The organism is Pseudomonas sp. HY13-MNA-CIBAN-0226 (assembly GCF_040310305.1).
GTDB lineage: Bacteria > Pseudomonadota > Gammaproteobacteria > Pseudomonadales > Pseudomonadaceae > Aquipseudomonas > Aquipseudomonas gregormendelii.
The window spans coordinates 286915-398543 of record NZ_JBEOPS010000001.1; the positions used below are offsets into that span (position 1 = coordinate 286915).

The window sequence follows — 111629 nt, forward strand, 5'->3', positions numbered from 1 at the left end:
GTCCGGGGTCAGCGACTGCTGACTTCCTGCCATTTTTCTCCGGGATACAGGTTTACGCAGATGAGCAAGACTTCTCTCGATAAGAGCAAGATCAAGTTCCTTCTTCTCGAAGGCGTCCACCAATCGGCTGTCGACGTCCTCAAGGCGGCGGGCTACACCAGCATCGAGTACCTCACTGGTTCTCTGCCGGAAGCCCAACTGAAGGAAAAGATCGCTGATGCGCACTTCATCGGCATCCGCTCCCGCACGCAACTGACCGAAGAGATCTTCGATCACGCGAAGAAGCTCGTCGCTGTCGGTTGCTTCTGCATCGGCACCAACCAGGTCGACCTGAACGCGGCTCGCGAACGCGGGATCGCAGTGTTCAACGCACCGTACTCCAACACTCGCTCCGTAGCCGAGCTGGTGCTGGCCGAAGCGATTCTGTTGTTGCGTGGCATCCCCGAGAAGAACGCTTCCTGCCATCGTGGCGGCTGGATCAAGAGCGCGGCCAATTCCTTCGAAATCCGCGGTAAGAAGCTGGGCATCGTCGGTTACGGTTCGATCGGTACCCAACTGTCGGTACTGGCTGAAGGCCTGGGCATGCAAGTGTACTTCTATGACACCGTGACCAAGCTGCCACTGGGTAACGCGACCCAGGTCGGCAACCTGCACGACCTGCTGGGCATGTCCGACATCGTCACCCTGCACGTTCCGGAAACCGCTGCGACCCAGTGGATGATCGGCGAGAAGGAAATCCGCGCCATCAAGAAGGGCGGCATCCTGATCAACGCTGCGCGCGGCACCGTGGTCGAGCTGGACGCCCTGGCGGACGCGATCAAGGACAAACACCTGATCGGCGCAGCCATCGACGTGTTCCCGGTAGAACCCCGCTCCAACGACGAAGAGTTCGAAAGCCCGCTGCGTGGCCTGGACAACGTTATCCTGACCCCGCACATCGGTGGTTCCACCGCCGAGGCGCAGGCCAACATCGGTCTGGAAGTGGCTGAGAAGCTGGTCAAGTACAGCGATAACGGTACCTCGGTATCGTCGGTGAACTTCCCGGAAGTGGCCCTGCCGGCTCACCCTGGCAAGCATCGCCTGCTGCACATCCACGAGAACATTCCGGGCGTGATGAGCGAGATCAACAAGGTCTTCGCCGAAAACGGCATCAACATTTCCGGTCAGTTCCTGCAGACCAACGAGAAAGTCGGCTACGTAGTGATCGACGTCGACGCCGACTACTCGGAGATCGCCCAGGAGAAGCTGCAGCACATCAACGGCACCATTCGTTGCCGCGTATTGTTCTGACAGCGATGTTGAGCGACAAAAAAGGGAGCCTTCGGGCTCCCTTTTTCATGCCTGCGAAAAATTACTCTACAGTCACGGTGATCTTTTTCGACACGATCGGCGGATCGAACGGAATGTGGCCGCTGTCACCCAGCTCAAGCTGCAAGGTGTGCTTGCCTGGCGGCAGCTTGATGGTCGCTTCGGTCTGCGCCTTGCCGAAATGCATGTGGTTGGCGTCCGTCGGAATCGGCTGACCGGCGGCTGGGAGCTCTTTGACATCAATCAGCAGGTGGTGGTGACCGGTGTGTTTGGTCGTATCGCCAGCCGGGGCCAGGGAGATGTCCTTGACGCCAAACTTGACCTTGAATTCCTGTGGCACCTTGGCGCCGTCTTCGGGCGACACGATGAACGCTTCTGCTCCCTTGGGAGCCGGAGTGGCTGCCGTTGCCAGCATCGAAGCCCCCATCAACAGGCCAGCCAATGCTGCTCGTGACATAAAGGTTTTCATTCTCTTCTCCAGTTTTTACGTAAAATCTGCGCAGTCATGACAACTTCATGACCATTTGTTGTCGAAGGCACTCGACAACCATAGCAAAGCGAGCCGATCCAGAGCCTCGCAATAATGAATTCAAAGGAGTGACCATGCGTTTTTTGCCTGGCCTGATCTGCCTGCTACCCCTTTTGAGCCCACTGGCTCATGCCGAGTTGATTGACGACATCAACGACCGTGGCGAACTACGCATCGCTCTTGAGGCTAATACACCACCCTTCAATTTCAAGGACGACGGCAAGCTCGCCGGCTTTGAAGTCGAACTGGGCCAGCTGCTGGCCCAAGAGCTGGACGTGCGGGCCGACTTCGTCGTTGCCGATGCCAGTGAGCTGTTGCCTGGGGTTGAAAGCGGCAAATACGACGTCGCCATCAACCACATAGCACTGACCCCGGATCTGAAGGATCGTTTCGACTTCACCGAACCTTACAGCTATGCCAAGGCGGATCTGATCGCGCAGAAAGAAGCGGAGCCGCGCTCCATACTGCTGGTGCAGAGCCTGGCGCAGGACAAACCCAAGGCGGCTGTGCCGGTGAAACTGGCCATTCCGTTCCAGAAGGGCAACCCGGCGTTTCATGCCAGCCTGGAGAATGCGCTGGGGCGGATCAAGGCGGACGGACGCCTGCAGGCACTGTCGCAGAAGTGGTTTGGTGCGGATACGAGTGTGGCGCCGAAGCCCTGAGCCGAGGCAGATGGATAACCCTGTGGGAGCGCGCTGCTCGCGATGAGGCCGGCATATCCAGCTAAAGTGTTGAGTGACAGGCCGCCAACGCGAGAAGGCTCGCTCCCAAAGGAAACGTGTTCGGGCGGTTAGTCTTGTGCGGTCAAAGCACGGGCCGCTTCCGGCAGTTGCAGCTCGCTGAAGACTTGCACCCCGTGGCGTCGCAGCAATGCCGCTGTGACGCCCTCACCGTTGACCTTCACACCGCTGAACGTCCCGTCATAAGTCAACAGATTCCCGCACGACGGGCTGTTGGCCTTCAGCACCGCAATCCGGATGCCGTGCTTTTGCACCAGTTCCAGGGCCTGACAAGCCCCCGACAGGAACTCGGCGCTGACATCCGCACCATCAGTGGTGATGACCGCCGCCCGCCCATCCAGCACTTCACCGCCCTGCCCGCCGGGGATTTCCGCAGCAGCCCGGGGAGTCGGCAAGCCGCCGGCCACCTCGGGGCACAAAGGCACGACCCGACCCTCACCGACCCATTGCTGCAACTGATCGAAAGGCCCACTGGCACCGCCGTCGTAGCGAACGCGGTGACCCAGCAGGCAGCGGCTTACCAGAATTTTCTGCATGGTCAGAAGGGCTCGTTGCCGCGACGCCGGAACCAGCCGGTCAACGACAGGCGATTTCGGCTGGCGGGCAGGACTTCGTGGGGCACCTCGCCGGACAGGAAGACCACCAGGCAGCCGCCGGTTGGCACGACGTCATGCTGCACGCCTTCGTCCAGGTACATGCGCAACTGGCCACCGTGCTCGGGTAGCCAGGCATCATTCAGGTAGACCACCGCCGACACCATGCGCCGGTCGTCGTCGCGAAAGCGGTCGACGTGCTTGAGGTAAAAGGCGCCTGGCGGGTACAGCGCGAAATGGCTTTCGAAATCCTCCAGGCCGAGGAACAGGCCCCGATTCATCGCCTCGCGCAGGCTGTCCATCAGCTGTAGATAACTGTCACACGCCAGCGCCTGGCCGGGTTCGATCCACTGAATGCGGTCACCACGAATGCCCTCGCGAATCTCCGAAGTGGGCCCGCGACCCACGGCGGCAGGCGCCAATTCACCTTCGGCTGAACGTTTATGGCACTCAGCAGCCAGTTCCCGGGTCAGACCCAGAGGCAGGAAAATATTCTGCTGCGACCAGCCATGTGTGGCCAGGTCGTCGACGATACGTAACAGCAGCGGATGATCAGAGGGTATTTGCATGGCGCGCATAGTATTCCTGTGCCTGCAAATCCGACAGAGCCATGCAGCGGCTTGATACGAATTCTCGACAAGTCCGAATGCCACACGGAGAATAGTCGCCTGCTGACAGGAGTCCCTAATGCGTCGTTTGCTTTTCTCACTGTTGATGTTCTGCGTTTTACCCGCCTGGGCAGACGATCACGACCAGTTGTACAAGGTCGCCGGTTGGCCGGAACAACGCGCGCATTTTAACGATGCCTTGTCGGCGGCACAGCAGCGTTACCAGAACAGCCTGCCACCGGCAGTGTTCCAGGCATTGGTGAACAACAGCAATCAGCGTTTTGCGCCTCAAGCGGTCGATCAGCGGGCCGAGGCACAACTGCGCAAGACCCTGGCCGATCCCAAGCCGGCATTGGCCTTTTTCCAGTCACCGCTGGGCAAAAAAATCGTCGCGGCGGAGTTGCTGGCAACCCGCCGCGATCAGCTGGCGAAGAATGCCAAGGGCTTGCCGAAAATCGAGGCCAGTGACACGCGCCTGCTGATCATCGGACATCTGGCCCAGGCCCTGCCTGCGCGCGAAGCGGGCGCCGAAGTCAGCCTGGCGATTGCCGGCGTCGCGGCGGACAGTCTGAGCTCCATGATCCCCGGCCTGCTGGGTGGCGGCCAGGCTCAGGGCATGTTGAATGGTCAGCGCCAGCGCCTGATGGACCAGATCGGCAGCGACCTGAACAACACCTTGCTGTACGTCTATCGCGACCTGTCGGATACCGAGCTGGAAGAGTTCGCGACCTTTGCCGAATCGACCGAAGGCAAGGCTTATTACCAGGCGGCGCTGGCAGCTATTCGGGCGGGGTTGGCGGTGGGGCAAACTAATCCTGGCGAATGATGTTCAGCGCCCGAGAGGGCCTCTTCGCGGGCAAGCCCGCTCCAACATGGACCACATTCGGCTGGATAACTCGGTCAACTGTGGAAGCGGGCTTGCCCGCGATGGGGCGATCACTGCCGCTACAAATTCCGCCCCTTGATCCGCTTGGTCAAGAACCCAAAATACTCCGCCCGCAAAGCCAGCGTCTCATTCGCCAGATGATGCCGCGCCTCAGGCAGCATCAACACCTGCGGCCGGTCGAATTTAGTCCGCAACACCCCAAGGTTATGCTGCCAGTCCACCGTCATGTCCGCCTGCCCCTGCACGATCAGCGGCCGACGCAAGCTGTGCGGTGCTGCCTCGATACGCTTGACCCAACGGGCGAGCGCGCCTACCCAGGCAGTGGGCAGGCGCAGCGGTTGTAGCGGGTCGGCTTGCAGGAAGGGCAGGAAGTCCGGATCGTTGGAGTTTTCGCTGAAGCGCCGGGCGATACCTTTGACGAAGGGCCTGAGCAGGTGATAACTCAATTGTGACCAACCCCACGCCCGCGGTCGAACCAGTGGCGACAGCAAAATCACCTGGCCCTGGGCTGGGCTTTTCGCGCCCGCGTTGAGCACATGATCAATCACAATCGCACCCCCGGTGCTTTGCCCGCACAAGTGCCACGGCTGCGGCAGATCAATCGACTCCGCTTCGGCAAACAAGCCCTGCAGCGTGTCCTGGTACTCGCTGAAATCCCGAATGCTCGCCCGCTCGCCACTGGACAGGCCATGCCCCGGCAGGTCGCAGGCAATGACGGCGAAGCCCTGATCCAGCGCCCAGTCGATCACGTGCCGATACAACCCGGTGTGATCGTAGAATCCATGAAACAGGAACAACGTCGCTTTCGCCCGCGCGGGCCACCAGAACTGACTGACCAGCTGATAACCACCCACCTCGAATCGGCCCAGGCCAGTGCGCAGTTCTCGCCCGGGAAAATCCAGGCCATAAAAGTGCCGATACGCCCGCGCTTGCTCCGACAATGGCTGGGCATCGGCCAATGGCCGCAGGCTGGCGCGCAAGTGATCGGGGGCGAAAGTGGCAGACATGAGCAATTTCCAGCAAGTGAAACGGACTTTATCGGCCTGCGATATTCATCTGTCCCGGCAAGCATGGCAAGCTAACCGACCTCCAAGGAAAGCATTCCATGCGCCCGGCCTACCGCACCACACTGCTCGCCAGCCTGCTCACCCTCGTGTGCGCCGTCGTACTGTGGGCGGCATACGACTGGTTTCAAGGTCGCTACCTGCGCGCATTCAGTGAACATACGGCAGTATTCTCCGGCGACCCCTTGCGTCTGCCGGACGACCTTGCAGGCCCCGGGGCCATTCGCCTGGTGCACTTCTGGGACCCTGCGTGCCCCTGCAATGTCGGCAACCAGCAGCATCTCAGTGAGCTGGTCGAGCGTTATGTTCCACAGGGCATCGAGTTCTACTCGGTGCAAAAACCCGGTAGTCACGGGCAGTTACCGAGCACCCTCGGCGGGCTGAAAAACATCAACGTGTTGCCTGGCTCCGAGCAGATCCCCGCCAGCCCCGCCGTGGCGATATGGGATCGAACCGGCAAACTGGCCTATTTTGGCCCCTACAGCGAAGGCCTGACGTGCAATTCCAGTAACAGCTTCATCGAACCGATCCTGCAGGCGCTGAACGAAGGCCGTGAGGTGAGCGCCACTCACACACTGGCGGTGGGGTGTTACTGCCCCTGGCCTGTCGCGGCAACGAAGTAGGGAAGATCCGGCAATACGAATCCCTCCTAAGGGCGATGGGCCGTCGCGGCAGGTCGTGTTAAACAGTGTCGCCAGGGAATTGCTGTCACTCATAACAAGAACAAGGAATCACCATGAAACGCCTCCTGACCGTTCTCGTCCTGCTGGTTGTGGTGCTCGCTGCCGGCGCTGGCTGGTATGTCTACAGCAAACAGCCGACGCGCAAGGGCATGGTTGAACTGCAACACCTGCAGGGTCCGGTCACGGTGCGCTACGACGAACGCGGGGTCCCGCATATCCGCGCCGAAAACGAACCCGACCTGTACCGCGCGCTGGGCTATGTGCACGCCCAGGACCGGCTGTTCCAGATGGAAGTGCTGCGTCGCCTCGCCCGGGGTGAACTGGCCGAAGTGCTGGGGCCCAAACTGCTCGATACCGACAAGCTGATGCGTAGCCTGCGCATCCGGGAGCGCGCTGAGACCTACTTCGCCAACCTGGATCAACAGTCGCCGGCGTTTATCGCCATGCAGGCGTATCTGGATGGCATCAATCAGTACCAGGACAGCCATGCGCGACCGGTCGAGTTCGACGTGCTGGGCATTCCCAAGCGCCCATTTACCGCACAGGACACCATCAGTATCGCCGGCTACATGGCCTACAGTTTCGCCGCAGCGTTTCGTACCGAGCCCCTGCTGACCTACGTGCGTGATCAACTCGGTGCGAACTACCTCAATGTGTTCGATCTCGACTGGCAGCCCAAAGGCGTGCTGGCCAATCACCAGGGTGGCGCTGCCAGGCCCCTTGCCAGTGTCGACTGGAAGGACCTCAACGCCCTCGCCCGCCTGAGTGAACAGGCCCTGGCGGAACACGGCCTGCCGCAGTTCGAAGGCAGCAACGCCTGGGTCGTCGCCGGCAGCCGCACCAAGAGCGGCAAGCCGCTGCTGGCGGGTGACCCGCACATTCGCTTCTCGGCGCCGTCGGTATGGTATGAGGCGCAGCTCTCGGCACCCGGCTTTGACCTTTACGGTCACTATCAGGCGCTGATGCCGTTTGCGTCACTCGGCCTGAATCACGATTTCGGCTGGAGCATCACCATGTTCCAGAACGATGACCTGGACCTGATCGCCGAGAAGGTCAATCCGGACAACCCCAACCAGGTCTGGTATCGCGGCAAGTGGGTGGACATGACCTCCAGCGAGCAGCAGATAGCGGTTAAGGGTCAGACCCCAGTGACCCTGGTACTGCGCCAGTCGCCCCATGGGCCGATCGTCAACGATGCGCTGGGCGCGAATGTGGGCAAGACCCCGATCGCCATGTGGTGGGGCTTCCTCGAAAGCCCGAACCCGATTCTCGAAGGCTTCTACCAGCTCAACCGCGCAGACACCCTGGCCAAGGCGCGCAGTGCCGCAGCCAAGGTCCAGGCGCCCGGCCTGAACATCGTCTGGGCCAATGCCAAGGGCGACATTGGCTGGTGGGCGGCAGCGCAGCTACCCAGGCGCCCCGCGGGCGTGCGGGGTGGCTTTATTCTCGATGGCAGCACTGCCGAGGCGGAGAAGGACGGCTTCTACCCGTTCAGCGCCAACCCTCAGGAAGAAAATCCGCCGCGGGGCTATATCGTGTCGGCCAACTTCCAGCCGGTATCGCCAACCGGCATGGACATCCCCGGGTACTACAACCTGGCGGATCGTGGCCAGCAGCTCAATCGCCAGCTCGGCGACAAAGCCGTCAAGTGGGACCTGGAAGCCAGCCAGAAGCTGCAACTGGGCACCACCACCGGCTACGGGCCACGCTTGCTCGCCCCGTTGTTGCCGGTGTTACGCGAAGTGGTGAGCGATCCTGCCGAACTGCGGTTGGTGGAGCAATTGGCCCAGTGGCAAGGTGATTACCCGCTGGACTCCACCAATGCCACGCTGTTCAACCAGTTCCTGTTCAACCTGACTGACGCGACCATGCATGACGAGCTGGGCGATGGGTTTTTCGACACCCTATTGTCGACCCGGGTGATCGATGCCGCACTGCCGCGCCTGGCCGCCAGCGCTGATTCACCGTGGTGGGACAACCGCGACACCCTGGTGAAGGAAACCCGCGCCGACACGGTCAAGGTGGCATGGCAAGCGAGCCTGGTGCACCTTCGGAACACGCTTGGCGCAGACTTCGCGCAGTGGCAGTGGGGCAAGGCGCATACCCTGACCCATGGTCATCCGGTAGGGCAGCAAAAACCGCTGGACCAGGTCTTCAACGTCGGCCCGTTCCCCGCGCCGGGCACTCATGAAGTCCCCAACAACCTGTCGGCGAAGATCGGCCCGGCGCCCTGGCCTGTCACCTATGGCCCGTCGACCCGGCGCCTGATCGACTTCGCCGACCCGGCCCACAGCCTGACCGTCAACCCGGTCGGTCAGAGCGGCGTGCCCTTTAACAGCCACTATGAAGACCAGGCCGAGGCGTATATCGAAGGGGTCTATTTCCAGGCTTACCTCAATGAAGAGGAAGTGGCGGCGAATACGCGCAGTACTTTGAAGTTGGTGCCAGTGGCTCAGTAGATTTGTGTTGCCTGGGCTGACGCCTTCGCGGGCAAGCCCGCTCCCACAGGATCTGCGCCGTACACATGATTTGTGATCGGCGCGACCATTGTGGGAGCGGGCTTGCCCGCGATGGGGCCCGCATGGACAACCCCAGACCTGCGCCTCACACCACCACCGCAAAATTCAGCCTGAACTGCTGGGGCGTCACCCCCAGCCGCCGGTTGAACACACTGCGCATGTGCTGTGCATCGCGAAAACCACACTGATACGCCACTGTCTTCAGTGGTGCACGGGTGCTCTCCAGCAACACCCGCGCCGCATCCACCCTAGCCCTTTCGACGAACTCCGCCGGGGTGATCTTCGCTTCCCGGGCGAACACCCGGGAAAAATTACGGGCGCTCATGTTGGCGGCGTTGGCCAGGTCGGCGATGGTCAGGTCCCCGGTGAGGTTGGCCAGCACATGGAGCTGCACCAGCGCCACCGCCGAGGTCGGTTCGGCATGGGGCGTGAGGAATGGACTGAACTGCGACTGCCCGCCCGAGCGCTGGGTGAACACCACCAGGCGCTTCGCCACGCTCAAGGCGACTTCCGGGCCGTGATCCTGGGCCAGCAGGAACAGCGACAGATCAATCCCTGCAGTCACCCCCGCCGAGGTGTATAGCGCGCCATCCTGCACGTACAGCCGGTCGGCTTCGACACGCGTACCAGGACATAAAGCGGCCAGCGCCGCCGCATCGCCCCAGTGGGTGGTCACCGTTTTGCCTTCCAGCAACCCGGCTCGGGCAAGCATGAATGCGCCATTGCAGATCGAGCCGAACCGTTGCGCCCGAGCGCTGGCGTCGCGCAGCCAGGCATCAAAAGTTGCGCCGAAATTCATGTACGGCAACTGCGGGCCGCCGGCCACCAGAAGCAGGTCATAGTCATCCAGCGCTTCGCAGTAATGCCGATGGGCATTGACTGCCAAACCGTTGGAACAGGCCATCACCCCATGCTCGACACCAATCACTTCCAGGCGATAGTGGTCGGCCGGTGCCAGGAAACGATTGGCCTCGGAAAACACATCCATGGGCCCGGTGACGTCCAGGGACTGAACGCCGGCAAAGACCACAATGGCAACGGTTTTACTCATGACAGACTTGCCCCCATTCAATGCCCCCAGCAGGAGTGAGCTTGCTCGCAATGGACTTAATGGCGCCATTTCGTCCAGGCAGTCCTCTTCATCGTTCAGCTCCATCGCGAGCAAGCTCGCGCCTACAGGAACTTAGCCAATCGCGGCGAAACAAGCGAGGCTGGCGCGATATGCACGTTCATTGGCAAGGATCGCAGCCATGGCTCGATTGTCCGCTGTGTGGTGCAGGAACAGACTTGTTCCATCAGCGCCACCAAGGCGTTCCCACGAGGAAAGCACCCATGAGCAGCCACATCGCCGGCATCCAGATCCCCGAAAGCGCCCTGGCCAGGGCCACCACCGAATACATTCGCGACGTCGAGTCAGACCTGCTTTATCACCATTCTCGCCGGGTGTTCCTGTTCGGCGCGCTTAGCGGCGAACGCCAGCAGTTGGCCTACGACCCCGAACTGCTTTACGTCGGCGCGATGTTTCATGACCTGGGCCTGGTGGAAGGCCACCGCTCTGCCGATGAGCGTTTCGAGGTCGACAGTGCGAACGCCGCCAAAGCCTTCCTCAAGCCCTATGGCTTAAGCGACGACGACATCGAACAGGTGTGGTTATCGATTGCCTTGCACACCACGCCGGGAGTGCCGCAACACCTTCGCCCCAACGTGGCCCTGGTAACAGCAGGGGTCGAGATGGATGTGCTGGGCATCGATTACGCGACGTTTTCCACCGTGCAGCGCGAGGCGGTGGTGCATGCGCATCCACGGGGTGAAGGGTTCAAGGAGTGCATCCTGTGTGCCTTTGCCAACGGCTTCAAGGACAAGCCAGGCACCACCTTCGGCACGGTGAATGCGGATGTGCTGGTGGACAGTGAGCCAGGTTTCAAGCCGATGAACTTTGTCGAGATCATCCGCAAGTCCCCGTGGATTTCCTGACCGCTGAAAAACCTGTGGAAGACTTCATGCTGCTGGGCTGCGGCACCTGGACTCCGCACCCGGCGAACAGCCCTTGCGGGCGTGAGCCTGCTCGCGATTGCGGACTGACATTCAACATCTTCGTTGAACGTTAAACCCTCATCGCGAGCAGGCTCGCTCCCACAGGTGTTCGAGCCTACAGACTCAAACGGCTTGCGGTGCCTGCGCACGACGCACGTCCGGTTGCTTCCATGAGTCGGCAGCGCTTTCCTCAATGGCCTGCTGGATCGCTTTCTTGCGCGACTCTTCCGCACGCCGGCTGAAGAACCACACCAGGAAGGTCACCAGCGACACCGCCAGCAGAATCAAACTGGCCACGGCGTTGATCTCAGGCTTCACGCCCAGGCGCACGGCCGAGAACACTTCCATCGGCAAGGTCGTAGACCCCGGCCCGGAAACGAAACTCGCCAACACCAGGTCATCCAGGGACAACGCGAAGGACATCATGCCCCCCGCTGCCAGCGATGGCGCGATCATCGGGATGGTGATCAGGAAGAACACCTTCCACGGCCGTGCGCCAAGGTCCATGGCGGCCTCTTCGATGGACAGGTCCAGCTCACGCAAGCGCGCCGACACCACCACCGCCACATACGCGGCACAGAACGTCGTGTGAGCGATCCAGATGGTGACGATGCCACGCTCCTGGGGCCAGCCGATCATCTGCGCCATTGCCACGAACAGCAGCAACAACGACAGACCGGTAATCACCTCGGGCATCACCAGCGGCGCGGTGACCAGGCCACCGAACAACGTGCGCCCCTTGAAGTGGGTGATCCGGGTCAACACGAAGGCCGCCAGTGTACCCAGCGCTACCGCCGCAACCGCCGTGTAGCAGGCGATCTCCAGCGAGCGCAGCACCGAGCCCATCAGTTGGGTGTTGTCCATCAGGCCGACGTACCACTTGATCGACCAGCCACCCCATACCGTCACCAGTTTGGAGGCGTTGAACGAGTAGATCACCAGGATCAGCATCGGCGCGTAGATGAACAGCAGTCCTACTACCAGCATGAAACTCGAGAAACGGAAGCGCTTCATTCCTTGCCCTCCATCTCTTTGGCCTGGCTACGGTTGAACAGGATGATCGGCACGATCAGGATCGCCAGCATCACCACCGCCAGGGCAGACGCCACCGGCCAGTCACGGTTGTTGAAGAATTCCTGCCACAGCACTTTACCGATCATCAGGGTTTCCGGACCGCCGAGCAGTTCCGGGATGACGAACTCACCCACGACCGGAATGAACACCAGCATGCAGCCAGCGACGATGCCGTTCTTGGACAATGGAATGGTGATTTTCCAGAAGCTGTTGAACGTGCTCGAGCCCAGGTCGGAGGCCGCCTCCAGCAGGCTGTTGTCATGCTTCACCAAGTTGGCGTAAAGCGGCAGGATCATGAACGGCAGGTAGGAATAAACCACGCCGATATACACCGCCAGGTTGGTGTTGAGGATTTGCAGCGGTTCGTTGATCCAGCCCATGGTCATCAGGAAGCCGTTGAGCAGGCCGTTGTTGCTGAGGATGCCCATCCACGCATACACGCGGATCAGGATCGCGGTCCAGGTCGGCATCATGATCAGCAGCACCAGCACCGTCTGCATCTCTTTGCGGGCACTGGCGATGGCGTAGGCCATCGGATAGCCGATCAGCAGGCAGAGGACCGTGCTGATCAGCGCCATCTTCAACGAGCCAAGATACGCGGCGATGTACAGCTCGTCGTCGCCCAGCATCGCGTAGTTGCCCAGGTTCAACAGCACCTGGAGCTTCTGGTCGATGAAGCTGTAGATCTCGGTGTACGGCGGAATGGCCACGTCGGCTTCGGCGAAGCTGATCTTCAATACGATGAAGAACGGCAACATGAAGAACAGGAACAGCCAGATGAACGGAACCCCGATGACCAGCTGGCGGCCACCGGGAATTATTCGATTGAGGCGGCGTTTGAATTTGCGCATGTTCATGAGCGGAGTACCACGCCGCTATCGTCTTCCCACCACACATAGACCTGGTCGCCCCAGGTCGGACGCTGGCCACGACGTTCGGCGTTGGCCACGAATGACTGCACCAGCTTGCCGCTTGGCAGCTCGACGTAGAACACCGAATGGCCGCCCAGGTAGGCGATGTCGTGGACCTTGCCGCTGGACCAGTTGTATTCGCACGTCGGCATGTCGGCGGTAACCAGCAGTTTTTCCGGACGGATCGCGTAGGTGACCGACTTGTCCTGCACCGAGGTGCTGATGCCGTGGCCCACGTAGATTTTGCGGTCCAGGTCCTTGCAGGTAATGATCGCGTGGCCTTCGGCGTCGTCGATGACTTCGCCTTCGAAGATGTTCACGTTACCGATGAATTCACAGACCAGGCGGCTGGTCGGGGTTTCGTAGATGTCGATCGGGCTGCCGATCTGGGCGATCCAGCCCAGGTGCATGATCGCGATGCGCTCGGCCATGGTCATGGCCTCTTCCTGGTCGTGGGTCACCATGACGCAGGTTACACCGACTCGTTCGATGATCTCGACCAGCTCCAGCTGCATCTGCGAGCGCAGTTTCTTGTCCAGTGCGCCCATTGGCTCATCGAGCAACAACAGCTTTGGCCGCTTGGCCAGGGAGCGCGCCAGTGCCACACGCTGGCGCTGGCCGCCAGACAGTTGATGCGGCTTGCGCTTGGCGTACTGGCTCATCTGCACCAGCTTGAGCATTTCGGCTACGCGGGCGTCGACTTCGGCCGCGGGAATCTTGTCCTGCTTGAGGCCGAAGGCAATGTTCTGCGCCACGGTCATGTGCGGGAACAAGGCGTAGGACTGGAACATCATGTTGATCGGCCGCTCGTACGGCGGCATATCGGTAATGTCCACACCGTCGAGGAAAATGCGCCCCTCCGTAGGCCGTTCGAAACCCGCAAGCATGCGCAGCAACGTGGACTTGCCCGATCCCGAACCGCCGAGCAGGGCGAAAATCTCGCCTTTCTTGATTTCCAGGGACACATCGTCCACGGCAATCGTCTCGTCGAACTTCTTCGTGACCCGGTCGATTTTGACCAGCACCTGTTTAGGTGTCTGGTCGCCCTCGAGGGCTTTCTTGTAGGCGCCGGAGGCAACTGCCATTTACGAAACTCCCAAAAAAACAGAGTGCAGTTCGCTCAAGGTGAGCCAACCTTGGATAGTTTTGAAGCTATTTACCCGACTTGACCTTGGTCCAGCTGCGGGTCATCAAACGTTGAATATTGGGTGGCAGCTCGATGGACACGTAGGTCTTGTCGAGGACTGCCTGCGGTGGATAAACCGCTTCGTCGGTGCGAATGGACTGCTCCATCAGTTTGTCCGACCCAGGGTTAGGGTTGGCGTAGCCGACGTAATCACTGACCTGGGCGATGACCTCAGGTTTCAGCAAATAGTTAATGAAGGCGTGGGCTTCCTTGACGTTGCTCGAGTCCTTTGGAATCGCCAGCATGTCAAACCACAGCGCGCCACCTTCCTTGGGAATCGAGTAGGCGATGTTCACGCCCTTCTTCGCTTCTTCAGCGCGGTTTTTCGCCTGGAACATGTCGCCGGAGAAACCGATAGCCACGCAGATGTCGCCGTTGGCCAGGTCCGAGATGTACTTGGAGGAGTGGAAGTAAGTCACGTAAGGCCGCACCGCCAGCAACTTGGCCTCAGCCTTCTTGTAGTCCTGCGGGTTGGTACTGTTGGCATCCAGGCCCATGTAGTTGAGCACTGTCGGCATCATTTCGTCAGCCGAATCGAGGAAGGCGACACCACAGCTGTGAAGCTTCTTGATGTTCTCCGGCTCGAACAGCACGGCCCAGGAATCGATCTTGTCGACACCCAGTACCGCCTTGACCTTATCGACGTTGTAACCGATGCCGTTAGTGCCCCACAGGTACGGCACGGCATAGAGGTTGCCCGGATCGTTCTGCTCCAGGCGCTTGAGCAGCACCGGGTCGAGGTTCGAATAGTTGGGCAGCTTCGACTTGTCGAGTTTCTGGAATGCGCCCGCCTTGATCTGCTTGCCCAGGAAGTGGTTGGACGGCACGACGACGTCGTAACCGGTGCGCCCGGCCAGCAACTTGCCTTCCAGGGTTTCGTTGGAGTCAAAGACGTCATACACCGGCTTGATGCCGGTCTCTTTCTGGAAGTCTTCCAGGGTGGTCTGACCGATGTAGTCCGACCAGTTATAAATATGCACCGTACCGGCGGCCTGGGCACCGACAGCAACTGTCAGTCCGGCAGCCATCAACAGGGCATTGCGAAACAAAGAAGAAATAGGCAAGTGGAGGTCCTCTGAAATTAGTTGGGCCCAAGTTGCCCCGCGCTGCATGACAGCCCTCGACTGCCCGACAACAAACCGGCGCGCAACTTACCCTCGAAAAACCGTTCCAGCAAAACTTTTATGCATATAGCCCTGTAGGAGCGAGCTCGCTCGCGATGGTCGCCAACGATAACTCGGGATGCCTGGCACCCAACGGTGCTCCAGCGTTCTTCGCGAGCGAGCTCGCTCCTGCAGGTTTATTTATTTACCCGATTTGATCTTGGTCCAGCTGCGGGTCAGGATTCGCTGGGTAGCGGCCGGCAAGTCGGCAATCGCGTACAGCTTGGCCAGAACGTCGGCTGGTGGATAAACGCCCGGGTCGCTGGTGATGTCTTTATCAACCAGCGGTGTTGCCGCAGCGTTACCGTTCGGGAAGCGCACGGCGTTGGTAATCTCTGCCATGATTTCCGGCTTCATCAGGAAGGTCATGAACTTGTAGGCGCCTTCGACGTTTTCGGCATCTTTCGGGATGGCGACCATGTCGTAGAAGCTGCCAGCACCTTCTTTCGGAATGTTGTAGCTGACCTTCACCTTGTCACCGGCTTCAGCCGCACGGGACTTGGCCTGGTAGATGTCGCCCGAGTAACCGATGGCCACACAGATGTTGCCGTTGGCGAGGTCGGAGATGTACTTGGACGAATGGAAGTAGCCGATCGAAGGACGGACTTTCAGGAACAGTGCTTCAGCTTCAGCCAGTTGTTTCTTGTCCTGGCTGTCGGTCGGATAGCCCAGGTAGTGCAGCGCCACCGGAATCATCTCGGTTGGCGAATCGAGGACACTGATGCCGCATGATTTCAGCTTGGCAGCATTTTCAGGCTTGAAGATCAGGTCCCAGGAATTGGTTGGTGCATCGGCGCCCAGTGCTGCCTTGACCTTTTCGTCGTTGAAGCCGATACCGATCGAACCCCACATGTACGGGAATGCATGTTCGTTACCCGGATCGCTCACCGATACCGCTTTGAGCAGGTCGGTATTGAGGTTTTTCCACAACGGCAGTTTGGACTTGTCGAGTTTCTGGTAAACGCCAGCCTTGATCTGCTTGGCCAGGAAGTTGTTCGACGGCACGACGATGTCGTAGCCGGACTTGCCTGCCAGCAACTTCGCCTCCAGCGTTTCGTTGCTGTCGAATACGTCGTAGACCACCTTGATGCCCGACTCGGCTTCGAACTTCTTGACGGTGTCAGGTGCGATGTAATCAGACCAGTTGTAGACGTGCAGAACCTTATCGTCCGCCTGAACTGCGCCTGCCATCATGCCCATCAGGGACATGGCCAGGAGGGTCTTGCCAGCTATCTTCATACCTAATGCCTTCATGGGTAATGCTCCAATTTTTCTTTTTAACCACGTGCTCAGCGGCCTTTGCCGGGCATCTGAAACAACCGGTAGTCTGGCAAGATCCGAGGCAGGCTTTCAAGGAAAGACCCATCCTTTGTTTGCCCTGAGCGAAATGCAAACCTTGCACCCCGCTCAGAGCCTAGCACTTAGGCTTGCAGCGCACTCAGTGTCAGGTCCAGGCACTTGCGAGCCTTGGTCACCAGCTCATCGATTTCCGCCTTGGTGATCACCAGTGGCGGAGCAATGATCATGGTGTCGCCGACGGCGCGCATGATCAGGCCGTTATCGAAGCAGAAGGTGCGGCAAATCATGCCGACGCCTTTACCTTCGTAACGCTTGCGAGTGGCCTTGTCCTGGACCAGTTCGATCGCCCCCAGCAGCCCTACCCCACGTACTTCCCCCACCAGTGGGTGATCGTTCAGTTCCCGCAGGCGACTTTGCAAATACGGTGCCGTTTCTGCGTGGACGTGCTCGATGATTTTTTCATCACGTATGATGCGGATGTTTTCCAGCGCCACCGCAGCCGCCACCGGGTGACCGGAATAGGTGAAACCGTGGTTGAAATCGCCGCCTTCGTTGAGCACTGCCACCACTTCGTCGCGCACGATCAGGCCGCCCATTGGGATGTAGCCGGAGGTGAGGCCTTTGGCGATGGTCATCATGTCGGGCTTGAGGTCGTAGAAATCGGAACCAAACCACTCGCCGGTGCGACCGAAACCGCAGATCACTTCGTCCGCCACGAACAGGATGTCGTACTTGGCGAGGATTTCCTTGATGCGCGGCCAGTAGGTCTCAGGCGGAATGATCACGCCACCGGCACCCTGGATCGGCTCGGCAATAAAGGCACCGACGTTATCAACGCCGATTTCCAGAATTTTTTCTTCCAGCTGGTTGGCAGCCCACACGCCAAACTCTTCAGGCGTCATGTCGCCGCCTTCGGCGAACCAGTACGGCTGGGCAATGTGAACGATGCCTGGAATCGGCAGGTCGCCCTGTTCGTGCATATAAGTCATGCCACCCAGGCTCGCGCCGGCCACAGTGGAACCGTGATAGCCGTTCTTGCGGCTGATGATGACTTTCTTGTTCGGCTGGCCCTTGATCGCCCAGTAGTGGCGCACCATCCGCAGCATGGTGTCATTGCCTTCGGAACCGGAGCCGGTGAAGAACACGTGGTTCATGCCTTCCGGCGCGATATCGGCAATGGCCTTGGCCAGTTCCAGTACGGGAGGGTGCGCAGTCTGGAAGAACAGGTTGTAGTACGGCAGCTCGCGCATCTGCTTGCTGGCTGCGTCAGCCAGTTCGTCGCGACCGTAACCGATGGCCACACACCACAGGCCGGCCATGCCGTCGAGGATCTTGTTGCCTTCGCTGTCCCACAGGTAGACGCCCTTGGCGCTGGTGATGATGCGCGGGCCTTTTTCCTTCAACTGCTTGAAGTCACTGAACGGTGCCAGGTGATGGTCGTTGCTCAGTGCTTGCCACTCACGGGTTTGCGGATTGTTACTAGTCATGCGAATTCTCCTAAGTTTGCAGTGAGGGCGCGGTTATTTCCTACCGCGCCGCGGCGCATCAGACGGCGAAGAGCAGGAATTCCCGCTCCCATGAACTGATCACGCGCTTGAAGTTTTCATGCTCGGCCCGCTTGACCGCGACGTAGCCAGTGATGAATTTCTTGCCCAGGTACTTCTCGACGGTCGCGCTGTTTTCCATGCGCTCCAACGCGTCCTCGATGGTCAGTGGCAGGCGCAGGTTGCGGCGTTCATAACCACGTCCCACCACCGGCGCACTTGGGTTCAAGCCTTCGACCATGCCGATGTAGCCGCAGAGCAGGCTCGCGGCGATCGCCAGGTAAGGGTTGGCATCGGCACCCGGCAGGCGGTTTTCCACTCGACGGTTCTGTGGCCCGGCATCCGGCACCCGCAGGCCCACCGTGCGGTTTTCTTCGCCCCACTCCACGTTTACCGGCGCCGAGGTATCCGGCAGGAAGCGGCGGAACGAGTTGACGTTCGGTGCGAACAGCGGCAGCAGCTCGGGGATCAGCTTCTGCAGCCCGCCGATGTGGTGCAGGAACAGCTGGCTCATGGTCCCGTCTTCATTAGAGAAGACATTCTTGCCGGTCTCGATGTCGATAATGCTCTGGTGCAAGTGCATCGCGCTGCCCGGCTCACCGGTCATGGGCTTGGCCATAAAGGTGGCAGCCACATCATGCTTGAGGGCCGCTTCGCGCATGGTGCGCTTGAAGATCAGGATCTGGTCGGCCAGGGACAGGGCATCGCCGTGACGGAAGTTGATTTCCATCTGCGCCGTACCGTCTTCGTGGATCAGCGTGTCGAGGTCCAGCTCCTGCAGTTCGCACCAGTCATAGACGTCTTCGAACAGCGGGTCGAACTCGTTCGCCGCCTCGATGGAAAACGACTGACGACCGATTTCCGGACGACCGGAACGGCCAATTGGCGGTTGCAACGGGTAGTCCGGGTCGTCACTGCGCTTGGTCAGGTAAAACTCCATTTCCGGCGCCACGATCGGCTGCCAGCCTTTGTCGGCATAGAGTTTCAGCACTTTCTTGAGCACGTTGCGCGGCGACAGCTCAATCGGGTTGCCTTGCTTGTCATAGGTATCGTGGATCACCTGGGCGGTGGGCTCCACGGACCACGGCACCAGGTACACCGCGTTCTGGTCGGGACGGCAGATCATGTCGATGTCGGCCGGGTCGAGCAGTTCGTAATAGATGTCGTCTTCGACATAGTCGCCAGTCACGGTCTGTAACAGAACGCTTTCGGGCAGGCGCATGCCTTTTTCCGCAATGAATTTGTTGGTCGGCGAAATCTTGCCCCGGGTGATACCGGTCAGATCGGCGATCATGCATTCGACTTCTGTGATCTTGTGGTCTTTCAACCAATCGGTGAGCTGGTCGAGGTTGTGACTCATAAATGCCTCTTAGGCTGAGTTTCCGGACTCTGATAAGTCAGGCGTTGTTTGACGCATCGGCGTCGTGTGGTACAGATTGCCCTTGCAATTGCCGGGCACATGAATGCTCGCCTCGAAAGAAGCGTGGGGCAACAGGTGTATGGGTGATGCGTGCAGAATTATCGGCAGTCTGCGCTACGAAGTACGGGCCGCTGGAGTGAAACGGTTCTATATTGGATGCAGAGCCGGTAAAGAGAATGCCATCCAGACCGTCCAGAATATCGGACGCTGCCAGCTGATCGGTCTGCCGTGAGCAGCCGGTGACGCCGATTAACGGCAGGCGAGACATGAAACACCCCGGTATTATTGCTGTTATGGGTTTGATTCGAGCTTAGCCTTGTTCATTTTTTTACACAACACCCCCGTAAAAAATACAACACGGCCCGCTCAAGCCTGCGGCTGGTAATAAGCCCGAGGGCAAAAAAATGCCCCAAAGTGCCTCAAAAAAGCCTCATGGGCGCTTTTTTAGGGCAAAAAAGGCCTCGCTTGACTTCGGCATGCCGTTCGGGTTGACTGAAACCCGAAGAGATCAATGATTGATATTTTTAACAACAAAGGTGTTGCATCATGTCGGTACCCCCGCGTGCCGTTCAGCTTAACGAAGCGAACGCGTTCCTTAAGGAACATCCTGAGGTTCTGTACGTTGACCTTCTGATTGCGGATATGAATGGTGTGGTGCGCGGCAAGCGCATCGAACGCACCAGCCTCCACAAGGTTTACGAGAAAGGCATCAACCTGCCGGCCTCCCTCTTTGCCCTGGATATCAACGGCTCGACGGTGGAAAGCACCGGGCTGGGCCTGGACATCGGCGATGCTGACCGAATCTGTTATCCAATCCCTGACACCCTGTGCAACGAGCCTTGGCAGAAGCGCCCTACTGCGCAACTGTTGATGACCATGCACGAACTCGAAGGTGAACCCTTCTTCGCCGACCCCCGGGAAGTCCTGCGTCAGGTTGTCGCCAAGTTCGACGAAATGGGTCTTACGATCTGTGCCGCGTTCGAACTGGAGTTCTACCTGATCGACCAGGAGAACGTGAACGGTCGCCCGCAACCTCCGCGCTCGCCGATTTCCGGCAAACGCCCGCACTCGACACAGGTTTACCTGATCGACGACCTCGACGAATACGTCGACTGCCTCCAGGACATTCTGGAAGGTGCGAAGGAGCAAGGCATTCCTGCCGACGCGATCGTCAAGGAAAGTGCCCCGGCGCAGTTCGAAGTGAACCTGCACCACGTGGCCGACCCTATCAAGGCGTGTGACTACGCGGTACTGCTCAAGCGCCTGATCAAGAACATTGCCTACGACCATGAGATGGACACCACCTTCATGGCCAAGCCTTACCCGGGCCAGGCAGGTAATGGACTGCACGTCCATATCTCGATCCTTGATAAAGACGGCAAGAATATTTTTGCCAGCGAGGATCCCGAGCAGAACGCCGCATTGCGTCACGCGATCGGCGGTGTGCTCGAGACCCTACCGGCACAGATGGCTTTCCTGTGCCCGAACGTCAACTCCTACCGTCGCTTCGGCGCACAGTTCTACGTGCCCAACGCACCGTGCTGGGGTCTGGATAACCGGACTGTAGCGGTACGTGTACCGACCGGTTCCGCCGACGCGGTCCGCCTGGAGCACCGTGTTGCCGGCGCCGACGCCAACCCGTACCTGCTGATGGCTTCGGTCCTGGCTGGCGTGCACCACGGCCTGGTCAACAAGATCGAACCGGGCGCGCCCGTGGAAGGCAACTCCTACGAGCAGAACGAGCAGAGCCTGCCGAACAACCTGCGTGATGCACTGCGCGAGCTGGACGACAGCGAAGTGATGGCCAAGTACATCGATCCAAAATACATCGACATTTTTGTCGCGTGTAAGGAGAGCGAGCTGGAGGAGTTCGAACACTCCATCTCCGATCTTGAGTACAACTGGTATCTGCATACTGTTTAAATTCGCATCAAATAAAAATAACGCCGCCAGCCTTACAGCTGGCGGCTTTTTTTATTCTCGCCATTCCCACTGGCAAAGAGGAATGATCCTACGCAAACGTAGGACGCGGACTGCATAGCTGAACATTGCGCAATCACACACTCAGGAACGCCGGACCATTACCGGAATTCCTACCAGAGTGGTGAAAAAATGATCATGAAAAAACAGCTATTGGCGTCGGCTCTTGCCTTGATCGTCTCCGGTGCTTGCAACACCGCCGGGGCAACGACGGGCAAACCCGTTGACTGGAGCTATACCGCTCCTATCGGCGCGGAAAACTGGGGAGGATTGAGCAGCGAATATGAAGGCTGTACGTCCGGCCAAGCGCAGTCTCCGATCGATATCCGTGATGCGGTTGAGACTGAAATTGCCCCGTTGGCGTTCACATTTCAAGCTGGCCCCGCTGCCATTCTGAACAACGGACATACCATCCAGGTATCGTCATCCGCCGCAGGCGGTATCACCTTGCCCTCAGGCAAGTACGCATTCGTGCAGATGCACTTCCATACGCCCAGCGAAGAAAAAATCATGGGCCGGACTTACCCACTCAACGCGCATCTGGTTTACCGCAACACAGCAGGCGAGCTTGCTGTGGTCGCATTGCTATTTGAAGAGGGCACACACAACCCGACCCTCGAACCGGTCCTGGCAGCCATGCCCGACAATGCAGGCGGCATGGAAACCCTGAAAACGCTGAACATTGCCAATCTATTACCCTCAAACCGTCGCTACTACTCCTACGCGGGATCGCTGACGACGCCACCGTGTACGGAAGGTGTGCGCTGGCATGTGCTTTCCTCAGTGCTGCAACTATCTACAACGCAGCTGCAGGCATTCAAGGCGCTGTACCCGATGAATGCACGCCCGGTTCAACCCTTGAACGGACGCAGCATACAAGTCGGAGGATAAACTGCTCTGTAATGTTATTGGGCAGCAGGCCGCCCCGTGCAGACAAGGTGCAGGGCGCCTCGTACAATGCTCGCTGCCCTTGCAGGAACACTCCGATGACGCGCACCGCCAACGTTCGCAAACCCCGCGCCCGCAGCCAGGCGCGGATCGACTCGATACTCGACGCCGCCCGCACGCTGCTGGCTGCCGAAGGCGCAGGCAGTCTGTCGATCTACAGCGTTGCCGAGCGCGCAGACATCCCGCCCTCCTCGGTCTACCATTTCTTCGCCAGTGTTCCGTCCCTGCTCGAAGCGCTGACGGCCGACGTCCACGCCGCTTTTCGCGCCTGCCTGCAAGCCCCCATCGACCACACCGCCCTCAATGGCTGGCGCGACCTGTCGCGGCTGGTGGAACAGCGCATGCTCGACATCTACGACGAGGACGCGGCCGCCCGACAGTTGATTCTCGCCCAGCATGGGTTGACCGAAGTGACACAGGCTGACCGTCAGCACGACATCGAGTTGGGGGACCTGATGCACAAGCTGTTCAATCATCACTTTGAATTGCCGAAGCTGCCGGACGATGTTGACGTGTTTGCGTTGGCGATGGAATTGGGTGATCGGGTGTACGCACGTTCGGTGCAGCAGCATGGGCAGATCACGCCGCGCATGGCCGAGGAAGGGATGCGGGTGTTTGATGCGTATCTGGGGCTTTATCTGCCGCCTTATCTGACCAAGCGCGCTCACTCAATCTGACTACGGTGCAGGTCATGCTGGCCTCATCGCGGGCAAGCCCGCTCCCACAAGAATCTCCAGCGAACAAAGATTTTGTAAGTGACAAATCAACCTGTGGGAGCGGGCTTGCCCGCGATGGCCACACCGCTGACTCCACTGAATCACGCACACAAAAAACCCGAAGGGCTCACACCCTCCGGGGTTGTGCGCAGTGCACGCCCTTTACAACTTGGCGATCGACACCTCGGTGGATTTCACGAACGCGATCACTTCACTGCCGACCACCAGCTCAAGCTCTTTGACAGAACGAGTGGTGATGACTGAAGTGACGATACCCGAAGCGGTCTGCACGTCGATTTCCGACAGCACGTCACCCAGCACGATTTCCTTGATCGAGCCTTTGAACTGGTTACGAACGTTGATGGCCTTGATAGTCATGAGGTTGTTCCTGTCGTTGGATAAGGTGAGTTATTGCGCCCAACGCAACTGCGTGGGCAATGGTGAAACAGGTTCGGGTTCCGGCGGCTCGCCGGGCAGTGACAGCACGCGGTTGAGGACTTCGGTTTCCAGCGCCGCCAGCCGGTGAGAACCGCGAACCCGAGGGCGCGGTAGTTCCACGTGGAGGTCGAGGCCGACTTCACCCTCTTCGATCAGGATCACCCGATCGGCAATCGCGACCGCTTCACTGACGTCGTGGGTCACCAGCAACACCGTGAAGCCGTGCTTTTGCCAGAGGCGTTCGATCAGTTGCTGCATTTCAATCCGGGTCAGGGCATCGAGAGCGCCCAAGGGCTCGTCCAGCAACAGCAAGCGCGGTTGGTGGATCAGCGCGCGGGCCAGTGCCACGCGCTGCTTCTGCCCACCGGACAGCGCCGCAGGCCACTCATTGGCGCGGTCGGCCAGGCCAACCGACTCCAACGCGTCCAGTGCTTGTGGCCGCCAGTTGCCCTTGAGCCCGAGGCCGACGTTGTCGATAACTTTTTTCCACGGCAGCAGACGCGCTTCCTGGAACATCAAGCGGGTGTCTTCCAGCGCAGCGCTCAAAGGCGCCGAACCCGCCAGCAGATCACCACCAGTGGGTTTGTCGAGGCCGGCGAGCAAGCGCAACAAGGTACTTTTACCGCACCCGCTGCGCCCGACCACGGCCACGAACTGCCCGGCCGGAATGTGCAGGTCGATCTCGCGCAGCACTTGCCGCGTACCAAAGGTCTTTTGCAGCTTGCGCACTGCCAGTGGAATTCCGCGCAGCAAGCGTGGAGGTTGTTGAGCCGTCATGCGGCACCTCCCTTGGCAGCCTGATAGGCCGGATGCCAGCGCAGCCATACTCGTTCAAGTCCGCGCGCAGCGAGGTCGGCCAGTTTGCCGAGCACCGCGTACAACAGGATCGCCAGCACCACCACGTCGGTCTGCAGGAATTCCCGGGCATTCATTGCCAGGTAACCGATGCCAGAACTGGCAGAAATGGTTTCCGCAACGATCAGCGTCAGCCACATGAAGCCCAACGCGAAGCGCACACCGACCAGGATCGAAGGCAGTGCGCCCGGCAGGATCACCTGGCGGAACAGGCTGAAACCGGACAAACCGTAACTGCGCGCCATCTCCACCAGCGCCGGATCGACGTTGCGAATGCCGTGATAGGTGTTGAGGTAGATCGGGAACAATGTGCCCAGGGCCACCAGGAAAATCTTCGCCGACTCATCGATGCCAAACCACAGGATGACCAGAGGGATCAGCGCCAGGTGCGGTACGTTGCGCACCATCTGCACCGAACTGTCGAGCAGGCGCTCGCCCCATTTCGACAGGCCGGTGATGAAACCCAGCACCAGGCCGATGCTGCCACCGATGGTGAAGCCCAAGGCAGCACGCCAGCCGCTGATTGCCAGATGGGTCCAGATTTCACCGCTGCGCACCAGGCTCACGCCGGCTTCAATGACGGCTATCGGCGCCGGCAGAATCCGTGTCGACAACCAGCCCGCCGATACCGACAACTGCCACACCGCCAGCAACAGCACCGGCAACGCCCAGGGCGCCAGGTTGTGGATAACTTTCTTCATGACACGCCTCAGCTCTGCGACGCGGCTTTGGGAAGGATATCGTTGGCGACCATCTCGCCGAACGGGCTGACGTAGTTGGCACCCTGGGGCAGCTGCGCACGCTCGATATCCAGGTGCGGGAACAACAGCTCCGCAACACGATAGGACTCTTCCAGGTGTGGATAGCCGGAGAAGATGAACGTATCGATGCCCAGGTCCGCGTATTCCTTCACACGGGCGGCCACTGTCGGACCGTCACCCACCAGTGCCGTGCCGGCACCACCACGCACCAGGCCGACACCGGCCCAGAGGTTGGGGCTGACTTCCAGGTTGTCGCGACTGCCACCGTGCAGCGCGGCCATGCGTTGCTGGCCAACCGAATCGAAGCGCGACAGCGACGCCTGGGCGCGGGCGATGGTTTCATCATCCACGTGGGAGATCAGCCGGTCCGCCGCTTGCCAGGCTTCAGCATTGGTTTCCCGAACGATCACGTGCAAGCGAATCCCGAACCGCACGGTACGCCCCAACTTGGCGGCCTTGGCCCGTACCTGTTCGATCTTCTCGGCAACAGCGGCCGGCGGCTCACCCCAGGTCAGAACCATCTCGACCTGCTCCGCGGCAAGGTCCTGCGCCGCTTCCGACGAGCCACCGAAGTACAGCGGTGGACGCGGTTGCTGGATCGGTGGGTAGAGCAGCTTGGCGCCCTTCACGCTGATGTGCTGACCGTCGTAGTCAACGGTTTCACCTTCCAGCACCCGACGCCAGATGCGAGTGAATTCCACCGAAGCCTGATAGCGTTCTTCGTGGCTCAGGAACAGACCATCGCCGGCCAACTCTTCCGGATCCCCGCCGGTCACCAGGTTGAACAGCGCCCGCCCGCCGGACAACCGATCCAGCGTCGCCGCCTGGCGCGCGGCCACCGTCGGGGAAATAATCCCGGGGCGCAGGGCGACCAGAAACTTCAGGCGCTGGGTTACCGGGATCAACGACGCGGCCACCAGCCACGAGTCTTCGCAGGAGCGCCCGGTGGGGATCAGCACCCCGCCAAAGCCCAGGCGGTCGGCTGCTTGCGCGACCTGTTGCAGGTAACCGTGGTCGACGGCGCGAGCGCCTTCGGCGGTGCCAAGGTAATGGCCGTCGCCGTGGGTAGGCAGGAACCAGAAGATGTTGAGGCTCATGGAGTGGTCTCCTTAGGAAGTCGAATTACGGTGCTTTGGCAACGGCCGCCGGTGGCGTCCAGATCACGTCCTTGATGCTCAGCGGCTTCGGAATCAGCTTGAGCTGGTAGAAGCTGTCGGCGATTTTCTGTTGCGCGGCCACCACTTCCGGGGTCAGGAATAGCGCGCCGTAGCCCTGGCGTTTCACCGACGTCAGGGTGATGTCTGCCGGCAGGCCAAGCAGTGGTGAAACCTGTTGGGTCACGTCTTCAGGGTTGGCCTTGGACCATTCGCCGACTGCGCGCACTTGCTCCACCAAAGTCTTGATCACCTCGGGATTTTTCTGCGCGTAGGGTTTGGTCGCCAGGTAGAACTGATGGTTGTCGACGATGCCTTTGCCGTCACGCAGGGTGCGGGCCTGCAGTTGCTGTTCGGCCGCAGCCTGGTACGGGTCCCAGATGACCCAGGCGTCGACACTGCCACGCTCGAACGCGGCGCGGGCATCGGCTGGCGGCAGGAACACGGTCTGGATATCGCTGTATTTGAGGCCGGCGTCTTCCAGAGCCCGCACCAGCAGGTAGTGAACGTTGGAGCCTTTGTTCAGGGCGATTTTCTTGCCCTTGAGTTCCTGCACCGATTTGATCGGCGAGTCTTTGGGCACCAGGATCGCCTCGCTGTGGGGCGCTGGTGGTTCATAGGCGACATAGAGCAGATCGGCACCGGCCGCCTGGGCAAACACTGGCGGGGTTTCGCCGGTAACGCCGAAGTCGATGGAGCCGACGTTCAGGCCTTCCAGCAACTGCGGGCCACCGGGGAATTCAGTCCATTGCACGTCCACGCCTTGGGCGGCGAGGCGTTTCTCCAGAGTACCCTTGGCCTTGAGCAGCACCAGGGTGCCGTACTTCTGATAACCGATTCGAAGTGTCTCGGCCTGAGCTTGAGTAATGGCGCCGAAGGTGACAGCCGCAGCAAACAGAGCGACCAGACCACGACGCAAAATGACAGTGCGCATAGCGCTCTCCTTTTTGCAGTTGGATTTTGGCTGCACCTGCTTGGCCGTTAGCGGCTGAGTAAGGTGGAGTGAAGCAAATTCAGGGGTGGATTGAGTGCGGGCTCAAATGCTCCAGCGAGCACTCAGCAAACGTTCATTCAACAGGTTCGGATCGATCGGTTTCGGCCGTCGCGCCATGGCGATAAGAAACAGCTCCAGTGACTCACCGAGTCGTTGTTCCAGCTCAGGCGCCAACTGCGCCTGGGCGCTGCCCTCGCCGTAAGCGATCTGACTGTCCACGGCAAAAATCCCGTGCAACATTTCCTGGGCTTTGAGCGCCGACAGCACCGGTTTGAGCGCGTAATCCACCGCCAGCATGTGCGCGATACTGCCGCCGGTAGCCATGGGTAAAACCACTTTGTGGTCCAACGCGCGCTCGGGCAGCAGGTCCAGCACGGTTTTTAGTGCACCGGAGAACGAGGCCTTGTAAACCGGCGTAGCGATCAGCAGGCCGTCAGCGTTTTCAATCTGTTGCAGCAGGTCGATCACCTTGGGGCTATCGAAGCGTGCATGCAGCAAGTCTTCGGCCGGGAAGTCCCGTACCTGGTAACTCACCACTTCCACACCTTGCTTGCGCAACCAGCGCTGAGAGTGGTCCAGCAGCACTCCGGAACGGGAGCGTTGGCTAGGACTGCCACCGATTGAGACAACCAGCATTCAGGAATTCCTTAAGCTATTTTGGCAATTCGCAGTGTGCGATCTCGCTTGGATGGAGTGACCTTAACAGCTGATTGTTATATCCATAAATCATATTTATTCATTTGGTTATTCGAATAAGAGATATGTAAAGAGTGGATGTCCAGGCAAAAAAAAGGCCGTCGAAACGGCCTGAAATCCCCTGCTTTGTGGTGTGGGTTCAAAAAGATCGCAGCCTTCGGCAGTTCCTACAGGGCCCGCCTATCCGTGTAGGAGCTGCCGGAGGCTGCGATCTTTTGATCTTCAACGATTGGGTTGCGGCGTCAGGCGCAGGTACGGCTTCACCGCGCGATAACCTTTGGGAAAGCGCTTCTGGATTTCTTCCTCGTCCTTGAGCGATGGCACGATCACTACTTCATCACCGTCCTGCCAGTTGGCCGGGGTCGCCACCTTGTAGTTGTCGGTGAGTTGCAGCGAGTCGATTACCCGCAGGATTTCATGGAAGTTACGGCCAGTGCTCGCTGGGTAAGTGATGGTGAGCCGCACCTTCTTGTTCGGGTCGATGACGAACAGCGATCGCACGGTCAGGGTGTCGTTGGCATTGGGATGAATCAGATCATAAAGGTCCGACACCTTGCGATCGGCGTCAGCCAGAATCGGGAAATTGACCTGGGTGTCCTGGGTCTCGTTGATGTCTTCGATCCATTTGTGGTGCGAATCCACCGGGTCCACGGACAGGGCAATCGCCTTGACGCCGCGCTCGGCGAACTGGTCTCTCAGCTTGGCGATAAAGCCCAGCTCGGTGGTGCATACCGGCGTGAAGTCTGCCGGGTGGGAGAACAGCACGCCCCAGCTATCGCCCAGCCATTCATGAAAACGAATGGTGCCGGCACTGGAATCCTGTTCGAAGTCGGGGGCGATGTCGCCAAGTCTGAGGCTCATGGTGCTGCTCCTGGTGAGTGCTTGATGAGCTCAACTGTGCCTGCGTTTTTTATCTATTAAAAAGAATAAATATCGATTTGTTTAGAATTAAAACGCATATAAAAAGCCAGTTAAAAAACACAAAAAAACCCGCCCGACAGTGTGCCGGGCAGGGCTTTTTTTACTTCAGTAACGCGAGCGCTATTACAACAGCGGGATCGAATAGCTGAGGATCAGGCGGTTTTCGTCCTGCGAACGGGTGTTCGGCAGGTCGGTGCGCCAGGTAGCATTTTTCCACATGAAGCCTACGTTTTTCAGCGGGCCTTCTGGTACCACGTAAGCCAGGGTGAAGTCGCGTTCCCACTCGGAGGCACCCGAAGCGGCCTGCTGACGGTTTGCACCAACGGTGTCGATATCGTCACCCTTGAGGTACACAGCACCAGCAGTCAGACCAGGCACGCCGACTTTAGCGAAGTCATAGGAGTAGCGTACTTGCCAGGTTTTCTCGCCAGCACGGCCGAATTTCTGGATCTGCATGTCAGTGATGGTGTAGTTCGACGAACCGTCGCCTTGGTTCAACCAAGGGAAATCGCTACTGCCGTTGCTGACCTGGTAACCGCCACCGAAGGTGTGACCGGCAACGGTGTACAGGAACAGGCCGCTGTACAGGTTGTTATCGACCGGGCCTTTACCGCTTGGCACGCCGTTGTAGTTACCGTTGCTGAAGTAAGCAGCGGTATTGGAGTTGGCACCGTCATCCGAGCTATTGAAATAACGCAGGTCAGATTTCAGAACGCCCGGGCCGATTGCCCAGTTGTGCACCAGACCCAGGAAGTGTTGCTTGTAGAAATCTTCCAGGTTGCCGTAGTAGTACTGGGCAGTCAGGTCTTTGGTGATCTTGTAGTCACCGCCGGCATAGATGAACTTGTTGCTGTTGGCGACACGAGCGTTGGCACCGCCGATCGACAGTTGTTCATTGTTGCTGGAGTTACGACCTTTGACGTGCTCGATCTGGCCACCGACCAAGGTCAGGTCCTTGATCTCGCCAGAAGTGATCTGGCCACCCTGCCAGGTTTGTGGCAGCAGGCGACCGTCGTTAGTGACAATGACCGGGTTCTTCGGCTGCAAGGTACCCAGCTTCAATTCAGTCTGGGAGATCTTGGCCTTGGCCGTCAGGCCCAGGCTGGAGAAGTTATCGACCGCTTCACCGTTGGATTTGCTAGGGAACACGGTGCCGCCATAGGAAGTGGCCGTCGCACCGTTAGTACCGCCACCGGAATCGAGGCGTACGCCCAGCAGGCCAATGGCATCGATACCGAAGCCAACAGTTCCTTGGGTGTAGCCGGAGATGAAACGCAGGTCGAAGCCTTGGCCCCATTCTTCGTTTTTATTGGCGCCGGTACCGTCACGGTTATCGGTGTTGATGTAGAAGTTGCGCAGGCCCAGGGTGGCCTTGCTGTCTTCGATGAAACCGGCGGCGCCTGCCTGCTGCGCCAAAACCCCTACGGCCACAGCCAGGGCCAAAGTGGACTTGTTCATTGTTTCGCTCCTATCGTCTCTAATTTTTTTTCGGTCCAGAGTCGAATGCTCTGGATCCTGAAATGCGCGGTGACCGCAAACCACGGGTCATCGCGTGATGCGTCTACCCCGGGCGTCTGACCAAGGGAAATGGGGCCCGCATGGTAAACGGATAAAAAATAATTTCATTCTTTTAATGCCATTCAGGAATAAGGGATGGCATTTAATCGTGTCAGGCCACCGGTATCGGCCCCAGCGGGACGCACTTTAGGGCTTCGCGTTAAAAGCCAAAAGGAATAATAAATTACATAGTAAGACCCAATTTGAATATAAGAAAAAATCCGAAAAAAAGCCCCGCCAGCTGGCAGGGCTTTTTCCGTGCTGGGTGTTACAGGAAGCTATAGGTGTAGTTGAAAATCACGCGGGTCTGGTCTTGCGCGGAGATGTTGGTGTCGCCGCGGTAGGTGCCGTGACGCAGGGTCGTGCCGAACCCCTTGAGCGCGCCGGTTTGAATCACGTAGTCCACGCGCAGGTCGCGCTCCCACTCGGTCTGGTCTTTGCCAACGCCGTTGGTGGCCTTGATGTCCTCGCCGCGCAGATAAGCGGCCGAGGCCTTCAGGCCTGGAACGCCCAGGGATGCGAAGTCGAAGGTGTACTGACCGAATGTGGTGTTCTCACCTGCACGCACGAAGCCGTTGATCATGGCGTCGGTGAACGAGTAGAAGCTCGAACCGCCGGCTCCTTCGTTGCGACCATTGCCGTCGACCACGCTGCCCTGGTTCAGGTAGACGAAACCACCGTCATCGCTCACACGCTGATGGCCCAGCAAGAATGCGTTCGGACCCAGGGTGTAGGTGAACATGGCGCTCCAGGTCTGGTTATCCACCTCGCCCGGGTTCTTCGCATAACCGCCGTTGTTGTTGAAGCGGTAACCCGCATCACCGTTCTTGCCGTCGGAGCTGCTGTCGAAATAGCGCAGGTCAGTCTTGAACGACTGGGTGGCGCTGATCGGGTAGACGTGTACCAGGCCCAGGAAATGCTGCTTGTAGTAGTCTTCCAGATTGGCGTAGTAGTACTGCAGCATCAGGTCTTTGGTGACCTTCCAGTCAGCACCACCGTAACGGAATTTGTTGCTTTCTTCAGTGCCGCCAGCGACTGCCAGACCGGTGGTGTTCGACGACGCTCGACCCGCGGCGTGCTCGAGCTGGCCGGCGTTGAACGTGACGTTGTCGATTTCCTTCGAGGTGATGGTGCCGCCTTCGAAGGTCTGTGGCAGCAGGCGGCTGTCGTTCGCGATCAGTACCGGCATGCTCGGTTGCAAGGCACCACCGAGGTGGGCTTCGGTTTTCGAGATACGTGCCTTGACGTTACCGGCTACCCGGCTCCACGGGTCGGATGCCGAGCCGTCAGTGTCACTTGGGAAGAATGAGTTGTTGTCCGGGTGATGACCGCGACCACCGTCCAGATGAATGCCGACCAGCGCCTGGGCGTCAAAGCCGAAGCCGACCGTGCCTTGGGTGAAGCCCGACAGGTAGTCGAACTTGAGACCCTGAGCAGCTTCGCGCTGATCATTGGCGGCGCCTTCGCGAGTGTCGGCGTTGTAATACATGGTGCGAGAACTGACGGAAGCCTTGCTGTCTTCAATGAATCCGGCGGCGCCTGCCTGCTGCGCCATTACCCCTACGGCCACGGCCAAGGCCAAGGTGGACTTGTTCATTTTTTAAGCTCCTCTCGTTTCTAATTTTTGTATTCCTGGCCCTGGGTCAAATGCCCGGGATCCTAGGATTTGCGATTAGCGCCAGACCGTGACCTGCAAGTCAATCGTAACCGTATGTGACTACGACCATGGTCTAATCCCCGTGAATCCAGCGTCGGCAGATAAATGCGCTTTGCATAAATCCAATACGAAGCATCCGATGTTTTTTAATAGCCTTTAGGAACTGACCACAGCGCGCGGTCCGGTGAACGCGAGCCTATAAGCTAATACCTAAAAGATATTTATTGGCCGTTTTTTAGATCGATTAGATTTAACGGAAATCCGTATTCCCTCTCATCGAAGACCAGGCCATGACAATCAAGCGCGCACTATCCAATCCAATTGTTACAGTTTGTGTATCGGCTTTAATTTCTTTTAACGCCGTCGCCGCCAACCTCACCGTGGGATATCAGACCGGGATTGATCCCAGCAAGGTGCCGCAGGCCGACGGCCTGTATGAGAAAACCATTGGCCAGAAAATCGATTGGCGCCGCTTCAACAGCGGGCCGGAGGTGGTCACGGCCATTGCTTCCGGGGATGTGCAGATCGGGAATCTGGGCTCCAGCCCGCTGGCCGCCGCGGCTTCGCGGAACCTGCCAATCGTTGCCTTCATCGTTTCGGCGCAGATCAATGCCGCCGAGGCGCTGGTGGTCCGTAACGGGAGCGGGATCAATAAACCGGAAGATCTGATCGGCAAGACCATCGCCACGCCCTTCGTTTCCACCTCTCATTACAGCCTGCTCGGCGCACTGAAGCATTGGGGCCTGAGTACTTCGCAAGTGAAGGTGGTGAACCTGCAGCCGGCGGAAATTGCTGCTGCCTGGAAGCGTGGTGATATTGACGGGGCCTTCGTCTGGTCGCCTGCCTTGGGCGAAATCCGCAAGACCGGCAAGACCCTGACCGATGCGGCCGAGGTTGGCCAATGGGGCGCTCCGACTTTCGAAGTGTGGGTGGCGCGCAAGGATTACGCGGAGAAGCACCCGGAAGTGATTGCCAGGTTCGCCAAGGTCACCCTGGACTCATTCGCCGACTACGCCGCGCATAAAGACAGCTGGACTGCCGATTCGGTGCCGGTGCAGAAAATCGCCAAATTGACCGGGGCCAATGCCACCGATGTGCCTGAACTGCTGGCCGGCTCGGCTTTCCCGGACGCCAAGGCACAGCAGACCACCGCGCTGCTGGAGGGCGGCACGGCCAAGGCGATTGGCGAGACGGCGAAGTTCCTGAAGGAACAGGGCAAGGTCGAGACGGTGCTGCCGGATTATTCGGCGTACGTCAGCTCTAAATACGTGGAATAAACGCGATCCCCCGTAGAGCTGCCGCAGGCTGCGATCTTTTGACTTGTTTTTAGATCAAAAGATCGCAGCCTGCGGCAGCTCCTACAGGGGGATTGCGTTACAGGGTTTTTTCGAAGATCTTCGAATTACGCTGATAGTTGTACAGCGACGCTCGCGCCGACGGCAGCCGGTCCACGCTGCTTGGCACGAACCCGCGCTCGCGGAACCAGTGGGCGGTACGGGTCGTGAGGACGAACAGGGTTTTCAGGCCCTGGGCCCGGGCGCGGGTTTCGATGCGCTCCAGCAGTTCATCGCCACGCCCGCCGTGGCGGTACTCCGGGTTGACCGCCAGGCACGCCAGCTCACCCGCATCCGAATCGGCAATCTGATACAGCGCCGCGCAGGCGATGATCATGCCTTCGCGCTCGACCACGCTGAATTGCTCGATCTCGCGCTCCAGCACCTCTCGGGAACGACGCACCAGGATGCCCTGCTCTTCCAGCGGGCTGATCAGGTCCAGCAAGCCACCGACGTCCTCAATCGCCGCTTCGCGCACGATTTCGAATTGCTCCTGGGCCACCAGGGTACCGCCACCGTCGCGGGTGAACAGCTCGGTCAGCAGCGCACCGTTTTCGGCATAACTGACGATATGACTGCGTGCTACACCGCCACGGCAGGCCTCAGCAGCGGCATCGAGCAGTTCCCCCTGATAATTGCTGCCCAGGCGCAGCAGGTGCGCCGGCACTTGCTGAGGACGCAACTCACGCACCAGGCGTCCGTTTTCGTCGATCAGGCCCAGGTCGGCACCAAACAGCAGCAATTTGTCGGCGCCCAGGTCGATGGCGGCGCGGGTCGCGACGTCTTCGCAAGCCAGATTGAAGATCTCGCCGGTTGGCGAATAGCCCAAAGGCGACAGCAACACGATGGAGCGCTCGTCCAGCAGGCGATTGATGCCTTTGCGGTCGACCCGACGCACCTCACCGGTGTGGTGGTAATCAACCCCTTCGAGCACGCCGATCGGCCGTGCAGTTACCAGGTTGCCGCTGGCCACCCGCAGGCGCGAGCCCTGCATCGGCGAAGATGCCATGTCCATCGACAATCGCGCTTCGATGGCGATCCGCAGCTGGCCGACGGCATCGATCACGCATTCAAGGGTGGCGGCATCGGTGATGCGCATCCCATGGTGGTAATGCGGGGTCAGGCCACGGGCAGCCAGGCGCGCTTCGATTTGTGGACGGGAGCCGTGAACCAGCACCAGCCGCACGCCCAGGCTGTGCAGCAGCACCAGGTCATGGACGATGTTGCCAAAGTTTGGATGCTCCACGCCATCGCCGGGCAGCATGACAACGAAGGTGCAATCGCGGTGGGCGTTGATGTAGGGGGAAGCGTGACGAAGCCAATTAACGTATTCGGGCATGAACCTGGGCCTGTAATAAATAGCAGCCAAAAAATGGGCGAAACGGAACAACGCACAGCGGGCTGATGGTTATCGTCGGAACAGGCTTGGCGACACGCGCGCTCTCCTCATGAATACGGGGTGGATACTACTGATTTAACCGGCCAACAATGTAGGCGATAGCGTTCAACCGACAGATTTGGCCGGTGTCAGGCAGTAATGTTCAATCAGTTGACGTAATAGATGCACCGTAGGCTGCAAACGTGACATTTCGAGGTATTCCCCCGGCTGGTGGGCACAGGCTATATCCCCAGGACCAAGCACCAGCGTTTCACAACCAAGGCGCTGAAGATAAGGCGCTTCGGTGCCGAACGCCACTGCTTCGGCCATGTGACCTGTGAGCTTTTCGGCGACGCGTACCAGTTCAGCGTCTTCAGCCTGCTCGAACGGCGGCACTTCAGGGAATAGCGGCGCGTAATCGATTTTTACCTGATGCCGTTCGGCAACCGGCATGAGCCGCTGCAAAATCTCCGCGCGCAAGGCCTTCGGGTCCATGCCTGGAAGCGGTCGCAAATCGAACTCCAGGGAGCACTGCCCGCAAATCCGGTTGGGATTGTCGCCGCCGTGGATGCACCCGAAGTTCATCGTGGGCGTGGGTACGCCGAACTGCGGGTTGCGAAACTCGCGTTGCCAGAGCAAGCGCAGGCCACGCAGCTCACCGATGGCATCGTGCATCGCTTCGAGGGCACTGTGTCCCAGGCGGGGGTCAGAGGAATGGCCACTCTGCCCGAGTATGTCGATGCGCTCCATCATGATGCCCTTGTGCATGCGTATCGGCTTCAGGCCGGTCGGTTCGCCGATCACTGCCGCGCGCCCCAGCGGCCGTCCGGCTGCGGCCAGCGCGCGGGCACCGGACATCGAGCTTTCTTCATCGCAGGTGGCGAGGATCAGCAGCGGCTGTTTGAACGGCTGGTCGAGCAAGGGTATGACGGCTTCGATCGCCAAAGCGAAGAAACCCTTCATGTCGCAACTGCCCAAACCCACCCAGCGGCCGTCGACTTCGGTCAGCTTCAGAGGATCGGTCTGCCACAAAGCGCCATCGAACGGCACGGTGTCGCTATGCCCGGCCAATACCAGGCCACCAGGACCGGAACCGAAGCTGGCGAGCAGATTAAATTTGCCGGGGCTGACCTGCTGGATGTCGCAGGCAAAACCCAGGTCGCCCAGCCAGGTGGCCAGCAGGTCGATGACAGGGCGGTTGGTCTGATCGAGACTGGCCTGGGTGCAACTGACGGACGGTGCAGCGATCAGCGCAGCGAACTGATCTTTCATGGACGGCAAAGGCATCGCTGACTCCAACTCCCGAATTGAAGTCCATCATAGAGCTATCTGGCGGCAGGAATAAACCGTCGCGGGGCGTAGGATGGACGAGTCCTGTACACTGCACGGCCTTGGCAGCCACACATTCCCCCGGCTGCGCTCCCGATCCTGGATTTTCCGGCCATGCAGAAAGAAACCGAAATCAAACTCCGCGTCAGCCGCGAAACCCTCGCAGCTCTGCGCGAGCACCCGCTACTGAAAAAACGCAACAAAAGTGGCTGGGAACGCCGTGAACTGATGAACCAGTACTTCGACACGCCTGAGCGCGACCTGGCCCGCGCCAAGGTTGCCCTGCGCCTGCGCCGTGATGGCGAAGAAGTGATTCAGACCCTCAAGACCCGCGGCCACAGCGTTGCCGGTCTGTCCGAGCGTAACGAATACGACTGGAAACTGCCCAAAGCCAAGCTCGATGTGAAAAAACTCGACGGCGAATGCTGGCCTGAAGAGTTGGCCGAACTGGACAAGAAGACCCTGAAAGCCATCTTCACCACCGACTTCGTTCGCGAACGTGCCGAAATCGCTTGGGGCCGTGGCAAAACCAAGGTGGTCATCGAAGCCGCGCTGGACCTGGGCCATGTAGTGGTCGGCAAGCAGAAAGAAGAAATCTGCGAGCTGGAACTGGAACTGCGCGAAGGCGAACCTGCTGCTCTGCTGGAACTGGCTGCCGAACTGGCCGCAACCCTGGCGTTGATGCCGTGTGACATCAGCAAGGCCGAGCGCGGTTATCGCCTGTACGACGCCAACAGCTATTCACTGAGCCTGCCGGCACCGCAAATCAGCGCCGAAATGCCGCTGGACGACGCATTTGCCGCGCTGTGCTGGCATTTGCTGGGCAGTAGCCAGCGCCTGGCCGAGCAGTACCGCTTCAATGGCCACTGGCGTTTGCTGCAGGACTGGGTCGAGAACCTGGCTGAAATGCGCGCACTGCTCAGCAGCCTGGGGCAAGCCGCACCGCGTCAATCGACCCACGACCTGCGAGTCGCGCTGGACGCGTTGCTCGAAGACTGGCGCCCACTGGTCCAGGCCGGGGTGGATGACGAGGATGTGCGCAAAGCCGCGCCTGAACAATTCCTGGAAGAGCTCGAAGACCCGCGCTGGGGTCTGTTCTCCCTCAACACTTCGCGCTGGTTGCTGGCCCGTACCTGGACCGCAGAGCGTAACGTACGAGGCAATCGCCAAGGCGCGGCGCAACTGGGCAGCTGGCTTCCACGCCTGCTGGGCGAAGAGGCAACCTCCTTGCAGCTGCAGCGCTATCAGCAGCAACCGGAAGACCTCGCCGAGCAACTGCCGCGCATCGAGCGCATCCAGTCCTGGCTGCACCATGCCCGCGGCGTGCTGGAGATCCCGGAAATGGATCGCCTTTACGGTGAGCTGAAACAGCTGGCGCAACTGGCCAACGAGCCGATTACCGACGAATCCCTGGATGCGCGCAAGCAGCAGGCGATTGCGGTTTATCAGAATCGTGCCTGGAAAATGTTGCTGCGTATGTAAGGACGCCATCGCGAGCAAGCTTTGCTTCCACAGGGTTGAGTCAGTTTCGACACAACCTCTGTGGGAGCAAGGCTTGCCATCGATGAGGCCCTCGCATTCAGCAAAAATTTCAAACTGGCAAACTGGTCGTCGACTTGATCTCCGATAACGCCACAATCGAGTTCACCTCCTGAATCCCCGGCACCATCGACAACTTCTCGAAGAAAAACCGCTCATACGCCTCGATGTCCGCCGTGACGATCCGCAACAAAAAATCCACCGAACCCATCAGTACATAACACTCCAGCACCTCGGGGAAACCGCGAATCGCCTCGGTGAATTCGGTGAAGTTCGAGCGCCCATGGGCGTTGAGTTTGATCTCGGCGAAAATCTGTGTGTTCAGCCCGATTTTTTTGCGATCCAGCAGCGTCACCTGGCCGCGAATGATCCCCTCCTCTTTCATCCGCTGGATACGCCGCCAGCAGGGCGACTGCGACAATCCCACCTGCTCGGCGATCTGCGCACTGGAGAGCGAAGCATCTTCCTGCAGCAGGGCAAGAATCTTGCGGTCGTAGCCATCCAGATCACTGTGCATAAATAAACCCGCTAACCCTATTAAATTGAATTGTACGATTCGAAGAATCGCCAATTAGGTCCATCATAGATAAGAAATACCCGGCTTCGAATGTAAAAATTCCTCCATTGATCCTGGAGCCTGCCCCATGCCTCACCTCGAAGCCGTAAAAAGTCCACACTTGCGCCCCGATGTCTGGAACGTCCATACCGCCCATTGCCGGGTGCACTACCAGTTGCTGGCCGAGGCCGAACCCGACCTGCTGTGTCGCGCGCTCAATCTGTTTGCCCTGCAATGCCTCACCCCGCACCAGGTCAATGTGCAGCGCAGCGACGATTTGTTGTCGATGCATATCGTCATTGATGGCTTGAGCTGGCATCGTGCCGAGGTGATAGCGGAAAAATTGCGTAATCTGATCAGCGTCTGCTCGGTCGATCTGCAAAACGCCGATTCCTCCTGGAATATCGCGGCTCAAGCGACAGGCTGAAACCCCTCGATACGGCTTCGTCGGGTAGTGGCCCAACGATTGGCGGCTGCGCGTCTATCCTTTGCGCACTGTTGTTCATGAGGAGCCCGCATGTCCGTTCAACTCGCCATTCAGGACCGCTGGCTGGATCTCAATGATTTGCTGCGCGAACTGGTCGCCCAAGGCTTTATCAGCCAGGACTCGGCCGAACTCGCACTCAATGCCAGGCGGCGCCACGCGGCTAATGGCCAACTGCACCCACTGGAGTTCATCGCCGGCCAGCATCTCGATGACCTCAGCCGCCCCGGCAAACATCTCGACCTGGAAAGCCTGACCCTGTGGCTGTCGCAGCAGGCCGGCCAACCCTACCTGCGCATCGATCCGCTGAAGATCAATGTTGCGGCCATCACGCCGCTGATGTCCTACGCGTTCGCCCAGCGCCACAAGATTCTTGCCGTCTCGGTCGACCGCGACGCCGTTACCGTGGCCAGCGCCCAGCCGTACGTCAACGGCTGGGAAGCCGACCTGACCCATGTCCTGAAGCTGCCGATCAAACGGGTGGTGGCCAACCCGGTGGACATCCAGCGCTTCAGCGTGGAGTTTTTCCGCCTGGCCAAATCAGTCAGCGGCGCGACCACCGGTGATCAACAGATCAATTCCATGGGCAACTTCGAACAGTTGCTCAACCTCGGCGCCAGCGACCAGGAACCGGACGCCAACGACGCGCACATCGTCAACATCGTCGACTGGCTGTTCCAATACGCCTTCCAGCAGCGCGCCAGCGATATTCATATCGAGCCGCGGCGTGAGCAGGGCACCGTGCGCTTTCGCATCGACGGTGTGCTGCACAACGTCTATCAATTCCCGCCGCAGGTGACCATGGCAATCGTCAGCCGCCTGAAAAGCCTGGGCCGGATGAACGTTGCGGAAAAACGCAAACCCCAGGACGGCCGAGTGAAAACCAAGACCCCGGATGGGGGTGAGGTCGAGCTGCGCCTGTCGACGTTGCCGACGGCGTTCGGCGAAAAAATGGTCATGCGGATTTTCGACCCGGAAGTGCTGCTCAAGGACTTCGATCAGCTGGGTTTTTCCGCCGAAGACCTGCGCCGCTGGCAGGACATGACCCGCCAGCCCAACGGCATCATCCTGGTCACCGGGCCGACCGGTTCCGGCAAGACCACCACGCTCTATACCACCCTCAAGAAGCTGGCGACGCCCGAGGTTAACCTGTGCACCATCGAGGACCCGATCGAAATGGTCGAGCCGGCGTTCAACCAGATGCAGGTCCAGCACAACATCGACCTGACCTTTGCCGCCGGCGTGCGCGCGCTGATGAGGCAAGACCCGGACATCATCATGATTGGCGAGATCCGCGACCTCGAGACCGCTGAAATGGCGATCCAGGCGGCGCTCACCGGCCACCTTGTGCTGTCGACGCTGCATACCAACGATGCACCCAGTGCCATCAGCCGCCTGCTGGAACTGGGCGTGCCGCACTACCTGATCAAGGCCACGGTGCTCGGCGTCATGGCCCAGCGCCTGGTACGCACCCTTTGTCCGCATTGCAAGGCGCCGCTGGCCCTGGGCGAAGAAGACTGGCAAACCCTGACCAGACCATGGCAGGCACCGCTGCCAGGTAACGCACAGCGCGCCATCGGTTGCCTGGAGTGTCGTGACACCGGCTACCGCGGACGTGCGGGCGTGTATGAAATCATGCAGCTGACCGACGGAATCAAGGCGCTGATCAGTCCCGATACCGACTTGCTGGCGGTGCGCAGGCAGGCCTTCAAGGAAGGCATGCGCAGCCTGCGATTATCCGGGGCACAGAAGGTCGCGGCGGGGCTGACGACCATCGAAGAGGTGCTGCGGGTCACGCCACAGAGCGAGCAGAAGTAATCCTTTTGTGTCTCTTGATGATGCGAGGGCCCGGTTCCGGTTCATATCCATGACCTGCACCGCTACACTTCTGCGGTCGAGAATTCATTGATGCACTCAACAGGGAATTGTTATGCAGATCGGTACCGTGCTCCTGCTTTTTGTCGGCCTGGTGGTCGCCATTCTTTTCATGGGTTTCAAAGTCGTGCCCCAGGGTTACCAATGGACGGTCGAACGATTCGGCCGTTACACCAACACCCTCAAGCCCGGCCTGAACATCATCATTCCGGTCATGGACCGCATCGGCCGCAAAATCAACGTGATGGAAAGCGTGCTGGATATTCCGCCGCAGGAAGTCATCACCGCCGACAATGCCACGGTGCAGATCGATGCGGTGTGCTTCTTCCAGGTGGTCAATACGGCGCAGGCGGCCTATGAGGTCAACAACCTCGAACACGCGATTCGCAACCTCCTGCAGACCAACATCCGTACCGTCCTTGGCTCCATGGAGCTGGATGCGATGCTCAGCCAGCGTGACGGGATCAACGAAAAACTGCTGCGCACCGTCGATGAGGCGACTGCACCGTGGGGCATCAAGATCACCCGAATCGAAATCAAGGACATCAGCCCACCCGCCGACCTGATGGCCGCGATGTCCGGGCAGATGAAGGCCGAGCGGATCAAGCGCGCCCAGATCCTCGAAGCCGAAGGCCTGCGTGCCGCAGCGATCCTGACGGCCGAAGGCAAGAAGCAGGCGCAGATCCTCGAAGCCGAGGGTGGTCGCCAGGCCGCATTCCTCGAAGCGGAAGCCCGGGAGCGTCAAGCCGAAGCCGAAGCCCAGGCCACCAAGGTGGTGTCCGAAGCGATCGCCGGCGGCAACGTGCAGGCGGTCAATTACTTCGTCGCGCAGAAGTACATCGATGCGCTGGGCAAGCTGGCCTCGGCCAACAACAGCAAAGTGATCCTGATGCCGCTTGAGGCCAGTTCGATGATCGGTGCGGTCGGTGGCATCGGCGAAATCGTCAAGGCGACGTTCGATAACAAGAAGGCCTGAGGCATACCATGTGGGCATTCCTGCAAAATCTGTCGTTCTGGGACTGGCTTGCCGTCGGCACGCTGCTGCTGATTCTTGAAGTGTTCGGAGCCGGCGGCTATCTGCTGTGGATCGGCATGGCCGCCGCGGCTGTTGGCGTGCTGACCTTCCTGCTACCGGGGATGTCCTGGGAGGTGCAGTTCCTGCTGTTCGGCTTGTTCTCGATCGCCACGGCGCTGTACTGGTGGCGACGCCAGCGCAGCGCAGTACGCCAGAGTGACGAGCCGAACCTCAACTTGCGAGGGCAGGAGTTGATCGGCAGGACCTTTGTCGTGCACGAAGCGATCGTCGACGGACGCGGCAAGATCAAGGTGGCCGACGGCGTGTGGATGGCCCGCGGACCCGATGCGGCCCCCGGCAGTCGGGTGCGGGTGACGGGGCAGCAAGGGGCGATCCTGCTGGTTGAACCTACCGAGTGAGCCACCACGGAACTGGATTGCCAGATTGGCGATCAAACGGGGTAGTTAATCCAGCGGAGTCACCCATCATGCGTTTCAAGTTTGCTGTCGCTACCCTCGCCTTGCTGTCCCTTCCAGTCGGATCGGCGATGGCCGACAGCTTTTGGCGTAACGTCATCTCGTCCGGCGCCACCACCGGTTCGACTTACCTGACGTTCAAGGATCACAAGCTGGTTGTCGCGGCTCAAGATGACGCAGGTAGCTTCGTCGCCAGCGACGGCGGCATCCGCGGCCCGTACCTGGAAGCCGCCATGCAGAAAGTCCGCGCCGACAATCCTGGCCTGCAGGCCACGGACATGGAACTGGCGAATGCGATTTTGGCGAAGAATGCCATTGCCTCGGAATAAGCCTGTTGGCTGAACAAAATGCCGCTCCCATGAGCGGCATTTTTTTGCCTGACATAACCTCTGCGTCCCCCGTGACATTCCTCTGTGATGCCCCATGTGCCAAGGGTCTATCAGCGGTAATCATCCACCGGCACGCACGCGCAAAACAGGTTGCGGTCGCCGTACACATTGTCCACCCGATTCACCGCCGGCCAGTATTTGTGCGCCTTGGTATGGGCATCCGGCGTCACCGCCTGCTCGATACTATAGGGCCGCTCCCAAACCCCGGTGATATCGGCCAACGTATGTGGCGCGCCCTTGAGCGGGTTGTCTTCAGCTGGCCAGTTGCCGTTCTGTACCTCGGTGATTTCCGCGCGAATGCTGAGCATCGCACCGATAAAGCGGTCCAGCTCCGCTTTCGATTCGCTTTCGGTAGGCTCCACCATCAAGGTCCCGGGCACCGGAAACGACATGGTCGGGGCATGAAAACCGTAGTCCATCAAACGCTTGGCAACGTCCTCCTCACTGATCCCGGTCAACGCTTTCAAGGGGCGCAAGTCGAGAATGCATTCATGCGCAACCCGGTCGTTGCGCCCGGTGTAGAGCACAGGAAAAGCCCCGGACAGATGTTGTGCCAGGTAGTTGGCCGCTAAAATCGCCACCTCGCTGGCATCCGCCAACTGTGGCCCCATCATCGCGATATACATCCAGCTGATCGGCAGAATGCTCGCGCTGCCCCAGGGAGCGGCACTCACGGCGTCATTCTGTGGCAGCGGCCCGTCAATCGGCACGACGGGGTGATTGGCCACGAACGGCGCCAGGTGCGCCCGCACGCCGATCGGCCCCATGCCAGGCCCGCCCCCGCCGTGGGGAATGCAAAAGGTCTTGTGCAGGTTCATGTGCGAGACGTCCGCACCAATGTCGGCCGGGCGCGCCAGCCCGACCTGGGCGTTCAGGTTGGCGCCGTCCATGTACACCTGGCCACCCTGGCTGTGGACAACTTCGCAGATTTCGCTGATCCCCTCCTCGTACACACCATGCGTTGAAGGATACGTCGCCATCAGGCAGGCGAGTTTGTCCCCTGCGGCGGCGGCCTTGTCTTTCAGGTCGTCGAGATCGACATTACCTGCCTCGTCGCACTCGACGATTACCACGCGCATCCCGGCCATCTGCGCCGAAGCAGGATTGGTACCGTGGGCCGAAGAGGGAATCAGGCAGATATCCCGCGCGCCCTGCTGCCGGCTCTCATGGTATTTGCGAATCGCCAGTAGCCCGGCGTATTCGCCTTGGGCACCGGAATTGGGCTGCATGCAAATAGCGTCGAATCCGGTGATCGCGCAGAGCCAGCGCTCCAGCTCCTCGATCATCAACGTATATCCCGCCGCCTGCTCCCTCGGCACGAAGGGATGCAGGTTGGCGAACTCGGGCCAGGTGATGGGGATCATTTCACTGGTAGCGTTGAGCTTCATGGTGCAGGAGCCCAACGGGATCATCGACTGGTTGAGCGCCAGGTCCTTGTTCTCCAGCTGCTTGAGGTAGCGCAGCATTTCGGTTTCGCTGTGATGGGCGTTAAACACCGGGTGGCGCAAGTAGGGAGAGGTCCTGAGCAGCGCCTCTGGAATACCGCTCGCCAGGGCTTGCGCGTCCATTTCCTCGACGATGAGCCCATGATCGGCACCCAGGAACACATCGAACAATCGGGCTACGGTAGTTTCATCGCAGGTTTCGTCCAGGCTTAGACCCAGTTGCCCGCGCCCCAGGATGCGCAGGTTGATCTGCGCCGCCCGGGCGCTTTCGATGATCGCCGTCTGGGTACCGCCGACCTCCAGGGTCAGAGTGTCGAAGAAGTGCTGATTGAGACGGATGATGCCGTGGCGCTCAAGTCCCGCAGCCAGGATGCAGGTCAGGCGATGAACCCTTTGGGCGATGCGCTTGAGCCCTTCAGGCCCGTGGTAGACCGCGTAGCAGCTGGCAATGTTGGCGAGCAGGACCTGGGCGGTGCAGATGTTCGAGTTGGCCTTTTCGCGGCGAATATGTTGCTCGCGGGTCTGCAGGGCCATGCGCAAGGCGACGTTACCGCGCGCATCCTTGGACACACCAATGATGCGCCCCGGAATCGCCCGTTTGTACTCTTCGCGACTGGCAAAGAATGCCGCATGGGGCCCGCCGTAGCCCATGGGCACGCCAAATCGCTGGGACGAGCCGAACACCACGTCGGCCCCCAGTTCTCCCGGCGCTGTGAGCATCAGCAGGCTTAACAGGTCGGTCGCGACGCAGGCCAGCGCCTGCTGTGCATGCAAGTGATCAATCAGCGGGCGCAGATCGCGAATTTCGCCATGGGTGTCGGGATATTGCAGCAGCGCGCCGAAGACCTGGTGCTGCCTGAGGTTGTCCACCGAGTCGATGATCAGCTCGAAACCGAAACCTTCTGCGCGGGTCTTCACCACCGAAATAGTCTGCGGATGACAGTTTTCATCGACGAAGAACAGGTTGCTTCGCGACTTGGCCACGCGCTTGGCCAGCGCCATGGCTTCCGCCGCCGCCGTGGCTTCATCCAGCAGCGAGGCATTGGCCAGCTCCAGCCCGGTAAGGTCGATGGTCAGCTGCTGGAAGTTCAGCAGTGCCTCCAGTCGGCCTTGGGCGATCTCGGGCTGATAAGGGGTGTAGGCGGTGTACCAACCGGGATTTTCCAGGACGTTACGCAAAATGACCGGCGGCGTGAGGGTTCCGTGATAGCCCATGCCGATCAGGCTGGTCCAGACCTGGTTTTGCCGGGCATAACCGCGCAGCTTGGCCAACGCCGCTTCTTCGTCGAGTGCGGGGGGCAGATCAAGAGCACGGTTCAGGCGAATACCCGGCGGCACCGTCTGCTCGATCAGCTCGACACGACTACCGATGCCCAGGCTGTCGAGCATGGCTTGCTGCTCGGCGGCATCGGGGCCCAGGTGCCGGCGAAGGAAGGCATTGGGGTCGCGTAACTGGCTCAGGGACGGCAACTGGGACATGACGGGCTCTCTCTTGAGTGGCGCTCGGCGTCGATGTAACACGGTCAAACCAGCATAGCAGGCACCGTCGCGGTGCCCGCGAAGATCAAAAGATCGAAAAAAAGCCCCGACAGGTCGGGGCTTTGGGGAGGTGCTGAACGCTTACTCGCCGATAGCGGCTTTGTAGGCGCCGGCATCGAGCAGCTTGTCCAGGTCAGCCACGTTGCTTGGCTTGAGCTTGAAGATCCAAGCGCCGTACGGGTCGGTGTTGAGCAACTCGGGCGAACCGCCCAGCTCTTCGTTGACTGCAATCACTTCACCGGCAATCGGGGAATAGATGTCCGAAGCGGCCTTCACCGACTCGACTACCCCCGCCTGATCTTCAGCGGCGAAGACTTTACCGACTTCAGTCAGCTCGACGAACACTACGTCACCCAGGGCTTCCTGAGCGTGGTCGCTGATGCCCACGGTAACGGTGCCATCGGCTTCAAGACGGGCCCATTCGTGACTTTCGGCAAAACGCAGGTCGGCAGGGATATTGCTCATTTCTGTGTCCTCGGGAATAAATATCAGCGGTCAGTGCCCGCCAAAAAAGTTAGATCAAGGTTTTGCCATGGCGTACGAAGGTCGGTTTGACCACTCGAACCGGGTACCACTTGCCACGGATTTCCACTTCGGCGCGGTCGGCAGTGGCCATCGGCACGCGCGCCAGTGCAATCGACTTGCTAAGCGTAGGAGAGAAACTACCACTGGTGATCTCTCCTTCGCCAACATCGGCTATGCGAACGACCTGATGAGCGCGAAGTACCCCACGCTCTTCCAGCACCAGGCCGACCAGTTTGTGTTGAATGCCACCGGCCCGCTCGGCTTCCAGGGCCGCGCGGCCGACGAACTGGCGACTGGCCGGTTCCCAGGCAATGCTCCAGGCCATGTTCGAAACCAGGGGCGAAACCTCCTGATCGATGTCCTGACCGTAAAGGTTCATGCCGGCTTCAACCCGCAACGTGTCGCGTGCACCCAGGCCGATCGGCGAAATGCCCGCGCCAACCAGGTCGTTGAAGAAGCCCGGCGCCTGACTGGCGGGCAGGACAATTTCCAGCCCGTCTTCACCGGTATAGCCGGTGCGGGCGATGAACCAGTCACCATCGCTGCGACCTTCAAACGGTTTGAGCAGCTGGATCAGGTTGCCACGGGACTGGGAGACGAGTTCGCATATCTTGTGTCGAGCCTGGGGGCCCTGGATGGCCAGCATGGCCAGTTCCGAGCGCTCAACCAGTTGCACATCGAACCCGTCGAGATGCGCCTGCATCCAGGCCAGGTCCTGGTCGCGAGTGGAAGCGTTGACCACCAACCGATAACCGTCATCGAGTCGATAGACCAACATGTCATCGACGATGCCGCCCCGCTCGTTGAGCATGGTGCTGTACAAGGCACGGCCGGGGCTGTGCAGTCGCTCGACATCATTGGCCAGCAAATACTGGAGCCAGGCCTTGGCCTGGGGGCCGCTGATATCGATCACGGTCATGTGGGATACATCGAAAACCCCGCAATCGCGGCGCACCTGGTGGTGTTCCTCGACCTGCGAGCCGTAATGCAGGGGCATATCCCAACCGCCAAAATCGACCATCTTCGCGCCGAGGGCGAGATGAAGGTCATACAGAGGCGTACGCTGTCCCATGGGTTTCTCCTTCCGGGCGTGGCGAAGGTGCGGGCAAGTTCTGCATGGGCTGAAAGCCTTGAATTAGAGGGCTTTGAGCCGATTTCAGCGACCAGAGCTGTAGGACATGCCGCACCGAATGCCGCGCATTGTAGCTGCAAGGTGTAGGACTGGCACCTAGGCGTTTCGATGCGCCGAGCGTCTGATCAATCCGATGACCGGTAACAGCCCCACCATAACCAGCGTCAGCGCCGGCAAGGAAGCCCTCGCCCACTCGCCCTCGCTGGTCATTTCAAAGATCCGCACCGCCAGCGTGTCCCAGCCAAACGGGCGCATCAGCAGGGTCGCGGGCATTTCCTTGAGCACGTCGACGAATACCAGCAAGGCAGCGCTCAAGGTCCCCGGGAGCAATAACGGCAGATACACCTTGAAAAACAGTCGCGGGCCACTGACGCCGAGGCTACGTGCCGCTTCGGGCAAAGATGGCCGTATACGCGCCAGGCTGCTTTCCAGGGGGCCGTAGGCCACGGCTATGAATCGCACCAGGTAGGCCAGCAACAATGCACACAGGCTGCCCAGCAGCAGCGGCTTGCCCGCCCCGCCCAGCCAACCGGACAGCGGAATCACCAGTTCGCGATCCAGATAACTGAATGCCAGCATGATCGACACCGCCAGAACCGACCCGGGCAAGGCGTATCCCAGATTGGCCAGGCTTACGCCGGAACGAATTGCCCGGGTCGGCGCCAGGCGGCGGGCGAATGCCAGCACCAGCGCGACGCTGACGGTAATCAACGCAGCCATGGCGCCCAGATACAGGGTATGAACGATCAGCCCGGCGTAGCGCTCATCGAGGTCCAGGCGCCCCCGCTGCCAAAACCACACGACCAGTTGCAGCATGGGGATGACGAAGGCGCAGGCGAACACCAGCCCGCACCAACTCATGGCGGCGACCGCCTTGAAGCCGCGCAGGTGATAAAGCGCCTTGACCCGCGGCCGCTCGTTGCTCGCCCGGTTGGCGCCACGGGCCCGTCGCTCGCCGTACAGCACCACCATCACTACCAGCAGCAACAGGCTGGCCAACTGAGCCGCCGTGGACAGGCTGAAGAATCCATACCAGGTCTTGTAGATAGCTGTCGTGAACGTATCGAAGTTGAACACCGACACGGCCCCGAAATCCGCCAGGGTCTCCATCAGGGCCAACGCCACGCCGGCGCCGATCGCCGGGCGAGCCATGGGCAGTGCCACCCGCCAGAACGCCTGCCACGGGGACTGACCAAGGACGCGCGCGGCTTCCATCAAGCCTTTGCCCTGGGCCAGAAACGCAGTGCGCGCCAACAGGTAAACGTAGGGATAAAACACCAGCACCAGAACCAGGATAACGCCACCGGTCGAGCGCACTCGCGGCAGCCGCAGCCCGGTGCCGAACCATTCACGCAGCAAGGTTTGCACGGGACCGGCGAAATCCAGCAACCCGACGAAGACAAAGGCCAGCACGTACGCAGGGATCGCGAACGGCAGCATCAGCGCCCAATCCAGCCAACGACGCCCGGGAAACTCACAGAGGCTGGTGAGCCAGGCCAGGCTGACGCCCAGCAACGTAACGCCGACCCCGACGCCGACCACCAGGGTCAGCGTATTGCCCAGCAGCCGCGGCATCTGGGTGTCCCAGAGGTGGGACCAGATCTGAAAATCGATGCTCTTCCATGACAACAGCAAGACACTGAGGGGCAGCAGGACCAGCGCAGCGATGGCGAAGACCAGGGGATACCAGCGGCGTTGGGCGGGGTGGGCCAAGGAAGCGCTCTCGCGGGAAAATCGTGCAGTGTAGGGAAAACGCAAAAAGATCGCAGCCTCCCGCAGCGCCTACATTGGGATTATGTACACCCTGTAGGAGCTGCCGGAGGCTGCGATCTTTTGATCTTTAAAGAACCAGACTCAGTTCCAGCCAGCCCGATCCATCATCCGGATCGCTTCCGCCTGACGCTTGCCGGCAATTTCCACCGGCAAGGTGTCGGCGACAAACTTGCCCCAGCTCGCCACTTCAGCGGACGGCGGCACAGCCGGGTTGGCCGGGAATTCCTGGTTCACGTCGGCGAAGATTTTTTGCGCTTCAGGAGTCGTCATCCATTCCACCAGCGCCTTGGCCGCCTCCGGGTGTGGCGCATGCTTGGTCAGACCGATACCCGACAAGTTGACGTGCACCCCGCGATCCCCCTGGTTAGGCCAGAACAGCTTTACCGCCAGGTCCGGCTTCTGCTTGTGCAGGCGGCCGTAGTAGTAGGTGTTGACGATGCCCACATCGCATTGGCCGGCGTTGATCGCTTCCAGCACGGCGATGTCATCGGAGAAAACATCGGTGGACAGGTTGTTCACCCAGCCCTTGAGGATCTGCTCGGTTTTGTCGGCGCCATGGACTTCGATCATGGTCGCGGTCAGGGACTGGTTGTAGACCTTTTTTGCCGTGCGAAGGCACAGGCGCCCTTCCCAGTTCTTGTCGGCCAGGCCTTCATAGGTGGTCAACTCGCCGGGTTTCACTCGCGTCGTCGAATAGGCAATGGTCCGCGCTCGCAGGCTCAGGCCGGTCCAGGCGTGAGCGGAGGAGCGGTACTGCAAGGGGATGTTGGCGTCGATCACTTTGGAGGTGAACGGTTGCAGGATGCCCATCTGCTCCGCTTGCCAGAGGTTGCCGGCATCGACGGTGAGCAGCAGGTCGGCCGTGGCATTCTCGCCTTCGGCCTTGATCCGCTGCATCAGCGGCGCTTCCTTGTCGGTGATGAATTTGACCTGCACCCCGGTTTTTGCGGTGTAGGCATCAAAAACCGGTTTGATCAGCTCGTCGATACGCGACGAGTAAACCACTACCTCATCGGCAGCCTGGGCGATGGTGCTGCCGATCAGGGTCAGGGCGAGTGCGGTCAGTAGACGCTTCGGTGCCAACATGGGAGCAGTCTCTCGATTGAAGTGTGAGGCGAAATGATAAGGACTCACATTCGCCTTCTCAATCGATGAGTGGGTGGAGGAGTTACCAGATGTTGCATGGCTTGGGATTTTGTTGAATGAGCCGACCCCTCGCGAGCAACCCCGCTCTCTTGTAGGAGCTGCCGAAGGCTGCGATCTTTTGATTTTTGCTTTTCAGCGAACCAAACACATTCAAGATCAAAAGATCGCAGCCTTCGGCAGCTCCTACAAGATCTTGGCCTTCGCCCCAACCAAAGGTTCAGATCTTGGCCAGCGCCGGCAGATCCCCGGTCAACCCCAGCGCCTCGCGCACGAACAGCGCCTTCGCCTCGGGCATCTGGTCCACCAGCTTCAACCCGGCATTGCGCAACCAGCGCACCGGCAATGGATCGGCCTGGAACAAACGTTCAAAGCCTTCCATCGCCGCCATCAGCGCCAGGTTGTGGGGCATGCGCCGACGCTCGTAGCGGCTCAAAACCTTAGGGTCCGCCAGGCGCTCGCCGCGCTCGAGCGCTTGCAGCAGGACCTCCGCCAGTACCGCTGCATCGAGGAACCCCAGGTTCACGCCCTGGCCAGCCAGCGGGTGAATGGTGTGTGCTGCATCGCCAATCAATGCCAGGCCTTCAGCGACATAGCGTTTGGCATGGCGCTGGCGTAACGGCACGCATACGCGTGGATCGGCACCCAGCACGGTGCCGAGTCGACCTTCGAAGGCCCGCTCCAGTTCGCGACAGAAACCTTGTTCGTCCAGCGCCATCAGCCGCTCGGCTTCGCCGGGGGTGGTCGACCACACAATCGAGCACCAATCCTGCTGACCGTCGCGTTCCAACGGCAGGAAGGCCAGGGGGCCATGGTCGGTGAAGCGTTGCCAGGCGGTCATCTGATGTGAGTTGGAGCTGCGCACGCTGGTGACGATCGCGTGGTGCAGGTAATCCCACTCGCGTGTGGCCATGCCGGTCAGGCGCCGTACCGCCGAATTGGCGCCATCGGCAGCGATCACCAGGGGTGCGCGCAACGTGCGACCGTCGGCCAGGGTCAGCAGCCAGTCATCCCCGGAACGACGCATCTGTTCCAGGCGTGCATTGGCCAGCAGGCCAAGGTCACAGTCGTGCAGGCGATCGAGCAAGGCATCCTGAACCACGCGGTTTTCGACAATGTGCCCAAGCACTTCGGCGTGAACACTGGCCGCCGAGAAGTGAATCTGCCCGGTGCCACTGCCGTCCCACACGTGCATGTCGGTGTAGGGGCTGGTGCGCCGGCTTGCGATGCCATCCCAAACATCCAGACGCTCCAGAATCCGCTGGCTGGCGGCCGACAGGGCACTCACTCGCGGCTCGAACGGCGCCTGGTTGTCGAAGGGTTTGACGCTCATGGGGCTGCCGTCCAGCAGCAGCACTTCCAGCCCGCTGCCCTGTAACGCCAGCGCCAGGGCACTGCCGACCATTCCGGCCCCGACAATCAGCAGATCTGCGCGCATTTCCATGCTTATGCCTGTCTCGCTTGCGGCTTGAGCCGCACATAAAGGGTTTTGCCGACCCGCGCCACCAAATGGCCGGCGCCGTCATGAATATCGACCTGCAACTGCGGCAGGTATTTTTTGCCATCGGCCGTTTGCCGGCGGATCTCATCGAGCAAGGTATCGTCAATGGTGAAGCGGGCGAATACCGGGCCCTTGCCGGGCGCAATGAAATCGATATCGGCGGCCTTGTCCCAGACGATGTACCGGTGACCGAGGTTCTCCATCAGCATCAACATGAAAAACGGATCGACCATCGAATACAGGCTGCCGCCGAACTGGGTCCCGACATAATTGCGGTTGTACCAGCCCAGCCCCATGCGCACCCGCACGTCACGAAAGTCATCGCTGATGTGCTGCACGCGGACGCCGGCACCGAGGTACGGCGGGTACAGGGTCATCGCCCAACGCATCAGCCGTGCCTTGCCAAATTTTTTGCTCAACCAGTCAAGCATCGGGACGGGTACCCAGTCCCATGGCCTGCCGGGCGAACCAGCGCTTGGCCGGCGGCAGCAGGTCCAGGCCCAGCAGGCCGAGATTGCGACCCAGGGAAACCAGTGGCTGGGTGCTGCCGAACAAGCGAGTGACCTGGTCCGAGAAGCCGACCGTCAAGTTTTGATCCAGGCGCTGACGCTCGCGGTAAGCCTGCAGGGTGGCGAAATCGCCGGGGGCTTTTGCGCTCGCCAGCAGCGCATCGGCCAGGGCCTGGGCATCACGCAGCGACAGGTTGAAACCCTGGCCGGCAATCGGGTGCAGGCTATGTGCCGCATTGCCGAGAATTGCCAGGTGCGGACGCACCTGTTCCTCGGCCTCAATCAGCGTCAAAGGGTACAGATGTCGCGCACCGACCTGCTTGAGGGTGCCAAGGCGATAACCGAAAACACCCTGCAGCTCACTGAGGAATGCACGCTCGTCCAGCGCCGCCAGGCGCTGCGCGTCCATACCCTGGCGCGTCCAGACCAGGGCGCAGCGGTTGTCCGGCAATGGCAGCAATGCCATCGGGCCGTCGTCGGTGAAACGCTCGAACGCCACGCCGTTATGGGATTCACTCGGGGTGATGTTGGCAATCAGCGCGCTCTGGTTGTACGGACGCTTGCGGATGCCCACGCCCAATTGCTCGCGAAGCCCGGAGCGACCACCATCAGCGAGCACGGCGAGGTCGCATTCCAAAGTGGTTTCATCGTTGAGGGTCAGGCGATAACCATCGGTCAGCGGCTCCATGGCGGTGACTTCAGCCGGGCAGCGCCAGGTGATGACGTCCTTGTCCAGCGCTTGCCAAAGGCACTGGCCAAGCCAGGCGTTCTCCACCACATAACCCAGCGCCGGCACGCCCTCCTCCATCGCCGACAGGCGCGCGGTAGAGAAGCGACCGCGGTCAGAGACGTGGATCTGCTTGATCGGCTCGGCGCGGCGGGTAATCTCCTGCCACACGCCCAGCCGTTGATAAATCTGTCGGGCGCCGTAGGACAGCGCCGAGGAACGCGCATGATAGCTTGGCTGGTAGGTGTCGCCGGGCGCGAAGGGCTCGATCAGCACGATCTTCCAGCCACGGGCCTTGGCTCCTGCCTGCAACGCCAAGGCCAGACTGGCGCCGACCAGGCCACCCCCGATGATTGCCAGGTTTGCCCGACTCATGCCGCTTGTGCCCGTGCGGCAGCCATCAAGGCCTCGATCTCGGCGACCGTCTTCGGTACGCCTCTGGTCAGGATTTCACAACCGGTCTTGGTCACCACCACGTCGTCCTCGATGCGCACGCCAATGCCGCGCCATTTTTTCGCAACTTTCTGATTGTCCGCGGCAATGTAGATGCCCGGTTCCACCGTCAGGGCCATGCCGACTTCCAGCACCCGCCACTCGCCGCCAACCTTGTACTCGCCGACATCATGCACATCCATGCCCAGCCAATGCCCGGCGCGGTGCATGTAGAAAGCCTTGTAGGCTTCGCTGGCAATCAGCTCATCGACATCGCCCTGCAGCAGACCCAACTCCACCAGGCCCGAGGTGATCACCCGGACCGTAGCTTCGTGCGCCTGATTCCAGTGTTTGTTTGGTGCTATTTCGGCGAACGCGGCTTCCTGGGAAGCCAGCACCAGTTCATATATCGCCTTCTGTTCAGCCGAATACTTGCCATTCACCGGCCAGGTGCGGGTGATGTCGCTGGCGTAGCAGTCAATCTCGCAACCGGCGTCGATCAGCACCAGATCGCCATCCTTGAGCAGCGCGTCGTTCTGCTGGTAGTGCAGGATGCAGGTGTTGCGCCCGGCGGCGACGATCGAGCCGTAAGCCGGCATCTTCGCCCCGCCTTTGCGGAACTCGTAGTCCAGCTCGGCTTCCAGGCTGAATTCGTATAGCCCTGGGCGACTGGCCTGCATCGCACGGATATGCGCCTGGGCGGAAATCCGTGCGGCCTCGCGCATCACCTTCACTTCTGCCGCCGATTTATACAGGCGCATGTCGTGCAGCAGATGATCCAGGGCAACGTATTCGTTCGGCGGCTGGGCGCCCAGGTGGGCCTTGGAGCGGATCACATTGATCCAGTCCATCAGGTGCCGATCGAATTCCGGATTGCTGCCCATGGCCGAATACACCCGGTCGCGCCCTTCGATCAGGCCCGGGAGGATGTCGTCGATGTCGGTAATGGGAAACGCATCGTCGGCGCCAAAGTCGCGGATCGCGCCTTCCTGACCCGCACGCAGGCCGTCCCACAACTCGCGTTCGGCATTGCGTTCACGGCAGAACAGAATGTACTCGCCATGTGACCGCCCAGGCATCAGCACCAGCACGGCCTGGGGCTCGGGAAAACCGCTCAGGTACTGGAAGTCGCTGTCCTGACGGTAGACGTGCTCCACGTCACGATTGCGAATGGCCACCGCTGCAGCGGGCAGGATGGCAATGCTGTTGGGCTCCATCTGCGCCATCAGGGCCTTGCGGCGACGGCTGTATTCCGATTTCGGGATATGAATCATGGGCAGATGGCTTTCCCTGGCAAACGATTAATGCAGTGACGGCTTGGCGGCAGCCGGCGCATCCGGCTTCCTGGTTTCGGAGAACAGCAGCAGCGGTGCTACTCGCAGGTACTCCATCACTTCCATGTAATCGCTTTCGCCGTCGTCGGATTCTTCCAGGGCGTCCTGCACCTGGGAAATGGCTGCCAGATCCTGTAACACTTCTGTGGCTTCGGTGCTCAGCATGCTGCTGTCACGGCAGTTCAAGCCAAAACCGCTGAGGAAACCCTGGCACCATTGGCCCAGCGCGGCGGCGCGGTCAGCCAGTGGTTCGTCATCAGTCGGCAGCAGCAGAACGACGGTAACGTCGTCGCCGGTGAGCTCGCCCTTGACCATCTCCTGCAAGCCGATCAAGGCGTTGCGGACGTTATCCTGAGGCTCGCTTTCCAGCAGCTCGGCGGCATCGATCAGCCACTCGTCGGCATTGAAGCCGGCACCGGCGCAGCTACGGCCGAGCAACAGCCCGTGCAGCTCAGCGGGAGAGACGTTAAGCCCGCTGGAAGTCAGCAGGGTGGCGAAGGCTTGGTACGGGGAATTCTGAATGGGCATGGGCAGCTAGGCGCCAGACGGCGCAATGTCTAGAATGAAGGCCTTGTATCCTACATCGACTCCTCTGTAGGAGCGAGCTTGTTCCGGGCGGCGATCCGACGATGGTCGCAAACGATAACGCGGTGTGCGTGACACCCCCGCAGCGTTCTCGGGTTCACCGTCGGATCGCCGCCCCGACCAAGCTCGCTCCTGCAGTCCGACACCCATCAGACAGTGAAGACAATGGAAGACACCGACCTGCAAGCGCTGATGGCCAGACTCGAGTTGTTAATTAACCGGGTCGAGCAACTAAAGAGCCAAAACGGACTCCTATTAGCTCAGGAAAAGACCTGGCGCGAGGAACGCGCGCACCTCATTGAAAAAAATGAAATCGCTCGGCGTAAGGTCGAATCGATGATTTCGCGCCTCAAGGCCCTGGAGCAAGACTCATGAGTTCAAGCAATAGCGTTACCGTGCAGATCCTCGATAAAGAGTATTCGATCATCTGCCCCCAGGAAGAGCGCAGCAACCTGGTGAGCGCCGCCCGTTACCTGGACGGCAAGATGCGCGAGATCCGCAGCAGCGGCAAAGTCATCGGTGCCGATCGCATTGCCGTGATGGCCGCGCTGAACATCACGCACGACCTCCTGCACAAGGAAGAACGCCCGGATGTACAGGCCAGCGGCTCGACCCGGGAGCAGGTTCGCGACCTGCTCGATCGTGTCGATCTGGTGCTCGCTACCGATCCGGACGTCACCAAGGGCTGATTCGTGCGACTGCTTGGGGTATACTCGCATCACTCCCTGGGGTGCTTGCCAGTTGACCACGTCCCTGAGCCGATTCGCACTACCCTGGAGGTTGCACGTTGGGCTGGTGTGCATGTCCGCTAGACGGAAAGCCTTAAAGCCTACTGCATCTTCCACCTTGAACTTTCGGGTTCAAGGGCTAAGTCAGCAGCGGTTCATCCGGGGAGCCTGATTCCAGTCCGATGCCGGTTTCGTTACCGGCATCGGCTTTTTTACGGGTACGATTTAGTGACCCGACCCGCGAGCCCGAATCCATGACCGAACCTGCGCTGCTGCCCCGCCCGCAACTTCGACGCATGCTGCGCAAGGCTCGCCGCGCACTGACTCCCAGTCAACAGCGCCAGGCCGCTCGCGGGCTGTATAAGCAACTGGCCCAGCATCCGCTGTTTCGCCGCGCAAAACATATCTCGCTCTACTTGCCCACCGACGGTGAAATTGATCCGCGCGTGCTGCTGCGTGCGGCTCAGCAAAGGGGCAAGGTGACGTACCTGCCAGTGCTCAGCGCCTGGCCACGAACGCGCATGGTGTTCCAGCGAATTCGCCCCGGGGAAAAACTCAAGCCCAACCGCTTCCGCATCCTCGAGCCCCGAGCCAACCTCGCTTCGCAGCGCAAAGTCTGGACGCTTGACCTGGTCCTGCTGCCATTAGTCGGTTTTGACGACGTCGGCGGACGCCTGGGCATGGGTGGCGGTTTTTATGACAGGAGCCTGGCGTATCTGGCACGCCGCAAAAGCTGGCGCAAGCCGACGCTGCTGGGGCTGGCTCATGAATGTCAGAAAGTCGAGCGACTGGCTCAAGCGAGCTGGGATGTGCCGCTGCAGGGAACGGTAACGGACAGGGGCTGGTATTTCGCAGGTATCGCACCGTAGGAGCAAAGCTTGCTCACGATAGCGATCTTTCAGCAGATGGATGTTGAATGTGACGCCGCCGTCGCGAGCAAGCTTTGCTCCTACAGGTGCGGCGTCCGGAAATCAGATCAGCGCTTGAAGGCCGACGGCTGTTGTTGCTGGGTCAATTCCATAGGAGCGTCAGTCTTGTTGCTCCACAGACTTTGGGCATAACCGGTGGTCACGACGCCGAGGCCGAACAAAATAACCAAAATCCATAGTAAATCCGGTTTGCGTTTCATCGATTGCCCCCCAAAGGCATATCAACACGATGACAGCAGCGGTTTCCGTTGTAGGCCGTGCAGCAGCGTCAAGCTAAGAAGGCCGGCATTTTGCGACAACGGGACCCTACACGCAAACGCTGGCGTCAACCGACTGTCGGTTTGTCATAAAATTGCCCGACAACTTGCCCACTCACTTCGCAAGGAGCAAAACCATGGCCTATTGGCTGATGAAATCCGAGCCCGACGAACTGTCCATAAAGGACCTGGCAAAGTTGGGCACAGCGCGCTGGGACGGGGTTCGCAACTATCAGGCGCGCAATTTCCTGCGGGCCATGGCGGTGGGCGACGAGTTTTTCTTCTACCACTCCAGCTGCCCGGAACCGGGGATCGCCGGGATCGGCAGGATCATTGAAGCCGCATACCCGGACCCTACCGCCCTGGAGCCTGAAAGCCATTACTACGACCCGAAGGCCACGGCCGAGAAAAACGCCTGGAGCGCGATTGATGTCGCCCATGTGGAGACGTTTGCCAAGGTGTTGAAGCTGGACTACCTGAAACAGCAGGCGGCGCTGGCCGAGATGCCGCTGGTGCAGAAAGGCTCGCGGCTGTCGGTGATGCCGGTTACGGCAGAGCAGTGGGCGGCGGTGATTGCTTTGCGCTAATGCACAAAAGATCGCAGCCTGCGGCAGCGCCTACAGGCGTTCGCGCTCACAGACAGGAATTGTCGCTGGCTGCCATCTTTTGATGTTTCAATCAGACAAAGAAAGGCTTACTGGATAATAAGGTTGTTGAACAACAGATCCTCAACCACCGGCTTGCCCGTCTCGTCATTCATGATTTGCTGGGTCTGCTTCAAGGCTTCCTGACGCAGTTTCTCCTTGGCCTCCACATTGTTCATCGCCTCGGTCGTCTGCTGCGCGAACAACGCCACCAGCTGATTGCGAATCAACGGCTCGTTGGCCTTCACCAGCTTGGTCGCCTCATCCCCAGTGACGCGCAAGGCGACATCCGCCTTGTAGACCTTGAGCTTGGGCGTGCCGTCCAGGCCGTAGTTGCCCACAAATGGCGGGGTCAGGGTGATGTAGTTGACCTTCGGCGCTACTTCTTCCTTGGCTTCTTCGGCCATCGCTGCCACCGGCAGACACAGAGCCAGCATCAATACGGTCCACGCTTTCACAATTCGCTCCTTATCCGGTTTGCGGCCTAGCATAACGACCCGCTGCGTCAGCACAAGCTTATGGCTGACTATCAGGGCGAGGCATGCTCGTTGACCCGTTGACTCACACACCTACACTTATCGGCCATCACTCCCAAAGGAATAGCCCTGATGAAAGCCGTGCTGTGCAAAGCCTTCGGCCCTGCCGAATCGCTGGTGCTGGAAGACGTCGCCAGCCCTGTCGCAAAAAAGAATGAAATCCTGCTGGACGTGCACGCCGCCGGGGTCAATTTCCCGGACACGCTGATCATCGAGGGCAAATACCAGTTCAAGCCGCCCTTCCCGTTTTCCCCTGGTGGCGAGGCGGCTGGCGTAGTGAGTGCGGTCGGTGAAAAAGTCAGCCATTTGAAGGTCGGTGACCGCGTCATGGCCTTGACCGGCTGGGGCAGTTTCGCCGAGCAGGTGGCAGTGCCAGGCTATAACGTGTTGCCGATTCCGCCGTCGATGGACTTCAACACCGCCGCTGCGTTCAGCATGACCTACGGCACTTCAATGCACGCCCTCAAGCAAAGGGGCAGCCTGCAGCCGGGTGAAACCCTGCTGGTGCTGGGCGCCTCCGGAGGGGTCGGCCTGGCCGCCGTGGAAATCGGCAAAGCCATGGGCGCACGGGTGATCGCCGCCGCCAGCAGCGCGGAAAAGCTTGCAGTGGCCAAGGCGGCCGGCGCAGATGAGCTGATCAACTACAGCGAAACCAGCCTCAAGGATGAGATCAAACGCCTGACCGATGGCCAGGGCGCCGACGTGATCTACGACCCGGTCGGCGGCGACCTGTTCGACCAGGCCATCCGCGCCATCGCCTGGAACGGCCGCCTGCTGGTAGTGGGTTTTGCCAGTGGGCGCATTCCGGAACTGCCGGTGAACCTTGCGTTGCTCAAGGGCGCAGCGGTAGTCGGGGTGTTCTGGGGCTCGTTTGCCCAACGCCAGCCGCAAGACAATGCGGCGAACTTCCAGCAGCTGTTTGGCTGGTTCGCTGAAGGCAAATTGAAGCCTCTGGTGTCGCAGGTGTATCCGCTCAGCAATGCGGCACAGGCAATCAATGACCTTGGACAGCGCAAGGCGGTCGGCAAGGTGGTGGTGCAAGTTCGCTAAAGCTCTGGAGCGGTCTGGCCTGGACCCACCCCGTCCAGGTCAACTCCTCAGCCGGACTTCCTCCATGAATCGATTCGCGAACTGCTTCCTGCATAGGTTACGGGCCGAAAACCCGAAAAAGAACGTGATGACTTCCGGTACGCACGCAGGACATGTCCCATAAAACCTGGCTAAAACGTGCGCCCGAGTGCCTGAGCGCGGCCAAAGTAATCTTTCCTGCAACGTCCTTCACTTATGTCTGAGCGACATGTTCGTAAAAGAACATGCGATCTCGAACATTTCCGCTGTTTGGTCGATGGCTACCGGTGCTATTTTCGGTAACGAAACTGTAACATTCGCATCCGCAGTCAAAACAAGAATCTGGAGCTCTTGAATGTTTGCTTTCTTTCGTCCTGCCGCGCATCAGGCTCCTTTGCCTGAAGACAAAATAGACAGTGCCTACCGACGCCATCGCTGGCAGATCTTTGCCGGTATCTTTATCGGCTACGCCGGATACTACCTGCTGCGCAAAAACTTCTCATTGGCCATGCCCTACCTGATCGAAGAGGGTTACACCCGCGGCGAGCTGGGCCTGGCGCTGTCTGCCATCGCCATTGCCTATGGCCTGTCGAAATTCCTGATGGGCATCGTCTCCGACCGCTCGAATCCGCGCTTCTTCCTGCCGTTCGGGCTACTGGTGTCGGCCGGGGTCATGTTCATTTTTGGTTTCGCGCCATGGGCGACGTCCAGTGTGACCATTATGTTCATCCTGCTGTTCATCAACGGCTGGGCCCAGGGCATGGGCTGGCCGCCGAGTGGCCGGACCATGGTCCACTGGTGGTCGCAAAAGGAACGCGGCGGCGTGGTGTCGCTGTGGAACGTGGCGCACAACGTCGGCGGCGGTTTGATCGGCCCGCTGTTCCTGCTGGGCATGGGCCTGTTCAACGACTGGCATGCGGCCTTCTATGTGCCTGCAGCCGTAGCCTTGGCCGTGGCGGTATTTGCCTTTGCCACCATGCGCGATACGCCACAATCGGTCGGCCTGCCGCCCATCGAGAAGTACAAGAACGATTATCCGGAAGGCTACGACGCCAGCCATGAAGAAGAATTCAGCGCCAAGGAAATCTTCGTCAAGTACGTGTTGCGCAACAAAATGCTCTGGTACATCGCCTTGGCCAACGTCTTCGTCTACCTGCTGCGCTACGGCGTGCTGGACTGGGCACCGACCTACCTCAAGGAAGCCAAGGGTTTCACCGTTGATAAAACGTCGTGGGCGTACTTCTTCTACGAGTGGGCCGGTATCCCGGGCACGCTGTTGTGCGGCTGGATGTCGGACAAGATCTTCCGCGGCAACCGCGGCCTGACCGGCATGGTGTTCATGGCACTGGTGACCGTGGCCACTCTGGTGTATTGGCTGAACCCGGCTGGCAACCCGACCGTCGACATGATCGCGCTGGTTTCGATCGGCTTCCTGATCTACGGCCCGGTCATGCTGATCGGCCTGCAGGCACTGGAACTGGCGCCGAAGAAGGCAGCCGGTACGGCAGCGGGCTTTACCGGCCTGTTTGGCTACCTGGGTGGATCGGTGGCGGCCAGTGCGGCGATGGGCTACACCGTGGACCACTTCGGCTGGGACGGCGGCTTCGTGCTATTGATCGGCGCGTGCCTGCTGGCCATGGCCTTCCTGGCACCCACGCTGTGGCACAAGCAAGTGGCCAGTCAGAGCCGCGAAGCGGTCGCCTGATCCACTGAGGACTTGCAGCGCTTGAGCCGCGCCTCCAGATTTCGGTCTGGCATGGCGTGGCTACGCAGGGCGTGGGCGGTCTGCTCGACGTAATCGCGAGTAGTGCCGTAGCGCCCGCAAGCATTTTCGAATACCTGACTCAGCACGTGGTCCGGCAAGTTGCCGGCGTAGCTGGGCAAGTGTCGCTCCAACACGAACCCCAATGCCTGGACCTGACTTCCGTCTTCGAGACGGCAGTTGAGCCAGTGTGGGCGATAGGAAGGGAATGGCATTTCGCGCTGCCAGAGCGCATACAGCGAGGCATCCAGCTGTTCTTCCGGCAGGCGATAGGCGAAGCCGCTGCAGGAGCCGCCGCGATCCAGGCCAAACACCAGCCCGGGCACTTCAGGCGTGCCGCGATGTTCGTGCGACCACAGGTACAAACCGCGATGATAGCCATGCACCCGACCGCGTACCCGCTCTACAGCCGGGCACTCGGGCCGCCAGATCAAGGAACCGTAAGCGAACAGCCATACCGGCCCACCTTTGTGGCGCGCCATGGTGGACTGCATCGAGCTGAGCAATTGTTCGTGAGTGAGCTGCGGCCCCAGATCGAGCCGCGGAGGGTAAGCCAGATTCAAAAAAGCAGATTCAATGGCGCTCATGGCGATTAGCGTTCAGCTCCCCGCGAGTGAAGAATTACTTAATAGAACGCACCGCTGTAACAATAAGGCACATATGTTTTAAGGCAATTTAAGTGCCATGGCAGAGTTCTTAAATGATTGCCTTGATGAGATATAACCTACCGGTATTTACAGTTTTCTATAAATACCGATCAGCTATATAGGGAGATATAAGCAAGCTAACCGCAGGAGCTGCCGCAGGCTGCGATCTTTTGATTTTCAAAACAGAGTCAAAAGATCGCAGCCTGCGGCAGCTCCTACAAGGGCAAGGTCAAGATCGAGGATCAAGATCGCGGATCAAGATCGCGGCGCATACGCAAATACATCCGCACGCATCTGATGCGCATCCATCCCGGCTTCTACCAGCGCGTCCAGCGTGCCGTACACCATCGCTGGCGAGCCACTCGCGTAGACATGCAACGGCTTCAGGTCGGCGAAGTCCTCGCAGACCGCCTCATGCAGCATGCCGCAACGCCCTTCCCAGCCGCATTGATCGCTCACGACTTTATGCAGAAACAGGTTGGGCAGCTTCAGCCATTCATCCCAGTGCTCGATTTCATAGAAATCTTCAGGCCGACGCACGCCCCAATACAGGTGGACCGGATGCTTGAAACCTGCGGCTCGACAGTGCTCGATCAGGCTGTGAATCTGGCCCATGCCGGTTCCCGCAGCGATCAGCACCAGCGGGCCGTCGGGCAACTCCGCCAGGTGGGTGTCGCCAAATGGCATCTCGATGCGCACCATCGCCTTGCGTTGCAGCTGATCTATCAGGCTCAGCGCACTGCTTTCGCGCGCCAGCACGTGTATTTGCAGATCCCGGCCCGAATGAGGCGCCGAGGCCAGGGAAAAGGCCGACTTCTCGCCATTCTCCCGCTCGATCATCAGATACTGCCCGGCGTGATAGCGCGGCGGCTTGCCGGCAGGCGCTCGCACGCTGACGCGCCAGGTGTCGCCACCCACGTCCCGGCACTCAATGACCTGACACGCCAAGCTACGCACAGGTAATTCTCCCAGCGAGAGCACGCCATCCCACAGCACGACGCAGTCTTCCAGCGGCTGCGCAATGCAAGTGTAGAACTCACCGTGATCGCGCACATCGCCGCTCTGCTCCACGCGACCTTCCACCAGCAGCGCGGCGCACACATGACAGTTGCCGTTGCGACAGCTTTGCGGGCAGTCGTAGCCCAGGCGCCGCGCCCCATCGAGAATCCGCTCGCCGGGCAGAATCTCTAGCACCGCTCCGGAAGGCTGCAAAGTTACACGCATCAATCTATTCCTAACTGATTCCAGATGGCATCGACCCGTTTGGTCACGGCTTCGTCCTTGACGATGACCCGGCCCCACTCGCGAGTGGTTTCACCCGGCCATTTATGCGTGGCATCGAGCCCCATCTTCGAACCCAGGCCGGATACCGGCGAAGCGAAGTCGAGGTAGTCGATCGGCGTGTTGTCGATCATCACCGTATCGCGCTTGGGGTCCATGCGCGTGGTGATGGCCCAGATCACGTCGTTCCAGTCTCGCGCGTTGATATCGTCGTCAGTGACGATAACGAACTTGGTGTACATGAACTGTCGCAAAAACGACCAGACACCCAACATTACCCGCTTGGCATGGCCGGGATATGACTTCTTCATGGTTACGATAGCCATGCGGTACGAGCAGCCTTCGGGCGGCAGGTAGAAGTCGGTGATCTCCGGGAACTGCTTTTGCAGAATCGGCACGAACACTTCGTTCAGGGCCACGCCGAGAATCGCCGGTTCATCCGGCGGACGGCCGGTGTAGGTGCTGTGGTAGATCGGCTTGATGCGGTGAGTGATGCGCTCCACCGTGAACACCGGGAAGCTGTCGACTTCGTTGTAGTAGCCGGTGTGGTCGCCGTACGGACCTTCATCCGCCATCTCGCCCGGATGGATCACACCTTCAAGGATGATCTCGGCGGTGGCCGGCACTTGCAGGTCATTGCCACGGCACTTCACCAGCTCGGTGCGGTTGCCGCGCAGCAAACCGGCGAAGGCGTATTCAGACAGGCTGTCCGGCACTGGCGTCACGGCGCCGAGAATGGTCGCCGGATCAGCGCCAAGCGCTACGGAAACCGGGAACGGCTGCCCAGGATGCTTCTCACACCACTCGCGGTAATCCAGCGCACCACCCCGGTGACTGAGCCAGCGCATGATCACCTTGTTGCGGCCGATCACTTGCTGACGGTAAATGCCGAGGTTCTGGCGGTCCTTGTTCGGACCTTTGGTGACGGTCAGGCCCCAGGTAATCAGCGGGCCGACGTCGCCTGGCCAGCAGGTCTGCACTGGCAGCATCGCGAGGTCGACGTCGTCGCCTTCAATGACCACTTCCTGACACACCGCATCCTTGACGACTTTTGGCGCCATGGCGATGATCTTGCGGAAAATCGGCAGCTTGGACCAGGCGTCTTTCAGCCCCTTGGGCGGCTCGGGCTCCTTGAGGAAGGCCAGCAGCTTGCCGATCTCGCGCAACTCGCTGACGGCTTCCGCCCCCATGCCCAGCGCCACGCGCTCTGGCGTACCAAACAGGTTGCCGAGCACCGGGATGTCATAACCCGTCGGGTTTTCGAAAAGCAGCGCGGGGCCCTTGGCGCGCAAGGTGCGATCGCACACCTCGGTCATTTCCAGCACAGGGGACACCGGAACCTGGATGCGCTTGAGCTCGCCGCGCTTTTCCAGACCGCTGATAAAGTCGCGCAAGTCGCGATACTGCATGCGTGAGCCTCGTTTTGGCCGTGGCGTTCGGGGGAGGCAGTTTAGCGCCGAACCCCGCTGTTCAGAACCACCAACTGCCAATGATCAAAAATCAGATAGCAAAAAGCCGGGTTTCCCCGGCTTTTGCTGATCTATCGACTTACTTGCGTTTCATCGACAGGAAGAACTCATCGTTGGTCTTGGTCGTTTTCAGCTTGTCGACCAGGAACTCGATGGCAGCGATCTCGTCCATCGGGTGCAGCAGCTTGCGCAGGATCCACATGCGCTGCAACTCGTCATCGGCCGTCAGCAACTCTTCGCGGCGAGTGCCGGAACGGTTGATGTTGATAGCCGGGAACACGCGCTTTTCAGCGATACGACGATCCAGCGGCAGTTCCATGTTGCCCGTGCCTTTGAATTCCTCGTAGATCACTTCGTCCATCTTCGAGCCGGTTTCAACCAGCGCGGTGGCGATGATGGTCAGCGAACCGCCTTCCTCGATGTTCCGCGCGGCACCGAAGAAACGTTTCGGTTTCTCCAGGGCGTGGGCATCGACACCACCGGTGAGTACCTTGCCGGAGCTCGGGATCACGGTGTTGTAGGCACGAGCCAGACGCGTGATGGAGTCGAGCAGGATCACCACGTCTTTCTTGTGCTCGACCAGGCGCTTGGCCTTCTCGATCACCATTTCGGCAACCTGCACGTGGCGGGTTGGCGGCTCATCGAACGTCGAGGCAACCACTTCGCCACGCACGGTGCGCTGCATTTCGGTTACTTCTTCCGGACGCTCGTCGATCAGCAGCACGATCAGATGAACTTCAGGATTGTTACGCGCGATGTTGGCTGCGATGTTCTGCAGCATGATGGTTTTACCGGCTTTCGGCGGTGCCACGATCAAACCACGCTGGCCTTTGCCGATCGGGGCGCACAGGTCGATGACCCGACCGGTGAGGTCTTCGGTGGAACCGTTGCCGGCTTCCATCTTCATGCGCACCGTCGGGAACAGCGGGGTCAGGTTCTCGAAGAGAATCTTGTTTTTCGCATTCTCGGGACGATCGTAGTTGATCGTGTCGACCTTGAGCAGCGCGAAATAACGCTCGCCTTCCTTGGGAGGGCGGATCTTGCCAACGATGGTGTCACCGGTGCGCAAGTTGAAGCGACGAATCTGGCTTGGCGAGACGTAGATATCGTCTGGGCCAGCGAGATAGGAAGCGTCAGCGGAGCGAAGGAAGCCGAAGCCGTCCTGGAGAATCTCCAGCACGCCATCACCGGAGATTTCCTCGCCGCTTTTCGCGTGCTTTTTGAGCAGGGAGAAAATCACGTCCTGCTTGCGCGAACGGGCCATATTTTCTATGCCCATCTGTTCGGCCAATTCGAGCAGTTCGGTAATCGGCTTTTGCTTGAGTTCAGTCAGATTCATATAGGAATGACGTAATCATTTATGGAGGGGGGGAAATTAAGCTTTTGGCTTAATGAGGCCGCGCCGCAGAGAAGGCGACAGGATCGCGTACTTATTCGAAAAGGAGTGCGTCGGCGACGGCTAGCAGGGGGCAAAGGAGAAACCAGTGCGGGGCCGAATGTACCACCTGAGTTTCGGAGCGTCTAGCCCTCGATAACGAAAAAGCCCCGCAAATAGCGGGGCCTTTTTTTCAGACACTTTATTACGACGCTTAGATGTTGGCGTCCAGGAAAGCGGCCAATTGCGACTTCGACAGTGCGCCGACCTTGGTCGCTTCAACGTTGCCGTTCTTGAACAGCATCAGCGTCGGGATACCGCGCACGCCATGCTTGGCCGGGGTTTCCTGGTTTTCGTCGATGTTCAGCTTGGCAACGGTCAGCTTGCCTTTGTAGGTTTCTGCAATCTCGTCCAGGACAGGAGCGATCATTTTGCAAGGGCCGCACCATTCAGCCCAGTAGTCGACCAGCACAGCGCCTTCGGCCTTCAGTACATCGGCCTCGAAGCTAGCGTCGCTAACGTGTTTGATAAGATCGCTGCTCATGGAAGTCTCCAGGTTGTAAGCAAAAAAACGTGGCCCATCATAGCCGCCCTTCCCCCGTTCAGGAAGCTGCAGATGATTGACTCTTGCTATGGTGCCGCATGAGTTTGGGTATAGCTCAATTCATCAGGCGGCGGGGGCGATGAAGGCAATTCCGGTGCGCAGCGCGGCATTGCGCACGTGTTCCTGCATCGCCTTCTGTGCGGCCCCGGACGCCCGGCGTGCCAGTGCGCGGAGAATCTTGCGGTGCTCCTGCCAGGTTTCCATGGCGCGCTCGGCCCGGATGAACGGTAGCTTCTGGCTCTCCAGGAAGATGTCGGCACTGGCGGTCAGGATACTCAGCATCGCCTGATTGCCGCTGGCCAGCAGGATGCGCCGGTGAAACTCGAAATCCAGGCGCGCCGCCGCTTCAAAGTCGCCCACCTTCAACTCGTTGCGCATCGCGGCCACGTTGTCTTCCAGCGCATCGAGCTGGACAGTACTTAACGTCACCGCTGCCAGGCCCGCAGCGAACCCCTCCAGGGCATAGCGCAACTGGAAGATGTCCAGGGGCGACGCCTGTGCCGCGAAGGGCCAGCTCAACGCCGCGTCGGACCGCGCCAGGTCCACGGGCGCCTGCACAAACACCCCTTTGCCCGGCTGGATGCTGATCAGCCCCAGGGCACTTAACGACGACAGCGCTTCGCGTAACGACGCCCGGCTCACGCCCAATTGCACCGCCAGGTCCCGTTGCGAGGGCAAGGCATCCCCCGGCCCGAACCCCTGTTCGGTGATCAGTTTACGGATGGCTTGCAGCGCCACTTCAGGAACGGCTCGGGAGATCGAATTCATGGTTTTTCAGACGAACCGGATGAATGAGCGGACAGTTTTAAAGCTATTCGCAGCGTCCGGCAAGTCGTGCCCCATGGGGGTTCGCAGAGTTATGACGATGCGCTATCAGGGTGCGAATCAGGGCTCAACTGTTCAGACCAGTAAGACCGAGAAAACCCAGTAAACCCGGGGGCTGTGCCACCCGAAACCGATACTTGGCATGGCCCGTGCTCTGTCGATCCGCAGAAATCACTTCTCGCCGATTCGGAGATTTGCCATGACCCAGCGTTACAGCGCCCTCCTCGCAGCCCTGTTTGCCAGCCTGATGCTGAGCCAGGCGCCCGCCCACGCCGACGGCCTGGAGGACGTGGTCAAGCGCGGCGTCCTCAAAGTCGCCGTGCCACAGGACTTCCCGCCCTTCGGCTCGGTGGGTCCGGACATGAAGCCTCGCGGCCTGGACATCGACACTGCCAAGCTGCTGGCGGACCAGCTCAAGGTCAAACTCGAACTGACCCCGGTCAACAGCACTAACCGCATTCCGTTCCTGACCACCGGCAAGGTCGACCTGGTGATTTCCAGCCTTGGCAAGAACGCCGAACGCGAGAAAGTCATCGACTTTTCCAGCGCCTACGCGCCCTTCTACCTCGCAGTGTTCGGCCCGCCAGAGGCCACGATCAAGACGCTGGACGACCTCAAGGGCAAGACCATCAGCGTCACCCGTGGAGCCATCGAAGACATCGAGCTGACCAAGGTGGCCCCGCAAGGCGTGACCATCAAGCGCTTTGAAGACAACAATTCGACCATCGCCGCCTACCTCGCCGGCCAGGTCGATCTGATCGCCAGCGGCAACGTGGTGATGGTGGCGATCAGCGAGAAGAACCCCAAGCGCGTGCCGGCTTTGAAAGTAAAGCTCAAGGATTCGCCGGTCTACGTCGGGGTGAACAAGAACGAGCCGGCGCTGCTGGGCAAGGTCAACCAGATCCTCGCCACTGCAAAAACCGACGGCGCGCTGGAGAAAAACTCCCAGACCTGGCTGAAAGAGCCACTGCCGGCCGATCTCTGATCGTCGCCCGGGAGATTTGACATGGCTTATCAGTTCGACTTTCTACCGGTGGTGCAAAATACCGACCTGCTGCTGCGCGGTGCGTTGTTCACCCTTGAACTGACCGCCATTGGCGCGGTATTCGGGGTGGCGCTAGGCATCGTCGGCGCGCTGGTACGGGCGTGGAACATTCGCCCGTTCTCGGTGATTTTCGGGGTTTACGTCGAGTTGATCCGCAACACACCCTTCCTGGTGCAGTTGTTTTTCATCTTCTTCGGCCTGCCGTCACTGGGTGTGCAGATTTCCGAATGGCAGGCCGCCGTGCTGGCGATGGTGATCAACCTGGGCGCCTATTCCACGGAAATCATCCGCGCCGGCATTCAGGCGATCCCCCGAGGACAGCTGGAAGCCGCCGCAGCGCTGGCGATGACCCGCTTCGAAGCGTTTCGCCACGTCATCCTGCTGCCGGCGCTGGGCAAGGTCTGGCCGGCCCTGAGCAGCCAAATCATCATCGTCATGCTCGGCTCGGCGGTCTGCTCGCAGATCGCCACCGAAGAGCTGAGTTTCGCCGCCAACTTCATTCAGTCGCGCAACTTCCGCGCCTTTGAAACCTATGCCCTGACCACGCTGATCTACCTGTGCATGGCGTTGCTGATTCGCCAGCTCCTGAACTGGATCGGCCGTCGTTACATTGCAAGGAGCAGCCAATGAGCGATTTCACCTTCTGGGACATCGTGCGCAACCTGCTCACGGGCCTGCAATGGACGCTGGCGCTGTCACTGGTGGCGTTCATTGGCGGCGGGCTGATCGGTCTGCTGGTCATGGTCATGCGCATCTCGAAGAAAGCCTTGCCGCGCAATATCGCGCGCACCTACATCGAACTGTTCCAGGGCACGCCGCTGCTGATGCAGTTGTTCCTGGTATTTTTCGGTGTGGCGCTGGCCGGTGTGGACATCTCCGCGTGGATGGCTGCGGCCGTCGCCCTGACCCTGTTTACCAGCGCTTACCTGGCGGAGATCTGGCGCGGCTGCGTCGACTCGATCCCCGACGGCCAATGGGAAGCCTCATCGAGCCTGGCGCTCAACCCGCTGGAGCAACTGCGCTACGTGATCCTGCCGCAAGCGCTACGCATCGCCGTGGCGCCGACCGTGGGCTTTTCGGTGCAAGTGGTCAAAGGCACTGCCGTCACCTCGATCATCGGCTTCACCGAGCTGACCAAAACCGGCGGCATGCTCGCCAACGCGACCTTCGAGCCGTTCATGGTCTATGGCCTCGTCGCCCTCGGTTACTTCCTGCTCTGCTACCCCTTGTCCCTCAGTGCGCGCTACCTGGAAAGGAGACTGCATGCCTCTGCTTAGAATTTCCGCCCTGCATAAATATTACGGCGATCACCACGTGCTCAAAGGCATCGACCTCAGTGTCGAGGAAGGCCAGGTGGTGGCAATCATCGGCCGCAGTGGCTCGGGCAAATCGACCTTGCTGCGCACGCTCAATGGCCTGGAGTCGATCAATGATGGCGTGATTGAAGTCGACGGCGAATACCTCGACGCCGCCCGTGCCGACCTGCGCACTCTGCGACAGAAGGTCGGGATGGTGTTCCAGCAGTTCAACCTGTTCCCCCACCTGACCGTTGGCGAAAACGTGATGCTCGCCCCGCAAGTTGTGCAGAAGGTACCGAAGGCCAAAGCCCGGGAACTGGCGCGCGAAATGCTGGAGCGAGTAGGGCTCGGGGAAAAGTTTGATGCATTCCCGGATCGATTGTCCGGCGGGCAGCAGCAACGCGTGGCAATCGCCCGGGCACTGGCCATGTCGCCGAAGGTGTTGCTGTGCGACGAAATCACCTCGGCGCTGGACCCGGAATTGGTCAATGAGGTGCTGAGTGTGGTTCGGCAACTGGCCAAAGACGGTATGACGCTGATCATGGTCACCCACGAAATGCGCTTTGCCCGGGAGGTTGGGGACAAGCTGGTGTTCATGCACCTGGGCAAGGTGCATGAGGTGGGAGACCCGAAGATCTTGTTTGCCAACCCGCAGACAGCGGAGCTGGCGAATTTCATTGGTACTGTGGAAGCGACAGTCTGAAAGCTCTGTAGGGCCTCTGATGGCCTCATCGCGGGCAAGCCCGCTCCCACAGGGGTTGATAGTGAACGCAGCATTTGTGTACGGCGGACATCTCTGTGGGAGCAAGGCTTCCCCGCGATAGCGTCTGCATATTCGATCTTGATGTGGCAGGGGGAAGGCAGTTGCTCCCACAGGATCATGTGTTGAAACAGGATTGTGTGTTCGACACGGAAACCTGTGGGAGCGGGCTTGCCCGCGATGAGGCCGCGCAGCGGTCGTCTACAGGGTTGCGCAGGATCAAGGGTTTGAACACTGCGCGTTGGCGTCAGCCTTTGATCGTGGCACGATGTCGAGGTTATCGACCGAGACCCCCAGACCATGCCGCAATCCCAAGCCAAGAATCTGTCCCTGATCGCCGCAATCGACCTGGGCTCCAACAGCTTTCACATGGTCGTGGCCAAGGCCCAGAACGGCGAAATCCGTATTCTCGAGCGTCTCGGGGAGAAGGTTCAGCTGGCAGCAGGTATCGACGAAGAGCGCCAGCTCAACGAAGAATCCATGCAGCGCGGGCTCGACTGCCTGAAACGCTTTGCCCAACTGATCAACGGTATGCCCCCGGGCGCCGTACGGATCGTGGGCACCAACGCCCTGCGCGAAGCGCGTAATCGCAATGAATTCATCCGTCGCGCCGAGGAAATCCTCGGTCACCCGGTGGAAGTCATCTCCGGCCGGGAAGAAGCGCGCCTGATCTACCTTGGCGTGTCCCACACCCTCGCCGACACCCCGGGCAAGCGCCTGGTGGCCGACATCGGCGGCGGCAGCACCGAGTTCATCATCGGCCAGCGCTTCGAGCCACTGCTGCGCGAAAGCCTGCAAATGGGCTGCGTGAGCTTCACCCAGCGCTATTTCAAGGACGGCAAGGTCACACCGGCTCGCTACGCCCAGGCCTACACGGCGGCGCGGCTCGAGATCATGAGCATTGAACACGCTCTGCACCGCCTGACCTGGGATGAGGCCATCGGCTCCTCGGGCACCATTCGCGCGATCGGCCTGGCACTGAAGGCCGGCGGGCATGGCAGCGGCGAAGTCAACGCCGAGGGCCTGGCCTGGCTCAAGCGCAAGCTGTTCAAGCTGGGGGACGCCGACAAGATCGATTTCGAAGGCATCAAGCCCGACCGTCGCGCAATCTTCCCGGCCGGCCTGGCGATCCTCGAAGCCATCTTCGACGCCCTCGAACTGCAACGCATGGACCACTGTGAAGGCGCACTGCGTGAAGGCGTGCTCTACGACCTGCTGGGCCGTCATCATCACGAAGACGTCCGTGAGCGCACCCTGAGCTCGCTGATGGAGCGTTATCACGTCGACCTGGAACAAGCGGCGCGGGTAGAACGCAAGGCGCTGCATGCCTTCGACCAGGTAGCCGAAGATTGGGACCTGGATGACGGCGTGTGGCGCGAACTGCTGGGCTGGGCGGCCAAGGTCCACGAAGTGGGCCTGGACATCGCTCACTATCATTACCACAAGCATGGCGCCTACCTGATCGAGCACTCGGACCTCGCCGGATTCTCCCGCGAAGACCAGCAGATGCTCGCACTGCTGGTGCGCGGGCATCGCCGTAACATTCCCCGGGACAAGTTTGCCGAGTTCGGCAGTGACGGCAGCAAGCTGATCCGCCTGTGCGTGCTGCTGCGCTTCGCGATCCTGTTCCACCACATCCGTGGCACCCAGGAAATGCCCCAGGTGGTCCTGCGGGCCAATGGCGACAGCCTGGATGTGTTGTTCCCGGCCAACTGGCTGGATGAAAACCAGCTGACCCAGGCGGATTTTGCCCTGGAAGCGGAGTGGCTGACCCGGGTGGGCTTTACCCTCAACGTCCGGTAGTGCCCCTGTAGGAGCGAGCTTGCTCGCGATGCACGTGAACGATAAAGCTGGCAGCCTGACACCCCGCAGCGCTCTCAGGTTTTTCGCGAGCAAGCTCGCTCCTACATTGATTGCATCGATCGCAGCGAATGCGTGATCGCAGCGAGTGTGGTGATTGCAGTTGCGGTGATTGTGACGGCAGTGACGGCAGCAAAAAAAATGGCGATCCGCAGGGATCGCCATTTTTTATGCCCCTTGAGGCTTAACGCACTGCCAGGATCGGACTGCCCAACCGCTCCAGCAACGTCGCCTGCGCACTGCGCGGGTTCTGGTTGCCGGTAGGCGTGTTGCGGATGTAACGGCCGTCCGACTGCAAGCTCCAGCTGTGGGTGTTGTCGCTCAGGTACAGCTCCAGCTCTTTCTTGACCCGCATGATCAGCTTCTTGCCTTCCACCGGGAAGCAAGTCTCGACCCGCTTGTCGAGGTTGCGCTCCATCCAGTCGGCGCTGGAGAGGAACATCTGCTCTTCCCCGCCATTGAGGAAGTAGAACACCCGCGTATGCTCCAGGAAGCGCCCGATGATCGAGCGCACATGGATGTTGTGCGAAACCCCGGCGATGCCCGGGCGCAGGCAGCACATGCCGCGCACGACCAGGTCGATGCGCACCCCGGACTGACTGGCCTTGTACAGCGCGCGAATGATCTTCGGATCAGTCAGCGAGTTGAACTTGGCAATGATGTGTGCCGGCTTGCCTTCCAGGGCGAACTGCGTTTCCCGGGCAATCATGTCGAGCATGCCCTTTTTCAGGGTGAACGGCGCATGCAGCAGTTTCTTCATGCGCAGGGTCTTGCCCATGCCGATCAACTGGCTGAACAGCTTGCCCACGTCCTCGCACAACGCATCGTCGGAGGTCAGCAAGCTGTAGTCGGTGTACAGACGGGCGTTGGCTGCGTGGTAGTTGCCGGTGCCCAAGTGAGCGTACCGCACGATCTCCCCGGCCTCGCGCCGCAGGATCAGCATCATCTTGGCGTGGGTCTTGAACCCCACAACGCCGTAGATCACCACTGCACCGGCCGCTTGCAGACGGCTGGCCAGTTGCAGGTTGGACTCTTCATCGAACCGCGCGCGCAATTCGATCACCGCGGTGACTTCCTTGCCGTTACGGGCTGCATCCACCAGCGCGTCGACGATTTCCGAGTTGGCACCGGAGCGGTACAGCGTCTGGCGCACGGCCAATACATGCGGGTCTTTCGCGGCCTGGCGCAACAGGTCGACCACCGGGGTGAACGACTCGAACGGGTGCAGCAACAGGATGTCCTGCTTGCTGATCACGCTGAAGATGTTCTCGCTGTTCTGCAGCAGTTTCGGAATCTGCGGGGTGAACGGCAGGTATTGCAGCTCGCGCTGGCTGTCGAGGCCGGTGATGCTGAACAAACGGGTCAGGTTGACCGGCCCGTTAACCTGATACAGCTCGGTCTCGTGCAGGTTGAACTGCTTGAGCAGGTAGTCGGAGAGGTGTTTGGGGCAAGTGTCAGCCACTTCCAGTCGCACCGCATCGCCATAACGACGGGAGAACAGCTCACCACGCAGCGCGCGGGCCAGGTCTTCAACGTCTTCAGTGTCGACCGCCAGGTCGGCGTTACGGGTCAGGCGGAACTGATAGCAGCCCTTGACCTTCATGCCCTGGAACAAGTCATCGGCGTGCGCGTGGATCATCGACGACAGGAACACGTAGTTGTCACCGGAGCCGCCCACCTCCTCCGGCACCTTGATCACTCGCGGCAGCAGGCGCGGAGCAGGGATGATCGCCAGGCCAGAGTCGCGGCCAAACGCATCGATGCCTTCCAGTTCGACGATGAAGTTCAGACTCTTGTTCACCAGCAACGGGAACGGGTGAGTCGGGTCAAGGCCGATCGGCGTGATGATCGGCGCAATCTCGTCGCGGAAGAACCGGCGCACCCAGGTCTTGATCTTGGTGGTCCAGTGACGGCGACGGATGAAGCGGACCTGATGTTTCTCCAGCTCCGGCAACAGAATATCGTTGAGAATGGCGTACTGGCGGTCGACATGACCATGCACCAGCTCGCTGATGCGTGCCAGGGCCTGATGCGGTTGCAGGCCATCGGCGCCCGCCTGTTCACGGGCGAAGGTGATCTGCTTCTTCAGGCCGGCCACACGAATCTCGAAGAACTCGTCCAGGTTGCTGGAGAAGATCAGCAGGAACTTCAGCCGCTCCAGCAACGGGTAGGACTCATCCAGTGCCTGTTCCAGCACGCGAATGTTGAACTGCAGCTGCGAAAGCTCGCGATGGATGTACAGGCTGCTGTCATCCAGGCCGGGAATGGCAATCGCCGGTGCCGCCACTGCGGCTTCGACGACCACTGCGGGTGGGGCTGGCTCCAGCTCCGGCGGTGTTTCGGCGACTTGCTCCACCACGGGTTGAGCATCTTTTACGGCAACTTCAGTGAGTCCTTCGGTATTCATGGAATGTTCCTGGGAGGGCTATTTTTGCTCTCGTAACAATTGAGCGGCACGGACGGCAAAGTAGGTCAGGATGCCGTCGGCGCCTGCGCGTTTAAAAGCGGTCAGGGATTCGAGTATTACCCCTTCGCTCAACCAGCCATTCTGGATCGCCGCCATGTGCATGGCGTATTCGCCGCTGACTTGATAAACAAACGTCGGCACTTTGAATTCTTCTTTGACCCGCCACAGGATGTCCAGATACGGCATGCCTGGCTTGACCATGACCATGTCCGCGCCTTCTGACAAGTCCGCCGCCACTTCGTGCAGCGCCTCGTTGCTGTTGGCCGGGTCCATCTGGTAGGAGGCCTTGTTAGCCTTGCCCAGGTTCAGCGCGGAACCCACCGCATCGCGGAAGGGACCGTAATAGGCGCTAGCGTATTTCGCCGAGTAGGCCATGATCCGCACGTTAACGTGATCGGCCAGCTCCAGCGCCTCGCGGATCGCCTGGATGCGCCCGTCCATCATATCGGACGGCGCCACCACCTGGGCGCCGGCTTCGGCATGGGACAGGGCCTGGCGGACCAGTGCATCGACGGTAATGTCGTTCTGCACGTAGCCTTCTTCATCGAGAATACCGTCCTGGCCGTGGGTGGTGAACGGATCCAGGGCAACGTCGGTGATCACACCCAGCTCGGGGAACTGCGCACGTAATGCGCGGGTGGCGCGTTGGGCAATGCCATTCGGGTTCCAGGCTTCGGCCGCGTCCAGCGACTTGAGCTCCGCCGGCGTCACGGGGAACAGCGCGAGCGCGGGAATACCGAGCTCGACCCACTTGGCGGCCTCTTCAAGCAACAGATCAATGGTCAGGCGCTCGACGCCCGGCATTGACGCCACCGCTTCGCGACGATTCTCACCGTCCAGTACAAATACCGGCAGGATCAGGTCGTCGACGCTGAGGACGTTTTCACGAACCAGGCGGCGCGAGAATTCATCACGACGATTGCGTCGCAGACGGGTGGCTGGGAACAGGCGGTTGGCGGGGGTAAAGCTCACGGCAGACTCCTGAGCCCGCGCTGGCGGGCGAGCGTGACAGTTATAAGCTGCCATTATGACCGTCGTATTACAGTTATGTGCACACCTGTGACAGGTAGTCGCATTCCATTGTCCTTGCATGAAATGTTCACGTCGAGACACATTTGGACACTTTCATGAATGTGCCCGAAGGGTTAGGCTGCGCGTTCATTTCGCCAGCACCCAGACAATGCTCCAGCAATTTCTTCAGGAATTCGGGTATTTCGCCCTCTTTCTCGGCACGTTCTTCGAAGGCGAAACCATCCTGGTACTCGCGGGCTTCCTTGCGTTCCGCGGTTACATGGACATCAAGATCGTCACCATAGTCGCGTTCTGTGGCAGTTATGCGGGCGATCAGCTGTGGTATTTCCTTGGCCGCAAGCACGGGCGCAAATTGCTGGCGCGCAAGCCGCGCTGGCAGATGATGGGCGATCGGGCGCTGGAACACATTCGAAAGCACCCGGACATCTGGGTCCTGAGCTTCCGCTTCGTCTACGGATTACGCACGGTAATGCCCGTGGCGATCGGTCTGTCGGGCTATCCACCGGGACGTTATCTGTTGCTGAACGGGATTGGCGCGGCGATCTGGGCTTCGGCACTGTCGGCGGCCGCGTATCATTTTGGTGCCGTGCTGGAAGGCATGCTTGGCAGCGTCAAGAAGTACGAGCTATGGGTGCTGGGCGCCCTGCTCGTCCTGGGCGTGGGCCTGTGGCTGCGCCGGCGCTTCAAGAACGCCCAGCTGGCAAAAAAAGTCTATGCCGACGAGCAGGCATTGAAAGCTGAACAGGCCAAGACTGCAGCGCCCAAGACGCCCACCGAATAAAACGGTCCCTGCACCCGTAGAGACCGCTCCTGCTCACCCGATGCGCCCCCCCCCACGTCGCACCCCTGCGCGCGTCGCCACGCCGCGTGACAGACGCTCGCAAATAATGAACACCCTGGCTTCGATGCGATCCATTTAGAAAGCCTTCTGCTCCGTGCCAGCCCGATGTTGGGGCGGCGCGCCCTGGTTGTTACCGCACATTATCCCTATGGCAACGAGTGGCGAATTAGTGGACATTTAACGCCATGAACAAGGAGAAAAGCCCATGAGCAAAAAAATTGCAGTGATCCTTTCCGGTTGTGGCGTCTACGACGGTGCCGAGGTCCACGAGAGCGTGATCACCCTGTTGCGGCTGGACCAGCGTGGCGCTCAGGTGCAGTGTTTCGCCCCCAATATCTCGCAGTTGCACGTGATCAACCACCTCACGGGCGAGGAAATGCCCGAGTCGCGTAACGTGCTGGTTGAATCGGCGCGGATCGCCCGTGGGAACATCAAGGACATCCGCGAGGCCAGCGTCGAGGACTTCGATGCCCTGATCGTGCCTGGCGGGTTCGGTGCGGCGAAGAACCTGTCGAACTTCGCCATCGAAGGTGCCGGCTGTACCGTGCAGCCTGACGTCCTGGCGCTGACCGAAGCCTTTGCCGAAGCAGGCAAGCCAGTCGGGCTGATCTGCATCTCGCCCGCCCTGGCGGCGAAGATCTACGGCCCAGGTGTGACCTGCACCATCGGCAACGATGCCGATACCGCCGCTGCCATGAACAAAATGGGGGCTACCCATGCCGAGTGCGCGGTCACCGACATCGTCGAAGACAAGGCGCGCAAACTGGTGAGCACGCCGGCGTACATGCTGGCGCAGTCGATCAGTGAAGCGGCCTCAGGAATTAACAAGCTGGTGGATCGCGTGCTCGAACTGACTCACGAAAACGACGTGTGATGCAGGCATGAGTGTGGGCATGGGCAGTGTGGGAGCGAGCCTGCTCGCGATAGCGGAGTAGCCGCCGCAAGCGATGTTGATTGTGCCGGTGTTATCGCGAGCAGGCTCGCTCCCACAGGGGGCCTCTCACAGGGCTTGGTCTCAGCTTCGAGGTGGGCTCAGGGCTTGCGCGACAGTCGAGTCAGGATACGGTCCAGCGAATTGGCGAACGCTTGCTTCTCACGTTCACCAAAGGGCGCTGGCCCCCCGCTCATCTGGCCTTGTTCACGCAGGTCGGTGAACAGGTTACGTACAGCCAGCCGGTCGCCCATGTTCTGCGCGTCAAACTCCTTGCCTCGCGGATCCAGCACGGTGACGCCGTTCTTCACCAATCGGTCGGCCAGCGGTACGTCACTGCAAATCACCAGCTCGCCCGGCACTGCGTGTTCCACCAGATAATCGTCCGCTGCATCCGGGCCGCTAGGCACCACGATCAATTTCACCAGGGACAGGCCCGGCTTGATTTGCGGTTGGCCAGCCACCAGCACCACTTCGAACTGGCGCTTGAGAGCGAACTTCACTACCAGGTCCTTGGCCGCCCGTGGGCAGGCGTCGGCATCTATCCAAACGCGCATCACATTTCCTCTGAAAAACCGAACAGATCGCAGCCTGCATCGACATGCCTACTCCCTGCAGGGGCTGCCGCAGGCTGTGATCTTTCCAGGTTTACTCGGGTCAGGAAACCTGAACCCGACGCTTCTGCGTCAACCAGCTGCGCCCATACAGCACGATTATCGCAATAATCGCCACCATCTGGGCACTCAACGAGTAGGCATCCGCGTGAATACCCAGCCAGTCGAATTCGAAGAATGGCACCGGACGCGTACCGAAAATCCCCGCCTCCTGCAATGCCTTGACCCCATGACCGGCAAACACCACCGATAGCGCGCACAACAACGCGGCGTTAATGCTGAAGAACAACGACAGCGGCAGCTTGGCCGAGCCGCGCAGGATCACCCAGGCCAGCCCCACCAGCAATACCAGCGCAGTGGCACCGCCTGCGAGCACTGCGTTATGCCCGGCAGGACCCGCCTGCAGCCACAGGGTCTCGTAGAACAGGATCACTTCGAACAACTCACGATAAACCGAGAAGAACGCCAGGATCGCAAACCCGAATCGTCCGCCGCCGCCCACCAGGCTGCTCTTGATGTAATTCTGCCAGGCCGCGGCGTGGCGACGATCGTGCATCCACACACCGAGCCACAGCACCATCACGCTGGCGAACAACGCGGTGGCACCTTCAAGCAACTCGCGCTGCGAGCCGCTGACGTCGATAACGTAGGCGGCAAGCCCCCAGGTGGCAAGGCCGGCCAGCAGCGCCAGGCACCAACCGACGTTAACGCTGCGTACCGCAGATTGCTGGCCGGTGTTGCGCAGGAATGCGAGGATCGCCGCCAGCACCAGAATCGCTTCCAGACCTTCGCGCAGCAAAATCAACAACCCGGAAATGTAGCTCAAGGACCAGCTCAAGCCATCGCTGCCCAACAGGCCGGCAGACTCTTTCAATTTACCTTTCGCGGTATCCAGGCGCTGCTGGGCCTGGGCCACCGGCAAGCCATCCTGCAGGGACTGGCGGTAGGCCATCAGGGATTTTTCGGTGTCTTTGCGTACATTGGCGTCGACGTTGTCCAGGGAGCTCTCGACCAGCTCGAACCCTTCCAGGTACGCCGCCACCGACAAGTCATAGGCCTGATCGTGATCCCCGGCCCGGTAGGCAGCGATGCTCTTGTCCAGGGTGGCTGCGGTGTAATCGAGCAGTTGCGCCGGGCCCCGTTTGACCTGCGGCGGCTGAGCGCGCTGCGCACGATAGGCCGCAGCGGCCTGCGGACCCTCGCCAGCCTGCACTTCGGCAGGCGTCTGACGGGCGAGGTCGGCAATGTTGTAGGTCTTTTCAACAGCGCCAGCATCCGGGGCGGCGCTGAAGCTGGCAATATAGGTGGCCAGGTCCCAGCGCTGGCGATCATCCAGTTGATCGGCGAACGCCGGCATGTCGGTGCCCTCGATACCCAGGCCCAGGGTGCTGTAGATCGCATAGAGGCTTAGGTGATCCATGCGCACGCTGTCGCGCAGATTCGACGGTGGCGGTGTCAGGCCGACGCCTGCCGGGCCATCGCCGGCTCCCGCATCACCATGGCACACCGAGCAATGCTGGGCGTACAACGGCGCACCACGGGTCGGATCGGGGGTAATGATCGGCGCCTGGCTGATTTCATAGGCCACTGCCAGCTTTGCCGCGAGTTGCCGGGACTGACGAGCCACGTCGGCGCCATCCTGACGCTCGGTAATGGCGTTGCGCAGCGAATTGACGCCCTGCAGCAAAGCGCCTTGCTCCGGTTTGGCCGGCATTGCACTGATCAGGCCTTGCACGGCCTTGAGCGAATCGAGCTGATCGCGATAACCAGACTCCTTGATGACCCTGCCCGCCTGCACCGTCTGCGGGTAATCCGCTGCAATGTAATCGAGCCCATGCAGCGCCTGTGGGGCGCCTTCCACGGTGTCGGCCAGCAGTCTGGTGCTGCATAAGGCTGCCAAGGGGATTAACAGCCAGGCCAGGAATCGCGACGGGGCAATCATGAATGAATCTCAGTAGGAAATACGAAGTTACATATTGTTCACTTCGAATGAGATTCATTCAAGCGTTGTTCGCAGGCTCGATGCCGATTGTCTGGTTATTTTGCGATTGCTTGTCCCGCGCACTGCGCCGTAATCAGCTTTCGGCTTCTGGTTATACGGATGGGCATTCAACAAAAAAGCGACCCGCAGGTCGCTTTTTTTCCAGCATCGGGGCTTTACGCTGCGGCTTTGCGCAACGTCGCCATGAACGCTGCCGCGCCGATAAACAAACCGGCAAATGTCCGGTTCATGCGTTTCTGCTGCTGGGGAGTACGCAACATGCGCAGCACCTTGGACGCCAGGCCGGTGTAACCGGCCATGACAATCAGGTCGACGCAGACCATGGTGGCGCCGATCACTAAATACTGGATCAGCAGTGGCGCATGGGGGTCGATGAACTGCGGCAGCACCGCCAGCATGAACACCAGGGCCTTGGGGTTGCTGATGTTCACCAGGAAACCACGGAACACCAGGGCCATCGGCTTGCCGATCTGGCGCACTGCGGCATCGTCGCTCATGTCACTGGGCAATGCGCGCCATTGCTTGATCGCGAGGAATACCAGGTAGGCGACGCCAAACCACTTGATCGCATGGAACGCTGTGGCCGACGCTGTGAGGATCGCGCCAACACCGGCACCCACAATGGCAATCTGCACCGCCAGGCCGATCTGCAGGCCCAGGGCGTTCCAGTAACCGCGCCAGAAGCCGTATTGCAGACCACTGGACATCGACGCAATGGCGCCGGCACCGGGAGACAGGCTGATCACCCAGCAGGCGGCAAAGAACGCCAGCCATGTTTGAAGCTCCATTGCACACCTCGACCGAAACTCTTTTGACAGGTCTCTAAGCTAATGCGGCTCGGGGGGAAAAGCAAAAGATCGCAGCCTCCGACAGCTCCTGCATGGAAACGCGCCTGCTGTAGGAGCTGCCAAAGGCTGCGATCTTTTGATCTTGAGGATTACTTCTCGAACCCGCTCGAAGGAAACACATCACTTCCCCGCCACCGCCGAACCGAACGCTGGAAGAACAGGCTGTTGGGCACTTGCACCATGGCACTGCCGGTGCCCAGCTCTTCGGCCTCGATCAAGGTGGTGTAGAGCAGATTGATCGCGATCACCCGCCCCTTCACGCCCGGCTTGTCGGTGGTATCGACCAGTTCGACCACGTCGCCAATGCGAAACGGCCCCACGGTGAAGATCAGGATCGCGCACAGCAAGTTGGACAGCACGCTCCACATGGCGAAGAACGCCACCGCCGCGACCGCAACAAAACCGGACAATGCTGTCCACAGCACTGTCGCGGACACGCCCAGGCGCTCCAGCACGAAAATCAGCGCACTGCCCATGATCAGCCAGCGCAGGCCGCCTCGAAGCGGCAGCAGCAGCTGAGGGGGAAACGGATAACGCTCCCCCAGGCGGTTCAGGCATTTGGCAACAAAGCGCTGGGCGAAGTAACCCGCGAGCAAAATCAGCAGGATCTGCAGCACCAACCACAACGGCTCTATCCACATGGCAGACAGCGGCAGCCTGAAGGCCTCCATCAGGACAACGCCTCCAGCTCCGCCTGCATGCTTTCGAGCAACTCGAGGGCTTCCATCCAGGACTCCTCAAGCTCGGCTTCACGCACTTTCAGCTTTGCCTGTTCGGCCAGCAGGTCACGCAAATCGTTCTTGCGGGCCGGCTCGTAGATATCGCTGTCGCCCAGACTCACGTCGATTTTGGCCAGCTTTTCGTGCAGCTTGCCCAGTTCGGCTTCGAGCTTGTCGGCCTCGCGCTTGTGCGGCGCCAACTGCTGGCGCAAGGCAGCGGCGGCCTGGCGCTGGGCTTTCTTGTCGGTTTTATCCGGATTGACCGGCGTGTTGCTGACCGGCGCATTGCGCTGGCGATACTCCACCAGCCAACGGGTGTAGTCGTCCAGATCGCCGTCGAACTCCTCGACCTTGCCATCGGCGACCAGGTAGAAATTGTCAGTGGTGCTTTTGAGCAGGTGGCGGTCGTGGGAGACCACCAGGACCGCACCAGTGAATTCCTGCAAGGCCATGGTCAGCGCCAGGCGCATTTCCAGGTCAAGGTGGTTGGTGGGTTCGTCGAGCAGCAGCAGGTTCGGCCGGTCCCAGGCGATCAATGCCAAGGCCAGGCGCGCTTTCTCGCCCCCGGAAAAATTCAGCACCGGCTCGTCGATGCGTGCACCGCGGAAGTCGAAACCCCCGAGGAAGTCCCGCAACGTCTGTTCGCGCTCGGTAGGCGCCAGGCGCTGCAAGTGCAGCAACGGGCTGGCTTTGGAGTCCAGGGAGTCAAGCTGATGCTGGGCAAAGTAACCAACGACCGTGTTTTCGCCACGGGTCAGTCGACCGGCCAAGGGCTCCAGCTCACCCGCAAGGTTCTTGATCAGGGTCGACTTACCGGCACCATTAGGGCCGAGCAAACCGATCCGTGCGCCAGGGGTCAGTTGCAGCTTGACCTTCTCCAGCACGGTTTTCTCGCCGTAGCCCAAGCGGGCATCAGACAGGTCAATCAGCGGGCTGGAAATCTTCGTCGACTCGCGGAAAACGAAGTCGAACGGCGAATCGACATGGGCCGCAGACAACTCTTCCATCCGCTCCAGCGCCTTGATCCGGCTCTGGGCCTGGCGGGCCTTGGTGGCCTGGGCCTTGAAGCGCGCAATGTAGCTTTCCATGTGCGCTCGCTGCGCCTGCTGCTTCTCGTAGGCCTGTTGCTGCTGGGCCAGGCGTTCGGCACGGGCACGCTCGAACGCGGTGTAGCCACCGCGATACAGCGTGATCTTGCGCTGATCGACGTGGGCTACGTGGTCGACCACCGCATCGAGGAAATCCCGGTCGTGAGAGATCAGCAACAAGGTGCCCGGATAACTTTTCAGCCACTCCTCAAGCCAGATGATGGCGTCGAGGTCCAGGTGGTTGGTGGGTTCGTCGAGCAGCAACAAGTCCGAGGGGCACATCAGTGCCTGCGCCAGGTTCAGGCGCATCCGCCAGCCACCGGAGAAGTCCCCGACCTGACGATCCATCTGTTCGTTGGTGAACCCCAGGCCGGCCAGCAGCTTGCGAGCCCGGGCATCAGCGGTGTAGCCATCGGCGCTGTCGAGTTCAGAGTGCAGGCGGGCCTGAGCGGCACCGTCGTGCGCCGCTTCCGCCGCCGCCAGGTCATGTTGCACCTCACGCAGGCGCAGGTCGCCATCGAGCACGTAGTCGACCGCAATGCGTTCGAGCGTCTCGATTTCCTGGCGCATGTGGGCGATGCGCCAGTCGGCCGGCAGGAAGCAGTCACCCGAGTCCGGGTGCAGCTCACCCCGAAGCAGGGCGAACAGGCTCGATTTGCCGGCGCCATTGGCACCGATGAGGCCGGCTTTGTGGCCGGCGTGCAGGGTCAGCTCGGCGTCTTCTAGCAGACGTTGCGGGCCACGCTGTAAAGTCAGGTTCTGAAGTCGAATCATAATGGCGGCGGAGTCTACCAGCTTCGCTCGCAACTGGCGCGAGTAGCACTATGTCCTCTGACCTGTGGAGCTTTTCCCTTGACGCTTACGCGCGGCCCGGCGCTGAGCGGGCGTGCCTGCAACTGCAATCGGCGGGCACGAACGTGTGCCTGCTGCTGTGCGGATTGTGGCTGGAACACCGAGGGGTAGTCTTTAACGAACTGCGATTGCTGCAACTGCGGGAAGTAGTCGAAGGCTGGGATGCGGGCGTGATTCAGCCCCTGCGTGCATTACGCGGCCAATGGAAAGCCGCCGCAGCTGACGATACAGACCTCAATATCTTGCGTGAAAAAGTCAAGGCGCTGGAACTTGAAGGCGAGCGGATTCTTTTGTCGCGACTGGAAAAAACCGCGCAGCAGTGGCCGCAGAATGACAAGGCCGGAACAACGGCCTGGCTGGAAGGTGTCGCGGCGGACACCACCAACGTTGGCCGCGACGCGCTGCATCAGCTGCGCGTCGCGGTGACCGGCACTTAGGAAGCGCTGGTTGGGGTAGTGCCTGTGTTCGACGATGCAGCTGGCGTTGGCGCCGCTGCAGGGGTCGAAGTGCTGCTGGTAGTTGGCGAAGCCGAGTTCGACGATGAAGCAGGCGCTGCCGGCTTGGCAGCAGCGGTCGGAGTCGGCTTCGCAGCAGCGGGTTTTTTCACCGCTGGTTTGGCTGCAGGTTTCGCAGCTGGCTTGGCAGCAGCGGGTTTTGCAGCGGTGGCTGGCTTGGCAGCGGCAGCAGGTTTCGCAGCAGCCGTTCTAGCAGCAGGCTTGGTCGCCGCTTTTGCAGCAGGTTTGGCGGCCGGCTTGGCAGCAGGTTTTGCCGCGGCCGGTTTAGCTGCAGCAGGTTTGGCAGCAGGCTTCGCGGCTGCAGTTCTAGCAGCTGGTTTGGCTGCTGCGCTTTTTGCTGCAGCAGGTTTGGCGGCGGCAGTTTTCGCGGCAGGTTTGGCAGGCGCTTTTGCAGCAGCGGTTTTGGCCGCAGCTGGTTTTGCTGCAGCAGTTTTCGCCGCCGGCTTGGCTACCGGTTTTGCCGCAGCAGGTTTGGTCGCAGCCGGCTTGGCAGCACTGGCAGCCACTGGCTTTTTAGCAGCCACTTTCACCGGTGCTTTCGCGGCTGGTTTGGCAGCAGCCTTGGCGGGTGCTTTTGCAGCTGTCGATTTGCTTGCGGCTTTCTTGGCAGGTGCGGCAGCAGGCTTGGCCGAACGCAGGGACAACGCCTTGCCGACAGCCTCTTGAACACGACCGACACCCTGGGCCAGTTTCAGGCTTTCCTGAGCGTCACGCTTAAGTTGCAGGATGTAGTTGCGGGTCTCGGATTGACGACCCTTGAGGGCATCGAGCAGGTCTTCAAGTTCCTTGACTCCATCCTTGGCCTTGGCTTGCGCCTTAGCCTTGCCGGCCGCCGCAGCGTCCTGCAATTTGGTACGGGATTTGTGCAATTTTTCCTGCGCTTTTCCGCGCTGTTTTTCCAGTTTGGCGAGCAGTTTTTCAGCATCAGCCAAGGCTTGCGAACAAGCGGTTTCCAAATGCTCGAGCAAGCTGCCCGACAATTGTTGGAGTAAGTGCAACGGAGTATTTACAGGCTTCTTGGTGGCCGACATGGTTTACCTCCTGGCTGACGTGGGTGCGGCTCATACTAGACCTCTGCAGACACCGCCGCTAGGGCATGTTGACAGTATCGAAAGCGTTGCGTTGCACCTGACAGCAAAACTTCTGCTCCCGCCAGAAAGCAGTTCACCGTTCATTGCATTCGCACTGGCATAATCGGCCGCATCCCAGGCCGGAGAGTGCCCATGTTGCGTTATCTTTTTTTATCGTTGTGCGTGTTTTTTTCAGTGGCTCAGGCTGCGGAAAAAACCACCGAAACAGACGCTCACAATCTCGCCTACAGCCTGGGGGCGAGCCTCGGCGAACGGCTGCGCCAGGAGGTACCTGACCTTCAAGTGCAGGCACTGCTCGACGGTTTGCAGCAGGCTTATCAGGGCAAGCCCCTGGCACTGAAAGACGAACAGATCGAGAAGATCCTGGCCGAACATGAAGCGCAAATTGCCGAGCAACCGACATTGGGGCAAAGCGAAATTGCCCTCGAAAAAGAACAGCGTTTTCTCACCGAGGAAAAGGCCCGACCTGGCGCTCGGGAAATCGAGGACGGCATCCTGCTGACGGAACTGACGCCAGGTGCCGGAGCAACGGCCGGTCCGAATGGCAAGGTACAGGTGCTGTACATCGGACGCCTCCCCGACGGCACGGTGTTCGATCAAAACAGTCAGCCGCAATGGTTCAGCCTGGATAGCGTGATCTCGGGCTGGCGGACGGCGCTGCAGAACATGCCGGTGGGCGCGAAATGGCGACTGGTGATTCCATCGGCGCAAGCCTATGGCGCCGAAGGTGCCGGGGACCTGATTGCGCCCTTCACGCCCCTGGTATTCGAGGTGGAATTACGCGGCGCGAAAGGCTGAATTCCAGGCACAAAAAACGGCGCGCCAAGCGCACCGTTTTTCAGGTCCTGCACAAAGAAATTCAGGCCTGAACCGAATCTTCTTCCTTGTGCGCGGTATGCAACACTTCGATCAGGCAGTCTTCCAGTTCGAAGCGCTCGTGCAACAAGCCACCGAGCTCCTTGAACTTCTCCGCCACGCACTGACCTGCATCGCACAGGTCGTTGAACGCGAGCAGCTTTTCAGTGATGACGTCGATTCGGGGGTAAATCGTCTCGGCCAGTTCCAGCCCACGCTTGTCATTGAAGGCCTTGGCCTCCCCTGTCAGTTGTTCGTAGATCTCGAAATGCCCGGCTGAGACGTAATCGACCAGCACACCGCAGAATTCCTGCAAAGGGTTGCGGTTCTCGCTCAGCGCCTCGGGCTTTTCGCCGAGATCGTCATAAGCCCGCACCAGTTCGTGACGCTCCTGCAACCAGCGATCGATCAGCAGATGCACTCCACCCCATCGTTCTTGAGCATTCTGACAACTTTCGAGCATGGTGATCTCTCTTCCCTTGTGGGTCATGCTGCCCTACACCTGTCACGCACTTGAAGGTCAAGGATCGGTCAGGCAGAGCGTCATTCGAGCAACATAATTCCAATGACACGTGCGGGCCAGATTATGCCCGCTCGACTGTGGCTTCAAGGTACGCAGGAGATAAAGTTCATACAAGTGTTTAATCGCGCGCCAGACTGCCCTGCGACGACTCGCCGCTGAGTGGTCGCCGAAAGGTGCGCCACAGAAGCCCGAGCGGTTGAAAAACAACCACAATTGTCACCGCAAAGAAGAACAGCAGGCTCCACTCCGGGATGCTCAGATCGAACAGCGTCCATGAAATCTCGGCACAATCGAACGTACCTTCGAACATCTGCTTCAGTGCGCCTGACCAGGATGTATTGGCAAAAGCATCAGCCAGGCTCGCCGAGCAGTCGGACAGGTGATGCAGCGGATCGCTCTGCAGCACAACTTGACGCCATGCCGTTACCGTTCCGGCCACACTGCAGATCAACACCGGCAACCCATACACCAGCGTACCCGCACGGCCAGGGCCATGCACGCAAGCAGACAAGCACACCCCCGTGAGCAACCACAGGCAGCCGCGCTGCAGGATGCACAGGCCGCACAGCCTGAGGCCGACGGCGTATTGCAGGTAATAGGAAATACCTAATGCCAGGGCAGCTGCGACGAAAACCATGAAGAACAAGGAGCGTGTGCGGGCCAAAGACATGGCATTTCCGTAACAGTAAGAGACAGGCAATTACGTTAGAGGAAAGCGCGCAGATCTTTCAAGGTACTACAGCAGGGAGAGTTCCACAGCGAGGGTGGGAAACCACGACAGATGCGCTAGGATCTGACGTAACCGTCTGTAGGAATAAGCCGACTCGGCGCTTTGAGGGGAATATTCTGACAGCAGCAGGGTGCTTTTTGACGAGGGAGCGAGCCCCCTCATCTCGAGCTCCCTACCTCGAACTCAAGCGTGGATCGGTACGGGTAACGGTGCCGCCAGCAAGCGTTCATCCAGCAGGCCCAACCCTTCCTGGAACAGCTGATTGCTGCGTTCGGTATCACCCAATTGCGCCAGCAACCGCGCCAGTTCTGCACAGGCTTCCGGGTTACGCTGCACTCGCAGGCTGCTCTCCAGGTAGTCTCGCGCTTTGCCCCATAAACTGCTTTGCAGGCACAGGCGGCCCAGTGTCAGGAGCAGGCTCGGATCGGCCGGATGATCCTTGAGCCAGCCCTCGGCAGTTTGCAGCTGCCGCACCGGGTCGCTGCCGCGCACGAGCCCGTAAAGGCGCGCCAGGTGGCTGTTGTAATCACGCTTGAGCGCTGTGCGCAGCACTTCTTCCGCTTCCACCTGGGCACCCAGTTGGCGCAGCTGTTCGGCGTAGGCCAGCACCAGTTGCGGCTCCTGGCGCTGGGCCGATGTCAGCTTCTGCCAGGCGCTGTTGAGCGACTGCAGGCCGACGGTGCCGTCCTCTTCCCGCTGCGCTGCCAGGGACAGGTTCTCACCCCAGGCACGGCGTTCCAGGTCGGCCAGCTCGGCAGGTGGCAGTACCTTGTCCTTGCGCAATTCCGGCAACAACCGGATCACTGCCGACCAATCGCCCCGTTGTTGATGCAGGCGTTGCAGCTGGCGCAACGTCTGCACGTTATGCGGATGGCGCTCGTGCATGGCTTGAAGCGTCGCCAGGGCACCCTCGGTGTCGCCTCGATCGGTCTGCAGTTGCGCATGATTCAAGGCAATGGCCAGCTCGGCCTGTGGCTGGCGCTCGAGCGCCCGCTCGAGCAGGTTGTCGCTCTCTTCGTACTTGCCTTGTTCGTTGGCCGCGCGGGCAGCGCCGAGGTAGTAGAGCAGCGGTTGGCGCTCGGCTTCCGCAGCTCGATGCAGGTGACGCTGCGCACTGGCCCAGCGGCCCTCGGCCAGATCCAGCTGGCCATGTTCGATCGCGACCTGCACGCGGCGACTGCGATTGCGTCGCGACCAGGGATTGACCACGCCACTGGATGTCATCACCAGTTCGATCAGCGCCTTGATGCCCCAAATCACCAGCCACAAAACGGCCACCAGCGCGAGGGTAGCCCACAGGCTCGATTCGAAACGAAAGCTCTTGTAGGCGATCAGCACGTAGCCGGAATGCTCGGCAATCGCCAGGCCCAGCGCGGCCGCAGCAGCTATCACCAGATACACGATCACATACAGGCGTTTCATGGCGTGGCCTCCTGCGCGGTGTCAGCGGCAGGCTTGGCCATCGGCTTGACGGATTCCTCGGCGTTGACGTTGCGTCGCTCCAGGTACCCTTGCACCGCGCTCAGTGCGCCAGTGAGGTCCGGGGTCACCACGGTCACCGGCTGCTTGCTCAGCTCACCCACCTGCTCAAGCATCACTTTGCTCTGCGGGTTGTCCGGGTTGAAGTTGCCCTTGAGTATGTCCCGGGCTTCGGCCAGGGCCTGGGTGTACACCGGGCCCTGACCATTCAGCGCAGCCCACTGGGCTTGCTCCAGGGCCAGGCTAAGCGCCAGGCGCACCTGGCTGAGGCTCTGGCCTGCCAGCAATGGGCGAACATTCTTGTCGGCGTTGAAGTCGATGCGGATGTAGCGCGAGATCTGGTCCCACCATTGAGCCCAGCGGCTCGCGCCATCGCCATCGGCGGTCAGGCCCAGCAACGACTCGCCACGGTCCTTGTACTCCGGCGCCAGTTCGGTGAGGTTGATCACCTGGTCGCGCAATGCGCCCAGGCGCAGGAACAGTCCGGTGCGGTCCGGCTGCTCGGTGCTGCGCAGCGCGACCAGGGTCTTGGCCACTTGCTCGCGGGCAGCGAAGGAGCCCGGATCGTTCTGTTCGCGCAGGATTTCGTCGGCACCCTGGACCAGGGCCTGAGCGCTGCTGATGTCCTGCAAAGCAGACAGGCGCAGGCTGGCGAGACGCAACAAATGCTCAGCCTCAGCCAGGCGCCAGTCCTTGCGGCTGGCACCGAGGATGGTCTCCAGGCGCTGGTTCAGGCGCTGCTGATCGCCTTGCAGCTGAGCCACCAGGCGGCTGCGGGCCTCAAGTTCATCGGCAGGGGGCAGTTGCTCCAACCGAGCGCTCAGGCGTTGCTCATTGAGTTTCAGGCTCTGCGCCTGATCGTTCAAGGCCTGCACCTGGCTCAGCTGTTGCTGGTTATTGGCCTGCAGGTGACGCACCTGCCAGACACCCCAACCGCCGACAGCAACGCCGGCAGCACCCAGCAACAGCGCGACGATTGCCAGGCCATTGCCACGGCGCTGCACGGGGGCAGGAGGCACGGTATCAATCGGATCTTCAACCGGGGCATGCAGCACTGGCTGGACGTCATCTTTTGGCAAGGCTGTTTCGCTCACGTATCCATCCTTTGCATTAGAGAACGGGTTCGGGATGCTCCCGTAACGCCGTCAGCAAGGCCGCGGCACTGGCGCCACGACAATCCACAACTATTTGCGCCCCGGCAGCACGTGCCATTTCGGCGACCCGGGGGCTCGGTACAAACAACGGCAACTGCGCCAAGTGCGGCCAGGAATCGCCAGCCAATTGATGCAAGTGCTCAAAACCCTGTCCACTGCTGACCACCAGCCCGTTCAAGCGTTCCGCGCGGATCCGCTCAGGCAGCGTTGCCGGCGGGTAGTGGGGCAATTCGCGACGGTACAACTGCAGATACTCGACACTAGCACCAAGCCCGCGCAAACGCTCAGCGAGCAACTCGCGCCCGCCCTCCCCGCGCATGATCAGCACACGCGAAGCAGGCCCGGCGAGTGCCTGGCGAAACGCGCCATGCTCAAGCAATGCTTCGCTGTCATCGCCCTGCTCGGGAAAGCTGACGTCCAGACGATGCTTATCGAGTATCTGCGCGGTAGCCGCGCCGACGGTGAACCACTTCAACGCCGGTGGCTCTGGCCAATACTCGCTGAGCAACTCGACGGCGATCCTGGCAGCGGGTTTGCTGACCACGATCACCGCATCGAAGCGATCCAGCCTCTGGATCAACTCGCGCATGTTGGCAGAAACGGGAAGAGGCTCTATGCCCAAAAGCGGCAAGCTGCTGCTGAAAACGCCCGCGTCCATCAACACGCTAGCCAGCGCCATCGACTCATCGGCGGGACGCGTCAGCAACAGGCGCCAGCAAGTCACTCGTGACCTGCCTCGCCATAGACCGCTTTGAGGATGTCATCGGCACCCTGGCTCAGGAGGTCTTCAGCCACTTGCACGCCCAGGGCTTCGGCCTCGCTGCGTGGTGCACGTGCCTCGGCGCTGAGCAACAGGCCGCCGCTTGGGTCACCCACCAGGCCGCGCAACCAGACCTGCTGGCCTTCAAGCACGGCGTAGCAGGCGATCGGCACCTGGCAGCCGCCATTCAAATGCTTGTTCAGGGCTCGCTCGGCGGTGACACGGGTAGCCGTGTCCTGATGGTGCAACGGCGTCAGCAAGGCGTGGATTTGCGTATCGACGCTGCGGCACTCGATGCCCACTGCGCCCTGGCCGCCGGCAGGCAGGCTGTCGTCGACGCTGATGGCCGAGGTGATGCGGTCTTCGAAGCCCAGTCGAATCAGGCCGGCAGCTGCCAGGATGATCGCGTCATATTCACCGGCATCGAGCTTGGCAAGTCGCGTGTTGACGTTGCCGCGCAGGAAGCGGATTTCCAGATCCGGGCGACGAGTCAGCAACTGGGCCTGGCGGCGCAGGCTGGAGGTACCGACGATGCTGCCCTCAGGCAGTTCGTCCAGGCTGGCGTAGGTGTTGGAAACGAAAGCGTCGCGCGGATCTTCGCGCTCGCAGATGCAGAACAGCCCCAAGCCTTCGGGGAAGTCCATTGGCACGTCTTTCATTGAGTGCACGGCGATGTCCGCTTCGTTTTCCAGCAGCGCCGTTTCCAGTTCCTTGACGAACAGGCCTTTGCCACCGATTTTCGAAAGCGGCGAGTCGAGCAGCTTGTCGCCGCGACTGACCATTGGCACCAGTGTCACCAGCAGTCCCGGATGGGCCTGTTCCAGGCGGGCTTTGACATATTCGGCCTGCCACAGGGCGAGAGCACTTTTGCGGGTGGCGATGCGGATTTCGCGAGAGGACATGGATCAATCCGTACTGAATAGATACGGCGGATAATAACAGCTCAGCCAAATCCACTTTGACTTGTATCAGAAACGTAGTGGCCTCCCTGGCCTCGGATGTCCTGCAAGCCGCTGGACAAAACGCGTGTGAACCGCGAGTTAAAGCTGCTGCATCATTTTTCGCACGCCCGCCACATGGCGGCGACTGACGATCAGCGCATCACCATTCAAGCCCTTGAGGTACAGCTGGAAATGCCCAAGAGGCGTACGTTGCAGGCGTTCAATTCGCTCGCGAGCCACCAGCGCATTGCGATGGATACGCACGAACCGGTCGCCGAACTCATCCTCAAGTGCCTTGAGAGGCTCGTCGAGCAGCACTTCGCCGCCTTCGTGGCGCAACGTCACATATTTGTGGTCGGCGATAAAATAGACCACCTGGCCCAGCGGGATCAGCTCGATACCCTTACGGGTTCGGGCGCTGATATGACTTCGCGGGCCGCTGCCAGTCTCGGCGGCAGGACGGGTGAGTGCAGCGAGCTGGACGCGATTGGGGCGCTCGGCCTTTTTTAACGCTTCTTGCAAATGTTCAGTGCGCACAGGTTTCACCAGATAGCCTACGGCGCTGGCCTGTAAGGCTTCCACGGCAAATTCATCGGGCCCTGTGCAAAACACCACGGCGGGCGGGGTTTCGCGTTCGCACAATCTTGCAGCCACTTGCAGGCCATCAAGGCCCGGCATGCCGATATCGAGCAACACGATATCCGGCTTGTGGCTGTCGATCAGTGCCAACGCCTCTTCGCCGTTCGTGGCGCTAGGCTCCAGGACGCTGTATCCCTCGAGTTCGCCAACCATTCGGCTCAGGCGCTCGCGGGCCAAGGGTTCGTCATCAACGATCAGGACATTCATATTGCGCTGGATTCCTGCGTGAGTCTCGCACAAGGATAGCGTAGACAGGTGAAGTGACGTCCGTCACCGCGATCCACGCTAAGACTAGCGCGAGGGCCAAAAAGTGCCGCTGGAACGACGGCTAAATTTTCATCATCCGGGCAATTATCGGCCCAGGCCCGCGTTGGCGAGGCATCGCCGTAGGGTTTGCTGATACACAATATGCACACCCCCTCTTTTTATAGCCAGTTGCAGCGCCCGGAAGTGCGCTGATCCCTCTGTCCAACTGTAGACGGTTGCCGGCGCGATATTGCTCAATCGAAAAATATCGTTGTGCGAATTATTGAAAGTCGGACCTGCCCCGGCTCGGCAGCCTCTGAAATCATTCCTGTCGACCAGTGTCAGCGACAGGCTTGGCAACCCTGTTATTATCCGCCACAGCTTCCAACGTCACTTTATTTCACCCGATACGAGCGAATTCATGAGCACTGACAAGACCAATCAGTCCTGGGGCGGCCGCTTCAGTGAACCCGTCGACGCCTTCGTCGCCCGCTTCACCGCCTCCGTCACCTTCGACCAGCGCCTGTATCGCCACGACATCATGGGCTCGATCGCCCACGCCACCATGCTGGCCAAGGTCGGCGTACTGACCGACGCCGAACGCGACAGCATCATCGATGGCCTGAACACCATCCAGGGTGAAATCGAGGCCGGACAATTCGACTGGCGCATCGACCTCGAAGACGTGCACATGAACATCGAGGCGCGCCTGACCGATCGCATCGGCGTGACCGGAAAAAAACTGCACACCGGGCGCAGCCGTAACGATCAGGTCGCAACCGACATCCGCTTGTGGCTGCGTGACGAGATCGACCTGATCCTCGCCGAAATCACCCGCCTGCAACAAGGGCTGCTGGAGCAGGCAGAGCGCGAAGCCGACAGCATCATGCCGGGCTTCACCCACCTGCAAACCGCGCAGCCGGTGACTTTCGGGCATCACATGCTGGCCTGGTTCGAAATGCTCAGCCGTGACTACGAGCGCCTGGTCGACTGCCGCAAGCGCACCAACCGCATGCCCTTGGGCAGCGCCGCGCTGGCCGGCACCACCTACCCGATCGACCGCGAGTACACCGCCCAGCTGCTGAATTTCGACGCCGTCGGCGGCAATTCGCTGGACAACGTTTCCGATCGTGACTTCGCCATCGAATTCTGTTCGGCCGCCAGTATCGCGATGATGCACCTGTCGCGTTTCTCCGAAGAACTGGTGCTTTGGACCAGCGCCCAATTCCAGTTCATCGACCTGCCGGACCGCTTCTGCACCGGCAGCTCGATCATGCCGCAAAAGAAGAACCCGGACGTGCCCGAACTGGTTCGCGGCAAGACCGGCCGCGTATTCGGCGCATTGATGGGCCTGCTGACCCTGATGAAAGGCCAACCCCTGGCCTACAACAAGGACAACCAGGAAGACAAGGAACCGCTATTCGACGCCGCCGACACCTTGCGCGACTCGCTGCGGGCGTTCGCCGACATGATCCCGGCGATCAAACCCAAGCACGCCATGATGCGCGAAGCGGCCCTGCGCGGGTTTTCCACTGCGACTGACCTGGCCGACTACCTGGTCCGTCGTGGCCTGCCATTCCGAGATTGCCACGAAATTGTTGGCCATGCCGTGAAATACGGCGTTGAAAGTGGCAAGGACCTGGCGGAGATGAGCCTGGAAGAGCTGCGCAAGTTCAGCGACCAGATCGACCAGGACGTGTTCGCGGTGCTGACCCTTGAAGGCTCGGTGAATGCCCGTGACCATATCGGCGGGACTGCACCAGCGCAGGTGAAAAAGGCTGTGGTTCGCGGCCAGGCACTGCTCGCCAGCCGCTAGAAACATCGCGGGCAAGCTCCCACAGGTTTCTCTGGTGACCACAGATCGTTGGCCAACAGGGAACCTTGGGGGAGCGGGCTTGCCCGCGATGACTGACTTCAGAGCGCTACAAAACCTACCGCTTGGACGCGACCATCGCCATAAACGCCGGCATGGCCGCTTCCTTGTCCTTCGCAATCCGCTGCACATGCGGATTCTGCTCCAGCCGCTCCAGCAGAAGCCTGGCCGCCGGCAGTTCCGCCAGCAAATCCAGGTCGAATAGCTTCTTCGCCACTGCGCACGCCAGCGGCACGCTGTACAGGAAATAAAGATCCGCCACGCTCAGGCTGTCACCCGCTACGTAAGGAGCGAACTTGGCGTGCCTGCCCAGCGAGGCAAACCCCAGCAGCAACTCCGCCTTGGTCTTTTCCTTGATCGCATCCGCTACCGGCATGCCGAAAAATGCTTCGGGATAGCAAGCGCGGCCTGGCAATTCGATATACAACTCGATTTCCTTGGCCAGCGCCAACACCTGGGCCCGCTCGAACGGATCGCTCGGCAGCAGTGGCTTGCCCGCCTGGCTCTGCTCTATGTACTCGAGGATTACTGCGGTTTCATTGACGAACCCCTGCTCGACGCCCAGCACCGGCACTTTGCCGCGCGGGCTGATCGCCAGGGTTTCGGCACTGGTGCCGGCATAAAACGGCACTTCCTCAAACGGCAGACCCTTTTCCAGCAGTGCCAGTTTGACCATGTTGTAATAGTTGCTGACAGAAAATCCGTAGAGCTTGAGCATCACAAAGCCTCCAGGCCGTGCAGGGGTTGGCAGCGCCAGTTATAGAACGCCCCTGCAGTTCTTGCCAGCAGCATCACAGCGCTGAATGCAGGTAAACTGGCCGTCTTAACTTGAGGAGCCTGCCATGAGCGAGCCAACAGATATCGAGATCGACGAAGAAGAGTTCGCCGAGAACACTCTGGTCGAAGCGATCGAAAACCAGATTGAAAGCGACAACCCGCCTGCGGCCAAGGCAACCTTCAACAAGCTGACGCTGGTGGGTTACGAGCGCGAAGAAATTCTCAACCTGATGGCCCACGTGCTGGCAGTAGAAATCGACGCAATCCTCGAAGAAGACCGCGCGTTCAACACCGAATGGTACGAAACGGCACTGCGCGCCCTGCCCGAGCTGCCACCAGAAAAGAAATAACTCAATCCACTGTAGGAGCGAGCTCGCTCGCGAAAAACTCAAGAGCGACGCTGAGCATCTGGCTAACCGCGTTTTCGTTCACGATCTTCGCGAACAAGCTCGCTCCTACAGAAAAGCATCCGCAATATCACTATTGCCTCTCCCGCAGCAAAAAAACCCCACTGCAAGCACTGGACATGCCGCACAACTCGGCTCACCTTAGGGGCGCTATCGTCCAATTCCTAGAAAGTCTGGAGTCCTTATGTCGCTTACCCCTGAGTTGGTTGCCGAACTGGAAATCCTCGCACTCTTCAACCTGGACAGTTCCCAGGAAGGTTTGAAAATTCATCAGACCGCTGCCCCAAAAGCCATTGCCGCTGCCAAACGCCTGTACGACAAAGAGCTGATCGATCAGCCTGACGGCGGTTATCTGACCAGCCTCGGACGTGACGCCGCACAAAATATCCAAACGCTACTGACCATCCTGAACGTCGAAGAAACAGCCTGAATGTGACTGTATCGCCCACGGAAACCCCTGTTACGGGATTTCCGCGGGCACCCTCTGTCGCACGTCGTCGCAGCGCGATAAAAATCTGACGTCAGAAAACCAAAATCAGCTTAAATGTCCCGGGGCCGAGGCGCTAAACTGCGCTTATCCCGAGATCACCTGCGCCCGTGCCTACCGAGCCGGTTTGAGCTGACATGACCCGCAACCATGAAATCCGCCCCGACCTGGACGAAGGCATTGACCGCAAGGTTCTCAGCCAGCTGCGCGCACGTTTTCTAACGCTCAACGAAGGCCGTATCGCCCGTGCGCTCGAAGGCCTGTCGAGCCGTCAGCAGGCGGTGCTGACGCTGCTGCCACTGTTCTTTCACGTCAATCATCCGCTGCTGCCCGGCTACGTCTCGGGCAATACACCGGCCGGGCTGTCGAATTACGAGCCGGACGCCACCACCCTCGCCGATGCCCAGCGCCTGACCCGATCGTTTTCCTACAAGCCGCGCCACGGCAGCAACCCGCCACGCCCCATCCATGGCCTGTTCCTGATGGGCAGTCTCGGCACCCTGGCCCAGGCGGACCAGAGCGATATGGATGTCTGGGTGTGCCACGCAACGGATCTGGGCGAGAACGAACTCGCCGAGCTGCGCAAGAAGTGTCAGTTGCTGGAAGCCTGGGCAGCGAGCCAGGGGGCCGAGGCGCACTTTTTCCTGATCGACGCGGCGCGCTTTGTTCGCGGCGAGCGGGATAACCAGCTCAGCTCGCAAGACTGCGGCACCACCCAGCACTACCTGTTGCTGGACGAGTTCTATCGCACCGCCATCTGGCTGGCCGGCCGCACCCCCATCTGGTGGCTGGTGCCGGTGTACGAAGAGGCGAACTACGAACGGTATACCCACGCGCTGATCTCCAAGCGCTTCATCCGCGCCGACGAGACGCTGGACCTGGGGCATATGGCGTACATTCCGCCTGGCGAATTCATCGGGGCAGGCCTGTGGCAGTTATTCAAGGGCATCGATTCGCCATACAAATCAGTGCTCAAACTGCTATTGATCGAGGTTTACGCCAGCGAACATCCCAGGGTCAATTGCCTCAGCCTGCGCTTCAAGCAAGCGGTGTTCGCCAACCAGCTCGACCTGGACGAGCTCGACCCCTACGTCGTGGTCTACCGGCGCATCGAGGAATACCTCAAGGCCCGAGGGGAATCGGAGCGCCTGGAGCTGGTGCGTCGCGCGCTGTACCTGAAGGTCAACCGCAAGCTGACCGTCAGCAACAATCGCACCCGCAGCTGGCAACGTTCGCTGCTCGAACGCCTGGCCCATGAGTGGAACTGGGACGACCGGCACCTGGCCCTGCTCGACAGCCGCAGCCAGTGGAAAGTGCGCCAGGTCGGCACTGAACGCCGCGCCCTGGTCAGCGAACTCAACTACAGCTATCGCTTCCTGACCCGCTTCGCCCGTGATGAACAAAGCGCCAGCCTGATTAACAAACGCGACCTCAATGTGCTGGGACGCCGGCTGTATGCAGCCTTCGAGCGCAAGTCGAACAAGGTCGAATTCATCAACCCGGGGATTGCTCCGGACCTGGCCGAAGACACGTTGACGCTGGTGTTCGCACCGAGCATGAAGGAAACGGGGCAATCCCAATGGGGCCTGTACAACGGCAGCCTGGCGGCGCACGAGTGGGAGCATTTCGCGCCGATCAAGCGCAGCCGCCATTTACTGGAATTGCTCACCTGGTGCCATCGCAACGGCGTGATCGACAGCAGCACGCGCCTGGCGCTGCACCCGGGCGCCAGCGACCTCAGCGAGTTCGAGCTGTTCAACCTGCTCGGCAGCCTGCAACAGAGCATCGCCCTGCCCCTGACCGCCGTCGCCGAAGAACCGCTGCTGCGCGCCGCCGTGCCGAGCGAAGTGTTACTCCTGATTAACGTGGGAGTGGATCCGCTCAAGCATCATCGCGACCTGAATATCCTGATGACCACCGAACGTACCGACTCCCTCAGCTACGCCGGGGTGCGGGAGAACCTGGTGCTGACCCTGGATCAGGTAACGCTCAACAGCTGGAACGAAGTGCTGGTCAACCGTTTCGACGGCCCCCACGCTTTGCTCGACTGCCTGTGCGACTACCTCAACCATTTGCCGGATGGCCCGCAGCAACCCCGGTTGCGCGTGCGCTGCTTCTGTCACAACCGCGCGCAATTCATCGCCCAGCGGGTCGAAGAGATCATCGACAGTGCGCATGACCTGCTGCTGAGCCGCCTCAATCATCGCTACCTGCTTCAGGTCCAGCAGCACTACCACGTGCTGGAGCTGGTGCCGGGACAGGTCAAACATGTTGCCTTGGCCACGCTGGCCGAACTGGTTGACTACCTTGCCAGGCAACAGACGAGCTACAGCCCGCTGCACCTGGACCCCATGGCCCTTGCCGACCATGACCTGGCGCTGATCCTGCCAATGGGCCAGCCAGCCTGCATCCAGGTGTTCTACCGGGTCCATGAAGACCAGGCAGATATCTACATATTGGATGAGTTCAACGCCTTGTGGCAGCAGCGTCTGCCCTATCACGACGATCAGAGCCTGCTGGTGCCACTGCAGCGTTTCCTTCAGTCCATCGGGTTTCGACGCGAAGCCTTGCTGCCCATGAGTGGCGTGTCGCCTTCGAGCCTCGAACTACAGTATTACCAGGTGTTACCGTCAGGCCCGATGCGGGCTCGGCGGGTCGAAAGCCGACCGGCGCCGGTGCTTGCGCCGAACCAACCGTTCTATGACGTGCAGGCCATCGTCGGCAAAGCCGGGGCCGACAGGGTGCAGGTCACCCTGTACTGTAATCAGCGCGAGTTTTCGGAGTTGGAGCATGGTGATCATCTGTTCAGGGTGGTGGCCCGGGAAATCGTCGAGCAACGCCGGGAACCCGAACGTTATCGGTGCTACATCACCGATCTGGACCTGTCGGGCCTGGCCGGTGATGATCAGCGCTCAAGTAATGTGTACCTGGGTTACAAGGCCGACCTGGAGCGCGCCTTGAACGAGGCGCTCGAGCAGGTCTGAGGAGTCTTACTCCGGGAAATCACCGCCATTGGCAGGCTGGGATTCAACTTCCAGCAGGGTCAGCTTCAGGGTCTTGCCACCCGGTGCCGGCCAGTCGATGTGCTGACCCACTTTGAGGCCCAGCAGCGCGCTGCCGACAGGTGCCAGGATGGAAATCTTGCCTTCGTCGGCGTTCGCATCCTTGGGGTAGACCAGGGTCAGGTGGTAGTCCTTGCCGCTGCTTTCCTCCCGGCAATGCACTTTGGAATTCATGGTCACGACGTCGGCAGGCACATCTTCGTGTCCGACCAGGGTATCGGCGCGATCCAGTTCGGTTTGCAGCGCGATAACGCCCGGCAGCGTGTCATCCAGGCTGTCGATCAGGCGCTCCAGACGCTGCACGTCCAGACGGGTAAGGGTGATAGAAGGTGCGGTCATGATCAGGGCAGACTCCTTTCTTCTGCACGAAAAAAGCAAAACCCCGCCACAAAAAGGCGGGGTTTTCACGAGCCTCGATGGGTTGAGGCGTACCCGGACACTATCACAGCTCAATAAATATACAAGCCAGTGGCGGCGGACGGCTTTGCCCCTTGGAGCTGCCGCAGGCTGCGATCTTTTGATCTTGTTCTTCGGCGAACTCAGTATCGCTAAAAATCAAGATCAAAAGATCGCAGCCTTCGGCAGCTCCTACAGGATATTGGTGGTGGCTTTGCGATTTGAGGCCTGGGCGCAGATGACCCGGCGGCGATCGTCGTCGGCCGAGCGCCATTCGCGGATGTCTTCGACGTGGCGAAAACACCCCAGGCAAACCTTCTGCTCGTCCAGCCGGCAGACTCCGCTGCACGGCGACGGGACTGCCGCGCTGACGTTGCTGTAGAGCGGCTTGGGCGGACGAACAGATGCAGGCTCGGCCACTTTTTACAAACCTTCGAAATCGAATTCAGCACCGGCCTGCTGCTTGACGATGCGCTCGAGCATCTCGCCGAGCTGCTCTTCGCTCTTGTCACACATCCAGCGCTCGCTCTCTTCGTCGTAGTCGAAGTGGAACCCACCGGACACCGCTGCCAGCCACAGCTGACGCAACGGCTCCTGACGGCTGAAGATCAACTGGCTGCCGTTTTCGAACTTCACGGTCAACACGCCAGCCGAACTCTCCAGATCGATGTCCAGGTCGCTGTCGTCAAAGATATCCTCCAGCGTTTGCTGGGTGGCATCGACCAGATCGTGGAAACGGGCTTCGGTCAAACTCATTACGGCAACCTCAAAAAGTGTCTACTCGCGCTCAAGCGCCGCACGATACGGGCGAGCCCCGGTGATTGCAAAGGATAACGATCAAGGGTCGATACAGGTAGATAAAACACTGTACCTGTGGGAGCGGGCTCGCACGCGAAGGGGCCAGCACATTCAATATCTTTGTTGACTGACACACCGCTTTCACGAGCAAGCCCGCTCCCACAGGCGTTGCGGCGCCGTTCCGTGGGTCGTGCACAGCCCCGCCGGACGGGAGGGCCGTCGCATAGGCAAGCTGCCGGGTGGCCGGTATACTCCGGCGCAATTAAAGCATTTTCAAGGATTTCGCCATGAAGCGCCTGATCTCTTCCCTTGCTGCGCTCGCTGCGGTTGCCTGCCTGCTGTCGGCCTGTGGGCAAAAAGGCCCGCTGTACCTGCCTGACGATTCCCAGGATCCTGTCGAGCAGGCCAAGTCGTCGCAGCAGCAGCCTGCGTCGAAAGCCCACAAGCACGACGTCTACCAATAAGGGAACCTCATGGACGCTTTTAACTACCGTGACGGTGAGCTGTTCGCGGAAGGTGTTGCCCTGGCCGCCATCGCCGAGCGTTTTGGCACGCCGACTTACGTCTACTCGCGCGCGCACATCGAAGCCCAGTACCTGGCTTACGCCGACGCGCTGGCCGGCACGCCACACCTGGTGTGTTTTGCGGTCAAGGCCAACTCCAACCTGGGTGTACTGAATGTCCTGGCGCGTCTGGGCGCCGGTTTCGACATCGTCTCCCGTGGTGAGCTGGAACGTGTGCTGGCCGCTGGCGGCAGCGCTGACAAGATCGTGTTCTCCGGAGTCGGCAAGACCCGTGACGATATGCGTCGCGCCCTGGAAGTCGGCGTGCATTGCTTCAACGTCGAATCCACCGACGAGCTGGAACGGCTGCAAGTCGTGGCAGCCGAGCTGGGCGTTCGCGCGCCGATCTCGCTGCGCGTCAATCCGGACGTCGATGCCGGCACTCACCCCTACATCTCCACCGGGCTGAAGGAAAACAAATTCGGCATCGCCATCGCCGACGCCGAGGACGTGTATGTCCGCGCCGCTCAACTGCCAAACCTGGAAGTGGTCGGCGTCGATTGCCACATCGGCTCCCAGCTGACCACCCTGCCGCCGTTCATCGACGCCCTCGATCGCCTGCTGGGCCTGGTCGACCGTCTCGGCGATTGTGGCATCTACCTGCGTCACATCGACCTCGGTGGTGGCCTGGGTGTGCGTTATCGCGATGAAGAGCCGCCATTGGCTGCCGACTACATCAAGGCCGTGCGCGAGCGTCTGGACGGCCGCGACCTGGCGCTGGTGTTCGAGCCGGGCCGCTTCATCGTGGCCAACGCCGGCGTGCTGCTGACCCAGGTCGAGTACCTCAAGCACACCGAGCACAAGGACTTCGCCATCGTCGATGCCGCCATGAACGACCTGATCCGCCCGGCGCTGTACCAGGCCTGGATGGACGTCACCGCAGTGCGCCCGCGCGACACCGCTGGCCGCGCCTACGACATCGTCGGGCCGATCTGCGAGACCGGCGACTTCCTGGCCAAGGATCGTCAGCTGGCATTGGAAGAAGGTGACCTGCTGGCCGTGCATTCGGCGGGCGCCTATGGGTTTGTCATGAGTTCCAACTACAACACTCGCGGCCGCGCCGCTGAAGTGTTGGTGGACGGTGATCAGGCATTTGAAGTGCGTCGCCGTGAAACGGTAGCCGAGTTGTTCGCTGGCGAAAGCCTGCTGCCGGAGTAAGACCATGCTGCTGCGTTTTACCAAGATGCACGGCCTGGGCAACGATTTCATGGTCCTCGACCTGGTCAGCCAGCACGCGCACATTTTGCCCAAGCACGCCAAACAATGGGGCGACCGGCACACCGGCATCGGTTTCGACCAGTTGCTGATCGTCGAAGCCCCCAGCAACCCGGACGTGGACTTCCGCTATCGGATCTTCAACTCCGACGGCTCCGAAGTGGAACAGTGCGGCAACGGTGCGCGCTGTTTCGCCCGCTTTGTGCTCGACAAACGCCTGACCGCAAAACGGCAGATCCGCGTCGAGACCAAGAGCGGCATCATCGAACTGGATATTCGCAGCGACGGCCAGATCAGCGTGAACATGGGCGCGCCGCGCCTGGTGCCGGCCGACATCCCGTTCGAAGCGCCTGAGCAGGCGCTCAGCTACCAGATCGAAGTCGACGGTACCGAGGTCGACCTGGCCGCCGTGTCCATGGGCAACCCCCATGCGGTACTGCGGGTCAGCGACATCAACAATGCACCGGTGCATGAACTGGGACCGAAGATCGAACATCACCCGCGCTTTCCGGCACGGGTGAACGTCGGCTTCCTCCAGGTCATCGACCGCAACCGCGCGCAACTGCGCGTCTGGGAACGCGGCGTCGGGGAAACCCAGGCCTGCGGTACCGGTGCCTGCGCAGCCGCAGTGGCCGCGATCAGCCAGGGGTGGATGGATTCGCCGCTATTGATCGACCTGCCCGGCGGGCGCCTGTCCATTGAATGGGCAGGCCCTGGCCAACCGGTGATGATGACCGGCCCGGCAGTTCGTGTTTACGAAGGACAAGTACGTCTTTGAGTGAGTCAATCCGATGACCGACAAGCCCCAGGTACCCGCCCTACAGCCCGACGAATCCCCTTCCGAAAGCCTTGAGGCGGCGGCAATTGCCGCGTACCTGGAGGCTCATCCGGATTTCTTCATCGAGCACGAAGAACTGCTCCCAGCCTTGCGCATTCCGCATCAGCGCGGCGACACCATCTCGCTGGTCGAACGCCAGATGACCATTCTGCGCGACCGCAACATTGAACTGCGACATCGCCTGTCACACTTGATGGACGTGGCCAGGGACAACGATCGTCTCTTCGACAAGACCCGGCGCCTGATTCTCGCCCTGATGGATGCTGCCAGCCTCGAAGATGTGGTGATCGGCGTCGAGGACAGCCTGCGCCAGGACTTCCAGGTGCCCTTTGTCAGCCTGATCCTGCTCGGTGACAACCCGATGCCGGTCGGCCGCTGGGTGACCCATGCCGACGCCCAGGCCGCCATTGGTGGGTTGCTGTCCGAGGACAAGAGCGTCGCCGGCAGCCTGCGTGAGCACGAGCTGGATTTCCTCTTTGGCGAGGAGCAACGCAAGCAGATCGGTTCGACCGCTGTCGTCGCGATCAGCCATCAAGGCATCCACGGCGTACTGGCCATCGCCAGCCGTGATCCGCAGCACTACAAAAGCTCGGTGGGAACGCTGTTCCTCAGCTACATCGCCGAAGTCATGGGCCGCGTGCTGCCACGGGTGAACAATCCGCTGCGCTCGGTACGCTGATCGTGGAGCGACAACTGGACGCTTACTGCGAACACCTGCGCAGTGAGCGGCAGGTGTCGCCTCACACGCTGCAGGCCTATCGTCGCGACCTCGACAAAGTGCTGGGCTGGTGCGTCAAACAGAACATCGCCAGCTGGGCGGCCCTGGACATCCAGCGCCTGCGAGGCCTGATCGCCCGCCTGCACTCCCAGGGCCAATCATCCCGCAGCCTCGCGCGCCTGCTGTCGGCAGTGCGCGGGCTCTATCACTACCTGAACCGCGAAGGGCTGTGCGATCACGACCCGGCCAATGGCCTGGCACCGCCCAAGGGCGAGCGTCGCCTGCCCAAGACCCTGGACACCGATCGGGCATTGCAACTGCTCGAGGGTGGGGTGGAAGATGATTTTCTGGCACGCCGCGATCAGGCGATCCTGGAGTTGTTCTACTCCTCCGGCCTGCGGCTGTCGGAGCTGACCGGGCTCAACCTCGATCAACTGGACCTGGCCGACGGCATGGTCCAGGTGCTCGGTAAAGGCAGCAAGACCCGACTCTTGCCCGTCGGCGCGAAAGCCCGTGAAGCGCTGGAGTTGTGGCTGCCATTGCGCGCCATGGCCAACCCCGCAGATGACGCGGTGTTTGTCAGCCAACAGGGCCGGCGCCTTGGTCCACGGGCGATTCAGGTTCGGGTGAAAGCCGCCGGTGAACGCGAGCTGGGGCAGAACCTGCACCCGCACATGCTGCGGCACTCCTTCGCCAGCCACCTGCTGGAGTCTTCGCAGGACCTGCGCGCCGTGCAGGAACTACTCGGCCACTCGGACATCAAGACCACCCAGATCTATACCCACCTGGACTTCCAGCACCTGGCGACGGTCTACGACAATGCCCACCCACGGGCCAAACGCATTAAGGGCGATGATTCATGACGATCCAATTGATCACTTTCGACCTCGACGACACCCTGTGGGACACCGCCCCGGTGATTGTCAGCGCCGAAGCCGTGTTGCGCCAATGGCTCACCGAACACGCGCCGAACCTGGGCGCAGTACCGGTCGAGCACTTGTGGGCAATTCGCGAGCGCATCCTGGGCAACGAACCCGGCCTCAAGCACCGCATCAGCGCCCTGCGCCGCCGTGTCCTGTTCCATGCACTGGAGGACGCTGGCTACACCCACGCAGAAGCCACTGATCTGGCTGACCAGAGTTTTGAAGTGTTTCTGCATGCGCGCCACCAGTTGGAAATCTTCCCCGAAGTAGCGCCGACCCTGGAGACGCTGGCCAGGCACTACGCCCTCGGGGTCGTGACCAATGGCAATGCCGACGTTCGACGGCTGGGGCTGGCGGATTATTTCAAGTTCGCCTTGTATGCCGAAGACATCGGCATCGCCAAGCCCGATGCGCGCCTGTTTCATGAGGCGCTGCAACGTGGAGGTGCGACGGCGCAGACCGCCGTGCACATCGGTGATCATCCGGGCGACGACATTGCCGGAGCACAACAGGCAGGACTGCGGGCCATCTGGTTCAACCCGGCGGGCAAGGCGTGGGAAGCCGAAAAGGCCCCGGACGCCGAAATCCGCAGCCTGACCGAATTACCGGCGTTGCTGGCGCGGTGGAGTGCGACAAAAATTTGAGGCGCGGCTGAAAAGATCGCAGCCTTCGGCAGCTCCTACAGGTGTACACAATAAAATGCAGGAGCTGCCGAAGGCTGCGATCTTTTGATTTTCAGGCATGAAAAAGCCCGCAGCGACGGCGGGCTTTTTCAGCAAGCAAGGGCAAGCGCCTAGATAGGCCGGCTGCCGTACTTGTTGTCAGGCTTCTTGGGAGGATCGGCGACCACATTGGCCTCCACTTCCTGCACCTTGCCGCCTTTGGCCAGGAACTCTTCCATGGCTTTGGCGAGCGCATCGCGCTCTTTGTTTTTCGCTTCGACGCTCGGCAGCTCATCGACCGAAACCGCAGCCTTGGCCTTGCCTTTGGCGGTCGGAACGGGCGTTTCACCGCCATCGTCTTCAGCGACGTCTTCCGCCGCTGCTTCCAGACCTTCTTCGGTTTCGTCGTCGTCGCCTACTTCGAGGTCGTCGTTTTCCAGATCATCGTCGCTCATGTTCTACCTCATGACTTGCGAAAAGCAGATTAGTTATAGCCCAGCTTTGCCGTCTGTCGACGGCTGCCAGAAAAAATTCAACCGCCATTGATGACCAATGGCTTATGCCCCTTCACCGTGCAAGGTGGCGAGGACTTTACGAGCACCACCATGATCACGGTGCTCGCCCAGATAAACGCCTTGCCAGGTTCCCAACGCCAGTCGGCCTGCCGAAACCGGCAAACTGAGCTGACAGCCGAGCACGCTGGCCTTGAAATGCGCCGGGAGGTCGTCCAGGCCTTCGTCGTTGTGCTCAAAGCCGTCTGTTCCTTGTGGGATCAGACGATTGAAAAATCGTTCGAAGTCGCGACGTACCGCCGGATCGGCGTTCTCGTTGATGGTCAACGACGCCGAGGTGTGCTGCAGCCACAAGTGCAACAGACCGACCCGACATGCCCTGATTTCAGGCAAACCGGCGAGTAACTCGTCTGTTACCAGATGAAAGCCCCGGGGCCTCGCCCGCAAGGTAATCAGAGTCTGTTGCCACATACAGTTCTCCGCACGTTCGGGGCGCATTCTAGCGCGCTCTGGGAAAAAACAAAGGCCCTAATATTCCTTCGTTGCTGTAAGCCATTGGCCGCACAAAATCGCTCGGTACAAAGGTAGCCAAAGCTCGAGGAAAAAACCTTTCAGCTTCCCTTCCAGTGACAAATCCGGGGCAAAAAAATGCCCGGCGAACCGGGCATTATTTTTTGCGCAAAACTTACAAGTTGTAGCCACGCTCGTTGTGCAGTGCCAGGTCGATACCCACCGCCTCTTCTTCCTCAGTCACTCGCAGACCCATGACGGCGTCCAGGACCTTGAGAATGATGTAGGTGATGATCGCGGTGTAGATCACTGTGAAGCCTACACCTTTGAGCTGGATCCAGACTTGTGCGCCGATATCGGTCACAGTGCCGAAACCACCCAGGGCCGGTGCGGCGAACACGCCGGTGAGGATCGCGCCGAGAATACCGCCGATACCGTGCACACCAAAGGCGTCCAGGGAGTCGTCGTAGCCGAGTTTGCGTTTCAGGGTGGTAGCGCAGAAGAAGCACACCACGCCAGCAGCCAGGCCGATCACCAGGGCACCCATCGGGCCCACGGTACCAGCGGCCGGAGTGACAGCCACCAGACCGGCTACCACACCCGAGGCAATACCCAATGCGCTAGGCTTGCCGTGGGTGACCCACTCGGCAAACATCCAGCCCAGGGCGGCGGCAGCGGTAGCGATCTGGGTAACCAGCATCGCCATGCCCGCAGTGCCGTTGGCAGCAGCCGCAGAGCCGGCGTTGAAGCCGAACCAGCCGACCCACAGCATCGCAGCACCCATCAGGGTGTAGCCGAGGTTGTGCGGAGCCATTGGCGTGGTCGGGAAACCTTTGCGCTTGCCCAGTACCAGGCAGCAGATCAGGCCAGCCACACCGGCGTTGATGTGCACCACGGTGCCGCCCGCGAAGTCGAGCACGCCCCAGTCCCACATCAGGCCGCCGTTGCCGGACCAGACCATGTGCGCGATCGGTGCATACACCAGGGTGAACCAGATGCCCATGAAGATCAGCATGGCGGAGAATTTCATCCGCTCTGCAAAAGCACCGACGATCAACGCAGGCGTGATGATGGCGAACGTCATCTGGAAGGTGATGAACACCGCCTCAGGGAACAGCGCCGCAGGACCGGTCAGGCTCGATGGCGTGACACCGGCGAGGAACGCCTTGCCCATGCCGCCGAAGAACGAGTTGAAGTTGACGACGCCCTGCTCCATGCCGGTGGTGTCGAACGCAATGCTGTAGCCATAAATGACCCACAGGATGCTGATCAGACCGGTAATGGCGAAGCACTGCATCATCACGGAAAGAATGTTTTTGGAGCGAACCATGCCGCCGTAGAACAGCGCGAGGCCGGGAATGGTCATGAACAGCACGAGGGCTGTCGAGGTCAGCATCCAGGCGGTGTCGCCGGAGTTGAGGACTGGGGCCGCCACTTCGTCTGCCGCCATAGCCAGGCTGGGCATTACGAGGGACAACAGGGCTCCTAGCCCTGCGAATTTACGCAGAGTCATATTGTTTTCTCCTGGGGCGTTGGGTTTGTGGCGGCTTTTAGATTGCGTCGGTATCGGTTTCGCCGGTACGGATGCGAATCGCCTGTTCCAGATTGACCACGAAGATCTTGCCGTCACCGATCTTGCCGGTGTTGGCTGCCTTGGTGATCGCCTCGATAACCCGATCAAGATCCTTGTCGTCAATGGCGACATCGATCTTCACCTTTGGCAGGAAATCGACCACGTATTCCGCGCCGCGATACAGCTCGGTGTGACCCTTCTGCCGACCGAAGCCTTTGACCTCAGTAACGGTAATGCCCTGCACGCCGATCTCGGACAAAGACTCGCGCACGTCGTCCAGTTTGAACGGCTTGATGATGGCAGTGACTAGCTTCATGAAAACTCTCTCCCGAATTGGTGGACTTGCCCCAGGAAAACAAACCCGACTCAAGTCTAAGCGCAGTGCCTGGCTTTGTAACGCATCGTCGGCCCTACCTGCCCGTCCGACGCCAGTTAACCGCTCCTGGCGAAACACTTCCCCGTTTCGCCCGGCGCACTGCATTCGTCACAGCGACTGCATCAGTGCATGGGTTACTAGGCTCTTAGCAGAAAGCTTGCCATCTCTTGAAAAGCGCCTGAATTCAACCCCTTGGCCGGGCATGCAGCCGAATGGGCAAAAAACATGCGACGTATACGCACAACAACGGTGCGATACCGTTCGTCCCTATGCGCGAAAACCGTGCATCCCCGTGCTCGGGATTGACTATAGACACTGCGTGATACACTGCTCGCCATTGTTTCCAGGACCTTTCCCATGCTCGCGCCCAAAGACTTCCTCGACGCCCTCACGGGTACCGCCTCGCGCCTTTTCAGCGGCGACACGCCATTGCCGAAAAGCGAAATCGAAAGCCAGTTCAAGGCATTGTTGCAGAGCGGCTTCAGCAAGCTGGAGCTGGTGAGCCGTGAAGAATTCGATAGCCAGATGGTCGTGCTGGCACGGACCCGGGCACGCCTGGAAAGCCTCGAAGCAAAAGTGGCCGAGATGGAAGCGAAGCTCAACCCGCCAGCCGAATAAACACCGCAAATCCCTGTGGGAGCGGGCATATTCGCGAAAAAGCCCGCCTCCCCTCCCAGCCCGGATCACCCGCTTGCGTAGGAGCTGCCGAAGGCTGCGATCTTTTGATCCCCAGGTTTGGCGACCTGCAAGCCAAAGGTGTACTACGATCCTCGACCCCAGTCATGGCGGTTGTGCGTGGGAGACCCTCGGGTCTGCCGGGTTCCTTTTGCTCCGGTTCGCCAACCCGCGCACAGCTGCCACCCATTCGTTTGGCGATGACGGCTGGCAGCCCATTGAGCAGATTTCAGATTGCGCCATACAACACGATCTCCTAAGCTCGCCTCTGCTGAACATTCAGCACTGGGTTTGGCGACCCGGAACGCATGCAGCCCGTTGAGTAAAAGGAGCTGTATCAATGAACTGCGATGAAGCTTATCTGCCCCCCCACGTCTTCACCCGCCACAAACGCCCTCTCCACGCCCTTCTGCTGGAAAACCAGCCTTGGTTCAGCGCCCGGGACCTCGGTAGATTAATAGGGATTTGTCTCAACGAACGTACCCTTCGTAAACTCGATCCCGACCAGCACCAGTACGCACAGATACTGTTCAATGGCAGCTTCGAAAACACGCTGCTGATCAGTGAATCCGGCGTCTACGCACTACTGATCTATCACTACTGCCCCGAGTACAGAAGCCTGCGCGAATGGCTGACTCACGACGTGGTACCCGCCCTTAGGGACGCCAGACAACCCGATAGCCCGGAACGTCCGACCCTGAGCCGGCTGATCTGGCCAGATATGTCCTTGAGTTTGCTGCACTGGAACAACCAGCCGTGGATTCGGCTGCAGGATGTGCCGCATCTGCTGCCTGATGAAGAACCGGTGCAACAGGCCGTCAACGTGCCATGGTGGAAAAAAGCCTCGCGAGCATTGCAGTCGCTATAGGCAGCTAACACGCTCGATATCGTCGCTGAGCGCGTCGTAATGCGATTGCAGATTCAGCCAGAAATCGGGCGTGGTATCGAAGTGAACAGCCAGCTTCCTGGCCAGGTCCGGACTGACGCCTGCGCTTTGCGCGACAAGCCTTGTCAGCGCTACCTCATAACCTGAACGCTGGCCTGCAAGATCAGCCCCCGCGACAGCCGATGGTTCAAGAAGCTCCTGCTCTGGAGCTTCTGCGGAACAAATCGAGCGCATTCCATTACTGTCCATCTTCCCTTCTCCGGGTGGCTTGATCTGCAATGATCATAAGCAGCCCCCCAGCAAACAAGAGCGCCCCGACAGTTCACGCAATGCCCTTCAAACATTTCAGAACGGTCCTACGAAAACTGCTTGCTGGAGCTGATTTCGCCTCTCGTTTTGCTCCGCTAACTTCACATTCGCTGACCAGCTTCACTGGTCGTCCCCCAGCACGGTGTGTGGCCAATGCAACGTGGTGCAAGTGTGCTTTGCGGATACTCCACGCTTTCTGAACGACAAAAAACCCACGCTTATGGCGTGGGTTTCGTTTAACCCCAGATGAATCAGGCGCAGTGCGGAAGACGCTCAACCTGATCCCGAATCGCCGCCCCCCTTTCAATCTCGGCTCTACGCAAATCGTAAGTCGATTGCAGGTTCAGCCAAAACTCGGGGGTTGTGCCCAAGCAGATAGATAGCCTGAGCGCCATATCAGCGCTGACGCCTCGACGCTGAAGCACAATGTCATTCACCGTCGGAGTCGAAACGCTCAACGCTCGGGCCAAGGCTGCCGCAGTAAGGCTCAGAGGCTCAAGGTATTCCTCTTTGAGGATCTCGCCAGGGTGAACCGGGCGCATACCATTCTTAGTCATTACTCACCTCAGTGATAATCGACGATTTCGACATTCGCTGGTCCGTTAGGACCCCATACAAAGCAAATTCGCCATTGAGCATTGATACGGATGCTGTACTGACCTTTTCGACTCCCATCCAGCGCCTCCAGGCGATTGCCTGGTGGTGATCGAAGGTCCGTCAGAACGGCAGCAGCATCAAGCATCGTCAGTTTTCGCTCCACGACACCCAGAATGGCTGACCACATACGGGTCTTACCGTTGCGAAACAGGTACTCGGTCTCAGAACACTTAAAGCTAACGATCATAATATAAAGCTTAACGTTATGCATTAATCTTCAGTGTATAACCTGATTTCACTTATGCAAATGCGCCAAGGCGGTTCTTGGTACTTCCCACCTCCTTACGCTTTCCCCTACCAGAAAGACGCTCGCAACATCCTGCGAAGCTTTCCCTGTCCCGTAGACACAATCCCCGTCTACCCTTGAAACCACCGCAGGAAGCGGTCTCCGTCAGCTCAAGGAACGACCATGTCCCTCTCCATCGTCCACAGCCGCGCCCAGATTGGCGTGGATGCACCCGCCGTCACCGTGGAAGTCCATCTCGCCAATGGCTTGCCGTCACTGACGATGGTCGGTTTGCCCGAAACTGCAGTGAAGGAAAGCAAAGACCGGGTGCGCAGTGCGATTATCAATTCCGGGCTGCAGTTTCCCGCGCGACGCATCACGCTCAATCTCGCCCCGGCGGATTTGCCCAAGGATGGTGGACGGTTTGATTTGGCGATTGCCTTGGGGATTCTGGCGGCCAGCGTGCAGGTGCCAGCGCTGACACTGGATGACGTGGAATGCCTGGGGGAACTG

The 111629-nt window shown here is 60.1% G+C and carries 113 protein-coding genes, 1 other RNA gene and 1 pseudogene (1 of these 115 running past the window's edge); 46 read left to right on the forward strand and 69 right to left on the reverse strand.

The genetic code is table 11. The features are described from left to right. The first annotated feature begins 60 nt into the window (after window positions 1-60). The gene (serA, locus tag AAEZ05_RS01290; protein ID WP_122841096.1) at window positions 61-1290 is read left to right on the forward strand and encodes a phosphoglycerate dehydrogenase; all 1230 of its coding nucleotides are present in this window, start codon (window positions 61-63) and stop codon (window positions 1288-1290) included. 61 nt (window positions 1291-1351) lie between these two features. On the opposite strand, the gene AAEZ05_RS01295 is transcribed toward serA, so the two are convergent. Next, the gene (locus AAEZ05_RS01295; protein ID WP_045059767.1) at window positions 1352-1777 is read right to left on the reverse strand and encodes a DUF4399 domain-containing protein; all 426 of its coding nucleotides are present in this window, start codon (window positions 1775-1777) and stop codon (window positions 1352-1354) included. A gap of 134 nt (window positions 1778-1911) precedes the next feature. Between AAEZ05_RS01295 and AAEZ05_RS01300 the strand changes: the two genes are divergently transcribed. Continuing rightward, the gene (locus tag AAEZ05_RS01300) at window positions 1912-2499 is read left to right on the forward strand and encodes a transporter substrate-binding domain-containing protein (RefSeq protein WP_045059766.1); all 588 of its coding nucleotides are present in this window, start codon (window positions 1912-1914) and stop codon (window positions 2497-2499) included. A gap of 128 nt (window positions 2500-2627) precedes the next feature. On the opposite strand, the gene AAEZ05_RS01305 is transcribed toward AAEZ05_RS01300, so the two are convergent. Next, window positions 2628-3113: a 2-thiouracil desulfurase family protein gene (locus tag AAEZ05_RS01305; RefSeq protein ID WP_045059765.1), complete on the reverse strand. Its 486-nt coding sequence runs from the start codon at window positions 3111-3113 to the stop codon at window positions 2628-2630. Between the two features lie 2 nt (window positions 3114-3115). After that, a complete protein-coding gene (locus AAEZ05_RS01310) occupies window positions 3116-3748 on the reverse strand; it encodes a 2OG-Fe(II) oxygenase (protein ID WP_045059764.1) in 633 nt (210 codons plus the stop codon). A gap of 109 nt (window positions 3749-3857) precedes the next feature. On the opposite strand from AAEZ05_RS01310, the gene AAEZ05_RS01315 reads away from it, so the two are divergent. Beyond that, window positions 3858-4604 carry a DUF2059 domain-containing protein gene (locus tag AAEZ05_RS01315; protein WP_045059763.1) on the forward strand — a complete coding sequence of 249 codons (747 nt, stop codon included), beginning with the start codon at window positions 3858-3860 and terminating at the stop codon, window positions 4602-4604. A 119-nt stretch (window positions 4605-4723) separates the two neighbouring features. On the opposite strand, the gene bipL is transcribed toward AAEZ05_RS01315, so the two are convergent. Next, on the reverse strand, window positions 4724-5671 hold the full coding sequence (bipL, locus tag AAEZ05_RS01320; RefSeq protein WP_350646461.1) for a phospholipase BipL: 948 nt from the start codon (window positions 5669-5671) through the stop codon (window positions 4724-4726). 98 nt (window positions 5672-5769) lie between these two features. On the opposite strand from bipL, the gene AAEZ05_RS01325 reads away from it, so the two are divergent. Next, window positions 5770-6351 (forward strand): DUF6436 domain-containing protein, encoded by a 582-nt coding sequence (locus AAEZ05_RS01325; RefSeq protein WP_045059761.1) that lies wholly within the window; start codon window positions 5770-5772, stop codon window positions 6349-6351. A 113-nt stretch (window positions 6352-6464) separates the two neighbouring features. Continuing rightward, window positions 6465-8870: a penicillin acylase family protein gene (locus tag AAEZ05_RS01330; protein ID WP_205893134.1), complete on the forward strand. Its 2406-nt coding sequence runs from the start codon at window positions 6465-6467 to the stop codon at window positions 8868-8870. Window positions 8871-9015: 145 nt separating this feature from the next. Here AAEZ05_RS01330 and AAEZ05_RS01335 read toward each other — a convergent pair whose 3' ends face one another. Continuing rightward, window positions 9016-9981, reverse strand: a complete 966-nt coding sequence (locus tag AAEZ05_RS01335) for a GlxA family transcriptional regulator (protein WP_045060004.1) — start codon at window positions 9979-9981, stop codon at window positions 9016-9018. A 281-nt stretch (window positions 9982-10262) separates the two neighbouring features. On the opposite strand from AAEZ05_RS01335, the gene AAEZ05_RS01340 reads away from it, so the two are divergent. Further along, entirely contained in the window at window positions 10263-10904 is a 642-nt protein-coding gene (locus AAEZ05_RS01340; RefSeq protein ID WP_350646462.1) for an HD domain-containing protein, read from the forward strand. After that, the gene (locus tag AAEZ05_RS01345; RefSeq protein WP_160298063.1) at window positions 10892-11038 is read left to right on the forward strand and encodes a hypothetical protein; all 147 of its coding nucleotides are present in this window, start codon (window positions 10892-10894) and stop codon (window positions 11036-11038) included. The genes AAEZ05_RS01340 and AAEZ05_RS01345 overlap by 13 nt, the downstream gene beginning before the upstream one ends. Window positions 11039-11087: 49 nt before the next feature. Here AAEZ05_RS01345 and AAEZ05_RS01350 read toward each other — a convergent pair whose 3' ends face one another. The 8 genes and pseudogenes from AAEZ05_RS01350 to AAEZ05_RS01385 all read right to left on the reverse strand — a co-directional run. Then, the gene (locus AAEZ05_RS01350; protein WP_205893136.1) at window positions 11088-11978 is read right to left on the reverse strand and encodes an ABC transporter permease subunit; all 891 of its coding nucleotides are present in this window, start codon (window positions 11976-11978) and stop codon (window positions 11088-11090) included. Then, the gene (locus AAEZ05_RS01355) at window positions 11975-12856 is read right to left on the reverse strand and encodes an ABC transporter permease subunit (RefSeq protein WP_240889004.1); all 882 of its coding nucleotides are present in this window, start codon (window positions 12854-12856) and stop codon (window positions 11975-11977) included. Before AAEZ05_RS01355 ends, AAEZ05_RS01350 begins: the two co-directional genes overlap by 4 nt. A 35-nt stretch (window positions 12857-12891) precedes the next feature. Next, window positions 12892-14034 (reverse strand): ABC transporter ATP-binding protein, encoded by a 1143-nt coding sequence (locus AAEZ05_RS01360; protein WP_045059756.1) that lies wholly within the window; start codon window positions 14032-14034, stop codon window positions 12892-12894. A 67-nt stretch (window positions 14035-14101) separates the two neighbouring features. Beyond that, window positions 14102-15199: a polyamine ABC transporter substrate-binding protein gene (locus AAEZ05_RS01365; protein WP_045059755.1), complete on the reverse strand. Its 1098-nt coding sequence runs from the start codon at window positions 15197-15199 to the stop codon at window positions 14102-14104. A 240-nt stretch (window positions 15200-15439) separates the two neighbouring features. Continuing rightward, window positions 15440-16537 carry a polyamine ABC transporter substrate-binding protein gene (locus AAEZ05_RS01370; protein WP_045059754.1) on the reverse strand — a complete coding sequence of 366 codons (1098 nt, stop codon included), beginning with the start codon at window positions 16535-16537 and terminating at the stop codon, window positions 15440-15442. 182 nt (window positions 16538-16719) lie between these two features. Continuing rightward, window positions 16720-18084: an aspartate aminotransferase family protein gene (locus AAEZ05_RS01375; RefSeq protein WP_045059753.1), complete on the reverse strand. Its 1365-nt coding sequence runs from the start codon at window positions 18082-18084 to the stop codon at window positions 16720-16722. Window positions 18085-18142: 58 nt separating this feature from the next. Continuing rightward, window positions 18143-19501: a glutamine synthetase family protein gene (locus tag AAEZ05_RS01380; RefSeq protein ID WP_045059752.1), complete on the reverse strand. Its 1359-nt coding sequence runs from the start codon at window positions 19499-19501 to the stop codon at window positions 18143-18145. A gap of 78 nt (window positions 19502-19579) precedes the next feature. Next, a pseudogene (locus tag AAEZ05_RS01385) lies at window positions 19580-19829 on the reverse strand (gamma-glutamyl-gamma-aminobutyrate hydrolase family protein); the annotation flags it as partial. Window positions 19830-20107: 278 nt separating this feature from the next. Here AAEZ05_RS01385 and AAEZ05_RS01390 point away from each other — a divergent pair. From AAEZ05_RS01390 to AAEZ05_RS01400, 3 genes are all read left to right on the forward strand, one after another. Next, on the forward strand, window positions 20108-21484 hold the full coding sequence (locus AAEZ05_RS01390) for a glutamine synthetase family protein (RefSeq protein WP_045059751.1): 1377 nt from the start codon (window positions 20108-20110) through the stop codon (window positions 21482-21484). A 189-nt stretch (window positions 21485-21673) separates the two neighbouring features. Continuing rightward, window positions 21674-22432, forward strand: coding sequence for a carbonic anhydrase (locus tag AAEZ05_RS01395; protein ID WP_350646463.1), 759 nt, complete (start codon window positions 21674-21676; stop codon window positions 22430-22432). Window positions 22433-22527: 95 nt separating this feature from the next. Next, window positions 22528-23166: a TetR/AcrR family transcriptional regulator gene (locus AAEZ05_RS01400; RefSeq protein ID WP_350646464.1), complete on the forward strand. Its 639-nt coding sequence runs from the start codon at window positions 22528-22530 to the stop codon at window positions 23164-23166. 201 nt (window positions 23167-23367) lie between these two features. Here AAEZ05_RS01400 and AAEZ05_RS01405 read toward each other — a convergent pair whose 3' ends face one another. The 9 genes from AAEZ05_RS01405 to AAEZ05_RS01445 form a co-directional block, all read right to left on the reverse strand. Then, entirely contained in the window at window positions 23368-23583 is a 216-nt protein-coding gene (locus AAEZ05_RS01405) for a TOBE domain-containing protein (protein ID WP_003229256.1), read from the reverse strand. A 30-nt stretch (window positions 23584-23613) separates the two neighbouring features. Further along, window positions 23614-24420 carry an aliphatic sulfonates ABC transporter ATP-binding protein gene (ssuB, locus tag AAEZ05_RS01410; RefSeq protein ID WP_045059749.1) on the reverse strand — a complete coding sequence of 269 codons (807 nt, stop codon included), beginning with the start codon at window positions 24418-24420 and terminating at the stop codon, window positions 23614-23616. Then, the gene (gene ssuC, locus AAEZ05_RS01415) at window positions 24417-25199 is read right to left on the reverse strand and encodes an aliphatic sulfonate ABC transporter permease SsuC (protein ID WP_045059748.1); all 783 of its coding nucleotides are present in this window, start codon (window positions 25197-25199) and stop codon (window positions 24417-24419) included. The genes ssuB and ssuC overlap by 4 nt, the downstream gene beginning before the upstream one ends. Before the next feature lie 8 nt (window positions 25200-25207). Beyond that, a complete protein-coding gene (ssuD, locus tag AAEZ05_RS01420) occupies window positions 25208-26356 on the reverse strand; it encodes an FMNH2-dependent alkanesulfonate monooxygenase (RefSeq protein ID WP_045059747.1) in 1149 nt (382 codons plus the stop codon). 25 nt (window positions 26357-26381) lie between these two features. Further along, the gene (locus tag AAEZ05_RS01425; RefSeq protein ID WP_045059746.1) at window positions 26382-27347 is read right to left on the reverse strand and encodes a sulfonate ABC transporter substrate-binding protein; all 966 of its coding nucleotides are present in this window, start codon (window positions 27345-27347) and stop codon (window positions 26382-26384) included. A 102-nt stretch (window positions 27348-27449) separates the two neighbouring features. Next, a complete protein-coding gene (gene ssuE, locus AAEZ05_RS01430) occupies window positions 27450-28043 on the reverse strand; it encodes an NADPH-dependent FMN reductase (protein ID WP_350646465.1) in 594 nt (197 codons plus the stop codon). Window positions 28044-28325: 282 nt separating this feature from the next. Further along, window positions 28326-28964 (reverse strand): peroxiredoxin, encoded by a 639-nt coding sequence (locus AAEZ05_RS01435; protein WP_350646466.1) that lies wholly within the window; start codon window positions 28962-28964, stop codon window positions 28326-28328. 183 nt (window positions 28965-29147) lie between these two features. Then, window positions 29148-30482, reverse strand: coding sequence for an OprD family porin (locus AAEZ05_RS01440; protein WP_045059628.1), 1335 nt, complete (start codon window positions 30480-30482; stop codon window positions 29148-29150). Between the two features lie 367 nt (window positions 30483-30849). Beyond that, window positions 30850-32178, reverse strand: coding sequence for an OprD family porin (locus AAEZ05_RS01445; RefSeq protein WP_045059629.1), 1329 nt, complete (start codon window positions 32176-32178; stop codon window positions 30850-30852). A gap of 350 nt (window positions 32179-32528) precedes the next feature. Between AAEZ05_RS01445 and tauA the strand changes: the two genes are divergently transcribed. Further along, the gene (gene tauA, locus AAEZ05_RS01450; RefSeq protein WP_350646467.1) at window positions 32529-33515 is read left to right on the forward strand and encodes a taurine ABC transporter substrate-binding protein; all 987 of its coding nucleotides are present in this window, start codon (window positions 32529-32531) and stop codon (window positions 33513-33515) included. Window positions 33516-33612: 97 nt separating this feature from the next. Here the strand turns inward: tauA and argA are convergent, their stop codons facing one another. Both argA and argE read right to left on the reverse strand, forming a co-directional pair. Next, window positions 33613-34911 carry an amino-acid N-acetyltransferase gene (gene argA / locus AAEZ05_RS01455; protein WP_045059631.1) on the reverse strand — a complete coding sequence of 433 codons (1299 nt, stop codon included), beginning with the start codon at window positions 34909-34911 and terminating at the stop codon, window positions 33613-33615. A gap of 165 nt (window positions 34912-35076) precedes the next feature. Beyond that, window positions 35077-36237 (reverse strand): acetylornithine deacetylase, encoded by a 1161-nt coding sequence (argE, locus tag AAEZ05_RS01460; RefSeq protein ID WP_350646468.1) that lies wholly within the window; start codon window positions 36235-36237, stop codon window positions 35077-35079. A gap of 156 nt (window positions 36238-36393) precedes the next feature. Here argE and AAEZ05_RS01465 point away from each other — a divergent pair, with 156 nt between their 5' ends. Then, window positions 36394-37761 (forward strand): CYTH domain-containing protein, encoded by a 1368-nt coding sequence (locus AAEZ05_RS01465; RefSeq protein ID WP_350646469.1) that lies wholly within the window; start codon window positions 36394-36396, stop codon window positions 37759-37761. 109 nt (window positions 37762-37870) lie between these two features. Here AAEZ05_RS01465 and AAEZ05_RS01470 read toward each other — a convergent pair whose 3' ends face one another. Continuing rightward, window positions 37871-38335 carry an Lrp/AsnC family transcriptional regulator gene (locus AAEZ05_RS01470; RefSeq protein WP_162438417.1) on the reverse strand — a complete coding sequence of 155 codons (465 nt, stop codon included), beginning with the start codon at window positions 38333-38335 and terminating at the stop codon, window positions 37871-37873. Between the two features lie 127 nt (window positions 38336-38462). Here AAEZ05_RS01470 and AAEZ05_RS01475 point away from each other — a divergent pair, with 127 nt between their 5' ends. The 5 genes from AAEZ05_RS01475 to AAEZ05_RS01495 all read left to right on the forward strand — a co-directional run bounded on the left by AAEZ05_RS01475 (window position 38463) and on the right by AAEZ05_RS01495 (window position 42553). Beyond that, window positions 38463-38801, forward strand: coding sequence for an ACT-like domain-containing protein (locus tag AAEZ05_RS01475; RefSeq protein WP_045059635.1), 339 nt, complete (start codon window positions 38463-38465; stop codon window positions 38799-38801). A gap of 90 nt (window positions 38802-38891) precedes the next feature. Continuing rightward, window positions 38892-40676, forward strand: a complete 1785-nt coding sequence (gene tfpB / locus AAEZ05_RS01480; protein WP_045059636.1) for a type IV pilus assembly ATPase TfpB — start codon at window positions 38892-38894, stop codon at window positions 40674-40676. A gap of 112 nt (window positions 40677-40788) precedes the next feature. Continuing rightward, window positions 40789-41709, forward strand: a complete 921-nt coding sequence (locus AAEZ05_RS01485; protein ID WP_045059637.1) for an SPFH domain-containing protein — start codon at window positions 40789-40791, stop codon at window positions 41707-41709. 8 nt (window positions 41710-41717) lie between these two features. Beyond that, window positions 41718-42167: an NfeD family protein gene (locus tag AAEZ05_RS01490; RefSeq protein ID WP_205893143.1), complete on the forward strand. Its 450-nt coding sequence runs from the start codon at window positions 41718-41720 to the stop codon at window positions 42165-42167. Between the two features lie 68 nt (window positions 42168-42235). Further along, window positions 42236-42553 carry a DUF2388 domain-containing protein gene (locus tag AAEZ05_RS01495; RefSeq protein ID WP_205893144.1) on the forward strand — a complete coding sequence of 106 codons (318 nt, stop codon included), beginning with the start codon at window positions 42236-42238 and terminating at the stop codon, window positions 42551-42553. Window positions 42554-42663: 110 nt separating this feature from the next. Here AAEZ05_RS01495 and gcvP read toward each other — a convergent pair whose 3' ends face one another. From gcvP to AAEZ05_RS01545, 10 genes are all read right to left on the reverse strand, one after another. Then, entirely contained in the window at window positions 42664-45537 is a 2874-nt protein-coding gene (gene gcvP / locus AAEZ05_RS01500; protein WP_205893145.1) for an aminomethyl-transferring glycine dehydrogenase, read from the reverse strand. A gap of 141 nt (window positions 45538-45678) precedes the next feature. After that, a complete protein-coding gene (gene gcvH / locus AAEZ05_RS01505) occupies window positions 45679-46062 on the reverse strand; it encodes a glycine cleavage system protein GcvH (RefSeq protein ID WP_045059641.1) in 384 nt (127 codons plus the stop codon). Window positions 46063-46111: 49 nt separating this feature from the next. Then, the gene (gene gcvT / locus AAEZ05_RS01510; RefSeq protein WP_350646470.1) at window positions 46112-47194 is read right to left on the reverse strand and encodes a glycine cleavage system aminomethyltransferase GcvT; all 1083 of its coding nucleotides are present in this window, start codon (window positions 47192-47194) and stop codon (window positions 46112-46114) included. 156 nt (window positions 47195-47350) lie between these two features. After that, on the reverse strand, window positions 47351-48967 hold the full coding sequence (locus AAEZ05_RS01515; protein WP_350646471.1) for an ABC transporter permease: 1617 nt from the start codon (window positions 48965-48967) through the stop codon (window positions 47351-47353). A gap of 141 nt (window positions 48968-49108) precedes the next feature. Beyond that, window positions 49109-50113 carry an extracellular solute-binding protein gene (locus tag AAEZ05_RS01520; RefSeq protein ID WP_045059644.1) on the reverse strand — a complete coding sequence of 335 codons (1005 nt, stop codon included), beginning with the start codon at window positions 50111-50113 and terminating at the stop codon, window positions 49109-49111. 277 nt (window positions 50114-50390) lie between these two features. Then, window positions 50391-51608 (reverse strand): 2-octaprenyl-3-methyl-6-methoxy-1,4-benzoquinol hydroxylase, encoded by a 1218-nt coding sequence (locus tag AAEZ05_RS01525; protein ID WP_205893152.1) that lies wholly within the window; start codon window positions 51606-51608, stop codon window positions 50391-50393. An 8-nt stretch (window positions 51609-51616) separates the two neighbouring features. After that, window positions 51617-52102: a DUF4442 domain-containing protein gene (locus AAEZ05_RS01530; RefSeq protein WP_205893147.1), complete on the reverse strand. Its 486-nt coding sequence runs from the start codon at window positions 52100-52102 to the stop codon at window positions 51617-51619. After that, window positions 52095-53282 (reverse strand): 2-octaprenyl-6-methoxyphenyl hydroxylase, encoded by a 1188-nt coding sequence (gene ubiH, locus AAEZ05_RS01535; RefSeq protein ID WP_350646472.1) that lies wholly within the window; start codon window positions 53280-53282, stop codon window positions 52095-52097. The genes AAEZ05_RS01530 and ubiH overlap by 8 nt, the downstream gene beginning before the upstream one ends. Then, entirely contained in the window at window positions 53279-54613 is a 1335-nt protein-coding gene (gene pepP / locus AAEZ05_RS01540) for a Xaa-Pro aminopeptidase (protein WP_045059648.1), read from the reverse strand. The genes ubiH and pepP overlap by 4 nt, the downstream gene beginning before the upstream one ends. 27 nt (window positions 54614-54640) lie before the next feature. Beyond that, the gene (locus AAEZ05_RS01545) at window positions 54641-55201 is read right to left on the reverse strand and encodes a YecA/YgfB family protein (RefSeq protein ID WP_350646473.1); all 561 of its coding nucleotides are present in this window, start codon (window positions 55199-55201) and stop codon (window positions 54641-54643) included. 222 nt (window positions 55202-55423) lie between these two features. On the opposite strand from AAEZ05_RS01545, the gene AAEZ05_RS01550 reads away from it, so the two are divergent. The 4 genes from AAEZ05_RS01550 (at window position 55424) to AAEZ05_RS01565 (ending at window position 56855) form a co-directional block, all read left to right on the forward strand. After that, complete coding sequence (locus tag AAEZ05_RS01550; RefSeq protein WP_003213954.1) at window positions 55424-55633, forward strand: TIGR02449 family protein; 210 nt, start codon at window positions 55424-55426, stop codon at window positions 55631-55633. Further along, window positions 55630-55947 carry a cell division protein ZapA gene (locus AAEZ05_RS01555; RefSeq protein WP_007942435.1) on the forward strand — a complete coding sequence of 106 codons (318 nt, stop codon included), beginning with the start codon at window positions 55630-55632 and terminating at the stop codon, window positions 55945-55947. Before AAEZ05_RS01550 ends, AAEZ05_RS01555 begins: the two co-directional genes overlap by 4 nt. A 30-nt stretch (window positions 55948-55977) precedes the next feature. After that, a non-coding RNA gene (ssrS, locus tag AAEZ05_RS01560) (6S RNA) lies at window positions 55978-56156 on the forward strand. 84 nt (window positions 56157-56240) lie between these two features. After that, on the forward strand, window positions 56241-56855 hold the full coding sequence (locus AAEZ05_RS01565; protein WP_350646475.1) for a 5-formyltetrahydrofolate cyclo-ligase: 615 nt from the start codon (window positions 56241-56243) through the stop codon (window positions 56853-56855). A gap of 107 nt (window positions 56856-56962) precedes the next feature. Here the strand turns inward: AAEZ05_RS01565 and AAEZ05_RS01570 are convergent, their stop codons facing one another. Then, a complete protein-coding gene (locus tag AAEZ05_RS01570; RefSeq protein ID WP_122841054.1) occupies window positions 56963-57115 on the reverse strand; it encodes a hypothetical protein in 153 nt (50 codons plus the stop codon). Window positions 57116-57309: 194 nt separating this feature from the next. Here AAEZ05_RS01570 and AAEZ05_RS01575 point away from each other — a divergent pair, with 194 nt between their 5' ends. After that, the gene (locus AAEZ05_RS01575) at window positions 57310-57759 is read left to right on the forward strand and encodes an EVE domain-containing protein (protein ID WP_205893149.1); all 450 of its coding nucleotides are present in this window, start codon (window positions 57310-57312) and stop codon (window positions 57757-57759) included. A 107-nt stretch (window positions 57760-57866) separates the two neighbouring features. Here the strand turns inward: AAEZ05_RS01575 and AAEZ05_RS01580 are convergent, their stop codons facing one another. Further along, complete coding sequence (locus tag AAEZ05_RS01580; protein ID WP_045059652.1) at window positions 57867-58274, reverse strand: flagellar basal body-associated protein FliL; 408 nt, start codon at window positions 58272-58274, stop codon at window positions 57867-57869. Window positions 58275-58424: 150 nt separating this feature from the next. Between AAEZ05_RS01580 and AAEZ05_RS01585 the strand changes: the two genes are divergently transcribed. Then, window positions 58425-59402, forward strand: a complete 978-nt coding sequence (locus AAEZ05_RS01585) for an NADPH:quinone oxidoreductase family protein (RefSeq protein ID WP_350646476.1) — start codon at window positions 58425-58427, stop codon at window positions 59400-59402. Window positions 59403-59775: 373 nt separating this feature from the next. Next, window positions 59776-61125: a glycerol-3-phosphate transporter gene (gene glpT, locus AAEZ05_RS01590; protein WP_045059654.1), complete on the forward strand. Its 1350-nt coding sequence runs from the start codon at window positions 59776-59778 to the stop codon at window positions 61123-61125. Here the strand turns inward: glpT and AAEZ05_RS01595 are convergent. The 6 genes from AAEZ05_RS01595 to AAEZ05_RS01620 all read right to left on the reverse strand — a co-directional run bounded on the left by AAEZ05_RS01595 (window position 61101) and on the right by AAEZ05_RS01620 (window position 67326). Then, on the reverse strand, window positions 61101-61769 hold the full coding sequence (locus AAEZ05_RS01595) for a gamma-glutamylcyclotransferase (protein WP_045059655.1): 669 nt from the start codon (window positions 61767-61769) through the stop codon (window positions 61101-61103). The two genes, glpT and AAEZ05_RS01595, sit on opposite strands and share 25 nt — an antisense overlap. A 315-nt stretch (window positions 61770-62084) precedes the next feature. Then, a complete protein-coding gene (locus AAEZ05_RS01600; RefSeq protein WP_350646477.1) occupies window positions 62085-63053 on the reverse strand; it encodes a CDP-6-deoxy-delta-3,4-glucoseen reductase in 969 nt (322 codons plus the stop codon). Continuing rightward, on the reverse strand, window positions 63053-64519 hold the full coding sequence (ubiD, locus tag AAEZ05_RS01605) for a 4-hydroxy-3-polyprenylbenzoate decarboxylase (protein ID WP_045059657.1): 1467 nt from the start codon (window positions 64517-64519) through the stop codon (window positions 63053-63055). The genes AAEZ05_RS01600 and ubiD overlap by 1 nt, the downstream gene beginning before the upstream one ends. Before the next feature lie 139 nt (window positions 64520-64658). Beyond that, entirely contained in the window at window positions 64659-65918 is a 1260-nt protein-coding gene (gene rho, locus AAEZ05_RS01610; RefSeq protein ID WP_007942421.1) for a transcription termination factor Rho, read from the reverse strand. 250 nt (window positions 65919-66168) lie between these two features. Beyond that, window positions 66169-66498 (reverse strand): thioredoxin TrxA, encoded by a 330-nt coding sequence (gene trxA / locus AAEZ05_RS01615; protein WP_003206727.1) that lies wholly within the window; start codon window positions 66496-66498, stop codon window positions 66169-66171. 123 nt (window positions 66499-66621) lie between these two features. Next, window positions 66622-67326: a FadR/GntR family transcriptional regulator gene (locus AAEZ05_RS01620; protein WP_045059658.1), complete on the reverse strand. Its 705-nt coding sequence runs from the start codon at window positions 67324-67326 to the stop codon at window positions 66622-66624. Between the two features lie 256 nt (window positions 67327-67582). Between AAEZ05_RS01620 and AAEZ05_RS01625 the strand changes: the two genes are divergently transcribed. From AAEZ05_RS01625 to ppx, 5 genes are all read left to right on the forward strand, one after another. Continuing rightward, a complete protein-coding gene (locus tag AAEZ05_RS01625) occupies window positions 67583-68368 on the forward strand; it encodes a transporter substrate-binding domain-containing protein (RefSeq protein WP_045059659.1) in 786 nt (261 codons plus the stop codon). A 21-nt stretch (window positions 68369-68389) separates the two neighbouring features. Then, window positions 68390-69058 (forward strand): amino acid ABC transporter permease, encoded by a 669-nt coding sequence (locus AAEZ05_RS01630; protein ID WP_045059660.1) that lies wholly within the window; start codon window positions 68390-68392, stop codon window positions 69056-69058. Then, on the forward strand, window positions 69055-69705 hold the full coding sequence (locus tag AAEZ05_RS01635) for an amino acid ABC transporter permease (RefSeq protein ID WP_045059661.1): 651 nt from the start codon (window positions 69055-69057) through the stop codon (window positions 69703-69705). Before AAEZ05_RS01630 ends, AAEZ05_RS01635 begins: the two co-directional genes overlap by 4 nt. Beyond that, complete coding sequence (locus tag AAEZ05_RS01640; RefSeq protein WP_045059662.1) at window positions 69692-70429, forward strand: amino acid ABC transporter ATP-binding protein; 738 nt, start codon at window positions 69692-69694, stop codon at window positions 70427-70429. The genes AAEZ05_RS01635 and AAEZ05_RS01640 overlap by 14 nt, the downstream gene beginning before the upstream one ends. Window positions 70430-70786: 357 nt before the next feature. Beyond that, window positions 70787-72289 (forward strand): exopolyphosphatase, encoded by a 1503-nt coding sequence (gene ppx, locus AAEZ05_RS01645; protein WP_350646478.1) that lies wholly within the window; start codon window positions 70787-70789, stop codon window positions 72287-72289. 241 nt (window positions 72290-72530) lie between these two features. On the opposite strand, the gene ppk1 is transcribed toward ppx, so the two are convergent. Next, complete coding sequence (ppk1, locus tag AAEZ05_RS01650; RefSeq protein WP_045059664.1) at window positions 72531-74753, reverse strand: polyphosphate kinase 1; 2223 nt, start codon at window positions 74751-74753, stop codon at window positions 72531-72533. An 18-nt stretch (window positions 74754-74771) separates the two neighbouring features. Further along, on the reverse strand, window positions 74772-75785 hold the full coding sequence (gene hemB / locus AAEZ05_RS01655; RefSeq protein WP_045059665.1) for a porphobilinogen synthase: 1014 nt from the start codon (window positions 75783-75785) through the stop codon (window positions 74772-74774). A gap of 208 nt (window positions 75786-75993) precedes the next feature. Between hemB and AAEZ05_RS01660 the strand changes: the two genes are divergently transcribed. Next, the gene (locus AAEZ05_RS01660) at window positions 75994-76626 is read left to right on the forward strand and encodes a DedA family protein (protein WP_350646479.1); all 633 of its coding nucleotides are present in this window, start codon (window positions 75994-75996) and stop codon (window positions 76624-76626) included. Between the two features lie 265 nt (window positions 76627-76891). Next, window positions 76892-77560 (forward strand): isoprenoid biosynthesis glyoxalase ElbB, encoded by a 669-nt coding sequence (gene elbB, locus AAEZ05_RS01665; protein WP_045059667.1) that lies wholly within the window; start codon window positions 76892-76894, stop codon window positions 77558-77560. A 158-nt stretch (window positions 77561-77718) separates the two neighbouring features. On the opposite strand, the gene AAEZ05_RS01670 is transcribed toward elbB, so the two are convergent. The 5 genes from AAEZ05_RS01670 to AAEZ05_RS01690 form a co-directional block, all read right to left on the reverse strand. Then, the gene (locus AAEZ05_RS01670; protein ID WP_045059668.1) at window positions 77719-78174 is read right to left on the reverse strand and encodes a YaiI/YqxD family protein; all 456 of its coding nucleotides are present in this window, start codon (window positions 78172-78174) and stop codon (window positions 77719-77721) included. Window positions 78175-78274: 100 nt separating this feature from the next. Further along, window positions 78275-80173: an FTR1 family protein gene (locus AAEZ05_RS01675; protein ID WP_045059669.1), complete on the reverse strand. Its 1899-nt coding sequence runs from the start codon at window positions 80171-80173 to the stop codon at window positions 78275-78277. A gap of 215 nt (window positions 80174-80388) precedes the next feature. Then, complete coding sequence (gene rhtB / locus AAEZ05_RS01680; RefSeq protein ID WP_045059670.1) at window positions 80389-81021, reverse strand: homoserine/homoserine lactone efflux protein; 633 nt, start codon at window positions 81019-81021, stop codon at window positions 80389-80391. A 149-nt stretch (window positions 81022-81170) separates the two neighbouring features. After that, window positions 81171-81752, reverse strand: coding sequence for a mechanosensitive ion channel family protein (locus AAEZ05_RS01685; RefSeq protein WP_247289872.1), 582 nt, complete (start codon window positions 81750-81752; stop codon window positions 81171-81173). Beyond that, the gene (locus AAEZ05_RS01690) at window positions 81752-83662 is read right to left on the reverse strand and encodes an ATP-binding cassette domain-containing protein (protein ID WP_045059672.1); all 1911 of its coding nucleotides are present in this window, start codon (window positions 83660-83662) and stop codon (window positions 81752-81754) included. The genes AAEZ05_RS01685 and AAEZ05_RS01690 overlap by 1 nt, the downstream gene beginning before the upstream one ends. Window positions 83663-83712: 50 nt before the next feature. On the opposite strand from AAEZ05_RS01690, the gene AAEZ05_RS01695 reads away from it, so the two are divergent. Continuing rightward, window positions 83713-84177, forward strand: coding sequence for a TIGR02444 family protein (locus tag AAEZ05_RS01695; RefSeq protein WP_205891710.1), 465 nt, complete (start codon window positions 83713-83715; stop codon window positions 84175-84177). On the opposite strand, the gene AAEZ05_RS01700 is transcribed toward AAEZ05_RS01695, so the two are convergent. Next, window positions 84174-85286, reverse strand: a complete 1113-nt coding sequence (locus AAEZ05_RS01700; protein ID WP_045059674.1) for an AlgP family protein — start codon at window positions 85284-85286, stop codon at window positions 84174-84176. The two genes, AAEZ05_RS01695 and AAEZ05_RS01700, sit on opposite strands and share 4 nt — an antisense overlap. 192 nt (window positions 85287-85478) lie before the next feature. Between AAEZ05_RS01700 and AAEZ05_RS01705 the strand changes: the two genes are divergently transcribed. Then, on the forward strand, window positions 85479-86144 hold the full coding sequence (locus AAEZ05_RS01705) for an FKBP-type peptidyl-prolyl cis-trans isomerase (RefSeq protein WP_045059675.1): 666 nt from the start codon (window positions 85479-85481) through the stop codon (window positions 86142-86144). Window positions 86145-86205: 61 nt separating this feature from the next. Here AAEZ05_RS01705 and AAEZ05_RS01710 read toward each other — a convergent pair whose 3' ends face one another. The 7 genes from AAEZ05_RS01710 to AAEZ05_RS01740 all read right to left on the reverse strand — a co-directional run bounded on the left by AAEZ05_RS01710 (window position 86206) and on the right by AAEZ05_RS01740 (window position 92634). Beyond that, complete coding sequence (locus AAEZ05_RS01710; protein ID WP_045059676.1) at window positions 86206-86664, reverse strand: Rsd/AlgQ family anti-sigma factor; 459 nt, start codon at window positions 86662-86664, stop codon at window positions 86206-86208. Between the two features lie 178 nt (window positions 86665-86842). Next, a complete protein-coding gene (locus AAEZ05_RS01715; protein WP_045059677.1) occupies window positions 86843-87394 on the reverse strand; it encodes a disulfide bond formation protein B in 552 nt (183 codons plus the stop codon). A 243-nt stretch (window positions 87395-87637) separates the two neighbouring features. After that, complete coding sequence (locus AAEZ05_RS01720) at window positions 87638-88876, reverse strand: heme biosynthesis protein HemY (RefSeq protein WP_045059678.1); 1239 nt, start codon at window positions 88874-88876, stop codon at window positions 87638-87640. Continuing rightward, entirely contained in the window at window positions 88873-90027 is a 1155-nt protein-coding gene (locus AAEZ05_RS01725) for a uroporphyrinogen-III C-methyltransferase (RefSeq protein WP_045059679.1), read from the reverse strand. Before AAEZ05_RS01725 ends, AAEZ05_RS01720 begins: the two co-directional genes overlap by 4 nt. A 16-nt stretch (window positions 90028-90043) precedes the next feature. Then, on the reverse strand, window positions 90044-90811 hold the full coding sequence (locus tag AAEZ05_RS01730; RefSeq protein WP_045059680.1) for a uroporphyrinogen-III synthase: 768 nt from the start codon (window positions 90809-90811) through the stop codon (window positions 90044-90046). Further along, window positions 90808-91749 (reverse strand): hydroxymethylbilane synthase, encoded by a 942-nt coding sequence (hemC, locus tag AAEZ05_RS01735; RefSeq protein ID WP_045059681.1) that lies wholly within the window; start codon window positions 91747-91749, stop codon window positions 90808-90810. Before hemC ends, AAEZ05_RS01730 begins: the two co-directional genes overlap by 4 nt. 138 nt (window positions 91750-91887) lie before the next feature. Continuing rightward, entirely contained in the window at window positions 91888-92634 is a 747-nt protein-coding gene (locus AAEZ05_RS01740) for a LytR/AlgR family response regulator transcription factor (RefSeq protein ID WP_045059682.1), read from the reverse strand. Between the two features lie 460 nt (window positions 92635-93094). Here AAEZ05_RS01740 and argH point away from each other — a divergent pair, with 460 nt between their 5' ends. Further along, a complete protein-coding gene (gene argH, locus AAEZ05_RS01745; RefSeq protein ID WP_045059683.1) occupies window positions 93095-94489 on the forward strand; it encodes an argininosuccinate lyase in 1395 nt (464 codons plus the stop codon). 115 nt (window positions 94490-94604) lie between these two features. Here argH and AAEZ05_RS01750 read toward each other — a convergent pair whose 3' ends face one another. Beyond that, a complete protein-coding gene (locus AAEZ05_RS01750) occupies window positions 94605-95264 on the reverse strand; it encodes a glutathione S-transferase family protein (RefSeq protein ID WP_045059684.1) in 660 nt (219 codons plus the stop codon). A gap of 124 nt (window positions 95265-95388) precedes the next feature. Between AAEZ05_RS01750 and AAEZ05_RS01755 the strand changes: the two genes are divergently transcribed. The 3 genes from AAEZ05_RS01755 (at window position 95389) to AAEZ05_RS01765 (ending at window position 99201) form a co-directional block, all read left to right on the forward strand. Beyond that, the gene (locus tag AAEZ05_RS01755; protein ID WP_045059685.1) at window positions 95389-95673 is read left to right on the forward strand and encodes a hypothetical protein; all 285 of its coding nucleotides are present in this window, start codon (window positions 95389-95391) and stop codon (window positions 95671-95673) included. A gap of 241 nt (window positions 95674-95914) precedes the next feature. Beyond that, on the forward strand, window positions 95915-96160 hold the full coding sequence (locus AAEZ05_RS01760; RefSeq protein WP_045059686.1) for a TIGR02647 family protein: 246 nt from the start codon (window positions 95915-95917) through the stop codon (window positions 96158-96160). Between the two features lie 194 nt (window positions 96161-96354). Beyond that, window positions 96355-99201, forward strand: coding sequence for a class I adenylate cyclase (locus AAEZ05_RS01765; protein ID WP_045059687.1), 2847 nt, complete (start codon window positions 96355-96357; stop codon window positions 99199-99201). Between the two features lie 6 nt (window positions 99202-99207). On the opposite strand, the gene rnk is transcribed toward AAEZ05_RS01765, so the two are convergent. The 3 genes from rnk to cyaY form a co-directional block, all read right to left on the reverse strand. Further along, window positions 99208-99618, reverse strand: a complete 411-nt coding sequence (rnk, locus tag AAEZ05_RS01770) for a nucleoside diphosphate kinase regulator (RefSeq protein WP_045059688.1) — start codon at window positions 99616-99618, stop codon at window positions 99208-99210. A gap of 249 nt (window positions 99619-99867) precedes the next feature. Beyond that, window positions 99868-100095 (reverse strand): DUF1289 domain-containing protein, encoded by a 228-nt coding sequence (locus AAEZ05_RS01775; protein WP_205891717.1) that lies wholly within the window; start codon window positions 100093-100095, stop codon window positions 99868-99870. Window positions 100096-100098: 3 nt separating this feature from the next. Continuing rightward, on the reverse strand, window positions 100099-100431 hold the full coding sequence (gene cyaY / locus AAEZ05_RS01780) for an iron donor protein CyaY (protein ID WP_045059690.1): 333 nt from the start codon (window positions 100429-100431) through the stop codon (window positions 100099-100101). Window positions 100432-100760: 329 nt separating this feature from the next. On the opposite strand from cyaY, the gene lptM reads away from it, so the two are divergent. The 6 genes from lptM to AAEZ05_RS01810 are packed head-to-tail and all read left to right on the forward strand — an operon-like array spanning window position 100761 to window position 105374. Then, window positions 100761-100937 (forward strand): LPS translocon maturation chaperone LptM, encoded by a 177-nt coding sequence (lptM, locus tag AAEZ05_RS01785; RefSeq protein WP_045059691.1) that lies wholly within the window; start codon window positions 100761-100763, stop codon window positions 100935-100937. A gap of 9 nt (window positions 100938-100946) precedes the next feature. Then, window positions 100947-102194, forward strand: coding sequence for a diaminopimelate decarboxylase (lysA, locus tag AAEZ05_RS01790; RefSeq protein ID WP_350646481.1), 1248 nt, complete (start codon window positions 100947-100949; stop codon window positions 102192-102194). Between the two features lie 4 nt (window positions 102195-102198). Further along, window positions 102199-103029, forward strand: coding sequence for a diaminopimelate epimerase (gene dapF, locus AAEZ05_RS01795; RefSeq protein WP_045059693.1), 831 nt, complete (start codon window positions 102199-102201; stop codon window positions 103027-103029). 13 nt (window positions 103030-103042) lie between these two features. Further along, window positions 103043-103768, forward strand: coding sequence for a DUF484 family protein (locus tag AAEZ05_RS01800; RefSeq protein WP_045059694.1), 726 nt, complete (start codon window positions 103043-103045; stop codon window positions 103766-103768). A 2-nt stretch (window positions 103769-103770) separates the two neighbouring features. Next, window positions 103771-104670, forward strand: a complete 900-nt coding sequence (xerC, locus tag AAEZ05_RS01805; RefSeq protein WP_045059695.1) for a tyrosine recombinase XerC — start codon at window positions 103771-103773, stop codon at window positions 104668-104670. Further along, window positions 104667-105374 carry an HAD family hydrolase gene (locus tag AAEZ05_RS01810; RefSeq protein ID WP_350646482.1) on the forward strand — a complete coding sequence of 236 codons (708 nt, stop codon included), beginning with the start codon at window positions 104667-104669 and terminating at the stop codon, window positions 105372-105374. The genes xerC and AAEZ05_RS01810 overlap by 4 nt, the downstream gene beginning before the upstream one ends. A 149-nt stretch (window positions 105375-105523) precedes the next feature. On the opposite strand, the gene sutA is transcribed toward AAEZ05_RS01810, so the two are convergent. The 4 genes from sutA to glnK form a co-directional block, all read right to left on the reverse strand. Beyond that, a complete protein-coding gene (sutA, locus tag AAEZ05_RS01815) occupies window positions 105524-105847 on the reverse strand; it encodes a dormancy-specific transcriptional regulator SutA (protein WP_045059697.1) in 324 nt (107 codons plus the stop codon). Window positions 105848-105949: 102 nt separating this feature from the next. After that, the gene (locus AAEZ05_RS01820; RefSeq protein ID WP_045059698.1) at window positions 105950-106375 is read right to left on the reverse strand and encodes a secondary thiamine-phosphate synthase enzyme YjbQ; all 426 of its coding nucleotides are present in this window, start codon (window positions 106373-106375) and stop codon (window positions 105950-105952) included. A 214-nt stretch (window positions 106376-106589) separates the two neighbouring features. Beyond that, window positions 106590-107927, reverse strand: a complete 1338-nt coding sequence (locus AAEZ05_RS01825; protein ID WP_122841012.1) for an ammonium transporter — start codon at window positions 107925-107927, stop codon at window positions 106590-106592. A 37-nt stretch (window positions 107928-107964) separates the two neighbouring features. Continuing rightward, entirely contained in the window at window positions 107965-108303 is a 339-nt protein-coding gene (gene glnK / locus AAEZ05_RS01830; RefSeq protein ID WP_002555808.1) for a P-II family nitrogen regulator, read from the reverse strand. Between the two features lie 417 nt (window positions 108304-108720). Here glnK and AAEZ05_RS01835 point away from each other — a divergent pair, with 417 nt between their 5' ends. Beyond that, window positions 108721-108981: an accessory factor UbiK family protein gene (locus AAEZ05_RS01835; RefSeq protein ID WP_350646483.1), complete on the forward strand. Its 261-nt coding sequence runs from the start codon at window positions 108721-108723 to the stop codon at window positions 108979-108981. Window positions 108982-109378: 397 nt separating this feature from the next. Further along, the gene (locus AAEZ05_RS01840; protein ID WP_350646484.1) at window positions 109379-109906 is read left to right on the forward strand and encodes a BRO-N domain-containing protein; all 528 of its coding nucleotides are present in this window, start codon (window positions 109379-109381) and stop codon (window positions 109904-109906) included. Here the strand turns inward: AAEZ05_RS01840 and AAEZ05_RS01845 are convergent. From AAEZ05_RS01845 to AAEZ05_RS01855, 3 genes are all read right to left on the reverse strand, one after another. Beyond that, complete coding sequence (locus tag AAEZ05_RS01845; protein ID WP_205891722.1) at window positions 109901-110173, reverse strand: helix-turn-helix transcriptional regulator; 273 nt, start codon at window positions 110171-110173, stop codon at window positions 109901-109903. The two genes, AAEZ05_RS01840 and AAEZ05_RS01845, sit on opposite strands and share 6 nt — an antisense overlap. Window positions 110174-110484: 311 nt before the next feature. After that, entirely contained in the window at window positions 110485-110790 is a 306-nt protein-coding gene (locus AAEZ05_RS01850; RefSeq protein ID WP_045059703.1) for a HigA family addiction module antitoxin, read from the reverse strand. Between the two features lie 8 nt (window positions 110791-110798). Beyond that, a complete protein-coding gene (locus tag AAEZ05_RS01855) occupies window positions 110799-111077 on the reverse strand; it encodes a type II toxin-antitoxin system RelE/ParE family toxin (RefSeq protein ID WP_045059705.1) in 279 nt (92 codons plus the stop codon). Window positions 111078-111299: 222 nt separating this feature from the next. Between AAEZ05_RS01855 and AAEZ05_RS01860 the strand changes: the two genes are divergently transcribed. Beyond that, window positions 111300-111629 carry the beginning of a YifB family Mg chelatase-like AAA ATPase gene (locus tag AAEZ05_RS01860; protein ID WP_350646485.1) on the forward strand. Its footprint extends 1164 nt past the window's final position, so the window shows 330 of its 1494 coding nt (coding positions 1-330); its start codon is at window positions 111300-111302; its stop codon lies beyond the right edge, outside the window.

Bases quoted from the DNA above. Each gene is read 5' to 3' on its own strand.
- glpT (WP_045059654.1), top strand. From the start codon at position 59,776: ATGTTTGCTTTCTTTCGTCCTGCCGCGCATCAGGCTCCTTTGCCTGAA.
- AAEZ05_RS01600 (WP_350646477.1), bottom strand. From the start codon at position 63,053: ATGCGTGTAACTTTGCAGCCTTCCGGAGCGGTGCTAGAGATTCTGCCC.
- AAEZ05_RS01380 (WP_045059752.1), bottom strand. From the start codon at position 19,501: ATGAGTCACAACCTCGACCAGCTCACCGATTGGTTGAAAGACCACAAG.
- AAEZ05_RS01700 (WP_045059674.1), bottom strand. From the start codon at position 85,286: ATGTCGGCCACCAAGAAGCCTGTAAATACTCCGTTGCACTTACTCCAA.
- argE (WP_350646468.1), bottom strand. From the start codon at position 36,237: ATGCCTTTGCCGTCCATGAAAGATCAGTTCGCTGCGCTGATCGCTGCA.
- AAEZ05_RS01520 (WP_045059644.1), bottom strand. From the start codon at position 50,113: ATGTTGGCACCGAAGCGTCTACTGACCGCACTCGCCCTGACCCTGATC.
- gcvH (WP_045059641.1), bottom strand. From the start codon at position 46,062: ATGAGCAATATCCCTGCCGACCTGCGTTTTGCCGAAAGTCACGAATGG.
- rnk (WP_045059688.1), bottom strand. From the start codon at position 99,618: ATGACCGCACCTTCTATCACCCTTACCCGTCTGGACGTGCAGCGTCTG.
- AAEZ05_RS01435 (WP_350646466.1), bottom strand. From the start codon at position 28,964: ATGAGCCTCAGACTTGGCGACATCGCCCCCGACTTCGAACAGGATTCC.
- AAEZ05_RS01375 (WP_045059753.1), bottom strand. From the start codon at position 18,084: ATGACTAGTAACAATCCGCAAACCCGTGAGTGGCAAGCACTGAGCAAC.
- AAEZ05_RS01445 (WP_045059629.1), bottom strand. From the start codon at position 32,178: ATGAACAAGTCCACCTTGGCCTTGGCCGTGGCCGTAGGGGTAATGGCG.
- AAEZ05_RS01620 (WP_045059658.1), bottom strand. From the start codon at position 67,326: ATGAATTCGATCTCCCGAGCCGTTCCTGAAGTGGCGCTGCAAGCCATC.
- AAEZ05_RS01550 (WP_003213954.1), top strand. From the start codon at position 55,424: ATGGAAGACACCGACCTGCAAGCGCTGATGGCCAGACTCGAGTTGTTA.
- AAEZ05_RS01640 (WP_045059662.1), top strand. From the start codon at position 69,692: ATGCCTCTGCTTAGAATTTCCGCCCTGCATAAATATTACGGCGATCAC.
- AAEZ05_RS01490 (WP_205893143.1), top strand. From the start codon at position 41,718: ATGTGGGCATTCCTGCAAAATCTGTCGTTCTGGGACTGGCTTGCCGTC.
- trxA (WP_003206727.1), bottom strand. From the start codon at position 66,498: ATGAGCAGCGATCTTATCAAACACGTTAGCGACGCTAGCTTCGAGGCC.
- elbB (WP_045059667.1), top strand. From the start codon at position 76,892: ATGAGCAAAAAAATTGCAGTGATCCTTTCCGGTTGTGGCGTCTACGAC.
- AAEZ05_RS01300 (WP_045059766.1), top strand. From the start codon at position 1,912: ATGCGTTTTTTGCCTGGCCTGATCTGCCTGCTACCCCTTTTGAGCCCA.
- gcvT (WP_350646470.1), bottom strand. From the start codon at position 47,194: ATGGGACAGCGTACGCCTCTGTATGACCTTCATCTCGCCCTCGGCGCG.
- AAEZ05_RS01635 (WP_045059661.1), top strand. From the start codon at position 69,055: ATGAGCGATTTCACCTTCTGGGACATCGTGCGCAACCTGCTCACGGGC.
- AAEZ05_RS01545 (WP_350646473.1), bottom strand. From the start codon at position 55,201: ATGCCCATTCAGAATTCCCCGTACCAAGCCTTCGCCACCCTGCTGACT.
- ppx (WP_350646478.1), top strand. From the start codon at position 70,787: ATGCCGCAATCCCAAGCCAAGAATCTGTCCCTGATCGCCGCAATCGAC.
- AAEZ05_RS01425 (WP_045059746.1), bottom strand. From the start codon at position 27,347: ATGCGCACTGTCATTTTGCGTCGTGGTCTGGTCGCTCTGTTTGCTGCG.
- AAEZ05_RS01625 (WP_045059659.1), top strand. From the start codon at position 67,583: ATGACCCAGCGTTACAGCGCCCTCCTCGCAGCCCTGTTTGCCAGCCTG.
- cyaY (WP_045059690.1), bottom strand. From the start codon at position 100,431: ATGAGTTTGACCGAAGCCCGTTTCCACGATCTGGTCGATGCCACCCAG.
- glnK (WP_002555808.1), bottom strand. From the start codon at position 108,303: ATGAAGCTAGTCACTGCCATCATCAAGCCGTTCAAACTGGACGACGTG.
- AAEZ05_RS01470 (WP_162438417.1), bottom strand. From the start codon at position 38,335: ATGCACAGTGATCTGGATGGCTACGACCGCAAGATTCTTGCCCTGCTG.
- AAEZ05_RS01305 (WP_045059765.1), bottom strand. From the start codon at position 3,113: ATGCAGAAAATTCTGGTAAGCCGCTGCCTGCTGGGTCACCGCGTTCGC.
- AAEZ05_RS01685 (WP_247289872.1), bottom strand. From the start codon at position 81,752: ATGGAGGCCTTCAGGCTGCCGCTGTCTGCCATGTGGATAGAGCCGTTG.
- sutA (WP_045059697.1), bottom strand. From the start codon at position 105,847: ATGAGCGACGATGATCTGGAAAACGACGACCTCGAAGTAGGCGACGAC.
- AAEZ05_RS01695 (WP_205891710.1), top strand. From the start codon at position 83,713: ATGTCCTCTGACCTGTGGAGCTTTTCCCTTGACGCTTACGCGCGGCCC.
- argH (WP_045059683.1), top strand. From the start codon at position 93,095: ATGAGCACTGACAAGACCAATCAGTCCTGGGGCGGCCGCTTCAGTGAA.
- AAEZ05_RS01670 (WP_045059668.1), bottom strand. From the start codon at position 78,174: ATGCGCGTTTGGATAGATGCCGACGCCTGCCCACGGGCGGCCAAGGAC.
- pepP (WP_045059648.1), bottom strand. From the start codon at position 54,613: ATGATTCATATCCCGAAATCGGAATACAGCCGTCGCCGCAAGGCCCTG.
- AAEZ05_RS01475 (WP_045059635.1), top strand. From the start codon at position 38,463: ATGCCTCACCTCGAAGCCGTAAAAAGTCCACACTTGCGCCCCGATGTC.
- ssuC (WP_045059748.1), bottom strand. From the start codon at position 25,199: ATGAAGAAAGTTATCCACAACCTGGCGCCCTGGGCGTTGCCGGTGCTG.
- argA (WP_045059631.1), bottom strand. From the start codon at position 34,911: ATGCCCGAATACGTTAATTGGCTTCGTCACGCTTCCCCCTACATCAAC.
- bipL (WP_350646461.1), bottom strand. From the start codon at position 5,671: ATGTCTGCCACTTTCGCCCCCGATCACTTGCGCGCCAGCCTGCGGCCA.
- AAEZ05_RS01810 (WP_350646482.1), top strand. From the start codon at position 104,667: ATGACGATCCAATTGATCACTTTCGACCTCGACGACACCCTGTGGGAC.
- AAEZ05_RS01570 (WP_122841054.1), bottom strand. From the start codon at position 57,115: ATGAAACGCAAACCGGATTTACTATGGATTTTGGTTATTTTGTTCGGC.
- AAEZ05_RS01630 (WP_045059660.1), top strand. From the start codon at position 68,390: ATGGCTTATCAGTTCGACTTTCTACCGGTGGTGCAAAATACCGACCTG.
- lysA (WP_350646481.1), top strand. From the start codon at position 100,947: ATGGACGCTTTTAACTACCGTGACGGTGAGCTGTTCGCGGAAGGTGTT.
- AAEZ05_RS01340 (WP_350646462.1), top strand. From the start codon at position 10,263: ATGAGCAGCCACATCGCCGGCATCCAGATCCCCGAAAGCGCCCTGGCC.
- AAEZ05_RS01530 (WP_205893147.1), bottom strand. From the start codon at position 52,102: ATGCTTGACTGGTTGAGCAAAAAATTTGGCAAGGCACGGCTGATGCGT.
- AAEZ05_RS01585 (WP_350646476.1), top strand. From the start codon at position 58,425: ATGAAAGCCGTGCTGTGCAAAGCCTTCGGCCCTGCCGAATCGCTGGTG.
- AAEZ05_RS01325 (WP_045059761.1), top strand. From the start codon at position 5,770: ATGCGCCCGGCCTACCGCACCACACTGCTCGCCAGCCTGCTCACCCTC.
- AAEZ05_RS01820 (WP_045059698.1), bottom strand. From the start codon at position 106,375: ATGTGGCAACAGACTCTGATTACCTTGCGGGCGAGGCCCCGGGGCTTT.
- AAEZ05_RS01855 (WP_045059705.1), bottom strand. From the start codon at position 111,077: ATGATCGTTAGCTTTAAGTGTTCTGAGACCGAGTACCTGTTTCGCAAC.
- tauA (WP_350646467.1), top strand. From the start codon at position 32,529: ATGACAATCAAGCGCGCACTATCCAATCCAATTGTTACAGTTTGTGTA.
- AAEZ05_RS01715 (WP_045059677.1), bottom strand. From the start codon at position 87,394: ATGTCTTTGGCCCGCACACGCTCCTTGTTCTTCATGGTTTTCGTCGCA.
- AAEZ05_RS01660 (WP_350646479.1), top strand. From the start codon at position 75,994: ATGCTCCAGCAATTTCTTCAGGAATTCGGGTATTTCGCCCTCTTTCTC.
- AAEZ05_RS01335 (WP_045060004.1), bottom strand. From the start codon at position 9,981: ATGAGTAAAACCGTTGCCATTGTGGTCTTTGCCGGCGTTCAGTCCCTG.
- AAEZ05_RS01765 (WP_045059687.1), top strand. From the start codon at position 96,355: ATGACCCGCAACCATGAAATCCGCCCCGACCTGGACGAAGGCATTGAC.
- dapF (WP_045059693.1), top strand. From the start codon at position 102,199: ATGCTGCTGCGTTTTACCAAGATGCACGGCCTGGGCAACGATTTCATG.
- ppk1 (WP_045059664.1), bottom strand. From the start codon at position 74,753: ATGAATACCGAAGGACTCACTGAAGTTGCCGTAAAAGATGCTCAACCC.
- AAEZ05_RS01800 (WP_045059694.1), top strand. From the start codon at position 103,043: ATGACCGACAAGCCCCAGGTACCCGCCCTACAGCCCGACGAATCCCCT.
- AAEZ05_RS01525 (WP_205893152.1), bottom strand. From the start codon at position 51,608: ATGCGCGCAGATCTGCTGATTGTCGGGGCCGGAATGGTCGGCAGTGCC.
- AAEZ05_RS01720 (WP_045059678.1), bottom strand. From the start codon at position 88,876: ATGAAACGCCTGTATGTGATCGTGTATCTGGTGATAGCTGCTGCGGCC.
- AAEZ05_RS01840 (WP_350646484.1), top strand. From the start codon at position 109,379: ATGAACTGCGATGAAGCTTATCTGCCCCCCCACGTCTTCACCCGCCAC.
- AAEZ05_RS01845 (WP_205891722.1), bottom strand. From the start codon at position 110,173: ATGGACAGTAATGGAATGCGCTCGATTTGTTCCGCAGAAGCTCCAGAG.
- AAEZ05_RS01705 (WP_045059675.1), top strand. From the start codon at position 85,479: ATGTTGCGTTATCTTTTTTTATCGTTGTGCGTGTTTTTTTCAGTGGCT.
- AAEZ05_RS01755 (WP_045059685.1), top strand. From the start codon at position 95,389: ATGAGCGAGCCAACAGATATCGAGATCGACGAAGAAGAGTTCGCCGAG.
- AAEZ05_RS01395 (WP_350646463.1), top strand. From the start codon at position 21,674: ATGATCATGAAAAAACAGCTATTGGCGTCGGCTCTTGCCTTGATCGTC.
- ubiH (WP_350646472.1), bottom strand. From the start codon at position 53,282: ATGAGTCGGGCAAACCTGGCAATCATCGGGGGTGGCCTGGTCGGCGCC.
- lptM (WP_045059691.1), top strand. From the start codon at position 100,761: ATGAAGCGCCTGATCTCTTCCCTTGCTGCGCTCGCTGCGGTTGCCTGC.
- rho (WP_007942421.1), bottom strand. From the start codon at position 65,918: ATGAATCTGACTGAACTCAAGCAAAAGCCGATTACCGAACTGCTCGAA.
- ssuE (WP_350646465.1), bottom strand. From the start codon at position 28,043: ATGCTGGTTGTCTCAATCGGTGGCAGTCCTAGCCAACGCTCCCGTTCC.
- AAEZ05_RS01575 (WP_205893149.1), top strand. From the start codon at position 57,310: ATGGCCTATTGGCTGATGAAATCCGAGCCCGACGAACTGTCCATAAAG.
- AAEZ05_RS01310 (WP_045059764.1), bottom strand. From the start codon at position 3,748: ATGCGCGCCATGCAAATACCCTCTGATCATCCGCTGCTGTTACGTATC.
- AAEZ05_RS01740 (WP_045059682.1), bottom strand. From the start codon at position 92,634: ATGAATGTCCTGATCGTTGATGACGAACCCTTGGCCCGCGAGCGCCTG.
- AAEZ05_RS01555 (WP_007942435.1), top strand. From the start codon at position 55,630: ATGAGTTCAAGCAATAGCGTTACCGTGCAGATCCTCGATAAAGAGTAT.
- AAEZ05_RS01360 (WP_045059756.1), bottom strand. From the start codon at position 14,034: ATGGCAGTTGCCTCCGGCGCCTACAAGAAAGCCCTCGAGGGCGACCAG.
- AAEZ05_RS01390 (WP_045059751.1), top strand. From the start codon at position 20,108: ATGTCGGTACCCCCGCGTGCCGTTCAGCTTAACGAAGCGAACGCGTTC.
- AAEZ05_RS01485 (WP_045059637.1), top strand. From the start codon at position 40,789: ATGCAGATCGGTACCGTGCTCCTGCTTTTTGTCGGCCTGGTGGTCGCC.
- AAEZ05_RS01750 (WP_045059684.1), bottom strand. From the start codon at position 95,264: ATGCTCAAGCTCTACGGATTTTCTGTCAGCAACTATTACAACATGGTC.
- AAEZ05_RS01405 (WP_003229256.1), bottom strand. From the start codon at position 23,583: ATGACTATCAAGGCCATCAACGTTCGTAACCAGTTCAAAGGCTCGATC.
- serA (WP_122841096.1), top strand. From the start codon at position 61: ATGAGCAAGACTTCTCTCGATAAGAGCAAGATCAAGTTCCTTCTTCTC.
- AAEZ05_RS01315 (WP_045059763.1), top strand. From the start codon at position 3,858: ATGCGTCGTTTGCTTTTCTCACTGTTGATGTTCTGCGTTTTACCCGCC.
- tfpB (WP_045059636.1), top strand. From the start codon at position 38,892: ATGTCCGTTCAACTCGCCATTCAGGACCGCTGGCTGGATCTCAATGAT.
- AAEZ05_RS01835 (WP_350646483.1), top strand. From the start codon at position 108,721: ATGCTCGCGCCCAAAGACTTCCTCGACGCCCTCACGGGTACCGCCTCG.
- AAEZ05_RS01850 (WP_045059703.1), bottom strand. From the start codon at position 110,790: ATGACTAAGAATGGTATGCGCCCGGTTCACCCTGGCGAGATCCTCAAA.
- AAEZ05_RS01400 (WP_350646464.1), top strand. From the start codon at position 22,528: ATGACGCGCACCGCCAACGTTCGCAAACCCCGCGCCCGCAGCCAGGCG.
- AAEZ05_RS01595 (WP_045059655.1), bottom strand. From the start codon at position 61,769: ATGAGCGCCATTGAATCTGCTTTTTTGAATCTGGCTTACCCTCCGCGG.
- AAEZ05_RS01350 (WP_205893136.1), bottom strand. From the start codon at position 11,978: ATGAAGCGCTTCCGTTTCTCGAGTTTCATGCTGGTAGTAGGACTGCTG.
- ubiD (WP_045059657.1), bottom strand. From the start codon at position 64,519: ATGCAGTATCGCGACTTGCGCGACTTTATCAGCGGTCTGGAAAAGCGC.
- ssuD (WP_045059747.1), bottom strand. From the start codon at position 26,356: ATGAGCCTCAACATCTTCTGGTTCCTGCCTACCCACGGCGACGGCCAT.
- AAEZ05_RS01295 (WP_045059767.1), bottom strand. From the start codon at position 1,777: ATGAAAACCTTTATGTCACGAGCAGCATTGGCTGGCCTGTTGATGGGG.
- rhtB (WP_045059670.1), bottom strand. From the start codon at position 81,021: ATGGAGCTTCAAACATGGCTGGCGTTCTTTGCCGCCTGCTGGGTGATC.
- AAEZ05_RS01465 (WP_350646469.1), top strand. From the start codon at position 36,394: ATGCAGAAAGAAACCGAAATCAAACTCCGCGTCAGCCGCGAAACCCTC.
- AAEZ05_RS01495 (WP_205893144.1), top strand. From the start codon at position 42,236: ATGCGTTTCAAGTTTGCTGTCGCTACCCTCGCCTTGCTGTCCCTTCCA.
- AAEZ05_RS01760 (WP_045059686.1), top strand. From the start codon at position 95,915: ATGTCGCTTACCCCTGAGTTGGTTGCCGAACTGGAAATCCTCGCACTC.
- AAEZ05_RS01370 (WP_045059754.1), bottom strand. From the start codon at position 16,537: ATGAAGATAGCTGGCAAGACCCTCCTGGCCATGTCCCTGATGGGCATG.
- hemC (WP_045059681.1), bottom strand. From the start codon at position 91,749: ATGTCCTCTCGCGAAATCCGCATCGCCACCCGCAAAAGTGCTCTCGCC.
- AAEZ05_RS01690 (WP_045059672.1), bottom strand. From the start codon at position 83,662: ATGATTCGACTTCAGAACCTGACTTTACAGCGTGGCCCGCAACGTCTG.
- gcvP (WP_205893145.1), bottom strand. From the start codon at position 45,537: ATGTCCCAGTTGCCGTCCCTGAGCCAGTTACGCGACCCCAATGCCTTC.
- AAEZ05_RS01565 (WP_350646475.1), top strand. From the start codon at position 56,241: ATGACCGAACCTGCGCTGCTGCCCCGCCCGCAACTTCGACGCATGCTG.
- AAEZ05_RS01825 (WP_122841012.1), bottom strand. From the start codon at position 107,927: ATGACTCTGCGTAAATTCGCAGGGCTAGGAGCCCTGTTGTCCCTCGTA.
- AAEZ05_RS01710 (WP_045059676.1), bottom strand. From the start codon at position 86,664: ATGCTCGAAAGTTGTCAGAATGCTCAAGAACGATGGGGTGGAGTGCAT.
- AAEZ05_RS01675 (WP_045059669.1), bottom strand. From the start codon at position 80,173: ATGATTGCCCCGTCGCGATTCCTGGCCTGGCTGTTAATCCCCTTGGCA.
- AAEZ05_RS01330 (WP_205893134.1), top strand. From the start codon at position 6,465: ATGAAACGCCTCCTGACCGTTCTCGTCCTGCTGGTTGTGGTGCTCGCT.
- ssuB (WP_045059749.1), bottom strand. From the start codon at position 24,420: ATGACGGCTCAACAACCTCCACGCTTGCTGCGCGGAATTCCACTGGCA.
- AAEZ05_RS01440 (WP_045059628.1), bottom strand. From the start codon at position 30,482: ATGAACAAGTCCACTTTGGCCCTGGCTGTGGCCGTAGGGGTTTTGGCG.